This window comes from Acinetobacter sp. Ac_5812 (assembly GCF_013072695.1).
Lineage (GTDB): Bacteria > Pseudomonadota > Gammaproteobacteria > Pseudomonadales > Moraxellaceae > Acinetobacter.
This window is the reverse complement of record NZ_LXUK01000022.1, coordinates 537,769-653,111: the sequence shown is the minus strand read 5'-3', so window position 1 is coordinate 653,111 and position 115,343 is coordinate 537,769. Positions and strand designations below refer to the sequence as shown.

The 115,343-nt window shown below is 39.9% G+C and carries 105 protein-coding genes and 1 pseudogene (2 of these 106 only partly in view); 58 read left to right on the top strand and 48 right to left on the bottom strand.

Features of this window, described 5'->3' with window-relative positions:
- The 15 genes from A7P55_RS16545 to A7P55_RS16475 all read left to right on the top strand — a co-directional run.
- Positions 1–1,170 carry the 3' portion of a SidA/IucD/PvdA family monooxygenase gene (locus A7P55_RS16545; protein WP_171552952.1) on the top strand. 312 nt of this gene lie to the left of the window's left edge, so only the last 1,170 of its 1,482 coding nucleotides appear in the window; the start codon falls outside the window, past its left edge; its stop codon occupies positions 1,168–1,170.
- On the top strand, positions 1,167–2,984 hold the full coding sequence (locus A7P55_RS16540) for an IucA/IucC family protein (protein WP_171552951.1): 1,818 nt from the start codon (positions 1,167–1,169) through the stop codon (positions 2,982–2,984). The genes A7P55_RS16545 and A7P55_RS16540 overlap by 4 nt, the downstream gene beginning before the upstream one ends.
- 30 nt (positions 2,985–3,014) lie before the next feature.
- A complete protein-coding gene (gene acbD, locus A7P55_RS16535; RefSeq protein ID WP_016540231.1) occupies positions 3,015–3,653 on the top strand; it encodes an acinetoferrin biosynthesis acetyltransferase AcbD in 639 nt (212 codons plus the stop codon).
- Positions 3,650–4,021, top strand: coding sequence for a hypothetical protein (locus A7P55_RS16530; RefSeq protein WP_171552950.1), 372 nt, complete (start codon positions 3,650–3,652; stop codon positions 4,019–4,021). The genes acbD and A7P55_RS16530 overlap by 4 nt, the downstream gene beginning before the upstream one ends.
- A complete protein-coding gene (locus A7P55_RS16525; protein ID WP_171552949.1) occupies positions 4,018–5,268 on the top strand; it encodes an MFS transporter in 1,251 nt (416 codons plus the stop codon). The genes A7P55_RS16530 and A7P55_RS16525 overlap by 4 nt, the downstream gene beginning before the upstream one ends.
- Positions 5,269–5,277: 9 nt before the next feature.
- On the top strand, positions 5,278–7,674 hold the full coding sequence (locus tag A7P55_RS16520; RefSeq protein WP_065343874.1) for a TonB-dependent receptor: 2,397 nt from the start codon (positions 5,278–5,280) through the stop codon (positions 7,672–7,674).
- A gap of 25 nt (positions 7,675–7,699) precedes the next feature.
- On the top strand, positions 7,700–8,950 hold the full coding sequence (locus tag A7P55_RS16515) for an MFS transporter (RefSeq protein WP_289847049.1): 1,251 nt from the start codon (positions 7,700–7,702) through the stop codon (positions 8,948–8,950).
- A 286-nt stretch (positions 8,951–9,236) separates the two neighbouring features.
- On the top strand, positions 9,237–11,510 hold the full coding sequence (locus A7P55_RS16510) for a TonB-dependent receptor (protein WP_171552947.1): 2,274 nt from the start codon (positions 9,237–9,239) through the stop codon (positions 11,508–11,510).
- A 315-nt stretch (positions 11,511–11,825) separates the two neighbouring features.
- On the top strand, positions 11,826–13,949 hold the full coding sequence (gene mtlD / locus A7P55_RS16505; protein ID WP_171552946.1) for a bifunctional mannitol-1-phosphate dehydrogenase/phosphatase: 2,124 nt from the start codon (positions 11,826–11,828) through the stop codon (positions 13,947–13,949).
- Between the two features lie 84 nt (positions 13,950–14,033).
- Positions 14,034–14,657, top strand: coding sequence for a 2'-5' RNA ligase family protein (locus A7P55_RS16500; RefSeq protein WP_171552945.1), 624 nt, complete (start codon positions 14,034–14,036; stop codon positions 14,655–14,657).
- Between the two features lie 2 nt (positions 14,658–14,659).
- A complete protein-coding gene (gene cobU / locus A7P55_RS16495) occupies positions 14,660–15,178 on the top strand; it encodes a bifunctional adenosylcobinamide kinase/adenosylcobinamide-phosphate guanylyltransferase (RefSeq protein ID WP_171552944.1) in 519 nt (172 codons plus the stop codon).
- Position 15,179: 1 nt separating this feature from the next.
- Complete coding sequence (gene cobT, locus A7P55_RS16490) at positions 15,180–16,250, top strand: nicotinate-nucleotide--dimethylbenzimidazole phosphoribosyltransferase (RefSeq protein ID WP_171552943.1); 1,071 nt, start codon at positions 15,180–15,182, stop codon at positions 16,248–16,250.
- Positions 16,240–16,845, top strand: coding sequence for a histidine phosphatase family protein (locus A7P55_RS16485; protein WP_171553277.1), 606 nt, complete (start codon positions 16,240–16,242; stop codon positions 16,843–16,845). The genes cobT and A7P55_RS16485 overlap by 11 nt, the downstream gene beginning before the upstream one ends.
- Positions 16,846–16,955: 110 nt before the next feature.
- A complete protein-coding gene (locus tag A7P55_RS16480; RefSeq protein WP_171552942.1) occupies positions 16,956–18,539 on the top strand; it encodes a histidine-type phosphatase in 1,584 nt (527 codons plus the stop codon).
- 100 nt (positions 18,540–18,639) lie between these two features.
- Positions 18,640–19,383, top strand: coding sequence for an adenosylcobinamide-GDP ribazoletransferase (locus A7P55_RS16475; RefSeq protein WP_171552941.1), 744 nt, complete (start codon positions 18,640–18,642; stop codon positions 19,381–19,383).
- A gap of 61 nt (positions 19,384–19,444) precedes the next feature.
- Here A7P55_RS16475 and A7P55_RS16470 read toward each other — a convergent pair whose 3' ends face one another.
- The 3 genes from A7P55_RS16470 to A7P55_RS16460 form a co-directional block, all read right to left on the bottom strand.
- Positions 19,445–20,908, bottom strand: coding sequence for a PepSY domain-containing protein (locus A7P55_RS16470; RefSeq protein WP_171552940.1), 1,464 nt, complete (start codon positions 20,906–20,908; stop codon positions 19,445–19,447).
- 3 nt (positions 20,909–20,911) lie between these two features.
- A complete protein-coding gene (locus tag A7P55_RS16465) occupies positions 20,912–23,023 on the bottom strand; it encodes a TonB-dependent receptor (RefSeq protein WP_171552939.1) in 2,112 nt (703 codons plus the stop codon).
- A gap of 73 nt (positions 23,024–23,096) precedes the next feature.
- Positions 23,097–23,600: a hypothetical protein gene (locus A7P55_RS16460; RefSeq protein ID WP_171552938.1), complete on the bottom strand. Its 504-nt coding sequence runs from the start codon at positions 23,598–23,600 to the stop codon at positions 23,097–23,099.
- A gap of 119 nt (positions 23,601–23,719) precedes the next feature.
- On the opposite strand from A7P55_RS16460, the gene A7P55_RS16455 reads away from it, so the two are divergent.
- The gene (locus A7P55_RS16455; protein ID WP_065343886.1) at positions 23,720–24,538 is read left to right on the top strand and encodes an AraC family transcriptional regulator; all 819 of its coding nucleotides are present in this window, start codon (positions 23,720–23,722) and stop codon (positions 24,536–24,538) included.
- A 24-nt stretch (positions 24,539–24,562) separates the two neighbouring features.
- Here A7P55_RS16455 and A7P55_RS16450 read toward each other — a convergent pair whose 3' ends face one another.
- The 3 genes from A7P55_RS16450 to A7P55_RS16440 form a co-directional block, all read right to left on the bottom strand.
- Positions 24,563–25,165 carry a LysE family transporter gene (locus A7P55_RS16450; protein WP_171552937.1) on the bottom strand — a complete coding sequence of 201 codons (603 nt, stop codon included), beginning with the start codon at positions 25,163–25,165 and terminating at the stop codon, positions 24,563–24,565.
- A 143-nt stretch (positions 25,166–25,308) separates the two neighbouring features.
- Positions 25,309–26,400: a 3-deoxy-7-phosphoheptulonate synthase gene (locus A7P55_RS16445; protein ID WP_171552936.1), complete on the bottom strand. Its 1,092-nt coding sequence runs from the start codon at positions 26,398–26,400 to the stop codon at positions 25,309–25,311.
- A gap of 118 nt (positions 26,401–26,518) precedes the next feature.
- Positions 26,519–27,406: a sulfite exporter TauE/SafE family protein gene (locus A7P55_RS16440; RefSeq protein WP_171552935.1), complete on the bottom strand. Its 888-nt coding sequence runs from the start codon at positions 27,404–27,406 to the stop codon at positions 26,519–26,521.
- 215 nt (positions 27,407–27,621) lie between these two features.
- Here A7P55_RS16440 and A7P55_RS16435 point away from each other — a divergent pair, with 215 nt between their 5' ends.
- Together A7P55_RS16435 and A7P55_RS16430 are read left to right on the top strand one after the other, a co-directional pair.
- On the top strand, positions 27,622–27,990 hold the full coding sequence (locus A7P55_RS16435) for a hypothetical protein (protein ID WP_171552934.1): 369 nt from the start codon (positions 27,622–27,624) through the stop codon (positions 27,988–27,990).
- Between the two features lie 36 nt (positions 27,991–28,026).
- Positions 28,027–28,218 (top strand): hypothetical protein, encoded by a 192-nt coding sequence (locus A7P55_RS16430; protein ID WP_171552933.1) that lies wholly within the window; start codon positions 28,027–28,029, stop codon positions 28,216–28,218.
- 56 nt (positions 28,219–28,274) lie between these two features.
- Here the strand turns inward: A7P55_RS16430 and A7P55_RS16425 are convergent, their stop codons facing one another.
- Genes A7P55_RS16425 through A7P55_RS16415 form a run of 3 tightly spaced genes read right to left on the bottom strand, consistent with a single transcriptional unit; the run spans position 28,275 to position 30,405 of the window.
- Positions 28,275–28,553, bottom strand: a complete 279-nt coding sequence (locus tag A7P55_RS16425; protein ID WP_171552932.1) for a DUF1634 domain-containing protein — start codon at positions 28,551–28,553, stop codon at positions 28,275–28,277.
- The gene (locus tag A7P55_RS16420) at positions 28,550–30,109 is read right to left on the bottom strand and encodes a PepSY-associated TM helix domain-containing protein (protein WP_171552931.1); all 1,560 of its coding nucleotides are present in this window, start codon (positions 30,107–30,109) and stop codon (positions 28,550–28,552) included. Before A7P55_RS16420 ends, A7P55_RS16425 begins: the two co-directional genes overlap by 4 nt.
- Before the next feature lie 2 nt (positions 30,110–30,111).
- On the bottom strand, positions 30,112–30,405 hold the full coding sequence (locus tag A7P55_RS16415) for a hypothetical protein (RefSeq protein WP_171552930.1): 294 nt from the start codon (positions 30,403–30,405) through the stop codon (positions 30,112–30,114).
- 248 nt (positions 30,406–30,653) lie between these two features.
- On the opposite strand from A7P55_RS16415, the gene lpxB reads away from it, so the two are divergent.
- The gene (gene lpxB, locus A7P55_RS16410) at positions 30,654–31,832 is read left to right on the top strand and encodes a lipid-A-disaccharide synthase (protein ID WP_171552929.1); all 1,179 of its coding nucleotides are present in this window, start codon (positions 30,654–30,656) and stop codon (positions 31,830–31,832) included.
- Between the two features lie 42 nt (positions 31,833–31,874).
- Here the strand turns inward: lpxB and A7P55_RS16405 are convergent, their stop codons facing one another.
- Positions 31,875–32,744 (bottom strand): DUF2797 domain-containing protein, encoded by an 870-nt coding sequence (locus A7P55_RS16405; RefSeq protein WP_004653389.1) that lies wholly within the window; start codon positions 32,742–32,744, stop codon positions 31,875–31,877.
- Between the two features lie 37 nt (positions 32,745–32,781).
- Between A7P55_RS16405 and A7P55_RS16400 the strand changes: the two genes are divergently transcribed.
- Positions 32,782–33,243: a DUF6231 family protein gene (locus A7P55_RS16400; protein ID WP_016540206.1), complete on the top strand. Its 462-nt coding sequence runs from the start codon at positions 32,782–32,784 to the stop codon at positions 33,241–33,243.
- Positions 33,244–33,361: 118 nt separating this feature from the next.
- Positions 33,362–33,976 (top strand): YidB family protein, encoded by a 615-nt coding sequence (locus tag A7P55_RS16395; protein WP_005315636.1) that lies wholly within the window; start codon positions 33,362–33,364, stop codon positions 33,974–33,976.
- A gap of 68 nt (positions 33,977–34,044) precedes the next feature.
- Here A7P55_RS16395 and A7P55_RS16390 read toward each other — a convergent pair.
- The 3 genes and pseudogenes from A7P55_RS16390 to speB all read right to left on the bottom strand — a co-directional run bounded on the left by A7P55_RS16390 (position 34,045) and on the right by speB (position 37,939).
- Positions 34,045–35,550: pseudogene (locus A7P55_RS16390) on the bottom strand (cytosine permease).
- Positions 35,551–35,607: 57 nt separating this feature from the next.
- Positions 35,608–36,924, bottom strand: a complete 1,317-nt coding sequence (locus tag A7P55_RS16385; RefSeq protein WP_171552928.1) for an MFS transporter — start codon at positions 36,922–36,924, stop codon at positions 35,608–35,610.
- A 52-nt stretch (positions 36,925–36,976) separates the two neighbouring features.
- Entirely contained in the window at positions 36,977–37,939 is a 963-nt protein-coding gene (speB, locus tag A7P55_RS16380) for an agmatinase (protein ID WP_171552927.1), read from the bottom strand.
- Between the two features lie 146 nt (positions 37,940–38,085).
- On the opposite strand from speB, the gene A7P55_RS16375 reads away from it, so the two are divergent.
- On the top strand, positions 38,086–38,964 hold the full coding sequence (locus tag A7P55_RS16375; protein ID WP_171552926.1) for a LysR family transcriptional regulator: 879 nt from the start codon (positions 38,086–38,088) through the stop codon (positions 38,962–38,964).
- Positions 38,965–39,042: 78 nt separating this feature from the next.
- On the opposite strand, the gene A7P55_RS16370 is transcribed toward A7P55_RS16375, so the two are convergent.
- The 3 genes from A7P55_RS16370 to A7P55_RS16360 all read right to left on the bottom strand — a co-directional run bounded on the left by A7P55_RS16370 (position 39,043) and on the right by A7P55_RS16360 (position 41,178).
- The gene (locus A7P55_RS16370) at positions 39,043–40,146 is read right to left on the bottom strand and encodes a porin (RefSeq protein ID WP_171552925.1); all 1,104 of its coding nucleotides are present in this window, start codon (positions 40,144–40,146) and stop codon (positions 39,043–39,045) included.
- 252 nt (positions 40,147–40,398) lie between these two features.
- Entirely contained in the window at positions 40,399–40,812 is a 414-nt protein-coding gene (locus A7P55_RS16365) for an HIT family protein (protein ID WP_171552924.1), read from the bottom strand.
- Positions 40,813–40,908: 96 nt separating this feature from the next.
- Complete coding sequence (locus tag A7P55_RS16360) at positions 40,909–41,178, bottom strand: YARHG domain-containing protein (protein WP_004807247.1); 270 nt, start codon at positions 41,176–41,178, stop codon at positions 40,909–40,911.
- A gap of 840 nt (positions 41,179–42,018) precedes the next feature.
- Here A7P55_RS16360 and A7P55_RS22665 point away from each other — a divergent pair.
- The 3 genes from A7P55_RS22665 (at position 42,019) to A7P55_RS16350 (ending at position 44,359) form a co-directional block, all read left to right on the top strand.
- On the top strand, positions 42,019–42,300 hold the full coding sequence (locus A7P55_RS22665) for a hypothetical protein (protein WP_252727874.1): 282 nt from the start codon (positions 42,019–42,021) through the stop codon (positions 42,298–42,300).
- 92 nt (positions 42,301–42,392) lie between these two features.
- Entirely contained in the window at positions 42,393–42,854 is a 462-nt protein-coding gene (locus tag A7P55_RS16355; protein ID WP_171552923.1) for a hypothetical protein, read from the top strand.
- A 920-nt stretch (positions 42,855–43,774) separates the two neighbouring features.
- On the top strand, positions 43,775–44,359 hold the full coding sequence (locus tag A7P55_RS16350; RefSeq protein ID WP_171552922.1) for a lysozyme: 585 nt from the start codon (positions 43,775–43,777) through the stop codon (positions 44,357–44,359).
- 632 nt (positions 44,360–44,991) lie between these two features.
- On the opposite strand, the gene A7P55_RS16345 is transcribed toward A7P55_RS16350, so the two are convergent.
- Complete coding sequence (locus tag A7P55_RS16345; protein WP_004807239.1) at positions 44,992–45,309, bottom strand: multidrug efflux SMR transporter; 318 nt, start codon at positions 45,307–45,309, stop codon at positions 44,992–44,994.
- A 198-nt stretch (positions 45,310–45,507) separates the two neighbouring features.
- Positions 45,508–45,951: a BLUF domain-containing protein gene (locus tag A7P55_RS16340; RefSeq protein WP_171552921.1), complete on the bottom strand. Its 444-nt coding sequence runs from the start codon at positions 45,949–45,951 to the stop codon at positions 45,508–45,510.
- Between the two features lie 363 nt (positions 45,952–46,314).
- Between A7P55_RS16340 and A7P55_RS16335 the strand changes: the two genes are divergently transcribed.
- From A7P55_RS16335 to A7P55_RS16315, 5 genes are all read left to right on the top strand, one after another.
- A complete protein-coding gene (locus A7P55_RS16335; protein ID WP_216078072.1) occupies positions 46,315–46,908 on the top strand; it encodes a LysE family transporter in 594 nt (197 codons plus the stop codon).
- Between the two features lie 48 nt (positions 46,909–46,956).
- Positions 46,957–47,166 carry a hypothetical protein gene (locus tag A7P55_RS16330; RefSeq protein WP_171552920.1) on the top strand — a complete coding sequence of 70 codons (210 nt, stop codon included), beginning with the start codon at positions 46,957–46,959 and terminating at the stop codon, positions 47,164–47,166.
- Positions 47,167–47,363: 197 nt separating this feature from the next.
- Positions 47,364–48,116: a DUF4882 family protein gene (locus A7P55_RS16325; protein ID WP_171553275.1), complete on the top strand. Its 753-nt coding sequence runs from the start codon at positions 47,364–47,366 to the stop codon at positions 48,114–48,116.
- Positions 48,117–48,281: 165 nt separating this feature from the next.
- Complete coding sequence (locus A7P55_RS16320; protein WP_171552919.1) at positions 48,282–49,013, top strand: sulfite exporter TauE/SafE family protein; 732 nt, start codon at positions 48,282–48,284, stop codon at positions 49,011–49,013.
- A gap of 216 nt (positions 49,014–49,229) precedes the next feature.
- The gene (locus A7P55_RS16315) at positions 49,230–49,817 is read left to right on the top strand and encodes an isochorismatase family protein (protein ID WP_171552918.1); all 588 of its coding nucleotides are present in this window, start codon (positions 49,230–49,232) and stop codon (positions 49,815–49,817) included.
- A gap of 98 nt (positions 49,818–49,915) precedes the next feature.
- Here the strand turns inward: A7P55_RS16315 and A7P55_RS16310 are convergent, their stop codons facing one another.
- The gene (locus A7P55_RS16310; protein WP_171552917.1) at positions 49,916–50,788 is read right to left on the bottom strand and encodes an NAD(P)-dependent oxidoreductase; all 873 of its coding nucleotides are present in this window, start codon (positions 50,786–50,788) and stop codon (positions 49,916–49,918) included.
- A 3-nt stretch (positions 50,789–50,791) separates the two neighbouring features.
- Positions 50,792–51,877 carry an alpha/beta fold hydrolase gene (locus A7P55_RS16305; protein ID WP_171552916.1) on the bottom strand — a complete coding sequence of 362 codons (1,086 nt, stop codon included), beginning with the start codon at positions 51,875–51,877 and terminating at the stop codon, positions 50,792–50,794.
- 135 nt (positions 51,878–52,012) lie between these two features.
- Between A7P55_RS16305 and A7P55_RS16300 the strand changes: the two genes are divergently transcribed.
- The 11 genes from A7P55_RS16300 (at position 52,013) to aroC (ending at position 62,085) form a co-directional block, all read left to right on the top strand.
- Positions 52,013–53,200, top strand: a complete 1,188-nt coding sequence (locus A7P55_RS16300; protein WP_171552915.1) for an O-succinylhomoserine sulfhydrylase — start codon at positions 52,013–52,015, stop codon at positions 53,198–53,200.
- Between the two features lie 12 nt (positions 53,201–53,212).
- The gene (locus A7P55_RS16295; RefSeq protein WP_004653412.1) at positions 53,213–53,542 is read left to right on the top strand and encodes a YbaB/EbfC family nucleoid-associated protein; all 330 of its coding nucleotides are present in this window, start codon (positions 53,213–53,215) and stop codon (positions 53,540–53,542) included.
- 83 nt (positions 53,543–53,625) lie between these two features.
- Positions 53,626–54,222 carry a recombination mediator RecR gene (recR, locus tag A7P55_RS16290; protein ID WP_004653413.1) on the top strand — a complete coding sequence of 199 codons (597 nt, stop codon included), beginning with the start codon at positions 53,626–53,628 and terminating at the stop codon, positions 54,220–54,222.
- Between the two features lie 286 nt (positions 54,223–54,508).
- Positions 54,509–55,651 carry an HRDC domain-containing protein gene (locus A7P55_RS16285; protein ID WP_171552914.1) on the top strand — a complete coding sequence of 381 codons (1,143 nt, stop codon included), beginning with the start codon at positions 54,509–54,511 and terminating at the stop codon, positions 55,649–55,651.
- A 180-nt stretch (positions 55,652–55,831) separates the two neighbouring features.
- Positions 55,832–56,137 carry a YcgL domain-containing protein gene (locus A7P55_RS16280; RefSeq protein WP_004653415.1) on the top strand — a complete coding sequence of 102 codons (306 nt, stop codon included), beginning with the start codon at positions 55,832–55,834 and terminating at the stop codon, positions 56,135–56,137.
- A complete protein-coding gene (locus A7P55_RS16275) occupies positions 56,130–56,516 on the top strand; it encodes a hypothetical protein (RefSeq protein WP_005203531.1) in 387 nt (128 codons plus the stop codon). Before A7P55_RS16280 ends, A7P55_RS16275 begins: the two co-directional genes overlap by 8 nt.
- Before the next feature lie 35 nt (positions 56,517–56,551).
- Positions 56,552–57,403, top strand: coding sequence for a MoxR family ATPase (locus A7P55_RS16270; protein ID WP_005241473.1), 852 nt, complete (start codon positions 56,552–56,554; stop codon positions 57,401–57,403).
- 12 nt (positions 57,404–57,415) lie between these two features.
- On the top strand, positions 57,416–58,603 hold the full coding sequence (locus A7P55_RS16265; protein ID WP_171552913.1) for a VWA domain-containing protein: 1,188 nt from the start codon (positions 57,416–57,418) through the stop codon (positions 58,601–58,603).
- Between the two features lie 36 nt (positions 58,604–58,639).
- Positions 58,640–59,845 carry a tryptophan synthase subunit beta gene (trpB, locus tag A7P55_RS16260; RefSeq protein WP_171552912.1) on the top strand — a complete coding sequence of 402 codons (1,206 nt, stop codon included), beginning with the start codon at positions 58,640–58,642 and terminating at the stop codon, positions 59,843–59,845.
- Between the two features lie 126 nt (positions 59,846–59,971).
- Positions 59,972–60,982 carry a 50S ribosomal protein L3 N(5)-glutamine methyltransferase gene (gene prmB / locus A7P55_RS16255; RefSeq protein WP_171552911.1) on the top strand — a complete coding sequence of 337 codons (1,011 nt, stop codon included), beginning with the start codon at positions 59,972–59,974 and terminating at the stop codon, positions 60,980–60,982.
- A gap of 11 nt (positions 60,983–60,993) precedes the next feature.
- On the top strand, positions 60,994–62,085 hold the full coding sequence (gene aroC, locus A7P55_RS16250) for a chorismate synthase (protein ID WP_171552910.1): 1,092 nt from the start codon (positions 60,994–60,996) through the stop codon (positions 62,083–62,085).
- A gap of 109 nt (positions 62,086–62,194) precedes the next feature.
- Here the strand turns inward: aroC and A7P55_RS16245 are convergent, their stop codons facing one another.
- Complete coding sequence (locus tag A7P55_RS16245) at positions 62,195–63,424, bottom strand: GGDEF domain-containing protein (protein WP_171552909.1); 1,230 nt, start codon at positions 63,422–63,424, stop codon at positions 62,195–62,197.
- 294 nt (positions 63,425–63,718) lie between these two features.
- Here A7P55_RS16245 and A7P55_RS16240 point away from each other — a divergent pair, with 294 nt between their 5' ends.
- Positions 63,719–64,465 (top strand): iron-containing redox enzyme family protein, encoded by a 747-nt coding sequence (locus tag A7P55_RS16240; RefSeq protein WP_171552908.1) that lies wholly within the window; start codon positions 63,719–63,721, stop codon positions 64,463–64,465.
- A gap of 115 nt (positions 64,466–64,580) precedes the next feature.
- Here the strand turns inward: A7P55_RS16240 and A7P55_RS16235 are convergent, their stop codons facing one another.
- Complete coding sequence (locus A7P55_RS16235) at positions 64,581–66,809, bottom strand: phosphocholine-specific phospholipase C (protein WP_171552907.1); 2,229 nt, start codon at positions 66,807–66,809, stop codon at positions 64,581–64,583.
- A 31-nt stretch (positions 66,810–66,840) separates the two neighbouring features.
- Positions 66,841–67,065, bottom strand: a complete 225-nt coding sequence (locus A7P55_RS16230) for a hypothetical protein (RefSeq protein ID WP_171552471.1) — start codon at positions 67,063–67,065, stop codon at positions 66,841–66,843.
- A 169-nt stretch (positions 67,066–67,234) separates the two neighbouring features.
- On the opposite strand from A7P55_RS16230, the gene A7P55_RS16225 reads away from it, so the two are divergent.
- From A7P55_RS16225 to A7P55_RS16205, 5 genes are all read left to right on the top strand, one after another.
- Positions 67,235–67,720 carry a sigma-70 family RNA polymerase sigma factor gene (locus tag A7P55_RS16225; RefSeq protein ID WP_171552906.1) on the top strand — a complete coding sequence of 162 codons (486 nt, stop codon included), beginning with the start codon at positions 67,235–67,237 and terminating at the stop codon, positions 67,718–67,720.
- 7 nt (positions 67,721–67,727) lie between these two features.
- Positions 67,728–68,696 carry a FecR family protein gene (locus tag A7P55_RS16220; RefSeq protein ID WP_171552905.1) on the top strand — a complete coding sequence of 323 codons (969 nt, stop codon included), beginning with the start codon at positions 67,728–67,730 and terminating at the stop codon, positions 68,694–68,696.
- Positions 68,697–68,767: 71 nt separating this feature from the next.
- On the top strand, positions 68,768–69,346 hold the full coding sequence (locus tag A7P55_RS16215) for a biliverdin-producing heme oxygenase (protein WP_171552904.1): 579 nt from the start codon (positions 68,768–68,770) through the stop codon (positions 69,344–69,346).
- 11 nt (positions 69,347–69,357) lie between these two features.
- Positions 69,358–69,828, top strand: coding sequence for a YbaN family protein (locus A7P55_RS16210; protein WP_171552903.1), 471 nt, complete (start codon positions 69,358–69,360; stop codon positions 69,826–69,828).
- A 71-nt stretch (positions 69,829–69,899) separates the two neighbouring features.
- The gene (locus A7P55_RS16205) at positions 69,900–72,590 is read left to right on the top strand and encodes a TonB-dependent receptor (protein WP_171552902.1); all 2,691 of its coding nucleotides are present in this window, start codon (positions 69,900–69,902) and stop codon (positions 72,588–72,590) included.
- A 47-nt stretch (positions 72,591–72,637) separates the two neighbouring features.
- Here the strand turns inward: A7P55_RS16205 and A7P55_RS16200 are convergent, their stop codons facing one another.
- Entirely contained in the window at positions 72,638–73,336 is a 699-nt protein-coding gene (locus A7P55_RS16200; protein WP_171552901.1) for an NAD(P)H-dependent oxidoreductase, read from the bottom strand.
- Positions 73,337–73,465: 129 nt separating this feature from the next.
- Between A7P55_RS16200 and A7P55_RS16195 the strand changes: the two genes are divergently transcribed.
- Complete coding sequence (locus A7P55_RS16195; RefSeq protein ID WP_171552900.1) at positions 73,466–74,491, top strand: helix-turn-helix domain-containing protein; 1,026 nt, start codon at positions 73,466–73,468, stop codon at positions 74,489–74,491.
- Positions 74,492–74,494: 3 nt separating this feature from the next.
- On the opposite strand, the gene A7P55_RS16190 is transcribed toward A7P55_RS16195, so the two are convergent.
- From A7P55_RS16190 to A7P55_RS16145, 10 genes are all read right to left on the bottom strand, one after another.
- Positions 74,495–75,439, bottom strand: coding sequence for a phosphatidate cytidylyltransferase (locus tag A7P55_RS16190; RefSeq protein ID WP_171552899.1), 945 nt, complete (start codon positions 75,437–75,439; stop codon positions 74,495–74,497).
- The gene (locus tag A7P55_RS16185) at positions 75,436–76,086 is read right to left on the bottom strand and encodes a lysophospholipid acyltransferase family protein (RefSeq protein ID WP_016540166.1); all 651 of its coding nucleotides are present in this window, start codon (positions 76,084–76,086) and stop codon (positions 75,436–75,438) included. Before A7P55_RS16185 ends, A7P55_RS16190 begins: the two co-directional genes overlap by 4 nt.
- Before the next feature lie 7 nt (positions 76,087–76,093).
- Positions 76,094–76,516 (bottom strand): hypothetical protein, encoded by a 423-nt coding sequence (locus A7P55_RS16180; RefSeq protein ID WP_171552898.1) that lies wholly within the window; start codon positions 76,514–76,516, stop codon positions 76,094–76,096.
- Positions 76,513–77,880 carry a phosphatase PAP2/dual specificity phosphatase family protein gene (locus A7P55_RS16175; protein ID WP_171552897.1) on the bottom strand — a complete coding sequence of 456 codons (1,368 nt, stop codon included), beginning with the start codon at positions 77,878–77,880 and terminating at the stop codon, positions 76,513–76,515. Before A7P55_RS16175 ends, A7P55_RS16180 begins: the two co-directional genes overlap by 4 nt.
- A 13-nt stretch (positions 77,881–77,893) precedes the next feature.
- Positions 77,894–79,642 (bottom strand): bifunctional alpha/beta hydrolase/class I SAM-dependent methyltransferase, encoded by a 1,749-nt coding sequence (locus tag A7P55_RS16170; protein WP_171552896.1) that lies wholly within the window; start codon positions 79,640–79,642, stop codon positions 77,894–77,896.
- A 10-nt stretch (positions 79,643–79,652) separates the two neighbouring features.
- Positions 79,653–80,288 (bottom strand): CDP-alcohol phosphatidyltransferase family protein, encoded by a 636-nt coding sequence (locus A7P55_RS16165; protein ID WP_171552895.1) that lies wholly within the window; start codon positions 80,286–80,288, stop codon positions 79,653–79,655.
- A 322-nt stretch (positions 80,289–80,610) separates the two neighbouring features.
- Positions 80,611–81,336: an FMN reductase gene (gene msuE / locus A7P55_RS16160; protein WP_171552894.1), complete on the bottom strand. Its 726-nt coding sequence runs from the start codon at positions 81,334–81,336 to the stop codon at positions 80,611–80,613.
- 93 nt (positions 81,337–81,429) lie between these two features.
- Positions 81,430–82,623: an LLM class flavin-dependent oxidoreductase gene (locus A7P55_RS16155; RefSeq protein WP_171552893.1), complete on the bottom strand. Its 1,194-nt coding sequence runs from the start codon at positions 82,621–82,623 to the stop codon at positions 81,430–81,432.
- 18 nt (positions 82,624–82,641) lie between these two features.
- Positions 82,642–84,975, bottom strand: a complete 2,334-nt coding sequence (locus tag A7P55_RS16150) for a TonB-dependent receptor (RefSeq protein ID WP_354667324.1) — start codon at positions 84,973–84,975, stop codon at positions 82,642–82,644.
- 238 nt (positions 84,976–85,213) lie between these two features.
- Positions 85,214–87,826 carry a TonB-dependent receptor plug domain-containing protein gene (locus tag A7P55_RS16145; protein ID WP_171552892.1) on the bottom strand — a complete coding sequence of 871 codons (2,613 nt, stop codon included), beginning with the start codon at positions 87,824–87,826 and terminating at the stop codon, positions 85,214–85,216.
- 275 nt (positions 87,827–88,101) lie between these two features.
- On the opposite strand from A7P55_RS16145, the gene A7P55_RS16140 reads away from it, so the two are divergent.
- Positions 88,102–89,685, top strand: a complete 1,584-nt coding sequence (locus A7P55_RS16140; protein ID WP_171552891.1) for an ABC transporter substrate-binding protein — start codon at positions 88,102–88,104, stop codon at positions 89,683–89,685.
- Positions 89,686–89,792: 107 nt separating this feature from the next.
- Here A7P55_RS16140 and A7P55_RS16135 read toward each other — a convergent pair whose 3' ends face one another.
- The 4 genes from A7P55_RS16135 to A7P55_RS16120 all read right to left on the bottom strand — a co-directional run bounded on the left by A7P55_RS16135 (position 89,793) and on the right by A7P55_RS16120 (position 93,117).
- Positions 89,793–90,197 (bottom strand): biopolymer transporter ExbD, encoded by a 405-nt coding sequence (locus A7P55_RS16135; protein WP_004655022.1) that lies wholly within the window; start codon positions 90,195–90,197, stop codon positions 89,793–89,795.
- The gene (locus A7P55_RS16130; protein ID WP_004660922.1) at positions 90,197–90,934 is read right to left on the bottom strand and encodes a MotA/TolQ/ExbB proton channel family protein; all 738 of its coding nucleotides are present in this window, start codon (positions 90,932–90,934) and stop codon (positions 90,197–90,199) included. Before A7P55_RS16130 ends, A7P55_RS16135 begins: the two co-directional genes overlap by 1 nt.
- A 31-nt stretch (positions 90,935–90,965) precedes the next feature.
- Positions 90,966–91,793 carry an energy transducer TonB gene (locus tag A7P55_RS16125; protein WP_171552890.1) on the bottom strand — a complete coding sequence of 276 codons (828 nt, stop codon included), beginning with the start codon at positions 91,791–91,793 and terminating at the stop codon, positions 90,966–90,968.
- Positions 91,794–91,983: 190 nt separating this feature from the next.
- A complete protein-coding gene (locus A7P55_RS16120) occupies positions 91,984–93,117 on the bottom strand; it encodes an LLM class flavin-dependent oxidoreductase (protein WP_171552889.1) in 1,134 nt (377 codons plus the stop codon).
- Positions 93,118–93,430: 313 nt separating this feature from the next.
- Between A7P55_RS16120 and A7P55_RS16115 the strand changes: the two genes are divergently transcribed.
- The 7 genes from A7P55_RS16115 (at position 93,431) to tatC (ending at position 98,435) form a co-directional block, all read left to right on the top strand.
- Positions 93,431–94,504: an ABC transporter substrate-binding protein gene (locus A7P55_RS16115; protein WP_171552888.1), complete on the top strand. Its 1,074-nt coding sequence runs from the start codon at positions 93,431–93,433 to the stop codon at positions 94,502–94,504.
- Positions 94,505–94,507: 3 nt separating this feature from the next.
- Positions 94,508–95,347: an ABC transporter permease gene (locus A7P55_RS16110; protein WP_171552887.1), complete on the top strand. Its 840-nt coding sequence runs from the start codon at positions 94,508–94,510 to the stop codon at positions 95,345–95,347.
- Entirely contained in the window at positions 95,347–96,135 is a 789-nt protein-coding gene (locus tag A7P55_RS16105) for an ABC transporter permease (protein WP_171552886.1), read from the top strand. Before A7P55_RS16110 ends, A7P55_RS16105 begins: the two co-directional genes overlap by 1 nt.
- A 36-nt stretch (positions 96,136–96,171) precedes the next feature.
- Positions 96,172–96,927: an ABC transporter ATP-binding protein gene (locus A7P55_RS16100; RefSeq protein ID WP_171552885.1), complete on the top strand. Its 756-nt coding sequence runs from the start codon at positions 96,172–96,174 to the stop codon at positions 96,925–96,927.
- A 95-nt stretch (positions 96,928–97,022) separates the two neighbouring features.
- Complete coding sequence (locus A7P55_RS16095; RefSeq protein ID WP_004655037.1) at positions 97,023–97,238, top strand: Sec-independent protein translocase subunit TatA; 216 nt, start codon at positions 97,023–97,025, stop codon at positions 97,236–97,238.
- Positions 97,239–97,251: 13 nt separating this feature from the next.
- Positions 97,252–97,668 carry a Sec-independent protein translocase protein TatB gene (gene tatB, locus A7P55_RS16090; RefSeq protein ID WP_171552884.1) on the top strand — a complete coding sequence of 139 codons (417 nt, stop codon included), beginning with the start codon at positions 97,252–97,254 and terminating at the stop codon, positions 97,666–97,668.
- Positions 97,665–98,435, top strand: coding sequence for a twin-arginine translocase subunit TatC (gene tatC, locus A7P55_RS16085; protein WP_171552883.1), 771 nt, complete (start codon positions 97,665–97,667; stop codon positions 98,433–98,435). Before tatB ends, tatC begins: the two co-directional genes overlap by 4 nt.
- 15 nt (positions 98,436–98,450) lie before the next feature.
- Here the strand turns inward: tatC and A7P55_RS16080 are convergent, their stop codons facing one another.
- On the bottom strand, positions 98,451–99,527 hold the full coding sequence (locus A7P55_RS16080) for a sigma-54 dependent transcriptional regulator (protein WP_004829723.1): 1,077 nt from the start codon (positions 99,525–99,527) through the stop codon (positions 98,451–98,453).
- Between the two features lie 312 nt (positions 99,528–99,839).
- On the opposite strand from A7P55_RS16080, the gene A7P55_RS16075 reads away from it, so the two are divergent.
- A complete protein-coding gene (locus A7P55_RS16075; protein WP_171552882.1) occupies positions 99,840–100,928 on the top strand; it encodes an LLM class flavin-dependent oxidoreductase in 1,089 nt (362 codons plus the stop codon).
- Between the two features lie 93 nt (positions 100,929–101,021).
- On the opposite strand, the gene A7P55_RS16070 is transcribed toward A7P55_RS16075, so the two are convergent.
- The 4 genes from A7P55_RS16070 to A7P55_RS16050 all read right to left on the bottom strand — a co-directional run bounded on the left by A7P55_RS16070 (position 101,022) and on the right by A7P55_RS16050 (position 108,619).
- Positions 101,022–102,233: an alpha/beta hydrolase gene (locus tag A7P55_RS16070; RefSeq protein WP_171553273.1), complete on the bottom strand. Its 1,212-nt coding sequence runs from the start codon at positions 102,231–102,233 to the stop codon at positions 101,022–101,024.
- 88 nt (positions 102,234–102,321) lie between these two features.
- Positions 102,322–104,814 carry a TonB-dependent receptor gene (locus A7P55_RS16065; RefSeq protein ID WP_171552881.1) on the bottom strand — a complete coding sequence of 831 codons (2,493 nt, stop codon included), beginning with the start codon at positions 104,812–104,814 and terminating at the stop codon, positions 102,322–102,324.
- Between the two features lie 164 nt (positions 104,815–104,978).
- A complete protein-coding gene (locus A7P55_RS16055) occupies positions 104,979–106,811 on the bottom strand; it encodes an ABC transporter ATP-binding protein (protein ID WP_171552879.1) in 1,833 nt (610 codons plus the stop codon).
- Positions 106,808–108,619 carry an ABC transporter ATP-binding protein gene (locus tag A7P55_RS16050; RefSeq protein ID WP_171552878.1) on the bottom strand — a complete coding sequence of 604 codons (1,812 nt, stop codon included), beginning with the start codon at positions 108,617–108,619 and terminating at the stop codon, positions 106,808–106,810. The genes A7P55_RS16055 and A7P55_RS16050 overlap by 4 nt, the downstream gene beginning before the upstream one ends.
- Before the next feature lie 283 nt (positions 108,620–108,902).
- Here A7P55_RS16050 and A7P55_RS16045 point away from each other — a divergent pair, with 283 nt between their 5' ends.
- Complete coding sequence (locus A7P55_RS16045; protein WP_171552877.1) at positions 108,903–109,955, top strand: ABC transporter substrate-binding protein; 1,053 nt, start codon at positions 108,903–108,905, stop codon at positions 109,953–109,955.
- A gap of 50 nt (positions 109,956–110,005) precedes the next feature.
- On the opposite strand, the gene A7P55_RS16040 is transcribed toward A7P55_RS16045, so the two are convergent.
- The 5 genes in view from A7P55_RS16040 to A7P55_RS16020 are tightly spaced (at most 27 nt apart) and all read right to left on the bottom strand, a layout consistent with a single transcriptional unit that may run on beyond the window.
- Entirely contained in the window at positions 110,006–111,274 is a 1,269-nt protein-coding gene (locus tag A7P55_RS16040; RefSeq protein WP_171552876.1) for an acyl-CoA dehydrogenase family protein, read from the bottom strand.
- 27 nt (positions 111,275–111,301) lie between these two features.
- Positions 111,302–113,119 carry an ABC transporter ATP-binding protein gene (locus A7P55_RS16035; protein ID WP_171552875.1) on the bottom strand — a complete coding sequence of 606 codons (1,818 nt, stop codon included), beginning with the start codon at positions 113,117–113,119 and terminating at the stop codon, positions 111,302–111,304.
- A gap of 2 nt (positions 113,120–113,121) precedes the next feature.
- Complete coding sequence (locus A7P55_RS16030) at positions 113,122–113,970, bottom strand: ABC transporter permease (RefSeq protein WP_171552874.1); 849 nt, start codon at positions 113,968–113,970, stop codon at positions 113,122–113,124.
- Positions 113,967–115,118, bottom strand: a complete 1,152-nt coding sequence (locus A7P55_RS16025; protein WP_171552873.1) for an ABC transporter permease — start codon at positions 115,116–115,118, stop codon at positions 113,967–113,969. The genes A7P55_RS16030 and A7P55_RS16025 overlap by 4 nt, the downstream gene beginning before the upstream one ends.
- Before the next feature lie 5 nt (positions 115,119–115,123).
- Positions 115,124–115,343, bottom strand: partial view of an ABC transporter substrate-binding protein gene (locus A7P55_RS16020; protein WP_171552872.1) — the end only. 1,355 nt of this gene lie beyond the right edge of the window; 220 of the gene's 1,575 nt are visible here — the last part of the coding sequence; its start codon lies off the right edge, out of view; it ends in the stop codon at positions 115,124–115,126.

The window sequence follows — 115,343 nt, the reverse complement described above, 5'->3', positions numbered from 1 at the left end:
GAGCAACTGGATTGTATTGAATACCAATCTCGTGTTTTGAAGATTGAACCTCAAACCATTGGCTTTAAAGTTGTGGTGGAATCGGAAGGTGTTCAGCACAGTTATTTATGCCGTCATCTGGTCATCGGAAGCGGTAATGTGCCTCACTTGCCTGAATGTTTGACCAAAGTACAGCAACAGCAACCACAAAAATGTCTGCATTCTGCGCAATATATGACGCATGCCGATACAGATTTACACGGCGATGTGGTGGTACTTGGTTCAGGGCAATCTGCTGCCGAAGTCTTTATTGATCTGTTTGATGAGCAGCAAGATACAGCCAATCATCAGTTCGACCTACACTGGTTTACGCGTTCTCAGGGCTTCTTCCCAATGGAATATGCACCATTGGGACTGGAACATTTTAGCCCAGATTATGCACAGCATTTTTATACTTTACCAACTGAGAAGAAAGAACAGCAATTGCAGCAGCAGTCTTTGTTATACAAGGGCATTAGTGCAAAGACCATCCGTGAAATCTATCAAAAATTGTATCACCGTAGCATTGCGGGTAAAAGTTTGCAGACACATTTACATAGCCAATGTGATTTGAAAGATGCAGAAGTATTAGATACGCAAAAAATTCGACTGCATTTCCAACATCGTGCCACGGCACAGGCTTTCCACTTAGATTGTGATTTCCTAGTTGCTGCAACAGGTTACGTTACGCCTGACTTTGACTTTATGCAGTTGCTGAAACCTTATATTGAATTTGATCATAAACAGCGTTGGCAAATCACAGCAGACTATCGAGTTTTACATCATCTGAATGGCCATATTTTTGTTCAAAATCAGGAAATGCATAGCCATGGTGTCGGTACACCAGACTTAGGGCTGGGTGCTTATCGTGCAGCGACAATTATCAATCAATTGCTTGGTGAGCCACTTTATGAACTTGCTCAGCAGGCGCAAACCTTCCAGCATTTTGAAATCACTCAAAATCCTAAAATCCAAATGGTAGATGACAAAGCGCTTCCAGAAGATGCTGTTTCTGGAAAAGTTGTGAACAAAAACCACTCTATTTTAAAGAAAACAGAACAGAACACGATTACGGCACATTCAAATAATCGCTGTGCAAATACACGGGCACAAAACGCTTCTGTACATTCAACTTATGAGAAATTGATATGAACTTTGCAACTTTAAAAATTAATCAGCAGCAATGGCGTGCCGCTGGGCAGCGTCTCATTGAAATGGCGATTGCAGAGTTTCTATATGAAGAAATTATTGAAGTGAAAGCCATATCCGCAGGACGTTATCAGTTAGATCTGGGCAATCGTCAGTATGAGTTTCAAGGCCATCAATATTTGTTAGGGCACTGGAATATTCAGGACGCCTCGGTACGTGATGTAAGCAAGGGTCAGCAGAGTGACCAACCTGCCTGGAATTTACATGAGTTTATTGTTGCAATGGCTGACAGCTCTAATGTAAAGCCTTTCACCAAAGCGTATTTGATTAAGGAAATGAATAATACTTGGTTGGCAGAAGCACATCTGTTTAATGAAGCACGCCTACCAAGCACTGCAGTACTGACTGAACCACATTATAAAGTTGAAGGGATGTTGCGTGGTCACCCTTGGTTGATTATGAGTAAAGGCCGCATGGGCTTTGGTTATGATGATTATCTGACGTCGGCACCTGAACTCTCACCAGAAGTCAAAGTACTCTGGTTGGCTGTACATCGTGATCTAGCAGAATTCCGCAGTACAGAACAATGGGATGCTTGTGGTTTATATCAACATGAGTTTGATGCAAATGAGCTGCAACAGTTCATCCAAATTTTGAAAGAAAAAAATCTCGACCCTCAAAATTACTTTTTGATTCCTGTACATGCTTGGCAATGGCATCAATGGCTGGTTCCAACCTATGCCAATGAAATTGTCGACCAGAAAATCATTGAGCTCAACATTAGCCAAGACAGCTATGTGCCAATGCAGTCTATTCGCACATTATGCAATACATCAAACCTACAACGTCATTACATTAAGCTGCCAGTCAGTATTTTCAATACCGCTGTTTATCGTGGACTACCATCAAAACGTAATCTTGCTGCGCCAGCTGTAACTGGATGGTTAAAGCAAATCCATCAGCAAGATCAAGACCTGCAGAAGACTGGTGTAGTTTTCTTGGGTGAAGTGGCGACCTTAACCATTCATCAACCCTGTTTTGACCGAATTGAAGGTGCACCTTACCAATTTAAAGAGTTATTTGGCTGTTTATGGCGTGAGAGTGTCGATCGCTATGTTGATCCATCACAACAAGTGCTTTCTCAAGCAGCCTTATTACATCGGGATATTTCAGGTCAATCAATTCTGAGCGTACTGATTCAAGCGTCAGGCCTAAGTCCTTTGGCATGGTTGGCGCAGTTTGCCCAAGTGTGTTTAAGTCCGTTATTACTTTGTCTGTATCGCTATGGATTGGCATTTTCACCACATGGCGAAAATACCATGTTGGTACATGAAAATGGCGTACCCAAAGCATTGGTTTTAAAAGACTTTATTGATGATATCAATTTGGTGGATGAAGATTTCCCTGAGTTGGCTCAATTGCCATCTGAAGGTGATTTGTTACTGCGCCATGATGCTGCCGATTTAAGTCATTTTATTTTCACTGGTCTATTCATGGTGCATTACCGCTATATCTGTAATGTGTTCTTGCAAGATTACCCAGAATATTCAGAACAGGATTTCTGGCAGAGCATTTCCAACACCATTGTTGCGTTTAACCAACGACATCCTGAGTTGGCTGAACGGGCTGAAAAGTTTGCCATGTTGCGCCCAACCTACACCAAAATTTGTTTGAACCGTGTCCGCCTATTTACCACCAGTTATAACGATGAAGCAGAGCGTCCAGTACCTGTATTCCTCGATCCAATCCCGAACCCAGTCAGCCCTGAAACATTGGCTGAATGGTCGATTCAGCAAAATGAATCGAAAGCGGGTTAAGTCTTCTTCTAAATTTTATAAAGGTTCGATATGAAAACAATTTCTCAGCAATTACCTGACTACTTTGAATACCACGAAGATGGAACACAGTATTACTTACGTCAAGTGCAATATCCCCAAGATATTCCTTTGCTGCATCAATGGATGCATGAGCCGCATGTCATTCCACAATGGCAATTGAATAAATCTGAGTTAGATCTACAAGTTTACTTCGACAAGATGTTGGCAGATGACCATCAACGTTTATTGATTGTTGGCGTGGATGGCAAAGATGTGGGATATACCGAAATCTATGAAGGTAAGCGTGATCGTTTAGGTCGTTATTACCAAGGTGATGACAATGATCTTGGTTGGCATTTGCTATTTGGCGATAAATCCGTGTTTGGCAAAGGCTTTTTACGTCCAACCATTCGCTTACTGAGTTTCTATATTTTTGAACATTCGCAAGCGAAAAAAATCGTGGGTGAACCAGACCATACGGTTAAACCCTATGCGGCTGTGGTCGCAGAACTCTGCTACGAAACCCAACGTTTAATTCCGATGCCAGAAAAAACGGCAATGCTGTATTACTGCTTTAGAGAAACTTTTTATAACAAGTTTGGTGAATATTACCAAACCTCACAACAACAGCTAGCTGATCAGCCAGCCAAAATACTGAGTGTTACATGAGCTTATCCATCAATGAGATGTACATCTTGGACATGCGCTTTGCAGCGCATGTCTCAGTGGCCGAATTTGAGCAATGGTTAACGCATATTCAACAATATTTCGAACAAAAAAGAAGTTTTGTGCTGATTATGCAAACCGAGCCGAACACTGAATTTCCTGAAGAATATCGGGTGATTCAGGGGAAATGGTACAAACAATATAAACAAGATTTTTATCAATATTGTTTAGGCCTTGCTCGCATTGCCCAAGATGAAGCAGATCGTATTCGATTAGACACGCCAGCTTTGCAAAAAGCCTGGCATGTTCCTTATTTTGTCAGTTTAGAAAAGACCGATGCCGTGCAATGGGCGATGCAGAGGTATTTATGAATCAACAAATAAAACCTGACCAAGATTTTCCAATCAAAACAGTCTCTGCACTGAGTCTATCTGTAGTGGTGGTGTTGTACCTTGCACATGCATTACCGCTGTATTTTTACAATGTTGCCTTACCTGCGATTTTACGTCATCAAGGGGTCGATCTACGCTGGATTGGCATGTTGTCATTGCTGTATATCCCATGGGCATTTAAGTTTTTTTGGGCGCCCTTAATTGATCGTTTTTATTTTAAGGCGCTCGGTAAACGTAAGACTTGGCTTTTATTTACTCAAATTGCCTTGGTATTAGGTGTCGTTGCCTTGGCTTTGACTCAATTCGATTATGGTCTAAGTATCTTTGTCATTGTCGGTTTATGGATTTCAACCTTTGCCGCAACTCAAGATATTGCGATTGATGGTTATACCGTTGAAACCTTTTCTGAATCCGAATATCGCCTAGGCAGTATGGCGCAAAGTATGGGTGTGGCACTGGGCAGTATGATTGGTGGTGCTGCAACTTTGTGGCTTTATCAATTGTATGGTTGGCAAACCGCACTGATGTGTTTAGCTGCTATGACAGCACTGACCATGTTGGCGGTGTTTCAAATCAAAGAAAAATCGAATACAGAAAAAATTGCCAAACAAGCGCCGAGTTTGATTCGTGCCTTTAAGCGTCCAGAAATGTTATGGGCTTTGGCTTTGATCGTGTGTTATCGCGTAGTCGAAGCGCCAGCAATGGCCATGCTAAATCCGATGTTGATTGATCAAAAATGGTCATTGGCAGAGATTGGTGTACTGATGTCTGTGATTGGCGCGGGCATTGGTTTATTGGCCGCAGTAACAGCCGCATTCCTGTTAAAAAAAATTGCAGCAACACAATTGCTGATTTGGGCTGGTTGGGCACGCAGTTTGGTCTATCTGTTACTTGGCGTAGCCGTTTTACTTAGTTGGTTTAACCAATGGCATATGTTATTGGGGCTATTTGTTGTGATTATTTTGGCGATTCGCTATATCGCCATGACCGCTTTATATGCTCACTTCATGCATACCAGCTCTAAGGAACAAGCGGGAACGGACTTTACCATTTTGGTCTGTTTTGAGCTGCTGGTTTATTTCATTGGCGGTGCAATGTCTGGTTTCTTGGCCAAAGCCTTTGGTTATGGAAATTTCTATCTCATTTTAGCGGCAGCATCTGTGTTGAGCGTTTTGCTCAGCCAAGTGTTAATCCATAAAGCAAAACAAACGGAACAACTCACCTAGGGGTAATTTATGAAAGTACGTTCACTTTCAACATCATTAACGCTGTTAAGCTTAGCAATCAGTACTCAGCTATATGCTCAAACAGTTGAAACAGATGCATCTGTTCAAACGACTGCTGCTGTAACAAGTCAGAAACCAACACAACTTGCACCTATCGTAGTGACAGCATCGCGTTCAGCACAAAGTATTGCTGAAATTGCAGGTACTGTGTATCGCATTGAACAAGAAGATATTGCAAAACAAGCTGCTGCGGGTAAAAGCACAGCAGATATTTTAGGTTTATTAGTTCCATCGTTAACACCAAGTTCTGGTACAACCAGTAACTATGGTATGACCATGCGCGGTCGTACAGTTCAATACATGATTGATGGCGTACCACAAACGGGTTCGCGTGATAGTTCACGTCAATTAAATAGTATTAGCCCAGATATGATTGAGCGTGTTGAAGTGGTCTCGGGGGCAAGTAGTATTTATGGTTCTGGTGCAACAGGCGGGATCATCAATATTATTACTAAAAAAGGGTCGACCGACGGCGTTCATTTTGAATCAAAACTTGGTGTAACTTCTGGCGATAACTTTAAAAATGATGCCTTGGCTTATGAGGTGTATCAATCTGCTGCTTTTAAACAAGGGGACTGGAATGGTTTTCTTGGGGCAAGCTATACCAAACGCGGTGAGATTCAAGACAGTCATGGTGACCGAATTGGGCCTGAAGTCGCACAGACTGACCGTCAAGATACAGAAACTATTGATGTGAATGGTCGCTTGGGTTGGCAGTTTACTGACAAGCAAAGTATTAGTATCGGCGCACAATATTATAATGATGAACAAGATAGTGATTATGGCGCCGATTACGGGCAAATTTCTGGTTATAATGCAGCCAATTTATTATTTCCAACGGCTGTGACCCCGAGTTTAAAAGCGGTCAAAGGTTTACAATTAGATACTCAGCCTAGAACAAAGCGTTATGCAATTAATACCCAATATGAAAATCAAGATATATTGGGCCAAAAGTTGAATGTTGAAGCATTTTATCGTAATGAAAAAGGGCGTTGGTTTCCAACAGTGTCTCCACTTGGACATGGCACTTTAAATGGTGGCTTAGCACAACTTTATCCAAATTATGCTGACCCACGTTCACCTGATTTCTTAAAAGCTGTTCGTCTAGGCTATGCTGTTTTACAGTCAGAATCAGAAATTGATGTTTGGGGCTTACGTACTGCCTTACAAAAAGATTTTGAGATTTCAAATCGTAAGTTAGGCTTAATTTACGGCGTAGATTATGAAAATGAAAAGGATAAAGCCTCTGCGCGTCGATTTAGCTTTGATCAGTTTTATGCAAGTAATGGTCTGAATTTTGAACCAGAGAAAACATATCAATTTGGACCAGACACAGAAATTAAAAAATTAGGTGCCTTTTTACAGGGGCATTATGAAGTATCAGATCGATTGAATGTTCAAGCTGGTATTCGCCATGAGCGAATAGACAGTAAGGTGTCTGATTCCACGCCTTATCGTGAATCTATTCCTGCTGACATTTTGACAAACGACTTAAAATATCCATATACCGCAAAAGCATTGGCAGGAGGTAAGGTTAAACATGATGCGACATTATTTAACTTAGGTGCAGTTTATCATTTAAATGATGCTCAACAAGTTTTTGCTAACTTCTCACAGGGTTTTAGCATTCCTGATGTGCAACGTATGCTTCGTGACGTTCCAGCTAATTTCGTTGTAAATAGTAATAATATTGATCCGATCAAGGTCAATAACTATGAATTAGGTTGGCGTTTGCAAGGTGATAGCGGTCTAAATACAAGTGTAACTGCTTTTTATAATACTTCAGATAAAGTTGTACGCTTTAATAGTGCCCCAGCATACAACATTGATGTTGTGGATACTGATGAGCGTATTTATGGTGCTGAAGCAAATGTTAATTATCCAGTAACTGAGAGTATGTCATTAGGAGGTACAGTCGCTTATACACGTGGGCAATTTAAAAATTCAGATGGAAAATGGCAAGAGTTAGATAGCACCCGTATTTCTCCTTTAAAAGGTACACTCTATACGGATTGGCAATTTACAGACGGCTTTGGTCTCCGTGTTCAAGCACTTGCTGTAAGTGGTACTGATAAAGCGACAAAAGAAATGCAAGACTATAAAAATATAGATCCAGCAGGTCGAAAAAATATCAAACTGCCTAGCGAAATTAAAGGTTTTGCCGTAATGGATGTGATCGCCAATGCGAAAGCTGGTCCAGGAACGGTAGGCTTTGGTGTCTATAACGTTTGGAATACGGAATATAAAACTGTATTTAGCCAAGCTGCGGAATCTGTTTATGGCGCTATGTCGAGCCTGCCTGCACAAGGCCGTACTTATGGTTTGAGCTATACCCTCAAATACTAATCTAATCAAAAAGGCATCTGTTTAGATGCCTTTTCTTTTGATGATTTTGATGATGAACAATAATCTAAAATTTTTAGCTTTAGCTGCTTTGATCAATGGAACTTGTTTTTCCATGATTCTCCCTTTATTGGCTCCACTGACTCGTCAATTACATTTATCTGAATTTCAAGGTGGTGTAATTGTTTCAGCAGGGGCAATCTGTATGGCATTAGCATCGATTTGGATTGCGAAAAACAAAAGCAATCAGTCTCCTAAGCAACTCGTCAATTATGGTTTTTGGGGAATGACTTTTACTTGGGCTATTTTTACCCTAATTTTGTATTTTGGAACAAAGGCCATTTTACCGACACTAGTGATTTTTATTTTGCTGGTACTGAGTCGTGCTTCTACAGGCATTTTTATGGCTTTGCCACAAATTGGTCTGCAAAGCTATGTAATGACACATGCGAGTGAAGCCGCTGATCGTAGCAAACAGATGGCTATGTTTGGCGCAATGAATAGTTTTGGCATGATTGTAGGTCCATTTGCAACCTCTGTTTTATTGTTTGGCGGTTTACTTTTTCCGATGTGGATTGCAGTGGCTTTACTGGGTTTGGTGAGTATTGCGCTTAGCATCCTATTTAGTGAAATCCCAAAAAGCCAAACTGATAGCTCGAAGCTTGAACAAGAAGAAAAGAGTACCACCGAGCATGAGTCGATTCTCAAACAAAGTTTTATTTGGTTAGTTCTTGGTTTTGCGACATATGTTGCGATTGTGACCTTGAACATGACGGCTGGTTTTTATATTCAGGATCGGTTTTATCTCAGTAGCCAACAAAGTGCGATTTATTTCTCTCAATGTATGTTAGTGGTTGGAGTCTGTCTGGTACTGACGCAGCTTTTAATTGTGAAAGTCTTACATCTTAAATTAAATAGTTTAGTGATTATTGGTTTAGTCACAATGTGTTTTGGCTTATTACTTTCACTCTATGCACCTACAATTTTTGTATTTCAGGCCAGTTATATTTTTTATGGGGTTTCTGTGGCATGTTTATTACCAGCATTTACCACAGGCGCTGCTCAGGCCGTATCACAACAATCGCAAGTTAAAATGGCAAGTTTTTGTACGGCAACACAGGCATTGGGTTTAATTGTTGGTCCCTTACTGAGTACATTCCTGTACCGTTTTAACACTCATTTTCCATTTTATTTACTCTTATTTTTAATGTTATTCATTGGATTGTACTTTTGCTGGTTTTTTATACGCCAACAGCAAAAGTATCTTTTAGTCGAGTAGATGAGTCAATAATGTCTATTTTCGTATTTGTTGGGCAAATACCGCTATTTAACTTAACGTTTTATTCATGCTTGGCTGATCATTGTGATGCAAAAGGTTTGTTGTTTATAAGATTGATGCAACCACTTAAATAGATTTAATAGGGTGGTGATATTAACAACTTAACGAAATGAATATAGATAAGGCATCTTGTTTAAAATGATTCTCATTATTATTTTTATTTAGTATTATAGCCTGCCTTTTGGATGTTTTTTGAGTGATATTCGGGTTTTGGAGAAAAGAGAAAATGACAGCCAATAATGAGTTTAGGGCAAAACCAGCCCTGTTTAAAATGACACCATGTTATCTTGCTGTTATGGCAATGTTTGTACAACATGCGAATGCAGAAAATGCTGCTGTAGTTGAGTCATCACAGAAACCTGTCGCACAGTTAGAAAAAATTGTTGTGACTGCAACCCGTACGCCGAAAAATATTGCAGAAATTGCAGGGACAGTACAGACCATTGACCAAGCACAGATTGCACAGCAAGCCATAGCAGGGCGAAAAGTTGCAGATGTACTGGCACAACTTGTCCCATCACTCGCACCAAGCAGCGGTAATACCAGTAATTATGGTCAAACCATGCGTGGGCGCAATGTTTTGGTAATGATTGATGGTGTTTCACAAACAGGTTCACGAGATGTTTCGCGTCAGCTAAATAGTATTAGTCCAAGCATGATTGAGCGTATTGAGATTATCTCAGGGGCGACCAGTATTTATGGCTCTGGCGCAACGGGTGGTATTATTAATATTATTACCAAACGTGCGGACACCTCAAAACCGTTGAGCTTTGAATCTAAAGTTGGGATTACTTCTTCGGATACATTTAGAGGTGATGGTTTAGCATATGAAGTCGGGCAATCGGTTTCCTTTAGTCAAGGCAATGTGGATGGTTTTTTAGGCGCAAACTTTACCAGTCGTGGTTCTCAGTTTGATGGGAATGGGGATCGAATTTCTTTAAGTCCTTGGCAAGGTAGCACCATGGATACGGATACCCTCGATGTAAATGGACGTTTGAATTTCAATCTAACAGATAAACAAAGCCTAAGCTTTGGCGCACAATATTATAAAGACAAACAAGATACAGATTACGGCCCTGATTATTCATACTTACCGACAACGGGGACAAGTAATGACATGGGAGCCCCAAGCTATAAAGCAATTAAAGGCTTGAAATTGAGTGATCATCTATTTACTGAACGTTATGCAGTAAATTCGCAGTACCAAAATCAAGATTTTTTAGGTCAAGTGCTCAATGTTGAAGCTTACTACCGTAATGAGAAAGCAAGATTTTTCCCTTATGGTTTAACAACCAAAGCTGTAACTTCAGTGAATCAATCTCAATCAGAAGTTAAAGTTGCGGGTTTACGATCAACCATGCAGTCAGACTTTAATATTGCAGATAGAGAGCTAAAACTGACCTATGGCCTCGACTATGATTGGGAAAAAGACGAGCAGTATATTGATATCTTGGCGACGAAATACCCATATTTAGTTTATACGCCAACTGGTGTACGCAAAGGATACGGTCCTAACACCGAAATTCAAAATATTGGCACCTTTGTACAAGGTGACTTTGCTGTGAATGACCAATTGAATATTCAAGCAGGTATTCGCTATCAATATATTCAGGCAGATACCGATGCTTATATTCCAAGTCGTGAGTCTGTAACAGTCCCTGCAGATTCAACACATGACGATAAACCGCTATTTAATTTAGGTGCGGTTTATAAGCTCAATGATACTCAACAAGTTTATGCTAACTTTTCTCAAGGTTTTAGCTTTCCAGATGTACAGCGTATGCTCCGTGACGTATCAACCTACACGGTTTCAACATCAAACCTTCAGCCGATTACGGTAAATAGTTATGAGTTAGGTTGGCGTTTAAATCAGGATGATGGTCTCAATCTTGGTTTAACCGGTTTTTATAATACCTCTGATAAAACGGTACAATTTAATAACCGAGCAGCAAAAATTGTAGACACTGATCAACGTGTATATGGAGCAGAAGCAACCCTAAGTTATCCATTTATGGACAGCTACAAGGTTGGTGGTACTTTGGGATATACTCGTGGTCAATATAAAGATGCAGCAAATCAATGGCATGAACTCAATTCATTTGCAGTTTCTCCAATCAAAGGAACGTTATTTGCTGAATGGGACAACAATGAAGGTTATGGTGTTCGCGTTCAGATGCAAGCAATCAAAGGAAGCAACAAAGCTTATAATGATGATCGTGAACTTGTTGCTCGTGCGAATGCAAGCCAAGATGCCGCATTCCAAGCTGCTGTTAAAGCAGATGCGAATAGTGCAGCAAAAATTAAAGGCTATGCGACTATGGATGTATTAGGACATGTTCCTGCCTGGAAAGGCCGCGTAGATTTTGGTGTATATAATGTTTGGGGCCTTCAATACAATACTGTATTCGCACAACAAGCTGCAGTATCAAATGGCAATCCATTACTTGCGATTCCAGCTGAAGGTCGTACCTATGGTCTAAGCTATACTTTTAACTATTAACTAATTGATATCAAAAAAATATCCGTCATCGCTACGGATATTTTTTTGATACATTATATTTGTATATTTTAATAGCTGTTTTTTAATATTTTTCTGATTTTCGTCAACCAAACTATGATTTTTTAGGTGAAAAAACGTTCATTATTTTCCTCATAATGCAAGTATTCTGACTGTTTCAGTTATATATTGCTATGATGAGTCGCCTTTATGTTTATTTTTTGATCAAATTTATTTCATTTATTGACGTTTTGGATTTTAACTGGATTTTTTATGTACCCTATAAAACGTCATAACAAGATAGATAAAGGAGTAAAGATGCTTATTTTTCATGATTATCCTGTTCAAGGAGCGCTTTTTGACATGGATGGAACAATGTTTGATACCGAGCGTTTGCGCTTCCAAACATTGAGACAGGCATCACAAGAGCTGATTGGACAGGAATTTTCAGATGAATATTTGATGCAGTGTCTCGGCTTAAGTGCGAAAGCATCGGAGCAGCTAGCACAAAAGTTTTATGGTACAGATGTTCCTTATACTGCCATTCGTAAACGTGCGGATGAGGTTGAATTAGAGTCTGTGCGTAAAAATGGGGTACCGATAAAAAAAGGACTGATTCAAGTTCTGGAACGCTTAAGAAAATCAGGTTTAAAAATGGCTGTTGCGACCTCAAGTCGTCGTGCGATTGCAGAAGAATATTTAATTAATGCCAATGTTTATAAATTTTTTGATCTATTGGTTTGTGGGGATGAAGTTGAAAAGGGTAAACCACATCCAGAAATCTTTTTAAAAGCGGCACAAAAACTAAATCTACAACCACAACAATGTCTAATGTTTGAAGATTCGGAAAATGGGATTTGTTCAGCCTATGATGCCGGCGGTATCACGATTTTATTTAAAGATATTAAAGAACCCAATGATCATATGCTTTCTAAAGCAAATTTCTATTATCAGGACATGTATGAGTGTCTGAATGCTTTGGATCAATATATTCCTGAAATGGGCATGCCACAATTACAAGAATTATTTCCGCAAAGTTGTAATCAATTGACTGTTGGGATCCATGGCTTTGGTGCAATTGGTGGGGGATATGTGGCACAGATCCTGTCCTATTGGGATGGTTACACACGCCCAAAACGTATTTTGGCTTCAACTCGGAATCGCTTATATTTAGAATCAGTGAACAGTTTTGGCAGCTATAGCATTCGCTATGGCCAGTCTTCTTATGATGAGCGTATTGATAATCTCACAGTGATTGATGCTGACAATGAACAGCAGATGTTAGAAATGTATATGCAATCTAGCCTGATCGCACTGTGCTTACCAGAACAAGCGATTGAGTCTGAGGCGAAAACGATTGCGAAGGGATTATTGGCTCGTTTCATGTCAGCAGATGCAGACAACAATGAGCCGATTACTTTTTTGATTATTTTAAATAAAGTCTGCGCAAAATATTTGGTCTTGAAACATATCCGTGAAGCTTTATTGGAATTGACAGATGAGGATATTGCCGAACATATTTTAAGTGAACATTATTTCTGCGATACCGTGGTCAATCGAATGGTATCCAAGCTTACCGATCAGGCCCTATATCGTCAGCTCAATATTAAGCATAACCTGTTCAAACAATATCAAAATGACCTCAATCCAGAAACGATTGAGTTGTCAGATGAAACTGCGCTGACTGAAAAGCAGGAACAGCAGATCACACATTGTTTAGAGGATATGCGCGGACAGTTTCAAACAGGGCAATTCCTACAAAATATGGATCTGATCCTGTTCCATAGTGAAATGGATATGCCGATTTATGTGGAAAATCGCAGTCCGTTATTAAGCAAAATGCGTCAAATGATTTTAGTGGATCAGATTTCTGAGATTCAAATCATTAAGAACCGTCTATGGAATGGCTGTCATGCCATGTTAGCGTGGTATGCTAGTGCACTTGGACATGACACCATTGGTATTGCTATGGCGGATCCAAAAATCATGAAATATGCAGAGCAGGTGGTTAACGAAGTTAAATTGGGTCTAGCCAATATGATTCCCAATCAAGCCAAAGAACTGGACCGTATGGCGGAAAGTTTCCTGCATTCTTGCCGAGCGGCCTATAAAGATCCTTGTGAACGTGTAGCTCGTGATCCGCTTAGAAAACTCAATCTGAATGAGCGCGTATTAGGCAGTTTAGAATGTCAGGTGCAACACCAGCTTCCTTATCAAAAGCTGATACAAGGTGCAATTTATGGCTATGCCTATGCCTTGAAAAGGCTTGGGCTGGATGAGATTAAGATTGTAAAACATGTGCAGACCAATATTGAGCATATGGACATCACTGAAAATCAGAAAAAAGCCTTATTAAACCAGCTCTATCACGGGATTCAGGCGGAACTCAATGACAATGCATTCATGTCACAGTTGGAGGAGTTGAAACCTCTAACGGCATAAACATCAGTGCTCACGGTGAATGTACCTTAACTTTGATCTGGGTTTATGTTTGAATAACACAACCTTAAACAGAATGCTGAAGTTGTGTTATTACAAGCAGATACCCAGTTGATTGCGACCGAAATACGCGATTATCCTGAATGGCACAAAGGTCGTTCAGATTATGGGCTTTGGTATATTGAGATTGATCAACCTGAATTGATTCAATATTTAGATAAAATTCAAGCACAATTTTCAAATCTATTGCTTCCTGCACAGCAACGCCAATATCACATTACCTTATTTGTTTGCGGCTTTTTGCAGCCCACGGAAAAGCAATACGACGATGATTTTCAGATTCAACAATTACAGCAACAGATCAAACGGATCAAAGCATTACAGCTCACAGCTTTTGAGTTGGAAATCGCACAAATTGACAGCTTTAGCAGTGCCTTGTTCCTACAGATTCAAGATCATCAGGGCGTACTGGCCCAAATTCGTCAGCAATTTGCTTATGTATCGGGAGAGGTTGCTGCACTTGAATATTGTCCGCATATTACTTTAGGTCTGTATCGTGAAGCTTGGCTGAGTGATATGGTATTGCAGCGGATACAACAACTTTCGTTAAAAACCATGAAGATTCAGGTCAAAAAACTGACTTTTGGCTATTACAAGGCACAGATTTTACAGGGATTACTGTATTCTTATCAGCAAATTGAACTAGGTTAGATATGTTGCAACTAATTTTAGGTGGGGCGCGCTCAGGTAAAAGTCGTTTGGCAGAACAAACCGCCAAAGAGACGGGTTTATCTGTCATTTATATTGCAACGGCGCAGGCCTTAGATGAAGAAATGCAGCAGCGTATTGCGCATCATCAACGGCAACGTCCAACCCATTGGCAAGTGCTTGAAGAACCGATTTATCTGGCAGATCGACTCTTGCAATGCGATCAAGCCAATCAGCTGATTTTGGTCGATTGCTTGACCTTGTGGCTCAGTAATCTGTTGTTGGCTGAAGACCCAAGCTTACAGCAACACCAGATGCAAAAACTATTCGAGGTCTTACCACAGCTACACTCTCAAATTATTTTGGTCAGTAATGAAACTGGGCTTGGAGTGGTACCGATGGGGGAAATCAGCCGTCGTTTTGTCGATGAAGCAGGGCGTTTGCATCAGACCTTGGGGCAACTCGCCGATAAAGTCATGTTTTGTGTGGCAGGCTTTCCAATGATTTTAAAAGATGAGAAATAACATGACTGAACAAGCGCAATGGTTTTTAGCAGCAGTACAGCAACCAGATTTTGATGCGAAACAACAAGCTGAACAGCGTCAACTGCAATTGACCAAACCCACAGGCGCTTTGGGGCAGCTAGAGCAGCTTGCCATTCAATTGGCGGGCTTACAAGGCACGGTATATCCACAGATTCAGCAGCCTTGGATTACCATTTTTGCGGGTGATCATGGTGTTGTGGCCGAAAATATTTCGGCTTATCCGCAAGCCGTGACCCGTCAAATGCTGCAAAATTTTGCCTCAGGTGGTGCAGCGATCAGTGTGATTGCCAAACATCATCATGCACATTTACAGGTAGTTGATTGTGGTACTGTGGGTGATGTCTATGATTATGTTGGGGTTGAGCGTCATTGTATTCGTGCAGGCACCGCTAATTTTGCCCAACAAGCGGCAATGACGGAACAGGAATGCTTAGCGGCTCTACAACTGGGTAAAGACAGCGTTGATCGCGCCAAAGCTCAAGCTGCTGATATTTTTATTGCAGGGGAAATGGGGATAGGAAATACCTGTTCAGCTTCAGCACTGGCCTGTTTGTTGTTGCATGAAGGTGCTGCACAACTGACGGGTGTGGGGACAGGAATTAATAACCAACAACTACAACATAAGATCGCTGTCATTGATCAAGCGGTGAAGCTACATCAACAGAATGTGGCGGATGATGCCTTAAAAATTCTGGCAGCTGTCGGTGGTCTAGAAATTGCGGCCATGACAGGCGCTTATATCCGCTGCGCGCAAATCGGTTTGCCAATTGTAGTGGATGGTTTTATTAGCTCGGTTGCAGCCTTGTGTGCGGTACGTATGCAACCACAAAGTCATGCATGGATGTTGTTTGGACATCAATCGGCTGAATATGGTCATCAGCGTGTGCTAAAAGCCTTAGACGCTCAGCCTATTTTAAATATGAATTTGCGTTTGGGAGAAGGCAGTGGAGCAGGAGCTGCCTTGTCCGTGTTACAACTGGCTTGTGTCTTACACAATCAAATGGCCACCTTTGCCGAAGCTGCAGTTACGGGTGATAAAGTTGCACCTTGATTTACTGCGGCATGGGGAAACAGCACTGAGCCATACCTTGCGTGGGCATCTGGATGATGCACTTACAGAACAAGGTTGGTTACAAATGCAATCTACCGTTGAGCAGCATCTTGCTGCTCAAGTACAATGGGATGTGATCATCAGTTCACCTTTGCAACGCTGCCAAAAATTTGCGGCAGCATTAGCCAAACAACTTGAATTACCCTTGTTACTCAATGCTGAAATTAAGGAAATGTATTTTGGCGATTGGGAAGGTATTGCCACTCAAACCATTTATGAAGCAGCACCTGAGCTATTGGCAAATTTCTGGCAATTTCCAACCCGATATCATGCACCCAATGGGGAGTCGTTGAATCAATTCCAGCAACGTGTCATGCATGGTTTTAATGAAATTTATGTTCAAATGCAGCAGCATCATTGGAATAGGGCGTTGATTGTGACGCATGGTGGGGTGATTAAGTTACTGACTTGTTTGGCACGTCAGCAAAAACTGGATGATCTATTAACCATGCCCGCAGAGTTAGGAAAGTTATATGCTTTAAACCTAACTCAAGTTGAAAATAAAATTCATTTTGCTGAAAAGACAGCAACTTAGCAGCGATAAAATCTTATTCTATTTCCAGTATTTGCTTGGGTGTTGTAATCGAACTGTCATTACCACTGCCTATGATACAGGGCATTTCTTAACCTATAAGCAAATCATTCATGAATATATTATTAAAAAGCAGTGTGTTATGCGCAAGCATTGTATTGGCGGCATGTAATAACGACAATCAAGTAGAATCGCAAAATCCGCCAGAAACCAATACTGCATCAAAATACTATCAGACCAAAACCCCATACCAACCGCAACAAGATCTCAAAAAATATGAAGCCATTCCGCAAGGTTTTCAGCCTGTATTTACAGAACTGGTTGCACGTCATGGTTCACGGGGCTTATCCAGCATCAAATATGATTTAGCGCTGTATAACCTGTGGAAACAGGCCAAAGCTGAAAATGCACTTACCCCTTTAGGCGAAAAGCTGGGGGCAGATTTGGAAAGCATGATGAGGGCCAATATTCTTCTAGGTTATGGTGTGGATGGCATCCGTCAGTTTGGCTATGGCAATGAAAGCATGCAAGGTATTCAGGAGCATCGCGGTATTGCGGATCGTTTATTGCAACGACTTCCAACTTTGTTCCAAAGTGCAGCACAGCAATCATCATCAATTTTAGTGCAAAGTTCAGGTGTGGATCGTGCCGTAGATAGTGCCAAGTTTTTTACTGCAGAATTGATTCAACAGCAGCCACAATTGAAGACACACATTTCTCCAGTCTCTTACACCAGTTTAGCCAGTAGTAGTGTGCCATCGATTGAAGATGGTGGGGTAGATCGTTTTAAGCTTTATTTTCATAGTTTGAACAAAGAGCAAGATTTAGCACAGCCTTTATCCGTACAACAACAGGCGATTTACGATGCCAGCCAAGCCTATCAGCATTTTGAAGAGGATGATGCAGATTTGGTCAATAAATTAAATGAGCTTGTGAAAAATAGCCGCGCTGAACAGGTGGCGATGAGCGTGTTGAATCCGCTTTTTAAGCCTGAATTTATTAAGAAACTGGGAACAACGGGATATGTATTTAGCAATACCGGCTCTTATAGCGTCACGTCACCTAAAGGTGAAACCATTACTGAAAAAGGAAAGGGAAAAAATAGTATTGCCAGTGCTGTGGATGCAGCGGCCTATATCTATGAGTTGTATTCGATTTCAGGCGGTATGAAAACTGAACTGAAAGGGACTGATTTTGATCAGTATATGCCTGTAGATGCAGCAAAGTTCTATGCTGAATTTAACGATGCCAATGATTTTTATAGCAAAGGCCCAAGTTTTACTGAATCGAAGAATGTCACCAGTGCTATTGCCCAAGGTTTAAAACAGGATTTATTTAAACAGGTCGATGCGATTGTGGATAAACAGCAGTCACATCGTGCAGTATTACGTTTTGCTCATGCTGAAATCATTATTCCTTTGGCGACCAGTTTAGAGTTGCATAACATGATGCAGCCGTTACCGTTACGTCAAACTTATAGCTATAACACCAGCGCTTGGCGTGGTGAGACGGTGTCACCGATGGCAGCAAATCTACAGTGGGATATTTATCAAGATAAGCAAGGCACAACCTTGCTGAAAATGTTCTATAACGAGAAAGAAACCTTGTTTAAGTCGAGTTGTAACTATGCACGTTATAGCAATAACAGTTTTTATTATGATTATTTAAAGCTTAAACAATGTTATCAAATTCAATAATCTAAGATATTCGATCTTTTCATTTGGGAATAGCTTGCTATTCCCAATTTTATTTCTTCATAATCCATGCACGATGAACCAGATGTGATTGAGAGGTTGCATGACACCTTTTTGGATTGCCTTGCAGTTTTTGACCGTTTTACCGATTGAGCTCAAAACAATGCCAAGTGCCAAGCAGAATGGTCAGGCATTACTATTTTATCCTTTGGTTGGCTTGTTGCTTGGAATGATTTTATTTGCCTCAGCAATGCTGTTGGTAAAGCTTCCGACCATCTTGAGCGCGGCGCTGATCCTCATACTCTGGATTTGGCTGACAGGTGGATTACATCTCGATGGTTTAGCGGATACAGCAGACGCATGGGTCGGTGGATTTGGTGATCCTGAACGAACCCTGAAAATCATGAAAGACCCTGCTTGTGGTCCAATCGGGGTGTTGAGTTTAATCGTCGTCTGCTTACTAAAATTTGTGGCCGTATACGTTTTGCTTGAACAACAGATGGCTGTCTTTTTAATTGTCTTGCCTATGCTTGGGCGCAGTGTACCGCTATTTCTCTTTCTTACCACACCTTATATGCGTGCTCAAGGTTTAGGGCGTTCTATAACTGATTTTATGCCAAAAAAGCAACTTTGGATGGTTTTTGTCATTACAATTGCATTGCTTTGTATATTTAAATGGTTGGGTTTAGTCGCACTATTGGTTTTTTTACTGATGCTTTTCTATTTGCGTTCTGTATTTATTAAACGTATTGGCGGGATTACCGGCGATACGGTGGGTGCTGCGATTGAGTTGGCTGAAACTGGTGTGATTCTCAGTGCTGTGATTGCTTCATTCTATATTATTTAAAAAATTGACCACTTGATGTGGGGTGATCCTCCTGCAAACAGAAGGATCACTTTGAGTGATGTTAGCGTTTGCGCAATTGAACCAGGAAACCAAGCACAGCGAGTAAAGCAACCAACCCAGCAATCGTACCTAGGATAATATCCCGAAGCGTTTTATCTATTGGCAACCATGTCCATTTATGTAGATAAGCAAAACTAAATCCTTCTAAAGCATCTTGTTGCGTGACCTGAGCTGCAATTACGCCACTGCTGGGCTCAATATACAGTCTGAGTTGATTCTCTAACTGCGTTTCAACCTTAATCACGGGCAGACGCTTGTTGATAAACCCATATTCGCCTCCAAAGCTGGTCACCCATGCGGCCTGTTGAACTTGTTCAGGTGGTAATCCTAAATAACTTGCAGCCAATTGTTTACTTTGTTTAAGAATATCAATCAGTTCACCATTACCAGCATCTACAAACTGAATCGCGGGAACTACTGTTTTAGTCGTGTGATGATCATGCTGCTTCGTTGCCGCCGTCATGCTGCCTTGTAAAGGGCTTTGTCCGATGGCTTGAATCATCCAAGCTGCAGGAGTATGTGTATGGCTAAAGGTAGTTGGAACGAGATCCAGACGCTGAATGGGCTGTGCAGTGACCTGCTGCCATGCTTCGGTACTTAAATCTGCAGTATGAAAAACAGGTTGAATGTTTTTAATATCAGGTTTTTTCTGCCAAAGATGATAGAAACCACTGATCACCCAAAGCAGAATAAAGACGCTTAAACTGATGCCTAAATAGCGGTGCAGAAAACGAATTGGTTTTTGCCCTAGGCGGTGATTACTTCGATTGTGAATGTTAAAGAATAAACCAATGCCCATAAAAATCATGCACAGTATGCCAATCAAAGCCAGTTGCATGAGAATAGTTTGACCTGTCCAAGCTTGATCACTCCATGTCCAGGTATGACCTAAGCGGAAGATTTTTGCCATCCACATCTTTTGATCATTGGAGAGCGTGGCCAGTCGTGCTTGTGAAGGATCAACATAAGCCCGTAAACCATTTTTGAAATCAACACGCCAAACAGGCAGTAAGCGATTGACACTCGGATAATCATCACTGAATGCGGTGATGATTTGACTGGATACAATGTCCTGTTGCGATAAGCCTGTATACCAAAGTGCTAAACGTTGAGCATCTTGCCGTTCTGCATCAATTAGCAATTGACCTGTCTGACTATCATAATATTCCGCAATCTTTTGATTTGGTTGTAATACGCGATAGGCAATCTGCTGAGGTGCTAATTCAATCACCTGTAATGCTGAAAACTGTGCTATCTGATGTTGCTTTAAAACATCAGACGCTGCTAAGGCATGTGTTAAATCCAATTGTTGAGATGGGGGCATTCGTTTCACAGGTTGAGGTTGTGTTGCACTCATGATTGGATGCAACACACCTGTTAAAGACCAAAGTAAAACGAGAATGCCGAACACCATCCCAAAACAACGGTGTAAAGACAGTCGTTGTTTAAGTTGTCTGGCATTCATGGCTTATTTCCCAAAGTGGTAACTTAAGCCTAATAAATAGGTGCGTGGTGCAGCAGGTGTATAGCTGGCCTGATTATTACTAAATGAAGTACTTTCCGCATAATGCTTATCTGTGGCATTCAGGATTTGTCCAAAAATTTCATAGGCATTTCTACGGTAATTGGCACGTAGATTCAGCAAAGTATGGCCATCATACTTTTCCGTATTGGCATCATTAATCCAGTAAGAACCGACATATACTGCTTCCGCAGAGAGCAATAGTTCAGGTATTGGCTTGATCTGGTATTCAAGCGTGCCAAATGTTTTAGGCGCGCTTGGCATGGTGTTGCCGCTGTAATCTAAAACGCTGGAAGGTTGAAACAGCTTATATTCATGTTTGGCAATACTGCCTGAGAGTTTTAAGCGCTGATTATAAAGCTCACTGAGCTTCCAAGTTCCCCCAATTTCAATGCCTTGATGTAAAGTTTTACCCGTATTGCGTGGTTCACGGGTATTGTCTGGCTTGGTATAGCTCATCACTTCATCTTCGCCTTCTAAGCGATATAGCGTGATTTCACCGTCTAAGCGATCATCGAATAATTTAAAACGCAGACCTGCATCGATATTATTAAATGTGGCTTCCTTTAGGTCTGGCGTGACCAGATTTGCACCATATAAACTGCTGACTTCGGGTGGGACAAAGCCCTGTGACCAATTGCTATACAGGTCAATTGCTGGCGTTATGTTCCAGACAAAACCGAGTTGAGGGCTGGCCTTATGAAAATCACGTTTCTCATTCGGTGCACCTGTAATTTTTGATGGGGTTAATTTATTTTCATAGTCATAACCAATCCAGTCATAACGTGCACCACCGACTAAATTTAAAGTCGGTAAAACTTGCCAATTGGCTTGCGCATAGACGGCCTGATTATTGACGTCAACATTAAAATCTCGTAGGCGTTGGCGTTGTTGATAACCGGTATAAACCAAAGTGTTCGGATCACGGAAAACTTGAATATCATTGGTTTTGGCTTGGTTGGGAGAGTGTTCAGCCATCGCACCAATAATCAGTTTGACCTGATCAAATGTAGCTGAATGCTGAGCATTTAAGCCATAAGACTGAAAGGCGTTATAGGTGGTTTGTCCACTATAAGTGCCAGTTGATTTGCCATTTTGAATATCGGTGCGGATGTTATAACTTGGATTCTGTTCGGTCGTATTATCACGATAATACAAGGTAACTTGGCTTTGTTGTTGATCATTCCATTGATGACTAATTTGAGAAGAAAGCCTTGTGGTATCGACTTCACGATAGGTAAAGGTTTGGTAGCTGTATCCCGGGCGCTTGCGATAATCATCCAGATTTAAGCTACCGGTCATATCTGCTTTTAAATGGTTATAGCTGATGATATTTTTGATCTGTGTGGCATCAGAGATGCGCCAATCGTGTCTGAGCGTTATGCTTTGCTTGTTGCTTTCAGCATGGTCTTGCCAGCTATCACCACGATCACTGGCATAGGCTGAAAGTCTTAAACCATGCTCGCCCCATTCGCTATCAAAGGTATTCGATGCACCCACATCGACACGGCGATATCCCTCAGAACTGGCACTGATGCCCAGATCTGCTGTTGCTGTCGCACTTGGAGCTTTGCTGAGGAAATTAATGGTTCCACCAATGGCATTGCTGCCATATAAGCTACTGGCAGGACCGCGTAAAATTTCGATGCTATCAATACCCGCCAAATTCACTTCATATAAGGCATTGTGGTTAAACACGCCCACGGGACGAATTGAAATCCCATCTTCTAAATATTGATAAACAGCTGCTGTAGTAATGGGCTGGCGAATGGACATCATATGCTGTTCATTACCCAAGTCATTCATTAATACACCTGGGGTTTGATTCAGCGCCTGTCCAATAAACGTTGCATGCTTATCTTCAATGTCCTTGCTGTTAATTTTACTGATCGCAGCAGGGGTATTATTAATCGATTCACCTTCACGACTTGCGGTCACAACGATGGTGGCTAAGGTTTTGGTCGCATCAGAGGGTACAGTTTCTGCAAGAACAACCGAGCTATAGCCAACAGACAGGCACGCAGCCGCAAGTGCAGACAAACGGAATGGAGTATTCATTTTGAACTCTATAAAAAGCAATAAACGAGAACGCACCGCCGTCATTTACGGGGTACGAAGTAAAATTTGCGTTTTATAAAGCGAGTGGCGGGGCTTGTTTGATTGGAAAAATATAGAAGATACGGGCGATGTGCAGATCTTCTGTCCACGTATGGCACAGGCAGCGAACGCGACTGAACCAAGCCAGTAGAAATATAATAATGAATGCAATCAGCGGCACGATCGCAGCGGCATCTAGACCATGTGAGCAGAGAGGACAATGCTTCATAATTTGGCTGGCCAATGCATACACATGTTGAGCATATTCACTCAGCTGAGCATGTTTGGCATGTTGTAGCTGCGGTCCGTGATGCATGTCATGCATGCTGTGTTGATGATGACTTGAATGCGTCTGTGACATCAACGAGACATTTTGAATTTCTGTGACTTGGCAATGGCTTGGCATTGCATAAAGTGCAGGTACGACGCCTGTATGAACCATCGTTGGTAAGAAGATATGCCAGAGTAAACACAGCAAAGTAACCGCGCCGAAATAGGCACGCCACTTAAGCAAATGTTGACGAAAACTGGACTTCATATCAGCGATACGTCGTAGGAGAAATGAGGCAGCAGTATAATCAAAAAATGACTTATAGATCAAAGCAAAATTAAGGTATTCTGAGACTGCTGAATTCAATATTTTATAGGCAGATCAGCGTGTCAAAAATAGCAAATCAGTCCGATTGGATTGTTCGGGCTTCTGAGAGTGATCGCTTGGAAAGAATAGAAGCTTTCTTTTCTGATCATGCATATGAACCACACCAACATGATACCTTTGCGATTGGTCGTACCTTGTCTGGTGTACAAAGCTTTCATTATCGTGGTGAAGTCCGACATAGTCAGCATGGCATGACCATGGTGTTACATCCAGATGAAAAGCATGATGGCAGTGCGGGGACTCAAGAAGGCTTTCACTACCGAATGATGTATGTTGAACCTGCATTGATTCAAAAAATCATGAAAGGCAAACCGCTGCCTTTTTTCAAACATGGGCTGAGTGATGATCCACGGCTTTATCGTGTTACTCATACACTATTACAAAACATGCATGATCCATTGGATATTCTAGAAGAAGAAGATGCGTTGTATGACTTGGCAACAACTTTGTATGAAGTCTCAGGTCATGCGCCACGTTCAAGGCAGCGTTATGATTATATTGCGGCTGAAAAAGCCCGAGAATTTATTCATGCTTCACTAGATCAGAACATTAGTTTGGATGATTTAGAACAGAATATACAGCGTGATCGTTGGAGTCTTTCTCGAGATTTTCGATTGCTATTCGGCACCAGTCCGCATCGTTATATGACTATGCGTCGGCTAGATATCGTGAAAAGATGTCTGATGTACGGAGAGTCGCTGACGCAGGCTGCCATCATTGCTGGTTTTTTTGATCAGAGCCATATGACTCGGCATTTTAGCAAAGCTTTTGGGATTACCCCAGCAAGATGGAAACAGATTTATACACGTCAGAAATAAGCTGTGTTTGCAACTAAAAAAGCTCTAAATAAGATGCATACCTTTTAAGAAATCACTCAACATAAATAGACCTGAAATAATTAGGAAGATACCCAGTATTTTATTTAGATGATTGAGCCAAATTGGATTACTCAATTTTTTGCCAATTACTGATCCAGCAAATGAATAAAGCAACGGAGCACCCGCTGCACCAAGAGAAATGAGTAATGAAACAATGAGAATCAAGCTACCAGTGATATGTGCAGCAGGGTACATAATGGTGGTCACAGGTAAAATCACCAAAATCGCTTTAGGATTCAGACTTTGAATCCAGAAACCATTCCAAAAATTGAGGCTTTTGTGTTGGGTTTGATCTGTTTTTAATTCAGTATGCGCTGTCATCATTTTATAGGCGATATAAAAGGTATAAAGCGCCCCGATCAAGGCAATAAAATGCAAATACGCATGGGGAATCAATGCTGCACCTGCATAGCCAAATACAACAAATAGCATCAGCATGGAACAACCCACACCTGCAAAAAAGCCCAATGTTCGAGAGAACTGTCCTGTTAGACCCGCATTTAATCCCATAAAGTTCACAGGACCAGGGCTGTACATCACACTTAAGGTATAAAGAAAAATTTCCATGCTCAACCTAAATGAATCAATAACAAAGGATGATCAAAATAGGGCAAAGCGCTATGCGCTGTATTGTACGTTTGTGCAAGTTAATCGAATCGACAAACAAAAAAAACAGGCTCATAAGAGCCTGTTTTTTTGTAAAGATTGAATTAACGCGTTGCTAATACATCTTGCAATGCTTCATGCATTTCGAGTAATGCTTTTTCTGTGGTTTCCCAATCAATACAGCCATCGGTCACTGACTTACCGTATTCAAGATCACACAGGTTTTCAGGAATATCCTGACGACCACCTTTTAAGTGACTTTCCACCATGATCCCAACGATTGATTTGTTGCCATCAAGGATTTGTTCTGTGATATTTTTCAAAACCAAAGGCTGTAAGTACGGGTCTTTGTTTGAGTTGGCATGACTGGTATCAATCATGATCTTGTTGCTGACTTTAGCTTTTGCCAAAGCGGCTTCCGCTTCTGCAACTGACGTTGCGTCATAGTTTGGCTTGCCATTACCACCACGTAATACCACGTGTGCATAAGGGTTGCCTTTGGTATTGATAATCGCAACTTGACCATTTTCATTCAGGCCCAAGAAACTGTGACCATGTTTAACAGATTGCATCGCATTGGTTGCTACTGTTAAGCCACCATCGGTACCGTTTTTGAAGCCAACAGGAGATGATAAGCCTGATGACATTTCGCGGTGAGTTTGGCTTTCTGTGGTACGTGCACCAATCGCTGACCATGAAATCAAATCTTGATAGTATTGTGGTGAGTTTGGATCAAGTGCTTCAGTGGCACATGGCAAACCTTTTTCATTCAAATCAATTAATAAGCCACGACCGATATGCAAGCCTTTTTCAATATTGAAAGAGTCATTCATGTCAGGGTCGTTGATTAAACCTTTCCAACCAACTGTGGTACGCGGCTTTTCAAAATAAACACGCATCACCAGATATAAAGTGTCTTTTACTTTTTCGCTGAGCACTTTCAGACGGTCAGCATATTCATGGGCAGCTTTAGGATCGTGAATCGAACAAGGGCCAATCACCACAAACAAGCGTTTGTCGTTGCCATCTAAAATGTTACGTACAGTTGCACGTCCTTGTAACACAGTTTGAGAAGCAGCATCAGATAAAGGGAGGTCAGCTTTAAGTTCTGCTGGGGTAATCAAAGTTTGAATGCTTTTAATATTAACGTCGTCGATATCTGGCTGAGAAACTGGATTTGACTGTAGAGTATTCATTGCTGTCACAAATTCAATCGAAAGAAAAGGTTATTTTGTCTACGAATATAGCATGAAATGCCGATTGATTAACTAGTGAAAAGCATAATTTATGTAGAAATAATCGGCATTGTAACGCTTAAACAGTTGTTGTTACGTACTTTGTTTGCTGAACAACAACAGCTTGGTGTGTTTCAACAGGTTTTGGTTTCGCCTTAATTGGGTTCACCATAAAGTTTACACCTAAGGCAAATAAGGTAATGCCTAGAATTTTACGGATCAATCGTTCTGGCATACGTGAGCTGATGAGTGTACCGACAATAATGGCTGGAATTGAGCCCACCAACAACCACATTAACAGGGTAAAGTCGACATTGCCCGAAGACATATGGCTTAGGCCAGCAACTGCTGTCAGTAATACCGCATGTACCACATCTGAACCAATAATACGGATCATAGGAAGATTCGGGAACATAAGCACTAAGGCCATGATACCGAAAGCACCTGCACCAACAGAAGACAAAGTCACAAAGATACCGAGTACAATACCCATAATCACAATGTAATGACGTTTGTGTTGCAATGCATGTTGTTCACTTTCCATATCCGCTTGTTCACGGTTACGAAATTTGTCAAAGAACTTTTCAATTTGTGTGCGGAACACAATTGATATACCAGTCAAGGTCAACATAAAGCCCAAGACCATGGTCAGAACAGCTTTGTAATGTGTTGATTGACTTAAATAATGTTCAAGCACCCAAGAGGTTGCGAATGAGGCAGGAATACTTCCCAAAGACAGCCAAAGTACAATTGGCCAGACAATATTCAGTTTTTTGGCATGAACGACTGAACCACAGAATTTAGAAATCGAGGCATAAAGTAGATCAGTACCAATGGCGATATGTGGTTCGATCTTAAATAGACTAATCAGTATTGGGGTCATTAATGAACCACCACCGACACCTGTGATACCGACACAGAAGCCAACCAATACCCCAGCCATAATAAATTCTATAGGACCAAACATCGACAATATGCCTAATTATGCAAAAATCAGCATATCTTATGCTTTTTTTAGATAACTCGTTGTGATGAATAATGATTTACTTATGCAAAAAAAAGCTAAAGAAAGCGGAATTTACAGCTTTTTAGATCATATTTATTCAGATCAACTTGCTTTACGTGCTGTGATTAGTTTATTTTGAGATTTATACACGGATTGTATATTTGATCATTTCGCCTATGCCAATTTTCATTCGAAGCCTCATTTCATTGCTGATTGCTATGTGTTTTATCACCAATAGCTATGCAATGGCTGTGTCTGAAGTGAATCAACCTGTCGTAGAGCAAGTCATTTCAAATCATGCTGCAATGTCAGATTGTGGAATGTCCGCGATGACTAAGCATGACACTATGGACAGTGGCAAAATGGATACATCACACTGTCAAAAGAGTCTGTGTTGTGTCGCTGCAACATTTGAACACAGCCATCATTCCATTGAACGAAGCATACAATCAATTAAAACAGCAAATTCAGCCTATGAAGATCAACTGACTTTAGGCATTTATCAGTTACCTTATCGTCCTCCAAATCATGTCCTGTTTTTATAAATTCAAATTTTTAATTTTTATTTAAAGGACATGATGATGTTTAATATTAAAACTGTATTGCTTTCAACGCTTCTATTGACCGCTACTGTACCTGCTTTTGCTACTAGTGATTGCTGTAAAGAAAAAGAGGCCACCATAAAAAAAGAGTGCTGTGAAAAAAAGATGAAATGTTGTGATGACAAAGACAAAACGGCTTCTCAGGAAGATCATAGCCATCACGGGCATTAATTTTTAAGTAATAAAGCTATCCTTGGCAGAAGTTGAGGATAGCTGTTATAGCAAAATCATTTTAGTTTTTTAGTGGGTTTTAACTCATTCACTGATAACACCAATATAAAGGTCACTGGTGTGGCAAAGATCCACCAACTGATAAAGCCAATCGAACTACCATACTCTAAACAAAGCAAGCTACCTGCAATCAAAAAGCAGACATAAGCTAAGACTCTAAGGTGTGTTTGATAGCGAATGAAAACCTGTTGTTTGGCTTTACTGATTTGCTTGGCGCTACATTTATAGAGTAACAACATCCCGATGAGGGTCAAAACAAGGCTCAACAGAATCATGCTTTAACCTCTTGTTGCTTTGCCAACTTGCTTTTAATTTTCTGAGCGGATTTCTCTTGAATCGGCTGAATATTTCTAAAAATAAACACGGCAAATAGGGCACAGACCAACAGAAACAAATCAATTCGCAAGAATATCCAATAGCTGTGTAAATCAGTGATTAACTGATGTTGAATCAAGTACACCAAGTTAGAGATCGGTAGAATCAAAGCAATCAATCCGAAGATACAAATCTGTGATTTCCATAAATATTGTTTTTGGGTCAATAAAGCGATGATAAAGCTCAGTCCCCATACGCTGAAAAAGGTATAAATTTCATAGTTAGGGGTGGTTTCAGTGATATGGACCAATCGATTGGCGAATAGATAGCCGAGCATTGCCGTAGGAAGGCCGACAAAGGCTGCAACATTTAAACGATCCACCAGATAATAGCCGAAATGAAATTGATTCGATTTATTTTGAATCTGACGTTTTAAGCTCCACAGTAATAGGCCAGACGCAATCATCAAACATCCCAGAATGCCTGAGCAAAAGAAAGCGAAGCGCAGTATCGGCTGAGCAAAAGTCGCCATATGTAGGCCATAAACACCTGCATTTAAGGTCGCAACAGCACTTTCATTTCGGGTATTCGCCAATACATGACCTTGACCATCAAAGGTAATTTGTGCCTGATTTAAGCTAATCGAACGATCTTCTAATTGCTTAAAGGTAATGATGGCTTGGTCTGTATTGGGATTTTTGACCTCAATCGATGCTAAGGCTTGATCTCCCCATTGTTGTTTTACTTTTTCTAATAAGCTGCCAATCGGTAACATTTCCGCTTTTTTAGGTTCAGCTTGATGCGTTGTACTTTTTTCAGTGGTTCTGATCTCAGTAAAATATTGAAAAGGATTCTCTGGATAAAGCTTTTGCATGCCCCAAGGCAAGTACAGATAAAAGAAAATCGCCAAGCCTGTAAAGGTAATGGTCAGGAAAAATGGCAATGCCAGTACAGAAGAGACATTATGGAAGTCCAACCATGAGCGTTGCGATTTAAATGTTCTGAGAGTAAAGAAATCGGTAAAGATCTTCTTATGTGTAATGATACCTGACACCAAGGCAACCAGCATAATAAAGGCAGCGAGACAGGCAATCAGCCGTCCGACCATGATGGGAACACCATAGAGCTGAAAGTGGAAATTATAAAAGAAATCTCCGCCTTGGGTCGCTGAGAGTTTTAGCTCTTGCCCTGTATTGGCATCTAAACTACGGCTTTCATAGCCGCCGCTGGCTTGTTGCCAATACATTTTATTGACGGGTTCTTCATGATTGGCAATATTGAGATACCAAGATTTGGCATCAGCCGCATTTTTAGCTAAATAATCCGTTGCTGTACGAATCGCTGTATCTTGATTGACTTGATATTGCGCCAGTTGTGGCTGCATCCATAGATTAATCTGATGTCGATAATAGGAGCTGGTGCCCATTAAAAAAATGGCAAATAAAAGCCAGCCAAAAATTAAGCCTGTCCACGCATGCAACCATGCCATTGATTGGCGAACACCTTTATTTTGCATTTTTAATTTAAACCCACAGATAAGCCAAACAATGCGCCAGTCAAAACCAGACTGATCAAGCTGAGTTTGATCAATGAATGCGTACAAAAACTCAAAATGATAAAGGCCAGATAAAAGAGAATTGAAATAAAGGCCGCAAGATAGATTGCCTCTGCCTTGTCTAATAAATGGCTAAACAATGAACCAAGTCCAAGGCTCAAATACATCATGCACACGTAGCCAAGAACAAAGCTCAGTACAAAGCGATAGAAAATGCTCAGTCGATAGACAAGCGAAACAGATGCAGATTTAGCCATAAAGGGTCTTGAAGCAAAAGAAGGGAGAAATAGATCACGTATGGAAATGATTCTTGTTTATATTAAGTCTTAGCTGAATCTCAATCAATTCTTCATTCATCGTAAATCTAGATTGTATTTTGAATAATAAATGTCATCTTAGATCAGAACTGATGTTCACCAATCATGAACAATTTGCACGGTGTAGGGTGATTCGATGTAAAATCATTCTGTTAGAATCATTTAAACATTTCTGTGGGGCGTAGGTCTTGTTAAAGCAAAAACTAAAAATTGGTATCGTGGTGGGGGAAGTTTCTGGAGATACTCTAGGAGTGAAACTCATGCGCAGTTTTCGCGAACAGGGCATCGATGCTGAATTTGAGGGGATTGGTGGCCCACAAATGATTGCAGAGGGATTTCACAGTTATTATCCGATGGAAATTCTTTCGGTGATGGGAATTGTTGAAGTCCTTAAAGATTTAAAAAAGCTGTTTGCTGTGCGTGATGGTCTAGTTGAACGTTGGACTGGGCATCCCGTTGATATCTTTATTGGTATTGATGCGCCCGATTTTAATTTACGCCTATCTAAAACTATTAAAGAAAAACAGTTACCGATAAAAACTGTGCAATATGTCAGCCCGTCGGTCTGGGCGTGGCGCCAAGGTCGTGTTCATGGAATTAAACGCAGTATTGACTTGGTACTTTGTTTATTTCCATTTGAAAAAACCTTTTATGAAAATTATGAGGTTGCCGCTGCCTTTGTTGGGCATCCATTGGCAAAGCAACTACCGTTAAAAAATCCAATTACTGAAGCCAAGCATCAATTAGGCTTGTCTGCGCATAAAACCCATATTGCTTTATTACCTGGAAGTCGCCGTGGTGAAATTGAACGATTGCTGCCACTGCTCACAGGTGCTGCTGAAATTCTTCATCGGAAGCATCCTGATCTGGAGTTTTTAATCCCCGCAATTAATGATGCGCGCAAGCATCAGATTGAACAGGGCATTCAAAATCTAGATACCAGCCTGAAATCTAAAATTCATGTACTGGAAAATAGCGATGCCGAGTCAAAAATTGGCCGTATGGTGATGAATGCCAGTGATATCGTCGCTTTGGCTTCTGGTACGGCGACTCTTGAAGCAATGTTATTGCATCGTCCAATGGTGACTTTTTATAAGTTGAATTGGTTGACCTATCTGATTGCGAAATTTATGGTCAAAATTCCATACTATTCATTGCCAAACATTATTGCGGGCAAGAAAGTGATTGAGGAACTGATTCAGGCCGATGCAACGCCTCAGCATTTAGCCACTGAAATTGAAAAATTAATGGATCATGAAACGGCGCATATCCAAATGATGCAACATTTGAGCATGCATAAACAGTTGATCTCAGGTAATACTGAAGATCCAGTACAGGCGATTCTTAATTGCCTGAATGCAGGCTAAATAAAAAGGTGGCGATTAAGCCACCTTTTTTATGCATATCCTTCAGGCACGAAGGATCAGTTCATAACCTGTATATTTACGAATATTGATCACACCAATATCAAATAATAAGTATTGGCCTTTGATCCCTTGCAATACACCGCGAATTTTAGGCGTTTTATCCAAATTCAGCGATTTAATCTTTTCAGGATAATGCTCAACTGGATAGATAAATTCACGCGGCGTTTCATCTTCCAAGAATTCCAAGCTCTCGTTAAATTCAAGGTTTTGATTGAATTCTTCACGGATGCTTTGAATTTTCGGAGCGAATTCTTCAAGAATTTGATCACGTTGCTCAAGCAGATTTAACGGTTCAGCTTCACCTTTCAGCAATTTGCGCCAGTCGGTTTTATCTGCGATTTGTGTACCAATTAACGTTTCCAAATGCCCAGACAAACGACGTGAACCGACTTTCATAATGGGTAAAGCTTGGGTTGCCCCTTGATCTAACCAACGGGTCGGCATATTGACAATACGGGTAATCCCGATCTTTAAGGCACTTGAATTGGCCAAATACACAATATGTGGTTGGAAACAAACATCATGTGCGAACTGGTCTTCACGACAGGTTCCCAAGTGATAATGGCAGGTTTCAGGTTTCATAATGCACAGGTCACATTCGGCCTTGGTTTTAAAACATTTAAAACAATGACCCTGCGAATAAGACTTCGGTGTTTTTGCGCCACAAGAGGTACAAAAGATATTGCCCGTCCATTCGATCTCAATTTCTTGACCTAAAACAAAAGGAAGGTCAGTTTCTGAACGATCTAATATAAATTTATATTCAACATTTGCCTTGCTTGTTGATTGATCAGTTACACTATGCGTTTTGAGCGCTGCATGCATTTTATGACAAATGCCTTGTAGTTCCATTAATAAACTCTCATCTTTTCAATCAAGGGTTGCAGTTATGGCTGAACAAAATGTCATCACTTCTATGCTAGACGATTTATCTCAAGAACAGCCCATTCATACTGCACTTTGTATAGGTCAGCAGATTGACCAAAATGCTTCAATTCAATGGCATTATTTTAGCGTAACTGACTTTTTAAGTCTGCCATTTACGCAGCGTTATGATTTAGGTTTTGTATTATTTGATACAGAAGAAATGCAAAACATCACCGAAACGCAAAAATCACAGCTGTTGGTGAAGTTACGTGACCTGATGGCTAAACGAATTGTCGTGGTCAGTAAACTGGGCGATGAAAAATTATTGCGTTCGCTTGGCTTTACTCAATTGATTGATAAAACCACACACGGCAGTGATTTTGCTTTATGGCAATTTAATATTTTGACTTATAAGCATGTACCTGACTGGTTTAACTCCAAGTTCTGGGCGAATCCTGAGAATTGGAATAAATTCCGCTGGTAAAATAATCAGGCTGGAAAGAGTTGCAAGTTCTTGCAAAATTTAACAATTTAACTTTGTTTTGTGCTTTCAAAGCAGCGTATGCTTTTTGCATAAATAATTCCAAAGGAAAGTTTAAGTCATGACTGATTTAACCAACATTGTTGAAATTTTAGCAAAGCAAGCTTTAGGCGGTCAGCAACAATCAGGCCAAACGGGTGGTTTAGGTGGAATTTTAGGTTCTGTTTTAGGTCAACTTGGTGGGCAGCAGCAAAATACCCAAAGCCAGCAAGGCGGCTTGGGTGGTATCTTGGGTTCAGTTTTAGGGCAATTGGGTGGTGGAAATACTTCAACCCAAAGTAATGCAACTGGTGGTAATACCGCACAAACTTTATTGATTGCAGTTTTACCATTGGTGTTAGCTTGGATTCAAAAACAAGGCGGTTTACAAGGTGCATTGGATAAACTAAAAAATGCGGGTTTATCGAATCAAGTGCAAAGCTGGGTAGATCCACAGCAACAAAATGCACAAGATGTGCCAGAGCAAAATATTCAAAGTTTATTTGATGACCAAGATGTAGAACAAGTTGCACAACAAACTCAAGCACCGAAACAAGCGATTTATGGTGCAATTGCTTCAGTATTACCGCAAGTGATTGATTCTTTAACACCGCAAGGTAGCAGTACCAATCCACAAGAAGCCAACCAAGATATTCAGCAAGTGTTGAATTTGGTGAGTGGTTTCCTTAAAAAGTAAAAAATCCGATGCGAAAAAGCCTGTTCTCTTGAGCAGGCTTTTTTCTAAGTTAAATATCTGCATCATTGCTATTCTGACACCAATGATCGATTACATTGCTGCTTGGTCTTTTTCACACTAGATGTTGCTTTGTATACAGTACTTGGTTCAGGGAATAGTTTGAGCAGTGAAATATAAAGCAGTGCTGCGAGTGTAATACTGATCGGTAAACTCAGATCAAGACCGTTGAATACATACCCCTAAATACCAATGAACTGATCTGGTAAATTCACAAAGCATAGGCCGATAAGCGCGCTTGGAATCCATGCGATGATGCCACGCCAATTCCAACCATGATGAAACCAGTAAGCACCACCTTTTAGACCATTTGCAAACACCTGTAAATCATCATTTTTATAGTAACCTTTACGGGTGACAAATCCGATAATCATAATGATAATCCATGGGCTGGTACACACCACAATTAGGGTGGCAAAAGTCATGACGCTTTGAGTCAGATTCGCTGCAAAACGACCTAGAAAAATGAACAGGATGGACAATAGGCCAACCCAGATGGTGGCTTTAACACGTGTAAGCGATTTTGGAAAAAGACTCGACATGTCTAAACCTGTACCGTATAAGGCTGTCGTTCCAGTAGATAACCCACCAATCAGTGCAATCAGACACAGAGGAATAAAATACCAAGCAGGTGCAATCTGAATCAGCCCAGCGATGTAATTATTTTGTTCGATAAATACGGGAGTACTACTAGCAACAATGCTGGCGGTGACTAGGCCAAAAAGAAAGGGAATGAGGGTTGCAAGTTGGGATGCAAACACGGCTGCCATGATTTTAGATGAAGCTGTTTCCTTTGGAATATAACGTGACCAGCCACCTAAGAAAGTTCCGAAGGAAATTGGATTACTGAATGCAATCAATGCAGCACTCATGAAAGCCGCCCAAAATCCAGCTTGTCCGAGTTGAATTTGTCCTGCGTAAGTTGAATCAAATTGCTTGGAAAAAGCAAACAGACCTAAAAAGAATAACAGGCTAGAGGCGATCACAGCCACTCGGTTCACCAGCAGCATAAAGCGAAAGCCATAGATACAAATAATCAGTACCACTAAGGCAAAGCCGCTATAGACCAATCCATATAGCCAATTACTTTGATAAGAACTGTCAAACAGTCGCTCAGTTGCGCCAATCAGTGCATCGCCAGAACTCCAAACGGAGAGTGAAAAGAAGGCAATGGCAGTGAGTAAGGATAAAAACGAACCGACGATTCTGCCACGGACACCAAAATGGGCGCCAGAAGCCACGGCGTTATTGGTTCCTGTACGCGCACCAAAAATTCCCATTGGTGCTAAGATACAGGCCCCTAAGATAACTCCGCACAAGATTGCCCAGAATCCAGCTTGAAAAGAGAGGCCAAATACAATCGGGAAGCTGCCTAAGACACAGGTCGAAAAGGTATTAGCACCACCAAAACTTAAACGAAATAGATCAAATGGCATTGCACTACGAGCATGAGCTGGTATTTCTTCGATGCCAAAGCTTTCAATTGTTGTAATCTGTTTAGAACGATCTCTTTGCATAATACGCTACTCTTAATATCCATTTATCAGATTCAGACTTTCTTGTTTGCTCATCCATTAAGCGGCTTGTTTAGCGCTTGATTGTTTTTGTTTGGATTGTTCTCGTGATAGATTGTGCTGTCTTAAACGGGTAATGCCACAGATGCCGATGAGAGAGAGCAGCGAAAGGAAACTAAATAAAAAGGCTAAAGGTAGCCATTGACCTGCATAATGTTGGGCCAACACAGTTCCAATGATGGGTGTCGTGCCACTGGTGATTGCCGCAATCATTTGATAGGAAATGGAAATACCTGAATAACGCACATGTGCAGGAAATGCTTCCGCCATAAAGCCAGCGACAACGGCATACAAAGAAGACAGCGCAATGACCGCGAGCGTAATACCCAACACGATGAAATAGATGTTTTTGGTACTCACCAGCATAAACATTGGATAAGGAATAACGATGCAGAGCATTGCTGCCCAGAATAAAAAACGATGTGTCCCCACTTTACTGGCATACCAAGCAGCAATTGGCATGGCTAAAAATTCAAATAGGGTGACCCAAAACAATGCATCTAATATCGTGGGGCGGTCGATACCCATATATTGGGTGACATAGCTAATCATGAAGGTATTGGTGAAAAAGAAACCCGCTGTCCCAATGGTAATCGCCAGTCCAGCAAAAACCACTTGCGGCCAATAGTTTTTAAGCAACTCTTTTACAGGGTATTTGGCTATTGCTTGCTTGGCTTGCATCTGTTGGAATTCAGGGGATTCTTCAACCCCTAGACGGATGGCTAGCCCAATCAGCATAAATACAAAGCTGAGTAAAAAGGGCACCCGCCAGCCCCAGCTAAGTAAAGCTTGTTCATCCAAAGACGTAATCCCTTTAAAGACCAAAAGGCACAAGATCAAACCTGCTGGACTGCCCATTTGCGCAAAAGAAGCAAAAAAAGTTTTTTTATGGGCAGGAGCATGTTCGCTGGCCATTAACACTGCGCCACCCCATTCACCACCGACTGACAAGCCTTGCAAAAAGCGCAACATAATCAACAAAACGGGTGCCCAAACGCCAATGTGGTGATAACTGGGGATCAAACCAATGCCAGTGGTCGCCAGTCCCATCAGCAGCATGGTAAATAGCAGCATTTTTTTGCGACCTAATTTATCGCCTAAATGTCCAAAAATAACAGCAGCAATCGGTCTGGCAATAAAACCGACAGCAAAGGTTGCAAAAGCCGCCAATGTGCCTGTTACTGGATCGGTTTCAGGGAAAAATACCAAACCAAGTACAAGAGCTGCAGCCGTGGCGTAAACATAAAAGTCATAAAACTCGATAGTTGTTCCAACGAAGGCTGCTGCCGCAGCCCGTTTTGATTGATCTTTTTTCATTCCATCTCGACCTATTTTTATCCATATGTTTTTCTTGTTTTATCGCGGAAATTTATTTGCGTATTTTCACTCCTGGGAGGACGCATAACATTTCATACAGTAAATTCGCACCAAGCAATGAGGTATTTCCTGTAGTGTCGTAGGGTGGTGAGACTTCAACCAAATCACATCCAATCAAGTCTAGGCCCTGACAGCCCCGAATAATTTCCATGGCTTGAATTGTGGTCAAGCCACCAATTTCAGGAGTTCCTGTACCTGGTGCCCAAGCAGGATCAATCCCATCAATATCAAAGGATAAATACACAGGCCCTCCAGCAACTTGTGCTCTCACTTCCTGCATTAAAGGAGTGAGCGATTTATGCCAGCATTCTTCTGCTTGAACGACCCGAAAGCCTTGTCGTCGACTCCAGTTAAAGTCATCTGCACTATAGCCTTGAGCCCGTAAACCAATTTGCACAACACGCTGACAATCAAGCAGTCCTTCTTCGGCAGCACGTCGAAAGGTGGTGCCATGTGCAACTTTTTCACCAAACATTTCATCATTGACGTCAGCATGTGCATCGATATGAACCAAACCTACGGGTCCATGTTTTTTATGGATTGCACGTAGGATAGGCAGGGTCAGCGTATGATCACCGCCAATGGTGAGCGGAATAATCGGATGGGTCAGTACACGATCGTAGTGCTCTTCGATAATGCGTACCGCTTCGGTTAAATTAAAGGTATTGATCGGGACATCACCAATATCAGCCACATTGAGTGAATCAAATGGTGCTGCGCCAGTTGCCATGTTATATGGGCGAATCATGACCGATTCGGCACGGATTTGCCGAGGGCCAAAACGGGTACCTGACCGTAAAGATGTCCCAATGTCTAGAGGAATCCCAATAAAGGCCGCATCCAGTTCAGCCAAACCTGCATCATTATCGACAATTGGTAGGCGTAACATTGAGGCAATGCCACCAAAACGCGGCATTTCATTGCCACCGAGCGGTTGATTTAAACGCTTGTTCATTTGCTTCTCCTTTTTCTTATTTATTGATCAGCTCGGAACAGGGTTAAATCCTATTTTTTAAAAACTTAGTTTTGATTTTTCTAAACTAAGTTTTACAAGAATGTTTTAAGATGAAGTGAGGCAGAGGGAAAATTGAGATAAAAGCCATGACACATATGGATATCAAGTTAGTTCGAATTTTTGTCAGTATTGTGAAGAATCAAGGTTTTGCAAATGCCCAGCAAGAACTTAATCTATCAACCTCGGCAATCAGTACCTATATGACCCAATTGGAACATATGGTCGGTTTTAAGTTATGTGAACGTGGACGTGGTGGTTTTGCAATAACTCAAAAAGGTGAAATGTTTTTTCAGGAAGCCAAGCGCATACTGAATGAGTTAGAAAATTTTTCTAGACACACTGCACAGATCAAGGGCGAACTGACAGGTACCATTAAAATAGGGATGCTGGATTCCATGGTGACAGATCGAAATATCCCTTTAGATCAAATCATCCAACAGTTTTCAGAACAGAATCCGAATGTTTATATTAAGTTGCAGGTGCAATCTCCCTATGAGTTGCAAATGGGGATTTTGGAAAATCGTTTTGATGTTGCGATTGGATCTTTTTTTCTAAAGATGAATGGCGTGATGTATCAAGCTTTGCACAAAGAACAGCAATGGTTGTTTTGTAGTGACACGCATCCCTTATATAAGCAGCAAGGTCTAACGGCAGAAATTATTCGGCGTGAAAAAATGGTCAGTCGTGGTTATTGGAGCCATACCGAGCTGGCAAAGCAGGGCTTTAAACATGCTTTTGCCACAGTGGATTCGATGGAGGCGCAGTTGGTGCTGATATTATCTGGGAAATATATCGGTTATTTGCCAGAGCATTTTGCCCAATATTGGGTGGAACAACAGCGTTTAAAAGTGCTACTTCCAACAACATTTGGTTATACAGCACCATTTTCGCTTATTTTTAGGCGAGGCAGAACCAAAGATCCTGTTATTCAAAGTTTCCGTAAAATCATTAAAAATTTTTTCTGATAACTATTGCTGTTATCAAAAGACAAAAAGAAAAAGGGCAGATTGCCCTTTTTCTATATATTTGAATTTAACCTCTGATTAGAAGTTATATTCCATACCTAAACCGAAAACTGTTTTCTTGTTATTGTCTTTCTGCCAATCAATCTTTTGCTGAGCAACAACACCATAAAAGCGAGCTTGCTTGTTGATATTGTAGTCTGCACCTATACCATACAAATCGTTTTGACGGTCTTTTTGACCATTACGCTCAGTTGTTGCAGAGATATATTCCGCTTTTAACTTGATTGGGGTAGATGGGATTACATATGCAGCTGTTACACCATATGCATCTTCTTGTAAGCCTTTAAAAGATACTGCTGCTGGAGCAACACCGACAACAACTGTATCATCCGTTGGCTTAGAAGTTTGCCATAATGCACCAAATACCAAGCCATCAGCACCTGCTGGTGTTAAGTCTAAAGAACCTGTTACACGAATTGAGTCTGAATAAACTTTAAGACCACCTAATTCTTTATCCCATGCATTATATTTCGCTGCTACACCAAAGTTACCAGCAACTGCAGCTGCTAAACCAAAATCTTTATTTTCATAAGTGATTGATGTAGAAACGCCATCACCAAAGCTATCGCGGCTACCTTTCTGACCTTTCGCATCATTTTTAACTGTAGAAGATTCTTCACCTTGTTGGAACATGATGTTAAATGCTAAACCGCCAAGCAACTTTTTATCAGTTTCAAAACCAATTACATTACTTAAACGCTCTTCACCAGCAAGAACTTTAGTCATATCTAGTTCAGTGTGGTCGTTATAGATATCCTGATTGTTGCCTGCAGCAGTCTTAAGGTAAGAGTCATATTGACCAACTTTTAAAGTACCAATACCATCAGATTTAATACCTACAAAGCGGTTACGCATGCCCCAGTCTGTATCTGAACCAGCGCCATCAGCTGAAACACCCCATTCTACTAAATAAACTGCTGAAAGATTGTCAGTTAGTTTTTCTTCGCCTTTAACCCCGATACGTGAAGCGTTTGAGTTTACTTTGGTAACGCTTTCGTCTTTAAAGCCATTTTTATCAATTTGATCTAAAGTCACATTGAGCTTACCATACAATGTTGGTGCTGCTTGCGCTGCATTCATGGCTAAAGTTGCTACAGTAGCAGCAAGAAGCAATTTTTTCATTGAGATTTCTCCAAAACACTTTTTGTAAATGGCTGATGCCTTAGTTACTGTTATGAGCTTGCTTATGTACATAAAGTTACATAGCTCACTGACTTGTATGCAGTATCGGTAAACTTTGTGACAGAGAAGTGAAAGATAAATGACAGTTTGATGACGATTCATATTTGGTAATAATTATATTTCTTATTGTTTTTTATATAATTAGGAAACAAAAAAACGGAGTAGTAACTCCGCCTTCTTTAAAATCAAAACTTAAAGTGCAGCTTTGATCTTTTCAGCTAAAGCTTGAATTTTTTCTTGATCACCCATTTGCACTGCATGACGACCAAGTTCATGCACTGAACTAGGAATCAGATGAAAATGCACATGAGGGACGGTTTGTCCCGCCGCTGAACCTGAAAGTTGTATAAGCACGATACCTTTTGCATCTAATGATGTCTCCATTGCCTTAGCAATTTTCTGCACGATTTGGATGGTATATGCTGCTGCATCAGCAGGGAGATCCAATAAGGTAACTGCTGGTGTCTTTGGAATCACTAAAGCATGACCATCTGCTTGGGGCATGATATCCATAAACGCGAGAACCTGATCATCTTCATAGATTTTGATTGCAGGTAATTCACCACGAAGGATTCGTGCAAAAATATTTTGGTCATCGTATGCCATGATTCATCCTTTAGATAGGCTTATTTTTTCAATAATAGCATTCACTCTCCGTGATCAGAGAGTGAATGGGGCGTTTAAAACACGATATTTGGCTGCTTATTTGCAGTTAAGCTCTTTTTGACGAGCTTTGATTTCATCAAGACGTTGTTGTTCTTTATCAGAAAACTTTGGCTTAGTTGTATGGCAATTCTCGTTACCAAACTTCGCTTTAGCATCAGCGTCTTTAAAACAGAATCCTTTAGATGCATAGATCAGGTTAGAGTCATCCTGTAACTTTTTACATTCTTGTTCTGGTGTTGCAGCTTGTACACTAAAACCTGTGAGGGTAATTAAGCCAGCAAAAACCGCAACCATTAACTTATTCATGAGGTGTTCCTCTAATCAAAAAAGTATAAATCAATGCTGTATGAAGTAGATCCATAGGGCGCTTGATCGCTACGTATATACCAATATAAGGTTTATTAATGAAATTTCAATGAAACTGTATGGTACGAGTGTAAGTTTACTCCATAATTTATCCTTATAATATGGAAAAGCCTTATATATCAAGAGCTTTATTATAATTTTATATAAAACAACTGATTAGGATGATTTTTATTGTGCATTAAATTGCTTGTTTTTATGGTATTTCGCTCTTTTTAAAGGTTTACTTATATATTGATTGCTGCCATATACGTTTTAACAAAATAAAATGTACATGATATTCAGGGTTGTATTTTTTTCAATTGCAGAATAAAACAACGAAAATTGTAAATGTATTTGAAATCATAAAAATTGGATCGCGAATGCTTTATTCAGAATATTGAGAATGAGTAATATAAGATTCAACGTGGATTAAAAAATAAAGGCTCACTAAATAGTGAGCCTTTGGGGTGGCGTCCTTCGTTCTTTCGATTGACTACGGGCTTATCTTAATCAATTTAAATAATTATTAATTACCGCTTGTGTCAATGGGAGTAAAATTACTGACCCAACGGCAGGAACCCTGTGAAGTATCAATACAACCAACCATCGGGAAGTCCTTGCTCCTGCATGGCTATTATAGTGAATACAGGACTTGCATTGGAAGTAATTCTCATCTTTTGATTGCGAGGTGTCTGAGATTTAAATATAATTAATTGATATTTATTCGGTTTTATAAATTAATTTTCTAATTTATTACTTAATCGCCATTGAAAGCTAAGCTTTTTAGCAAGAATATGAAAAATGCTGAAATATATTAAGACTAACCTTCCTATCCTTATCTTGATCATTATTGTTATAGGGGGACTCGGCTATCCTTTTTATTCAGGTAAATGGATTATGGCGTCCCGACTAAGCGAAATTGACAGTAAATGTTATGGGGTAGATGTACCAAGCAGCATTGAGCATAACAAAGTACTACTTTTTTGTTCATGTGTTCATACGGTCAGTATTGAAAATAAAGAAGAGAAATATAAGTATTGTACCAATAGAATGGATAAAATTGCTTACCGGCAAGATTCTTGATGATTCGGTCTTTAGTGTTCAAATTTGAAAGAATTGTGTAGAAATTATAAAATATATCCTTGTCTTTCTTTATTTTATATTGAGTATACTTGATGAAAAAAATATTAATATTTCTTATAAATTCAGTTGTGACTGTTTCAGTGTATAGTGCTGATGATTTGTTTAATAAGCCTCCATCACTTTTAATCTTAAAAAATGACACACCCGAATATGAGATCAAAAGTCGTGAGCATGTTGATTTCTTTGAGTCAGCAAAGCAACAAGAACAAGATCGTCTAAATCAGCGTGATGTAAATGCGACGAAGATGTATGAAACTCGTTCAAATACATCTAATATGAGCCCATTTGAACGATCTCAATACCTTTTAAAAAACAATGATACCCGTGCTTTAAATGCACATGAATATGAGCAACAATTAAACTCATTACAGAAGGCCCGAAATCGAGGTGTGATTTCAGACCGAGATTATCAACAAAAAATTACCCAGCAAAATCATATGCCTTTAGAGCAAAAAAATAATCAGCTTAAATTGTCAGTCCCTGTTGGAGAATAAGTTTAGTCCGCTTAAATGTTCATCGAGAGTTGGACTTTTTTTAGTTCTAGTGCTTATGATTAGCTAATGCTTCTCTCGCGCTGATAGCCAAGCTCAACAAGAAGAAATAAGTTTTGCCTAAGCTGAGCTACAATCACTCATTATGTAGATCAGCTTTAAAATTTTCTTAAAATAAGCATAAATTTGTTGATTTACATCACACTTTTTACTATATTCGCAATGTTGTTTCATTATAACTAAACAACAATAACCTTCATTCAGCGCAAAAGAATAAAGGGGAAGCCCACTCATTTGAGTGGGCTTTTTAATTGTATATAACCCTGAATTTACTATGCAGCTTAAAGTATGGAAAGTGGAGCTAGAAGGGTGAGCCTGTAGCTTCAAATTGAATGATAAAGCAAAATTGTTAAGGATTACAAAATAAAAGCCCATAGTTTGGGCTCTTAATAAAGACTTCACTGTGACCATGACTCTTTTATCCTACTCAGCTTCAAAGGAAACTGTTAGGGGCGGCATCCTTCGTTCTTTAGGCTTCCCAAGGTGTTACCTTTGTGGAAGCAGACCCATTTTAAATTGGCCCAACGGCAGGAACCCTGTGAAGTACGAATACATCCATCGGGAAGTCCTCGCTCCTGCAAGAGTAATTTTAGCTAGTATGTTGGCTGAAGGCAATTGAATGAAGATTGATTGTTAGGCTTTGAAAAATATCGATTAAAGAGACATTGTGATTATTCAGCGTATTGTTACATTCAATACGTTTAGATCGATTGCTTAGAGATGATGTAATGCAAATGTTGAACGTTAAAGATTGTCAGTGCTTTGATGTATTTAGCGTTAATATACGGTTTTCAATCTTTATGAATGATATTGTGGATTTATTTGGTTAGATCGAATGATGTGAAAATGGTAAGTGAGGAATTATGAAGACTATCTTGGATTATTTCCGCAAGCTCATTGATGTTAGGCACCCTCAAAAACGGAATGATGTTAAAGATAAGCAAATGAATGTTGCAACTGCCTATGATGTTGTAGATATAGTCGGTGTAGCTATAGATTTTGAAATGTCTATAAGTGCTTATGGTATCAATCTTATTACAAGCTTTGAGGATTTAAAGCTACATGCCTATGACGATGGCGTTGGTGTGTGGTCTATTGGATTTGGCACCACAGTTTATCCAACTGGTGTTCGAGTTAAGCAAGGGGATCGTTGTACATTAGAGCAAGCAAAGTCTTTTTTTCAACATGATTTAAAGCGCTTTGAGAAAGCTATAAATGAAGCGGTAAAGGTTCCAATTTCTCAAAATCAGTTCGATGCACTGGTTTCATTAGCATATAACATCGGCAGCAATGCTTTTAAAAATTCGACATTGTTAAAGTATTTGAATGCACTCGCTTACCAAGATGCGGCAGACCAGTTTTTGGTTTGGAATAAAGGTGGTGGCAAAGTGCTTAAAGGACTAGTTCGCCGTCGGGAGGCTGAGAGGGTGTTGTTTTTAAGAAAATGATCAAGCCTTGTACATGGATCAAAACTTGTAATTTCTTACAGAAATATATACTACATTACCATCTATCTGATTTTATTAACCTCTTCTATTAAATAGTTATAATGCAAAAAATAAACAACAAGAAAATTTAGTCATAGAAAATAAATATAGATATTTGAAGAATTTTTTGGTTCAAAAAAGCATTTAAAGAAGCATTAAATCAATGTTTTCTTTAAATTAACTAAAGAATTTAGGGGCTTATGTTAGTTTTAAAACATAAGAAAGGGAACAGAATGGGGAATAAATGCGTTAAATGTAATAACTGCGCAAATGTTGGGTGGTCAAAAAGACGTGGGAATATTTTTATCACGATTTTGTTTACAATATCCTTTGTAATACCAGCTATGGTTTATGAAGTTTGGCGTACCATTGGATTAGGGACGTGTTCTAAATGTGGTTCTGAATTCATTACCACCTCAAATCTATGTAATCCCGCAGATAGGAATCGTAAATTTGATACAACAGCACTTTACATTCTCACAGTTGGCTTTGTAATCTGGCTTTTACTTATTTTATACCTATTAAAATAAGTAAAAATTAGAATTGAACTCTGTAGTATATAGCCCTCAATTGAGGGCTTTATATATTAAACATTAGGGTGTTGTTACTTTCATCAATACCACACCGAATACGATAGATGCTGCAGCTAATAGGCGTAAAAAACCCATAGGTTCATGTAAGAAGAATATTCCAATCAGAAAGGCACCAACAGCTCCGATTCCGACCCAAATCGTATAAGCAGTGCCTAAGGGCAAGGTCTTCATAGCGACGGCCAGTAAACCGAAGCTTAAAATCATGAATACAATGGTAATAATGCTGGGGGTAAGCTTGGTAAAACCATCAGACATTTTCATCGAATATGCCCATACGATTTCAAAAATACCAGCTAAAATTAAATAAGCCCAAGCCATTTCGACACCTCATTAATAATATTTTTTAGGTCGTCCCAAAGCTTGAAAATTGATCAAAGAGGTCGTCCTCTTCGCAATATATATAAGCACTAATGGGTAATTCATTCAATTTCTTTTTGTTAAATTTTATTCCGATTGGTAAAATTAAGCTGGAGAGGGTACTTTTAGGTATTTAATTTCAATGAATAATTTATTCATTCATGAAACATATGTTTGTACATCATATTCAGGTTCACCAGCTAAAACAGAAACAAATTTCTCAACGGTTTCAGCAGTCAGCAGGTAAGGATTGAATTCTTCTAGATGGTACTTCATGAAAAAGTCTGAAATGTTCTGGTTGACTGGTGAAAACTTCATAGACCATTGTGAAAAAAATTGATTCTCACATTCAGTGTAATAGAGAATTTCACAATTGATATGGCGTTTATCTTTCACAATCTTGTTATAAAACAAATCATCGATAATACTCTTTTGACCTTCTAAGCATTGTACAAAATAGCCATGGCCATAATATAAGACGCCTTTTATATCATTGCGATAATTGAAATCTACAGCCTCATCGAGGATTGTAATCAAATCTTTTTTTAAATTTGAATCAATATTCTTAATTTTGCTTACGTATAAAAGTCTTACAGACTCCATTCGATATGCTCATTTTTCAGGAGTAATGTTTTGTTATATAGAAAAAACAATCATTTGTATACTTTAGTCTGTAACGAGAGGGATCTGATCCAGTTTCATATTTTCGATGAACATTTTTTCAAAATTAAAATATTCTGTGAACTATGGCTGAGCTATCTACATGGAATTATTGATAAAATGTGATATTTATCACATGTTTTAGGAGTGCGTATTAAATTTTTAACTAAATTGAATAATGATTTAAGATTTTGATTTTTAAAATAAAAAAATAATTGCAATATTTTTCGTTACAACCATTTTGTCGACAAGTTCTGATCAATTTTGCCATATTGCGTTTGCGAAACTTAGCAGAGGTATTTGTATATGGTGTCATTTTTGTTTATAGGTCTGATCATTACGATCTTACTAACACCAGGCCCAACGAATACATTATTGGCCTCGTCTGGAATCCAAACGGGTATTAAAGGTTCACTGAAATTGATTCCTGCGGAGGTGATCGGTTATTTTATTGCCATTACAACTTGGGGCTTTTTACTTGAGTCTGTTTCACACTATGTACCTTGGCTGCCACCGTTAATTAAATTATTCAGCGCAACATTTATTATCTATTTGGCCATTAAGCTATGGATTACGTCAACAAAAGACTTAGATTTGGATCAACCTTTGATTACCTCTAAGGCTTTGTTTGTAGCAACCTTACTTAATCCTAAAGCTTTATTATTTGCTTCAGCTATTTTTCCACACACTGCTTGGCTCAACCTACATGAATACGTTGTTCACATGGGAACGTTCCTAGCACTGATCACTCCAATTGCTTTTTTATGGATTGCATTTGGATCTATTTTAATTTCCAACAAAATCTCTTGGCTGAATCAACGCAACTTACAACGTTCAGCAGCATTTGTTTTAACTTTCTTTGCGATGCCGTTGGCTTATTCCGCAATTTCATCGTTCTAAATTTTCGTTTCACTGTTGTATTTAAAATTTAAAAAATTGGAGTTTTTAATGAACACTATAAAAATTAAGGTAAAGGATCAATTTGAGGCCGAGAAGATCGCGACAGCTAAAGTAAAAGCTGTCAATGATCAAGAAATTCCCTTCTTTAAACGGATTGAACATATCGAAGTTGAAGGAGAGATTCTTCTTCCAAATATAGATTTACTTTTTGAAAACCCAAAAGATGGCAGTATTTATCGATATGTAGAGGCTGTTTAGGCTTTCATTACTTGAAGATATTGACCCACGCTTTGGCGTGGGTTTTTATATTGCCTATTTTACAATAGAAAAACTCTAGTTGTACCCATTTATCTGTTTTTACTAATTAATTTAATAAAAAATGTATACTGAATGTTCTATTATAAAAAGGATATAGCATATGAAAAAAATAATTTTTAGGAACATTTATTAGTGTGATGATTACGGGGAGTAGTTTTGCTGCTTGTACTTATGATTTAAATGCAACACAGGTGCAGCTATCACAAATTGATTCAACCATGACTAGGTTTCCTAATATACTAGGTGCGAAAGCGAGTTTTAATGTAGACGCAAGCAGTAGAGTGAAATCTTATATGGTCATGAGTAATGCTTTCGCGAATAATAAAATTAGTTATCCAAATCTTACTTTTCAAGATGTGCCTGGAGACAAGATAATTTCTGCTGGTGGTACAGTTGCTTTTGAAATCAAGTTAAAAATTCCAACTTTTGTTCTACCCTCAGGTGAAACCATAACTTTTTTCCCAATTCAGATTGCTGCAACTAATTGTAATCAGAATGTCTTCAATATCGCTTTAATTCATGTGAATGGTCAGCCCACAAACTCCAACAATAATATTCTGCTTTTGATTAATGGTGGCACACAGTCATCTGGTGTGTTGACCTTAAAACCTGAAAATACTGTTGATGGTTATCAGACTTTCGGTTTTTATGTGAATCAAAATAGTAAACAGATTGGATATATTTTTAATGGAGTAAACAAAGGTTATATCACAGGATACGATAGCAATGGTTCTACTTTATCGTTTATGGCAGGTGGGGGTACTGGAGCTATCGCGACATCAGCATCTGTTGTTGGACAAAATTTATCTATAGAGTTTATTACTGACCATACAAAACTTTCAAATACTTACCCTTCAGGTACAAAGGATATCTGTGGAACAGCACTTTAGTAATAAACCTCCTACGGGAGGCTTCTGATTAATATCTACTAATTTATTGAAAGTCTATTTAGGTCTTCTAGATTAGAATCACTAAGACTTTAAAGCTATCCAAACTGTTTAATAAGAATAGTAATGTATTGTAGACTCCAAACAATTGTAGTTTGGCTTTGTCTTATGACCTATGTTGCACTTGCCTTGATTGGCGTTCTTTCAGGCTTGATTAGTGGAGTAGTGGGTACAGGATCATCGATCATTTTATTACCTATTCTTGCTTATATTTTTGGTGCAAAGCTTGCTGTTCCAATTATGGCAATTGCCTCAATCATGGGGAATATTTCTCGTGTTGTGATGTGGCGTAAAGAACTCAATGTAAAGGCCTTTTTATTGTTTGTGAGTCTCGGTATTCCCGCAACAGTATTGGGAGCCAATACGCTTTGGGTAATGTCACCATTTCTTTCTAATCTATGCATTGGGTTGTTTTTCTTATGTCTTATTCCGATTAGGCATTATGCGAAATATCGTAACTTCACCTTGAATGCTTGGCAAATGGTGATTGCAGGTGGCGTACTTGGATACATTACCGGTGTTGTTTTTTCAACGGGTCCTTTATTACTGCCAATTTTTAATGGATTTGGCCTGATAAAAGGAGCACTTTTGGCAACTGAGGCAGCAGCATCTTTTGCTATCTATTTGACAAAGAGTATAACTTTCGGTGCATTAGGCGTTTTACAGCAAAATATCTTAATTGCAGGAATTGCAGTAGGATCTTCTTTAATCGTTGGTAATTATATTGGTAAAACCTTTGTATTAAAAATGTCTGATCGAACCTTTAACCTTATGCTCGATGCTATGTTGTTGGTCGCTGGTTGTTCAATGCTGTTCTCAATTTTTTACACTAGTGTTTGAACTTAGTCATAGCTGCCATAGTTGATAAATATTAGTCATGAGACATTCAGAGTGTTATTTTCTAAATTATGTGATTTATATAGTCGTTGGTGGTATTCATGACAAAATTATTAGTCATATATGTAGTGGGGTATAAATCCAATGCGTTTCTCCTTGCGATTGTTAACTCTGACGATATTGAAACGAATAATAAATAATTCAAACCAATAGACTAGGTTGCTTTCTAAGCATAAGGAGAATGCTATCCCAAGCGAACTGAATATTGTTGACGCACTGATTGTTGTCGATGTACAGAATGCTTTTGTATCTGGTACCGATGCTGTACCTGCATCAAAACAACTAATTGAATCAATCAGTATTTTACTTGCCAAAGCGAGATTAGCTCATGCACCCGTGATCTTCCTGCAAAATGATGGAGATATAGGGGCTTTAGATGAACCATACAAAGTGGGTTGGGAGCTATTTTTTCCGCCACAATCTCATGAATGTATCATGAGAAAAAATCAAGATAATGGTTTTAGTGGAACCCCACTTCAGCAGATATTGCACGATCACGAGATCAAGTCTTTCGCAATATGTGGTGTTCTATCCGAGATGTGTGTTGCTGCAACAGCACGTTCAGCATTAGAGCTTGGCTATGCTGTATTGTTAGCACATGATGCCCATGCAACATATGACATACCCGCAGGACCAGGATCAAATGGTGTGCCTGCAGCTATGGCCGCCAGAGCAGCAGAATGGTCCCTTGGTGATGAAATTAGGATCTGTGCATCGGTGAATGAGGTGGTTTTTAAGAGAGTCTGATATATAAAATTTATAAATAACAAATTTTATAAGTTTTAAAAAACCGCTCAATTGAGCGGTTTTAATGTTTGCAAAAGAATTTTTACACTAAAACTTTGTTATTTCAGCGTAATTTTACTCCACGATTCATACAATTTAACGGCTGCCGAGAAGTCACTATCGGGTTCAGCTGTGAGATTTGCCGCCTGAATCAAACTTTGCGTTAACGATAGAATCGGAGCGGGTAGTTTCGCGTCCTTAACTAAATCAAGTGCAATACCTGTATCTTTCGCAAGTAATGGGAGTCCAAAAGTCACAGGAAATTCACGACTAAGAACACGCTGCGGAAAAATGGTTTCTGTAACTAAACTTTTACCGCTTGATGCATTGATACAATTTAGGGCTGCATCCAAATTAACACCATGCGCTTTTAAGGTACTAAACCCTTCGGCAACAGACCATAAATTCACAGCCAGTAGCATATTATTGATGGCTTTTACCGCAAAGCCAGCACCAGATTCACCGACATGCTGAATCAATTTACCGACTGCTGCCATTGCAGGATAAGCACGTTCAAATGCGTTGATATCACCGCCCACCATGACTGTTAAGGTTGCATTTTCAGCACCAATGGTTTGACCACTAACAGGTGCATCTAAAAAGTCCACATTTTTAGCTTTCAATTTCTCTGCCAGACGGCGTGCCGCTTCAGGCACACCACTGGTACAGTCAATCCAGATCGAACCTGATTTGATTTCCACACCTTCAATTAATGCTGCAACATCATCGCTGGTCGGTAAACAAGAAAAGATAATATCAGCCTGTACCGCTTGAGCAAGTTCAACGGCTTGAGTTCCATATTCTGTTGCATGTTGTTCTGCTTTACTAAAATTTCGATTCCAGACATAAACATTTTCGAAATATTTAGGAAGATGCGCTGCCATACGATAGCCCATAGCGCCTAAACCAATGAATGCAACAGATTGAGTCATACTTTACCTTTTAATTTGCGTCGATCGTTCGGCTAACCATGTCGCCAGCGTTGGCCAGAACTCAATGGAACTGTTTTGACTGGACATTAAACCTAAGTGCCCACCAGGGATAAGAGTAAACGTGACATCTTGGCTGCTTGTCAACTGGGTCAGAGGGAATGCGGACTCAGAAGTGACCAGTTGATCGCCTTTACCTGCGCCAACAAATAGAGAACAATTGATGTTCTTGAGTTCAATGGTTTTGTTTTTCAGTTGAATTGCGCCATTTTTTAATGGGTTCTGCAACCAGACATTAAATAGCATATCTTGATTTACACCACCCGGATAATCAATCATGTTATTTAAGAAGTGACTCAGCGTTGCATCTTCTTGTACCAGTTTTAGATTATCCAAATTTTTCAGTAGTTGAATGTTGCCATCAATCCAGCCTTTAGGATCTAACAACTTGAATCCAAGCGAGTTTAGGAAGCCTGGTGAATGAATCATTAACTTCGGTAAACGATTATAGATGTAATCTTTAATAGTGGGGTTGCGGTTAGCCAGATAAGCCAAAGTTTTATAAAGTTTGCCAATATAACCCGAAGCATAGCTGTCGATCGGACTACCTAACACCACCAAGTTTTTGACAACACTCGGCTGATGGCGTGCAGTGTAAAGGGTGACGAAAATTCCCGCCATACTCCAGCCATGCAGCGAAATTTTTTCAGATTTGGAGTGTTGTTGAATTGCTTCAATACATTTAGGTATAAAGTTATCAATAAAAGATAGAAAGTTAATTTGGTAGTTTTTATAAGTCAGTTTACCCCAATCAATCAGATACACATCAAAACCACTGTCTTGAAAATGTTTCACCAATGAACGATAAGGATATAAATCATAGATATCCATATTAATGGCCAACGGTGCAACGAATACTAACGGTTCTTTATAGCGTTTGTTCTCTGACGCATAGAAACGGACGCGAGTTTGTTTAAATTGAGCAATCACTTGATATGGCGTCGATTGAGACAAAACCAGTTTGTCGGCATCGAAAACACGCATAGCCAGATGTTTAAAATTTATTTTTTGCTGTTCCACAAGCGATTTCATCTTAGAAAGTCTCATCATGAGTCAAGATTGCACGAAGTCTAAGCGATAATTTCATCTTACGCCTTGACCTTAAATACCTTAGGCGCTCAAAATATTGGCACATTTCGACATTATGATCATAAGGCATACAGAACGATGAATCCAAGCGATGATTTAGAATACCAATTAGAAACACTGGCAATTCGCACAGGGCATGATCGTACCTCTGAAGGTGAGCATAGTGAGCCAATCTTTCTAACCTCGTCATTTGTGTGTGAAAGTGCGGCTGATGCTGCTGCCAAATTCTCAGGGCAAATTGCTGGCAATACCTACTCACGTTATACCAATCCAACGGTACAAGCTTTTGAAAAGCGCTTGGCTATTTTGGATGGCGCAGAACGTGCAGTCGCGACCAGTTCAGGTATGGCTGCAGTACATGCAATGTGTATGGCTTATTTAAAAGCGGGTGACCATGTGATCTGTTCTCGTGCGGTATTTGGTTCAATCATTGCTTTATTTGAAAAATATGTAGCGAAATTTGCAGTTGAAGTGACTTTTGTCGATTTAGATGATCTTGAAGGCTGGAAACAGGCGATTCGTCCAAACACGCGTATTCTATTTATTGAAACGCCGTCTAATCCTTTGGCACAAGTGGGTGATATGCAGGCCATTGCTGATATCGCCCATGCCAATGGCGCTTTATTTGCGGTCGATAACTGCTTCTGTACGCCAGTATTACAGCAACCGATTAAGTTTGGTGCCGATTTAGTACTTTATTCAGCAACTAAATATATCGATGGCCAAGGTCGTGCCTTGGGTGGTGCGGTAGTTGGGAAAAATGATCTACTCGAAGAAGTCAATGGTGTGATTCGTACTTTGGGTAACTCGATGAGCCCATTCAATGCATGGATTTTCTTGAAAGGCTTGGAAACACTGAGCATTCGTATGAAAGCGCATTGTGAAAGTGCACAAAAATTGGCGGAATGGTTACATCAGCACGAAAAAGTTGAAAAAGTGTATTACGCAGGTTTGGTCGATCATCCTGGACATGAGTTGGCGAAAAAACAACAAAAAGGTTTTGGTGGTGTTGTATCTTTTGTGGTGAAAGGCCAGCGTGAAGGTGCTTGGACTGTGATCGATAATACTCGTTTCTTGTCGATTACCAGTAATCTAGGTGATGTTAAGTCAACAATTACGCATCCAGCAACGACCTCGCATGGTAGAATGTCGGCCGAAGCTAAACAAGCTGCAGGAATTGAAGAAGGTTTGATTCGTGTGTCTGTTGGTTTAGAAGACATTGATGATATTATTCGCGACATATCACGCGGTTTAGATTTAATTTAACGAGAGAAACTTATGAACATTAATATGCTCATGCAGCAAGCTCAGCGCATGCAAAAAGATATGGAATCAAATCTTAAAAAAGCCAAAGAAGAGCTTGCAAAAACTGAAGTTCATGCGGAAGCTGGCGGTGGTTTAGTTAAAGTAACCATGACTTGCCGTAATGTGGTTAAGCGTATCGAAATTAGTCCTGATTTATTACAAGACGAAGCAGATATGATTGAAGATTTGATTGCTGCTGCGATGAATGATGCCGCACGTCAAGCAGAAGCCATTTCTGAAGAGAAGTTAAAAGGTGCGAACACCGGTATGGGCTTACCACCTGGCTTATCTGGTTTATTTTAAATCCCTCCCAATCTCCCTTTTTAAAAGGGAGGCGGACCCCTCTTTAATAAAGAGGGGTTAGGGGAGATTATGAGAGTTGATTTGTGTTTAGTGAACGATTTGAACAATTAGTTCAAGCATTACGTATATTGCCAAGTGTTGGTCCCAAATCAGCACAGCGTATGGCATTACATTTGTTAATGAAAAACCGCGAAGGTGCATTTGCGCTTTCTCATGCTTTACATGAAGCATCTAGCCATATTCATGAGTGTCATATTTGTCACTCATTAACAGAAAATGAAATCTGTGATATTTGTGCCTCAGTAGAGCGCGATGAACAATTGTTATGCGTGGTTGAATCGCCAGCCGATGTGATGGCAATCGAGCAGAGCGGCAGTTTTCGTGGGAAGTACCATGTTCTCGGTGGACACCTTTCTCCATTGGATGGTATCGGCCCAGAAGAGATAGGAATTCCATACTTGATTCAGCGGCTCAGTGCAGGACAGATTCAAGAGGTGATTTTAGCCACTAATGCGACGGTGGAAGGACAAGCGACTGCACATTATTTAGTTGAAGCAACTAAGCATTTGCCGATTCACATGACCCGAATTGCGCAAGGTGTGCCACAAGGTGGTGAACTGGAATATGTAGATAGTCATACCTTAAGTCAAGCTGTACATAACCGTATGCGAATGAAATAACGGGGTTCATTCGCATTTTTATATATTTATATTAAATTCATGCTGTTAATTTAAACAAATAATTAAATTTTACATTTTGTCTAACATTATCGTAGATCTATTTATTGTGATTTGTGGCACTATTGACGGGCGAAAAGGATTTTCGTTTTTTGATGAATGGAAGAGGAGTAATTTCATGTCTTGCATGTGGAATACCAATTAATTTTTTTGTATTTTTCAGTTGAGCAATGACTGACATTGGGCAGTTTTATTGCACATGGTTCTTTATTATTTTACTTGAGCACACATGTTTCAGTTTATCCAACAGCAACAAGATTTAGCTGTTCTCCTCAAGCAGATGGAACAGTGTTCTGTCTACGCCCTTGATACCGAGTTTATTAAGGTCGATACCTTATATCCTAAACTTGGTGTTTGCCAAATCAATTTAAATGGTCAAATTCTGTTGCTTGATGGTACCGCGTTGGATCTCAGCAATTTTTGGCCGAAAATTTTTGCGGCTCAACAAAATATTTTTCATGCCTGCGGCGAAGATATTGATCTGATCTATCATTATGCTGACCAAAAACCATTAAATAATGTATTCGACACCCAAGTTGCTTTGGCATTTCTCGGACATGGGCTTCAAGTCAGTTATCAAAATGCGCTTAAAACCTGTTTGAATATTGAGATCGAAAAAGATCAGACTCGTTCGGACTGGCTTGCTCGGCCATTGACCCAAGAGCAAATGTGCTATGCGGCAAATGATGTGATCTATTTAAGCAAACTTGCAGATGCGCTAAAAACAGATCTGAAAGCAAAAGGGCTGTATCAATACGTATTGGAAGATTGTCAAAATCTCACCAAAGAGATTGCCATGGAAACACCACTGGCAGAGTTGTACACCGATATCGGTAATTATCGCCATTCACGCCGTGAATTGATGCAGTTGCAACAACTCAGTATTTGGCGAGAGCAGATTACCAAAGCACTGAATCAGCCGCGTAGCTTTATTCTTAGAAACTCCACCATGATTGATTTGGTGGAAAAGAATCCACGTAATAATTTTCAGTTGGCACGTATAAAAGATATTCGCCCGCATATTGTACGCGAACATGGCAAAATGATTCTTGATTTACTCAAGTTCTTACCGCCAGAGGAAGAATGGCCATTGCGCATGGTTAAACCAATCAAAAGTAATTCTAAAGAAGTTGCACCTAAAATTGATGCGTTGATTGAAAGTGTGGTTTTAGAAACTGGGATACCGAAAGAAGTATTACTACGTAAGAAATGGATGAATGCGATCTATGAACATGTGGTCTTTCATTTAGATGAGCAGTCTTTACCGAGTTATTTAATGGGTTGGCGCTATGACATTCTGACGCAACCATTGATTGCGTTATTAAAAGAAGATATTGAATATCTTTCCACACAAATGAAAGTGGTACGATAAACAGGAAAGAGTGAATCAATGATTCGCTCTTTTTTTTATTTTGACGCATTGTTTTGTCTTTTCGTTTTGTACTTGCCATTTAAAGAGCGCAAAAACACGACTCCAGCGTTAACAATCCTTAATGTATCCATTTTTATTTTCATGTATGCTGTCTTTGATTGTTAATAGATGTGAGTAAACATGCACTGCGATATTTATAGATCGAGCAAAAAAGATGAAATGTATATGTATATTGCTCGTCCAAATTATCCTGATGACAAGGAACAAGAAAACCCATTTGAAGGTGTTCCAGAAACAGTTCTACAAGCATTTGGCAAAGCCACCTTTGTCATGCATTTAGAGCTTCATAATGAGCGTAAACTTGCACGTGCTAACGTTTTACATGTGTTAGATTCATTAAATACCAAAGGCTTTTTTATTCAGATGCCACCAGAAGGATTAATTAATCCGAATGCGGTAGAACCAGAGGGCTTACGTGGTGCTTGAGACTTTAACAGCGATATGGTCTAACATTCTTTCGGTTCTGGATCAATTTCCAGAAGAAAATGTTGCGATCATTGTTTATGTTACAGGGACACTCATTGCATTGTGGTGCTGGTATCGTTTGATGTCACGCCTACCCAATCCAATTGGTGGCATCCTTTGGATTATTGCCTTTGCAGTTCTTGCGACTCCAACAATTTCAGAAGGTCCAAACTCGGCCTTAGCGCCAGCAATTTTTGGTTTGCTTTTTGGTGTCCTCACCAAAGAACATGTCTTAGTCTGGTCTAACTTATCATTGATTTTATTTGTCATTGGTACGGGGTTACTGATCGGCTTCTGCTGGTCAAAATACACTGCAAATAAAACTGCACGTTCAGTTTAGATACGATGTTAAATATAGAAAAATAAGGTTTTAAAATGTCTGCTGATACACAACACTTCACTGGTACAGATCAATATATTGCGACCGATAGCCTGAAACTTGCAGTGAAAGCTGCTCGTGCCTTACAAAAACCATTATTGGTTAAAGGTGAGCCAGGTACTGGTAAAACACTACTTGCAGAGCAAGTGGCTGAAAGCTTGGGTTTGAAGCTGATTACTTGGCATATCAAATCAACCACCAAAGCGCAGCAAGGTCTGTATGAATATGATGCTGTTTCACGTTTGCGTGATAGCCAGTTAGGTGATGATCGTGTCTACGACATTAAGAACTATATTAAACCCGGTAAATTGTGGGAAGCATTTACCAGCGAAGAGCGTTGTGTATTGTTGATTGATGAAATCGACAAGGCGGATATTGAGTTTCCAAATGACTTATTGCATGAACTCGACAAAATGTCGTTCTATGTTTATGAGACAGGGGAGACCATTACCGCGACACAACGCCCAATCGTGATTATTACCTCGAATAATGAGAAGGAACTACCAGATGCATTCTTGCGTCGTTGTTTCTTCCATTATATTGAGTTCCCTGATGATGCAACCATGCGTGACATCATTGCAGTACATTTCCCGAATATTTCAAATACCTTAGTCAGTGAAGCACTACAGGTCTTCTTTAAATTACGTGAAATCCCGAATTTGAAGAAACCACCTTCAACATCAGAACTCATTGACTGGTTAAGTCTGCTGATGGCAGATGATATGCCAGAAGATGTGTTACGTAATCACGATAAATCGAAAGCGATTCCACCATTGTATGGCGCCTTGATTAAGAATGAACAAGATGTGCAATTGCTTGAACGTTTAGCCTTTATGTCACGCCGCTAAGAGTGTTTAAAAATGTTTGTGCGACTGTTTTACACCTTACGCAAATATGGCGTGCCTGTAACAACACGTGAGCTCATTGATCTTAATCAGGCGGTCGCGTCAGGTCTTGTGTTTGCAGATCAGGAACAGTTCTATCAATTGGCTAAAACTGTTTTAGTCAAAGATGAGCGCTTTTTTGATAAGTTCGATCGTGCCATGAAAGATTATTTTGATGGCATCGAAACTTTTGATTTAGATGAATTGCTAAAACAAGTTCATAAGCTACCCAAAGACTGGTTTGATCTTGAACTATTAGAGAAACATCTTACCCCAGAGCAACGTGAAGAGTTGCAAAAAGCAGGTTCTCTTGAAGAGCTGATGAAAATGCTGGAAGAACGTTTACGTGAACAGCATAAAAAACATCAGGGTGGCAATCGCATGATTGGCACTGGAGGAACTTCACCTTTTGGTGCGTTTGGTGATCATCCAGAAGGTGTTCGTATTGGTGGACCAGGGCGTAAACGTTCGGCGGTTAAAGTTTGGGAACAACGTAAATACCAAAATCTAGATGATGATCAGGTTTTGGGAACCCGTCAGATGCAAATTGCTTTACGCCGTTTGCGTAAATTTGCACGTCAAGGCGCTGCTGAAGAGCTGGATGTCGATGGCACCATTCGTGAGACAGCCAAACAAGGGATTTTGGATGTACAGTTGGTCCCTGAGCGTCGTAACCGCATTAAAGTGCTCATGCTGTTTGATGTCGGTGGTTCAATGGATGCGTATATTGCGGAATGTGAAAAACTATTCAGCGCAGCCAAATCAGAATTTAAAACTCTCGAATATTTCTATTTCCATAACTGTCTGTATGACTATGTCTGGAAAGATAACCATCGCCGTAGCTCAACACGTATGAATACGTGGGATCTGTTCCATACTTATGGACGTGATTATCGTGTCATCGTGGTTGGTGATGCCAGCATGGCGCCGTATGAGTTAAAGTCTGCGGGTGGTTCAGTTGAATATATGAATGAAGAATCAGGAGAAGTTTGGCTCAGACGTTTACGTCAGCATTTTGATAAAACCGCGTGGTTGAACCCTGAAACGGAAGGTTATTGGCATTACACTCAAACCATTAACTGGATTAAAGAAATTTTTGAAGATCATATGTTTCCAATGACTTTAAAAGGTCTTGAGGACATGACCCGCTATTTATCACGTTAAATTTTATATAAAGACTTTATAAGAACAGGAAAATATATGGAACATCAAATTAATGGCGTTGCTTTGCCGAATGAAGCCGGTTTCTTTGGCAGTTTTGGTGGTCAGTTCATTCCACCACATTTAAAAGAAGCAATGGATGAAATTAATGCGGCCTATGAAGAGATTCGTCATACCGCTGAATTTCAGGATGAGCTGAATGACTTATTCAAAAACTATGTTGGCCGTCCAAGTCCGTTGTTCCATGCCAAGCGTTTGTCTGATCAATTGGGCGGTGCACAGATTTATCTCAAACGTGAAGATCTGAACCATACGGGTGCGCATAAGATTAACCATTGTTTGGGTGAAGCGTTGCTTGCCAAATATATGGGAAAGCGCAAAGTCATTGCCGAGACAGGTGCCGGGCAACACGGCGTGGCTTTGGCAACGGCTTGTGCATTGGTCGGTATTCCATGTGAAATCCATATGGGTCAAGTTGATATTGAAAAAGAACATCCGAATGTCGTGAAGATGAAAATCTTGGGTGCGAAACTTGTTGCTGTGACTCAAGGTACGGCGACTTTAAAAGATGCAGTGGATAGCGCTTTTGAAGAATACTTAAAAGATCCTAAAAACTATATCTATGCGATTGGCTCGGTGGTTGGGCCACATCCTTTCCCGAAAATGGTACGGGACTTTCAATCAATTATTGGCAATGAAATCAAAACTCAAGCTAATGAACGCTTTGGAAAGAATCCGGATTATGTAGTTGCTTGTATCGGTGGTGGCTCAAATGCGATTGGTGCATTCACTGCATTTTTAAATACGCCTGAAGTCCAATTAGTTGGTGTAGAACCTGCGGGTCATGGCTTGGATACAGATAAACATTCAGCCACTTTGACTTTAGGAAAGCCGGGACAGATTCATGGTATGGCGTGCTATGTGCTGGAAGATGATAACGGTGAGCCATTGCCAGTGCATTCCATTGCTTCGGGCTTGGATTATCCGGGTGTCGGGCCACAACATAGTTTCCTGAAAGAGCTTGGTCGTGTGCAATATGAAACGGCGACGGATCAGGAATGTTTGGATGCCTTTATGACGCTTTCACGTGTTGAAGGTATTGTTCCTGCTTTGGAAAGTTCGCATGCGGTGGCTTGGGCGTTACGCGAAGCGCCTAAGTTGGATAAAGGTATTAAGATCGTGGTCAATCTTTCTGGACGTGGCGATAAAGACTCGGATTATGTGGCAGAAAAGCTAGGCCTATAAGTTCTTGTTGAATATCTCAAGGTTAATAGACCGCTTTGTGTAGAGAGGCGGTTTTTTTATTGTTAAATCAACCTTAATCCCGTTAGAATAAAGCGTTTTGCAATTAGCACTTTTGGAGACGCCTAAGTGGAGCGACCTACAATCAGCCCTGAACATTTACAAGAAGCGGCTGAAAACCTAGTAACCATTCGAGATTTTGTTCGTTTTGGGGTAACCGCAATGCGTCAATATGACGCGCACTTAGGTCAAGGTACTCAAGATTATTTTGCAGAGAGTTCTGCATTGGTACTACAAACACTATCACTGGAGTGGAAAGCAGATGCTGAAATTCTGGATGCCAAACTTTTACCAAGTGAAAAAGCAGAATTCCTCAGTTTGCTAGAACGTCGTATCAATGATCGTATTCCAACGTCATATTTATTGAACTTGGCCTATTTCTTCAATAAGCCATTCTATGTAGATGAGCGTGTCTTGATTCCACGTTCACCGATTGCTGAGTTGATTGAACAACGTTTTGCGCCGTACTGCCTAGATGAAAATGGGCGTATGCTGGAAGCATTAAATAACTTGCCTGAAAATAACAATCCAAAAACACCACAACGTATTTTAGATATGTGTACGGGTTCGGGTTGTATTGCGATTGCGTTAGCTTATGCATATCCAGAATCAGAAGTTGATGCGACTGACATTTCAAAAGAAGCGCTGGAAGTGGCTTCAATCAACACAGAGCACCACGACAAGCAGTACCAAGTGGCATTGCTTGAATCAGACTTATTCTCAAAAATTCCTGCTGAAAATCAATATGACTTGATCGTCAGTAATCCACCGTATGTGGATGCAGAAGATATGGCGGATTTACCAGAAGAATTCTTACATGAACCTGAGCTTGCACTGGCTGCGGGTCAAGATGGCTTAGATTTAGTCCGTAAAATGTTAGCCCAAGCTGCTGATTATTTAACTGAAGATGGCTTGATTGTGATTGAAGTTGGTAATTCTGAATGGGCAATGCGTCAGAACTTCAATACAGTTGACTTCCATTGGCTCACTTTCCAAAAAGGCGGTTCTGGTATTTTTGCTTTAACTGCTGAACAATGCCGCCGTTATAAAGAAGTCTTTCAGCAATCAGTTCAAAACTAAGGGGTTAAAGCATGGCAGGGAATAGTATTGGGCAACTGTTTCGAGTAACAACCTGTGGCGAGTCACATGGTGCGGGCTTGATGGCGATTGTCGATGGTGTGCCGCCTGGTCTTGAGCTTTGTGAAGCAGATTTGCAAAAAGACTTAGATCGCCGTAAACCGGGAACATCGAAGTTTGCAACGCAACGTAAAGAACCAGATCAAGTTGAGATTATCTCAGGTGTTTTCGAAGGTAAAACCACAGGCACATCGATTGGTTTATTGATCCGTAATACGGATCAGAAATCAAAAGACTACGGCAATATCGCTCAAACTTTCCGTCCAGGCCATGCGGATTACACTTATACGCAAAAATACGGTTTCCGTGACTATCGTGGTGGCGGTCGTTCGAGCGCTCGTGAAACGGCGATGCGTGTTGCGGCGGGTGCAATTGCCAAGAAATATCTTGCTGAAAAATTTGGTATTGATATTCGTGGACATGTCACACAAATCGGCAATGAAGTAGCAGAAAAACTGGATTGGGCTGAAGTGCCAAATAACCCATTTTTCTGTGGCGATGTGGATGCGGTTCCTCGCTTTGAACAATTAGTCACTGCGTTACGTGAGCAAGGTACCAGCTGTGGCGCCAAGCTTGAAATCATTGCTGAAAGAGTACCTGTCGGTTGGGGTGAGCCTGTATTTGATCGTTTAGATGCTGATATTGCCCACGCCATGATGAGCATCAATGCAGTTAAAGGTGTTGAAATTGGTGATGGTTTTGCAGTCGCAGGACAATTTGGCCATGAAACACGTGATGAACTCACTACCGATGGCTTCCTTGCCAATCATGCAGGTGGTATCTTAGGTGGGATTTCAAGTGGTCAAAACATTCGCGTGGCGATTGCACTGAAACCAACCGCAAGTATTACCACACCGGGTAAAACGATTTCGATTGAGCGAGAAAATACCGACGTATTGACTAAAGGTCGTCATGATCCATGTGTCGGTGTACGTGCAACACCAATTGCTGAAGCAATGTTGGCGATCGTGTTAATGGATCATTTTTTAAGACATCGTGCACAAAATGCAGATGTGATTCCACCATTTGAACCAATCGAACCTTAATAAAAATATTAAGCCGCACATATAATTTATTATATCTGCGGCTTACATCACATTTTAAAGTGCTTTAATTAAATATTAGTTTAATATTCATTTAATAATAATGAATCAATTATAAAGCTTCAGAAATCATATTATCTGATGTTGCAATATGATATTGATTACGACCATTACTTTTTGCGATATATAATGCATGATCTGCTTGTGCAACAAACTCAGAAAGACTGTCACCTACACAGGGAACCATTGTTGCAACGCCTACGCTAATGGTCACATGTTTTGAAACATTGCTACGTGGGTGCAAAATTCCAATATTACGGACTAACTCCATCAGTCTTTGTACCTGAGTAATGGCTTGATCACGGTCAGTCATTGAGAAGAGGAGTAGAAACTCTTCACCACCGTAGCGTGCTGCCAGATCACCACTACGCGAGGCGATAGAGCCCAACATAATCGCAATACGTCGCAGGCATTGATCGCCTTGAATATGTCCTAAAGTATCGTTGTAGAGCTTAAAGAAATCGATATCAATCATCATGATGGTAATCGGCATCTCATGGCGTGTTGCTCTTTTCCACTCATTTTCCAAGACTTCGTCTAGGTAGCGTCGATTGGCAAGACCTGTTAAAGCATCTTGTTGGGATAAAATAGACAACTGTTGTGCTTGTCGCATCAATTCTAAACGATTGAGCTCAATCATGCAGTTCTGCAAATAGTTTTCACGGTGCTGGCGGTCAGTTGCATAAGCAAGTGCCATACCCAGAAAACTACTGAAGGTATAAGTACGGTTGAGGAAGGTCCAGTCAATAGCACCGCTAAACCATGTACTCGCCGCAATACCAATTAATCCGCCGACCCAACCAGCAATGATGGCTGTGTAGAAACGCATTCCTACAAAAGCATAGATGATGACAACTGCATACATCATTGCAGCATGGAACAAAACATTATTTTGCCCTTGCTCTAATACGTTAATGATGGTGAAAGAGATTGCTACCGCACCTGTTGAGCCGATACAAACATAGTAATCGAACCACTTATTCATGCTTGGCAGGAACGAAAGTAACCATGCGAATGTAATGATGATACCCACCCAACCGTAGGTTGCCATCCAAGTAATACGTAGGTCTGTAGGTAAAACCTGATAAATACCGAAGCTTAGAAATAGATATAAACCTAAAATAATAGGGGCGCGATAGCGGAACTCATGCGCAGCCTCATTTCTGTACTGATCTCGATAGATCACTTCTAATTCTTTAGGAAACCAAACTAAATTTAGCCCGCGAGAAATTAACAAGTCGATTTGTTCTTGTCCCAAAATATTGGAAGCTTTCAACTTCATCTTATCTCTCACCACTCCCAAATGTTGTTATAAATGTCAAAATAGGGATTATTTTTTTACTACGTTACACTGATTTAAATAGAATGTGTATTAGATTATAAAAAAATATTAATTTTTATATAAGGGGCATTGCCTAATATAATGATTCAAGTTTAAATTAGATTCAAGAAATAAAAACTGTTACAAACTAAATCACAAACGATTGTATCTTTACGGTATTAGGATACAATTTATAAAAAAGCAGCAATCATCGAAGATGATTGGATTAAGTCATACGAAATAGGATGCATCGCAATGACTGCTATGAATCAATATGGAACAAAATTAGAAATTACACCCCATTCGGGTTGGGCGCAACGATTCTGGGATGAATTATTACCCTCAAAAGAACGAGTGAGTAAACATCCGTTATTCTTAGATATGGCCAATGGCTGTTTAAGCCTTGAATGCTTTCGTTCAGCCTTACTGAATTTTTATCCACTCGTCGCGCATTTTCCTTCCTATATGGCAGGATCGCTAGCGAAAGCGACTGCTTTTTCACTGGATGGAGTAACGGAAACCCGAGACTGGTTGATTCAAAACATTAAGGTTGAGGAGCGGCATTTAAACTGGTATCAGGACTGGGCGGGGGGCTTTGGTCTAACAGTTGAAATGTTGAATAGTGTGAAGCCACCTGTTGCAATGAATGCGGTGAATCACTTCTTGTGGGATGTTAATTTTCGTGGAAGTCTAGCAGAGAGTATTGCAGCGACTAATCTCGCGATTGAATGGGCGACAGGAGATTGGACCATTCAGGTGTATAAAGGGATTCAGACCTACACACAACATCCCGAAGTCAATATTAATAAACGCTCGTTGGCATGGTTAAGAGCACATGCACATTATGATGATCTGCATCCATATGAGGCAATGGAGTTGATCAAACGCTTATGTGATAAAGACCCCGTACAGCAAAGAAAAGCCTTCTTGGCTGCGAAGGAAGGACTTGAATATTATGAGCTTGCCTTAGATGAGTGTTATAAGCTTCAACATAAAAATTAAAGATAAAGAGCCTAGAGCGCATTAAAGATAAGGCTAACGGTTCAGTCAGAGATGATCTAATCTAAAAAACCTCCTCATCTGCAACTGAGGAGGTTTCAATGAGATGAATTAAATCTTAAACCATCGCAGGGTCACTCACAGAGTCTTCACCTGTTTCTACACGACCAGCAAAACGACGATAAAACTTGGCTTCCTGTGTACAGGTCACGGCAAAATCATACCATTGCCAAGCATCTTGCAATTCCCAATGCTGAGTGGCGCTTTGTCCTGCTTTTACGGTTACTTTCAGTGGAGCATCAGTTCGATAAACCACAGGGGTGATCACTAACTCAATCTCTTTAGTGCCTGTATTGTTCAGATCGACATAAACATTACCATTGGCAATATCATAGCAAACACGAATCTCAGGATTGATTTGCAGATCTTGATTACGGTTCAGGTCACCTTTGAAATGTCGATGAAAGCCATTCGGTCCCATCACCCAAAGATCATACAAACCTTGATTATCCTTTTGCACATTCCAGACATCATCTAAGCCTTTTCCTGCCTCTACAATGTAACGGCGCGGTACACGGTTCAGATTCAATTTGTCATAGACATGAAACACAGCACCTTGTGTCCCTGTGTTTGAAAACAGCAGTTTGACTGTTCCATCATTTAGGCAGCGTGCACTGGTATGTAGTTCATAAGGCAGTGCTTTAGAACGGCGAATACCGCTGGCTTGAATGGGCAGCTGTAAATTGGTTGGAATTGGAACATTGGGTAACTTTTGCTGTGAGCTGCGTAATTGATCGGCTTGTTCACGGGTTTGCTTACCGTTTAATGTTGGTAGTACATCTTCATTAGGCGTTTTAAAGTTGAATGCAGAGGTCAGATCTCCACATACAGTACGGCGATAAGGACTGATATTGCTTTCTTTAACGCCAAAACGTTGTTCGAGGAACATCAATACTGAGGTGTGATCAAAGACTTGAGAGTTAACGATACCCCCGCGACTCCAAGGTGAAATCACAAATAAGGGAACGCGAGGACCAGGACCATAAACACCATTATCCTTGTTCGGTTGGCTGCTACTGCCTAGAGGTGCATCATGTACATAGTATTCATGACGCATATCTGCTTGGCTAAGCGTTGATTTACCGGCATAAGTATTATCCGCTTGCAATGTCGGTGCTGATGGCGATGGAACATGGTCAAAATAACCATCATTTTCATCAAAATTGATCAAGAATACAGTTTTGCTCCAAACCTCTGGCACAGCTGTTAAGGCATCCAGTATTTCCTGAATAAACCATGAGCCTTGTACTGGGCTTGATGGTCCCGGATGTTCACAATAAATTGAAGGTGCATTAATCCAAGACACCTGTGGCAATTTTCCAGTTTTAATATCATTTTTGAATGCATCTAGGAATTCTTCAGGTTTATTGCCGGGTAAGGTATTGGCAATGCCTTTATAAAGTGGATTCTTGGCATTATCCGTGGTGGCATCATAGGCTTTATAAGGTAACTTTTGCGCAGTCTTGTTATAAGGACTATTGGGCGCTCCACCACTTGAGACTGGATAACCTGAATCGATATTGGCTTTTCTAAAGCTGCGGAATGCGCCTAACATATTATCGCCCCATTCATCGGGCATATTTTGATAACAAATCCAATTGATCCCAGCTTCTTCTAGGCGTTCAGCATAGGTTTTCCATGTATAACCAACATCAACTGTTTTAGGATCGCCATCAATCCAGTCCCATTCATTATTGACAAATGCTGTACTGGTCGGCACTGCACCATTGGTTCCTGTTAAGTGGAATGAACGATTGGCATCTGTACCAGTATGCATAGAGCAGTGATAAGCATCACAAATGGTAAATGCATTGGCCAATGCAAATTGATAAGGGATTTCCTGTTCCTTGAAATAGCCCATGGCATAGTCAGTTTTATAGGTTGGCCAGTTTGACATACGACCATTGTCCCATGCTTTTTGACTATCCACCCAAGTGTGATTGGTTCCGGGTGCACGTTGGGCATTATTACTTGAGCCATCTAAATGAAATGGTGTTAATAATGCTCCATTACTGCGTTGTTGCTGCCAAACGGTACGTCCATTTTGTAAAGGAATGGTGAAACGATCGGCAAAACCACGAACGCCTTTTAAGGTGCCAAAATAATGGTCAAATGAGCGGTTTTCCTGCATAAGGATCACGACATGCTCAACATCTTGAATGGTGCCTGTTTTATTATTGGCAGGAATGGCTAAGGCTTTTTGAATGCTGGCTGGAAAGGTGGTCAAAGCGGCAGCGCCAAAGCCGGTTTTAAGTGTATTTGCTAAAAATTGACGACGATTAATCACGATATTTTTCCCTATCTAGTTGTTCTTATGCTTATGGCGCACAGCGCATGACTGGTTTTTTGGTTTCATCAGGTTTTGCTGCAGCCTGTTCATCGTTTGAGTCATTACATGCGGTGAGTGCCAATAGAATGGGGAAAACATAAAGACATACCAGCCATCGTTTGGTTTTATTCAACATCTGCTTCATCCATAACAAAGATGTCAACACACTAGACAGACCTTGTGACAACACGGTGTCACCTTTATGACGATTCATTGACGTTTCATATGAAAGTTGGTGTAAAGCACACAAATTGATTACTGTAAAAATTAGTTTTAAAAAATCAATTAACCATCAAGTAGATAGAGATTCAGGCAGAAAACAGGGGTGATCATTCTCTTATTTTTTGTTAAGATGATATTAATGATTCTCATTATCTTTTAAAATGTCTGATCCAATCAATACGCTCTATCGCCAACATCATTCTTGGCTATACCAATGGCTTAAACGACGTCTCAATCATAGTGAAGATGCAGCAGATTTAGCGCATGATACCTTTATTCGTATTTTAAAGCGTAAAGATCAATTGTATTTTGATCAGCCTCGAGCACTGTTAACAACGGTAGCAAAGGGAATATTAATCAATTGGTACCAACGTAAATCGATAGAAAGGGCCTATTTGGAAGCACTGAGTAGTCGACCAGAGTATGATGAGATTAGCCCTGAGCAAAAAATATCTGCAATTGAATCACTCTGCTTGATTAACCAATTGTTAAATCAAATGCCTGAACGTCAACAGCAGGTGTTTATCTGGTCACAACTTGAGGGACTTACCCAACAAGAGATTGCGAATCGTTTGAATATTTCTACTCGAACGGTCATGCGAGATTTGGTTACTGTACTGACTCAATGTTTAGCGATCATGGATTGAGATCGACATGTCGCAGGCAAAAATTTTGAAAGAAGCAGCTGAATGGATTGTGAAAATTCAGACATCTGTATTAACTGAAGCTCAACAAATTGAATTCGAAGCGTGGAAAAGACAAAGCGAAGCGCATCAAACCGCATGGGTGAAAGCAGAGCGTCTGCTGAGTAGTTTTGAATATTTTCCTGAAAATGGTCATGAAATCATTCAAAAAGGTAATCAAGCTGCACAGTTTCAGTGGTCCAAACACCTTGTTGTGGCTTGTATTGCATGTTTGGGCAGTATCCTCGCATGGAATTCTGATTATCAATATTTATGGCTTTCAGATTACAGCACCGCTACGGGGCAGCAGAAGAATGTGACACTTGAAGATGGAACGCAACTCCAATTAAATACCAATACAGCACTTGATGTTCGCTATACATCTGTTCAACGAACGCTGCGATTACACTACGGTGAAATACAGATTCATACCGCAAAAGAGACCCAAAACTATCGCCCATTTTTTGTCGAGACTGAAAGTGCGCATTTACAAGCATTAGGAACAGTCTTTAATGTGCAATATCTCAAAAATAAACAACAGCAAACCTGTTTAGGCGTGATTGAAAGTGCAGTCAAAGTGACTTTGAATCAATCTAAAAAAATGACAGTTGTACAGGCAGGTGAGCAGTTATGTTTTGATGATACGGACTTTAAAGCGTTAGCACAGCTTGATCCGAATGTATTGGTTTGGAAAAATCAGATGATTATGGCATTTGAAATCCCTTTAGAGCAGCTCTTTGAAGAGATTGGGCGTTATCAACATCAATATGTTGATCTTGATCCTGAATTGAAATCATTAAAGGTCTCTGGTTCTTATCCCGTTAACAACTTGACTCAGTTGCAGTCGGCTTTGGAATTAAGCTATCCAATTCGTATGCAGCGGCATTTAGGCGATCATGTCATTACAATTCGGGCTAAAAATGAAAAAAATGAAAAATAATTGAAAATTGCTGTCAGCTTTTCAACTTTGGATGGGTAATACAGTAAAACCAAAGTAACTGGAGAAATCTCATGGCAACTTCATTCGTCCTCAATCAGCTTGCATCACGGTTAAAAAATGAAACCGCCAGCCAGCACCAACAGATGCATCTTTTGATGGAGAAAGCTCAAGTATTTGCTGATACACAGCGTTATGCAAAATTTACCTTGGCTCAATATTATTTTCAGCAAAATGTCGAATATTTATTTCGACATCCTGAGGTTTCCGCGCTTATTTCTGATTTGGATATTCGTGGTCGTTCTCAGGCAGCGTTACTGGATCTTTATGACTTGCAGCTCAAACCAGAAGCACAGGAACTACTCACTGAAAATGTCGGTTTTCCGGAAGCCTTAGGCTGGATCTATGTCTCGGAAGGTTCGACTTTGGGGGCAGCGTTTTTATTTAAACAAGCACAGCAGCTTTTAGGATTTACTGCTGAGTTTGGGGCACGTAATCTGGCTGCATATCCAGAAGGCAGAGCACGGGTGTGGAAGCACTTCATTGCTGAACTTGATATGGCTCAATTGAGTGAGAGTGAACAAGATCAAGTCATTTTAGGAGCTACACAGGCATTTGATTACTTTGGCAGCTTGCTGAAAGATATTGATTAAGCAGCAACCCTATGCCCAAAAATGCTTCTTTAAGGTGTAAGGCGAAAAGCACAGATTGCGGTGATGTAGAGGCTTTACAAGCACCGCAAAAAGAAAAACTCCATGCATCGCTTATCATGCGTGGAGTGTTTATCACACTAACCATTGTTTGTCTGGTTTTGGCAGTGCTGGGTATCGTATTACCTGGCGTGCCTACTTTTGATTTCTTATTCCTCGCCACCTTTTTTGCTGCTAAAGGCTCTACGAGATTGCATCACTGGATTCATCAGAATCGCTATATTCATCTGCTGCTTACACAATATACAGGCGGGTTTAAATCCATATCCCGTGTACGTAAGTGGATGATGACCTTAACTATTGTTTTAATTTTAATCAGTTTGATACTTTCATCTCTGCATATGCACATCAAGTTAACGCTCATGCTTATTTTGCTAGTTTGTATGCTATGGATATGGAGCAGAGCAGAAAAAATTGAAATTTAATGTCATATTTTTGGAAATCACTGGGTAATGATTATTGAAAATGAAAATCATTAGCAAGTGTGGATCCTCCTATGAAATTTAAGAAGCAAACTCTCGCAATCTTCATACACTGTTTTTGTATCAGTGGAGCTTATGCCGAAATAACCTCATCTATTCAGGTATTAGACAAGCCCGCAGTAGAGAGAAATTATCAAATTGCAGAGAACCAATTGGGATATGTGCTGTCAAGCTTTGCGGCTCAGTCTGGCATTGTATTGAGCTATGATTCTAGTCACTTAAAGGGGTTAAAAAGTAAGGGAATCGTAGGAAAGTACTCTGTCAAGCAGGGTTTTGACTATCTCTTGGCTGATCAACCTTATCAAGTGATTAAACAAGGGCAAACCTATCTTTTAGTACCCAAAACCAGTTCCATGCTTGGGCATGCTGAGAAACTCACTTCCAATGCAAATACTGGTTCACAATTAGAGCAGAATGCGAAAGCTCTTGTCCTGATGCCAGAAATTAAAGTGAATGCCGAACCACAAAAGCAAAAGGTGAATACCACTCATCTTGATCGAGAACAGATTAGTCGATTCAGAGGAACGGGGAATGGTGATGTGTTTTCCGATATTGCAGGGGTACAAGTCAACAGTTTACGCAATGAAGCGGGTGCGATTGATATCGGCATTCGTGGTATGCAGGGCGAAGGACGTGTACCAGTCATCATTGATGGTAGTTTACAGTCCAGTCATACCTTTAGAGGTTATCAGGGAGAGAGTGACCGTACATACATCGATATGGATTTGATCAGTCAAATCGAGGTTGAGAAAGGTGCATCTCGGGCTAAATTTAGCGTGGGAGGAATTGGGGGAATTGTAAAAATGAGGACCTTAAGCGCCAATGACATTCTACTGCCCAATCAAAATGCGGGTGTAATGCTCAAAGGAAGCTTCTACAACAATAACAGAACACCTCATACCTCAGATAATGAAAAGGAGCAGATGTCTTATCGGCTTCATAACAAAATTTCCTCAAACAATTTTCAAAATGGCGCAGGCACATTGGCACTGGCTTATCGAAACGATATGTTTGATTTGGTTGCTGCTTATAGTAAGCGAGAAGTCGGCAATTACTATGCTGGAAAACATGGTATTGAGTATTACGAAAAACGGGATATCGTCGATGTGGGCCCTGGTCAAGAGGTCGTGAATACCAGTTATCAAAGTGATTCGGGTATTATTAAAGCTGGAATGAATATCACTGATGAACATCGTGTGGAGGTAAATTTACGTCGTCATGTGCAAAAAGCGGGTGAAGTCATGGCCTTTTATTGGAGTCGATCCAAAGTGATTGATCCCAACTCACCGCCATACGGCTATATCGATGACGAGTATGTTGAGCCAAAATATATAGAAGATGCTTATACCATGCCGCAATGGTCTTTAGGTTCAGCTGCAATTAATGCATTCAGTACGAGCTATACGTACAAGCCTAAGTATAATCCGTGGGTAGACCTCGAATTAGGGGTGTGGCATACCAATGCCAAATATCGTCAGCACAATGGCATGATCGGTATGAAAAATTCGAGTTATGGTGATCAATATTGGGGGAGTTTTCAAGATTATCGTAGTGGTTTGAACCTAGAAAATACCAGTAAATTTGATCAGGTCACATTGAATTATGGCTTAACCTACGATGAACAGCGTATGAAGCCACGTAATTTGATTGATCATGAAATTGCACGGGATGGATTGCGTAAAGAGTCCTCAGTTTTCCTTAATGGCGATTATCTTTTTAATGATTTTACTTTGAGTTTAGGGAGTAAATGGCATAAAGCCAAAGTGAAAGACTATGGTGATCAATATCGACCAATGACACCGGTGGCGCATTCAGACTTAAATAATAAGGGGTATGCTGTACGTGACTTTGGAGGAAACATCGATTGGATGTCTCAACTCAACTATAAGTTGTGGGACGGTATCGATCTTTATGGAAAACTCTCCAATACACATCGTAGTCCAAGTCTGTTTGAATCAACTGTTTCTGGTCAAACCTTTAGTTATGATCCAGACCTGCCGATTAAGCCAGAGAATTCGCGTCTTATTGAATTAGGATTTATGGGAGAGCGAGAAAATCTATTCGCTCAAGATGATCATTTGAAATTTAACCTGAATTATTTCCGTAATCAAACTAAGGATTTTCTGACACAAGGCGTGCAAAGAAAAGATATTCCAAACCAGATTACCCCTGACTATATTCTTCCATATACAACTTCTTATACATTCGTCAATTATAATCAAGTTGTGATGAAAGGTTTGGAGTTGGATCTTTCTTATAACCACCCAAGTTTCTTTGCCAGTTTGAATGGAATCTTGTATCAAGCACCCAAAGTTTGCCCAGCAACTAAAGAGGAATGTAATGAAGTGGGTGATTCTTGGAGTTTGATCTCAACTCGTCTGCCGCCGCGTAAGATTTTTAATATCACGATCGGTAAAAATCTGTTCGAAAATAAATTGGTTGTTGGTGCACGTGCTAAATACCATTCGGAAAAGACAAATCCTAAAGGTTGGCTGGCAGGTACAGGTGTAAGTGGACGAGCAGTGACCGAAATTTCTTCTGAAACTTTAATTGATGTATTTGCGAGTTATAAGTGGAATCCAAATTTAGCGTTGTCATTTAATGTCGATAACTTAACAAATCGTTATAACTTTGATCCAGGTACCGTGATTGGTATGCCGATTCCAGGACGTACCATCAAAGCAGGCGTTGAAATAAAATTCTAGGACACAAAACGATAAGGTTTTTAGCCTAGAGCCTTATCGTTGTTTCATCACAGCGGATTCATTCTCTCATCGAAATTTTCCAATAAAACAAACTCTAATGGCTTTAAGTCATCTAGGTTTTGTAGGTATTGCTCAAAATCGACCACGATCTTTTGTCTGTCTTCTTGGCTGATGTAAGGTACATGGTAAGCAATAAATGGTGGCAGTACTTCAAAGCCCACATAAGCCAATGTGCCACGTTGTAGTGATGATAGATAGTGCTCAATCGGACCATGCACCGAACCTTCACCAAACATATGTTCACGACCGCCAAGTGTTAAACACAGCATTGCTTTTTTGCCAGTCATTCCACCATGATTGTAGAAACGTTTACCACCATAAAACAGACCCGATACAAACACACGATCAATCCAACCCTTTAAGATGGCTGGTACAGAGGTCCAATACAAAGGAAAGCTAAATATCACCAGATCAGCACGTTGTACTTTTTCGATTTCCGCTTGGATATCTGCTGCAAATTGCTGTTGTTTAAATGCATGACGCTGTTCCAACGCATAATTAAAATAATCAGCTTGACTCAGGCTGCCAAAATCATCTTTAGAAGCAACAGGATTAAAATTCATTGCATAGAGATCAGAAACCTCGACAGTATGACCTTGCTGTTCAAAAGTCTGCTGCGCTGTATCTTTTAGGGCCGAGGTAAATGACTGCTTTTCAGGATGTGCATGTACGATCAAAATATGCATGATTTCACCAGTTTAAAATCTGAGTTTCTAGATAGGGCTACTATGCTTAAAGTAAGAAAGCTGTCATAGTTCATTAACCGCCAATATTTACCATTTCACGCCAAATTTCCGCTGTCTCATGGAGATCACATGAATCCAGAATTACCCGGTACTTACGTCAATTTATTGGTTGAAGTCATACAAAAATGGAATGTGTCTTCTGAACAGCTTTTGTCTGGAACAGGGATTTCAGCACAAACTTTAAGTGCGCCGTTTTGGTATGTAGATTTCGATATCTTCAATCATCTATTGGATAAAGCAGCATTATTGACACATGAACCTGCGATTAGCCTCTATCTTGCGGAGGAAATGCGAATCTCTTGTTATGGTCATGTTGGCATTGCCGCGACTGCCTCTGAAACTCTAGGGGATGCAATCAAGATTCTAGAGCAGTTTATTGGCTTACATTGTTCTGTGTTTAAACCCAAATTAAAGATTGAAGGTGACTTGGCTTATTTGTATTTCAACCAACCTTCTCAAAAATTTAAGTTGAATCGACATGGAATGATGTTCTTGATCTTGGGTTTTTCACAAATTTTGGAAAACTTAGCCCAAAATAAACTTGGAATCCACTTTAAGTTTCAACAGGACAAACCAGATTTTTATAAAAACACACAAAAATTCAATCATTCAAATATCAGTTTCGAGTGTGAAAAAGATTGTTTAAGCTTCCATAAGGCATCGTTATCACTCCCGTTAAAGACCGCAGATGCGTTACTGGCACGCTTAAGCAAACAACAATGTGAGCAAGATGCTGATAAGCTTGCGCTGAAAAGGGATCAAAAAAATCGCTTGGATTCACAAGTCAAAACCTTGCTATATGATGAAGATGATGGCTTCTTATCGCTGAAACAAGTCGCGGAAAAACTCCATCTTTCAGAGCGGACCCTACAGCGACAGTTAAGCAATAATCAAACGTCGTTCCAGAGCCTTGTGGCCGAAGTACGTAGGAATCAGGCGGAGCAGTTATTAAAACAACCCAAGCTTTCGATTGAGCAAATTGCGGAACGTTTGGGCTATGCTGATATTTCGCATTTTTCACGGGCATTTAAGAAATGGACCAATGTGACACCGAAGTTCTATCGACAAGTCAGCATTGGCCATTCTTCGTTTTAAGGATCAGCTCCACCAATAGCGAAGGATATGGAAAAAAATCGGTGCAGAGAAACAGATAGAGTCGATACGATCTAACATACCGCCGTGACCTTGAATAAGCTGTCCCCAATCTTTCACACCACGATCGCGTTTGATGGCAGACATAACCAAACCACCAAAGAAACCAAAAATACACACAATCAATCCAGTCAGTGTGGCTTGCCAATAATTGAATGGGGTGAGTGATGACATCAATACACCGAGTGCGGTTGCGAGAACAATGCCGCCAATTAAGCCTTCTACAGTTTTTGATGGAGAAAGTGTTGGGGCAACTTTATGTTTTCCAAAGAGTTTGCCACATACATATTGCAGGACATCTGAGGCTTGTACCACCATAATTAGCCAAATCGCCAGCCAAATTTTTTCCCCTTTAAATTGGGGTAAATCCAGATTTAACAGAGCAGGAACATGAGAGATACAGAATACACTGACCATCAAACCCCATTGAATTTTGGCACTGCGTTCCAAAAAGTGTGTGGTATCTTCCAGCTTTAAACTGGCAATTGGAATCAATAAGAATACATAGAGTGGAATGAAAATTGAAAATAACCCATACCAGTTGGTATAGACCAAATAATATTGATAGGGAATAACAAAGTAGAACGCGATCAGCAAAGGCAGATAGTCGCCACGACGTGTTGGTAATAAACTAATAAATTCGCGTAGTGCAAAAAACGAAATAAGACCGAATAGCACAATAAAAGCAGTTTTTCCCAATAGAATGGCTGCTGCCAAGACTATCAGCATGATCCACCACGCATTGATACGCGCATTCAAATTATCAATAACAGGAGAAGGGGCAGTACCTGCTTTTTGTTTGAGGATAAAGCCAATGGTTGAGGCGATAATCAAAATGACTGCAAAGATGCCAAACAATAGATAGGTTTGTTGTAAGTTGTCTAAACTCATTGATTCTCAGCCTCTTTTAATTTTAATAATTGCTGCTGAGCATGTTGTAAAAACTGTTCCTTATCTGCGAATTGATTGAGGACTAAAGGTTCACCAAAAATAACAGTAGAAAGTAAAGGCAGTGGGATGAAAGCACCTTTGGGCATCACCCGTTTTAAGTTAGAAATCCAAACGGGAATAACCTCAACATCGGGGAATTGTTGACTGAGATGAAACAGTCCACTTTTGAACTCAAGGAGTTCAACATCATCATTTAAGTTACGGGTTCCTTCAGGGAAGAAAATAATGGAATAGCCTTCCGCTAAAACATCTTTAACCGGTTGTAAGGGATCTTGTTGATCGCTACGATTGCGTTGAATGGTGACACCCGAAAAGGTGTCTTGGATCAAAAAACGTCTAAATCCATCTTTCAGCCAATAATCAGACGCTGCGATTGGGCGAGTTTGTCTGCGTATATGAATGGGTAAGGAAGACCATAATAAAATGAAATCGATATGACTATTATGGTTGGCATAGTAGATACGCTGCTTAAGTTCTGGTTCACAGCCGACCCATAAACTTCTTGCACCCGTTAATAACCGTGCGCCACGACGGGTGAGAAATGCGATAAAACGAGCAACTGATTGCGTGATTATATTTTTTTTCATTCAACCTTCATCTATGTGCTAGTTTATAAAAAAGTATAATAAATACAGAATACTGTATTAAGACAATGAAGATCTGTATTTTTAAGAGTCTTAAGCAGCCTTTAAAGCGTTCCGGCCAATCGCGATCTGTTTTATTGGATGGAATCAATTTTAAATTTAACAATGATTGATCCAATTGCTGAGTAAAACTTTCTACGTCCTCAGGCTGGTCAACCATATGCTGTAACAGACCACGATCAAACTCAATTCGAATAAATAAGTAATGATGAATCGCCAATAGTCCACTTACGAGTAAAAGTGGAATCAAGATTGGTATGCTTGAAAATAAAAATAGGCTCACAACTGACAAAACAAAGACCAAATAGCCGGACTTTAAAATACTCTGAGTTTGCTTGAGCAATTGGCTAACCACGACAAAATTCATTTTCATAGTTGCTTCTCCTGAGTGAGCAGCAGTTGGAAACGTTTAATTTCAGCAATATGTGTCTCACTCAAAACGATCCAAGGACGTGACTTTTGAATTAAGCTAACAGCTTCCTCTGAGGTATTCACATAGCCTTGTTGTAATAGCCATGCAATCAATACACTACAACTGCGTGAATAGCCAAGTGCGCAAAAAATCAATACTTGTTGTGGTTCATTTGCTTGTATTAAAGGCTGAATAAAGTGATCAAACTTTTTTGATGCTTCTAATAATTGTGCGCTTTGGATTGGAATTAGATCAAGCGTACTGTATTTTTCATAATGATGAACATTGTTTGCAGGCAATTCGGCACAACAATCAAATACAGCATGATATTGCTGAGAATGGATTGTTGCTGGAATACGACCTAGATAAAGCTCAACACCGTTTAACTGTAGAATCAATGAATCCTCAGGATGTTGATAGGTCCAAACACGGCTATTTAGCCATGCCACTAGAAAATATGGGGCAAAAAGTAAGTACGCAGCAACCGTCATTCGGCCATTTTCTTGCTTTTGGAAAAAATGAGGTCTAACCAAAAAGTATGCTAAAGCGACTAAGAAAAGACTGATTGCTGGATATAACATCCATAGCCATGCGCCTTTAAATAAAAATGCAGGCGATGTACAAACTAAGGCTCCAATCAGATAGAAACACCCTAATTTTAAATGTTTGCTCGTCAATCGCTGCAAGCCATTTTTTTGATAAGGTGCTTTAACCGTGAGTGGAAATAGCCATAAACATAGTGCACCAACCAATAGCCCCAATGGAATATCAATAAAATGATGCTGCCATGTGGTTAAAACAGAGAGTCCGATCAGGAATGACCAAACATGAACCAACCAACGGTAGCTTGGCTTGATGTGTCGACGATAAAAATCCCACAAAATCACCAAAAGCACGATATGTAAGGAGGGTGCTTGGTTAAAGGGTTTATCAAAACCCATGAGCACATCAAACCAGAGTCCAAAGAACCCATCTAACTCGGCTCGTTGAAAACTAAACTTGAGCGGATAGATGATAAAGCAGCTGATGGAAATAAGTTGGGCAAAAAATAGCCTAAGTGAATGTTGTTTTAATTCAAATTTATTCCAACATAATAGCAATGATAAACCATAGAAAAGATCAATCGACCAATAAGGTACAATAGTCCATGCCCAAAGTGGAATGTGATGTTCCCAAGCGAAAACGATACTTGGAACATGAGCTAAACTCGAGGCGTACTGATTTGCAAAACCATAGGTTAAAAAGAAAAAAGGGGCTAAAAAGACTAAACAAAGTAGCCCCCATTTCCATGTACCTGGTTGACGATATAAGATATTATTTTGCATAAAAGGTCTTTATTTAAATTTTTTGAGCAACAGAAACCGTAAAAATTCCAAATTCATCAATGCATTGATCCACTTTTTTAAAGCCAGCTTGTTCAACCAGTGCATCCATTTCGGCTTGTGAGCGTAAGCGCATCACCCAAGCATCACCTTGACGGTGTGAAGTTAAAGCACGTGCAATAAACTCTTGTTGCGGGTGCCAAATTTGTCCTGTGTAAATCAGAAAACCACCTTGCAACATGGCTTGATGAATACCTGAAAGTGATTGTCTTAATAAGTCATTATCACTAAACAGCTCATAAAGCCCAGACACAATGACCAAATTTGGCTTTGGTTTCACTTTGGCCAATGACGCCGTGTCAAAGGCATCACCGAGTTCAAATTGGGCGATATTGTCCAGTTTTCGTTCTTGGATTAATGCAGAACCAGACTCAACATTTAATTCACTATAATCTCTAAGTAACACTGATTTTGGTGGAGTTGGCAATTGGCTCACAGCATCTAAAATATAGCGACCATGACCCGCTGCAATATCTAGGATGCGAATGTCCTTACGTTGCTTATTTAGAACTTGTGCATATTTCGCCAATAACTGCTCGATATGCTGTTTACGTACGCGGATGCCACGCCAACCAATCGCATTTAAGTATTGCTGATCGATAATATTGCCAAGAATATTTTTACTTTCACCTTGATTTCGATAAACAAAATCTAAAGTGCTACCTGAGTCATAACCTGTATCTTCACCAATTTTTAAGCCATGGGAGAATTTACTACCGAGCTTTAAATGACGTTTGGTTAAATTCCAGAATAGATTTTTGATGGAAGAAGCGGGAAGTGGGCTACTCAGTTGTTCAGCTGTCGCGCAGCTTGAACCAATTTTATCAGCATTCAGTACATCAGGCGCCTGATAATCCTCAGCAAAGCTTTGTAATATAAAACGACGAATTTTCTCTATTGCAATATGGCGGTCTTTTTCACCTAAAGTATCGTGATAGAAACCATCTAGTACATGGAACTCTTTTCGTGGATGAGGAAGTTTTGCATAAAACTGCTGTTGTGGTTTTCGGAACACCACAAAGTCCGACCCAGAACATAAAACTTGAGTAGGAACAAAGATATTTTGTGCATCATTAACGATACGTTCAGATGCTGCATATAAGCCCAAAAGCATTCGTACAGAAATGGCTTTGGCAATTTGTGGGTCTGTATCATAGGTTTTTGCACGCTCAACATCATGCGTCAGCATATTGGCTTTTACATAACTGGTAATAAAGAAATTACCTTTGAGTTTGCTTAAAACAGTTAAACCTGTTTTTGCAAAAGGTACATACAATTTAATATCAAATGCGGGTGAAGCTAAGCATAAGGCTCTGATTTTTGGTGCATAATCATGGACCCATGTGGCTGCTAAAACAGCGCCAACACTTTGACCAATGACGGCGATATTAGTTGATAGGATGTTATAGGTGGATTCAATATGTTGCACAAAATATTGAATATCTTTCACACATGCAGAGAAACTTGGCGCATCACCACGTAAACCTGGTGAATCTCCATGTCCACGAGCATCCCATGCAAAAAAATCAAATTCTGGTAGGTTAAGCTCATTGACCAAATGTGCCATACGTCCAGAGTGTTCATGACCACGATGGAATAAGATAATTGCTTTTTTTGTCTCTTTTTCTGTAGTTGCTGGCCAATGTTGATAGGCTAATTGAGTCTCATCGTGGCTGGTAAATACATGTTTTTGTGAGCTTTGCATCTGATTTTCCTTAAAGTAGAATACTGTTTTTAATACGGTTATAAATTGTCAAAACCAATAGTGCTGCAATGAAAATAAGCAGTCCATTGCAGAAGTAAGTTATTGAATTTGTGTAATTATTTTCTATTAAATAAGGGCTAAAACTGACACATAACGCAATTAAACTAAACCAAAATGCACGATCACTCTTACCCATGGGACCATCATAACGGCGTTCCTGACCAATTAATGGAGCCATAACACCAGCATATTCACTCAGAATCGCTAGAAAGACAACTAAGCCCAACAGGAATGGGTTGATGAAAGCTAAGCCTAAAAAACACAGATAAAGCGCTGAATCGGAGATGACATCACAGATTTCATTTAAATATGCGCCAATTTTTGATTGTTGATTAAATTCACGTGCGAGCATGCCATCAATTGCATTAAAGCCCATACGAACCAACATCCATACAGGAAATAGTAAAAACAGGATTAAAGGTTGTTGGTAAAGATGCAGGCTGTAAAGTGCGATTGCTAAAGCGACAGAGATTAACATTGCTAAAAGCGTAACTTGATTCGCTGTAATCTTTTTAAAGTAAAGCCATTGTACAAATGGACGAAGTAAATTCTGAAATGCTGGTTTTAACTGATAAATCGAAGGCATTGTTATTGATATATGCATATTTATATAGTGCATAGCATTGTGTGTAACTTTCTAATGTATGTCAACAGAGATTGGGATAGCAGGAAAATGGTAATTATAGTAGTTGCTAAGAATCATATTATTGATAATTATATAATTTCGCATAATGTATATTATGTTAAATGAAATATCTAAGACTGTGGCCTACACAATACTGTTTGTTGCCACAGCCCAGCAACGTGAATTATGATCGTAGAGATTCACGTTGCTGAGGATCCTAAGTAACATAATATAAGTTATGCCGAAATCAGATTTTTATAAGTCTTAATAACTCGATCATGAATCATAAAACTGCTGTGCTCTTTTTATGATGTAGTCTTGCCTCAGCAACATCTAAATCCGGTACTTCAACAGATGGCAGTATGGAGTCTTGTTCAACTTGTTTATTGATACTTAAGTCCTGATTGGCCTTTTCTGATTTCGCCTTAACCTTTTGCTCACGCAATCCTTTAGCTGGTGCCCATTGCAAAATTGGTAAAGCTCGAGCAACAGCAAGTAAGATACGGTCATTCAATGCTTCACTTTTGACTCTATATTCAGGAGTAAAGTCTCGATCTGTTGCATAAACACCTATAGGTAAAGTCTGTGCTTGGAAAAAGCTAAACAAAGGACGAAGTTGATGCTCGAGTACCAAAGCATGGCGATCACTCCCACCCGATGCTGCAAGTAGTACCGGGACATCCACTAAAGCGGTCTGCTCAACAAAATCAAATAAATGTTTAAACAGTCCCGTAAAAGAAGCACGATAAACTGGCGTACCAACGATTAAGGCATCAGCGGCTTCAATAGCAGCCAAATCATCTTGTACTTGTTTGGGTAACTGACTCCGATAAATTGCACCACCCAATAAAGGACCAATTTCACTAAGTTTTACAAACTTCACATTTATTTCTATTGCTTGCGCTAATTCATCCAAAATCGTTTGAATCAAACTTTCAGTTTTTGATGGGCTGTTAAGACCACCTGAAACCGCGACAATGTTGAGTGGTTTATCATTTGAATATGACATTACTTGACCTTTAGAAAAATTAATACTTTGACTTATATGGAACAAACCAAGACTTCTAGTTAAAGTCTTGGTTGAATAGGATTGAGAGCGATTCTAAGCAATACGATACTTTGATTCTTCGGGTATACGTTGTAATGCCTGACGTTGGTTTTTAAAATGTGGCAGAACGTGTTCACCTAAACGATAAGCTTCTTCTAAATGCGGATAACCGGCAAGGAAGAACAAGTCAATTCCAATACTGTTATATTCCTTAATACGTTCAACAATCTGTTGGTAGCTACCCACCAAAGCAACACCTGGAGGGATACCAATGTAGCCAAAGCCAGACCAAACATTGGGATGAATGAAGAAATCATTCACATTTTTGCTTCCATCTTTATCCGCATATTCTTTTTCAAAACTGAGTACTCGCGCTGATCTGAGTCCTGCATGAGCAGCTGAAGCATGCAAACGTTGCTTCTCTGCTGCTTCATCTAAATAACGTTGTGCCTCTGCCAAAGCTTCCTGTTCGCTACGGCGAGCAATTGTATCAATGGATAGACCAAACTTGATGTTATCTCGACCATACTTCGCAGCACGTTGACGCACATCCGCAATCAATGCGGCAATCTCACTTGGTTTTTCAGCACGCATTAAATAATAATCTGCGTGCTTTGCGCCAAACTCACGTGCAGCTTCAGAAGAACCTGCAGTACAAATGATAGGTAGCTCAGCCTTGTTGAGCGGATATTTCAATCCTCCGCCCTCAGCAGAATAATATTTGCCTTGGTAATGGAATGATTCATTGTGCCAATATCCTTTCACCACATCTAAAAATTCTGCGGCACGAATATAACGGTCATCATGAGGCGTAGCGTCGCCAACTTGACGCTGAATGAATTCAGAACCTCCATTAATGATATTCCACACCAGACGGTTACCTGTTGCACGTTGGTAGGTTGCTGCACTTTGTACGGCGTTATATGGACTAAAGTGATAAGGCTGGAATGCAGTCACAAAATTCAGTCGCTTGGTTTCTCTGGCTAATAGCGAACACACCGTCCAAGGCTCCTCTCCTGTTGGTGCATTGACCATCAAAGCACCTGCGAAACCATTGATTTCTGCTGCGCGCGCCACCTGTGCTAAATAGTCAATATAAGTAAAGTCATCCCCGACTTGATAGTTAGATGTCGCTCCCGTATTTTCTACGCCAGGTACTCGTGCCCAATCACCACGATTTCGAGGATCACCTGCTAAAAATTCAGCTTCACCGTGTAACGGCAGGCGAGTAAAAAATTCAATTCCCATCGTATTTTTCCTTATAATTTAGAATCTTGCAGTCAATGAAACACCAACTTGGCGTGGGTTTCCGTAGGTTAAAACATATTGGCCTACTGGGCCATTTGGACGACCATGTACCTGATATTCTTCATTCAGCAAATTCTTCACATAAGTATTGACCTGATATTTATTATTTGCGCTGTGATAACCAATATTGGCATTCCATAAGGTATAGGCTTTTTGGCTGAGGATTGGATCAACTGAGTAGTCTTGGCGATTCACCAAGAAGTATTCACGATCACGATAGCTTGCGTCAGTACCAACAACGATACGAGCACCATCATTTAAGTTGAAAGTATATTCACCGCCAATACCGACGGTATATTTAGGCGAGCGAACAAGACGATTACCAGTATTGTCAGCATTGACCACATTGGTTACAGGGTTCTTGTCAACAAAGTCAGTATATTCACTATCTAAATAAGCACCTGCAAAACGTAAACGTAGATTTTCAGTGGCTAAATAATCAAGCTCTAACTCTGCACCTTTCACTTCTGCTTTTGGCCCATTGGCTAAAACTGAAGTAACACCGCCCCCTTGCCCCTCTGTTGCAACTAATAAATTGGTCTGGATATCTTTATAGTCATAATAGAAAATATTGGCATTTGCGACTAAGTCCCCACCCAGTAAGCTAGATTTCAAACCGAGCTCGTAACTGTTTAAATATTCAGGGTTAACGTCCGCAAGTTGAGTGAGGCTACTGGATAAACCTGTATTAAAACCACCTGAACGGAATCCACGTGCAAATCTAAAATAAGTATTTAAATCAGGTGTAATTTCATATTCTGGTGTAATGTCATAGGTCAACTCATTCCATGTTTTCTTACGGCTTGTTGAACCGTTCGCATTTGGAGTTGGGTTATAGATGGCATTGCTATACCCATCTTTTTTCCACCAACTCCCTTTGGTGTAGTCGCCTGTTGTAATCTGAGTTAGGTCGAGATCAATATCTTTTTCTTCACTGGTCCAGCGTAATCCACCAGTTACCTTAAATTTATCTGTAAATTTATAGGTACTATTTCCAAATACGGCAAAACTTTGTGTGGCTTGATTATAAGTAATGTCTCTAAATGCAGGAGTTGATGCCGTCTGTGCAGCAGCACCATTTGGCAAAGTTTTCTTGACCCGTGCACTTACACCCGTAGAATCTAATTCTTCGTTAAAATAATGTAATCCTGCAATCCAACTTAAACGTTTGTTCGCATCGGATGAAATTCGAAACTCTTGGCTATATTGACGCCATTCATTATCGCTATAACTTCGCGCAACATCATAAGGGGTGTAATCACCATCTGAAATCGACTTTTGTGTGGTCTTGTCAAAAGCCGTGATTGAGGTAAAGCTATGGCCCCCTCCTAAATCTCCATTTAAAGTGAATGAAGCGCCATCATGCTGAATTTTATTACTTTCATCTAAATCTAAATTGGTATTACGCCCTTCTGGTCTTTCATAGATGCCCCAATATTTGCCTATACTTAAGGAACCATTGTTTCCTAAACCATTATAGGTTTGACTATGTAAATTAACTAATGCATTCCATTGGTCATTCACTTTACCTAAAATCTGGAAACGGAAAGATTTCTTATCAACATCACCATAATCTTCACCGTTAGCCAAATTCTTTGCATAACCATCACGATCTTCAGAGTAAAAAGCTCCCCGCACTGCAATATTGTCTGAGACTTTGCCATTGGCAGCCCCCTCGAAAGTACGTAGGTTATGATCACCTACACCTATCGTTGCATAGCCATTTGGTTTTTCTGAGAAAGTTGGTCTTTTAGAAATATAATTAACCGCACCTGCTGTAGTATTTTTACCGTAGAGCGTCCCCTGTGGCCCACGTAAAACCTCGATCCGCTCTAGATCGAATAAGTCTCCTGCACCTGCAACGGGTGCATTCAAATAAACACCATCTGCATAAATTCCAACAGGGAACACAGTCGATGCAGCAACATCCCCTGTACCCAAACCGCGGATATACCAACGTGGTCGGCTATCACCATCTGGATTTTCCGCTGCTGCATTCGGTGTATACGTTAAAACATCACCAATAAAGGTTGAGCCCTTGGCAGCCAAATCTTTACCAGAAACAGCCGTAATCGCAGTTGGAACTTTTTGAATATTTTGTGCTCGATATTGTGCTGTTACAATCACATCACTTAACTTTTTGACATCTTTTGCATTCACCACCTGCACCTGTTGCTCAGCTGTGATGCCTGTATCGATCTCTTCATTTGCCAAAGCCAATGTCGAAACACTCGCTGTTACTCCCCACATAGCAGTTAAAATACTCTGCCTAATTTTTGTGACCTTAAACATGGTGACTCCATTTAAATAAATCTATTCTTATATTGGCAACTTCCATGCCACTTAATTTATTCTATAAATTTCAATATCTTAAAAAATAAAAATAAAACTTATGATTAGATTTTGCTGATAGATAAACATTTTTCTCTATGTTGTTGTTGTTATTCCAACATCATTTATTTTTGAAAAGTGAAAGAAAAAATAGCCATACATCTGTATGGCTATTTAGAATTAAAAATATTTCATGTATTTAAAATTTATAACTAAATTGTCCCTGCACCGTGAGTGGACGCATTGGTTGTAAGAATTCACTATTTGCGCCAGCTAAACCATTCACAAAATTACGTTCATTAGTTAAATTCAGAATATTTAAGCCCACAGTCCATTGAGGTTGTCGATAGTATAATCCCAAATCTAAATTATAATTATTTGGAACTTTAACCGTCTGGCTTAAATTGGTATACCAGTTACTGGTCCACCAGCCTGAGAGATTTACACCAAAACCTGACTGATGTTGATAATCCACATAAGCACTGGCAGCGTATTTCGGAATGCCCGCCGCATCATAACGACCTGCTTTACGCTGGTTTAACCCATTACTGTCCCCCCAGACAGTCGCATTGTCTGCATGGAAGCCAAAGGGAGAAAAACCTGCCGGAATAATTGAGCTATATTCAGCATTTAAATAGGCTAAGTTACCACCTATTGCAATATTTTTTTGGAGCTGCCAGCGTAGTGACGATTCAATCCCTTTCACTTCAAAACGCGCCATATTGCCATTGGTATCAGGTGATAAATCTCGCTTCTGCTCAAATCCGCTCAATGTCAGAAATAGTTGATCGATGATCGGCTCATATTTAAATCCTAATTCTTTTAATTCACTTTGACTGTCAAAAGCCAAAGGATTCAGTTGATTGCCTGCCCCCCAAATTAGAAATGGGCCAAAAACACCTGTGTTGAGTGCAGTGCTCTTATCATAGGTAAAATACAGGGTACTTTTTTCTGTTGGCTTGATAAATGTACTGGCTTGATAACTGAGCAAACTATACTTATTGCGATCTGAACGGACATCTGTCGGCAATAAGACCAACGGGTTTTCCAGTTTGGCTTTGATTGAACTGTGATTAACCCCAAGATTAATGCCAAACACATCATTAAAAGTAAAGTTCTGCTGAGTAAACACACTCCACGTATCCCAAGACCCTGTTCCTGTATAAACAGCACCACCACCATTGGGAGGGAACCCCCCTTTTTCAGCATATAAACCATGGCCGACTGGATACATTCTTGATAGATTTAAATAACCAAAGTACTGAGAATATTGAGGAACACCAGCTTGTCCAATCCAACCTCCTGTTGAACTGCCATTATTGACCAACCCCAGTAAATCTCCAGGATTTTTTTGAGAAGGATCATTGGTCAGATCATAAGGATTAATATTAAAACTATTATTTGCCGCTAAAGAAGTAAATTCCTCACGGCGAAATGCGCCTCCTGTACTGCTTTTATTATTCACTTTCAGGCCAAACAACTCGAATTCATAATCTGCAAGGAATTCTAGACGATTATCAAATAACTCATGTTCCAGATCAGTAAAGAAACTCCCAACTGAATCACCTAAATCCTTATTGTTTTGATAAAGCGTACTATTAGAAACAGACCAATGCGTATTCAAATCTTTAACTAATTTTAATTGGGTGCTGAATCGTTTGGCACTATTTTTATCTTCACTTCGACCAGAAATATTATCGTCTAGTTTGACCAAGCCATTGCCAGGTATAGATGGATCATAGACCCAACCTCGAATCGTTCCAGCCTGATTTGCTGTTGCATTAGGTAAAGGTGTTGTTTGAACTGGGCCTACAGCAATATATTGGTTTTTATCATTCTTTTGTCGATTCTGCCAACCAATCACTTTGGAATTCGCAGCTCCAGATTCAAATACAGGTGACCAGAAAGCTGAACCATTTTGAATAATTGGCGTAGCTCTACCTTTGTAATACTGACGGTTATCAACAGATTGTTGTGTTGCCCTATTCCAACCATGTGTCACATTAAAATCATAATAATCGTCATAACTTATATTCCAGTCAACACGCAGACTATCATCTGGACGCCAAGCTAAGGCACCATAGAATGCATTAAAATTATTTTTCACATTGTCATAATAATCATCAGTTTTTTGGGCTGTTGCACTGACACGAAATGCAAGTTCTTTAGAGATCGGAGCTGTATGATCAATACTGACAGAAAAATTAGGTTCTGTACCTTTCCCTGCATAAATTGAACCAACTGAACCAGAAATCGTTGTTTCTGCTTTATTAAAATTAGGTTTTTTAGTGAGATAATTAATATATCCACCTGAACCCGAAGTAGGTGCAAAAATCACTCCCGTCGGCCCTGCCACAATATCAGCCGCTTCATATGCATTTAAATTAGTCGGATGACGCGTACTATAAATCCGTTGACTATCTTGGAAGACCTCTGAATTTTGCCCCCGTATCTGTGGTGCGAAATTGGCATTTTGTCCTCCACCTCGGGTAATACTTGGCGCATATTTAACAAGATCATCTGCACTACGGATCACATCTTCACGAAATTGTTGTTCCGATACTTGGGACACCACACGAGGTGTGTCTAATACTGAGCTATCCGTTCCATAGATTGAAGTCACTTTACGGTTGGGAACAACAGTTTGTTTTTTATTTGCACCAGTCACCACGACATCTGCCAAAGTAATTACATCACTTTCAGTATTTGCCGATGTATTTTGGGTTTCTTCGGCAAACACATGTATGGGTAAAGATGCCCCCGAAAAGGCTAAGGCAATCACTAAAGGTTTTAATTGAAAAGGCTGCTTCATATCATACTCAGTAAAGTAAATTTACAGTACGTTACGCAAGGCCTATGCCAATCATTAAACAGCCTCCAAACAACACCCAAGATATTGATTTAATAGTTTTTAATTTTTATATATTTAGATATCAGCTTTATAAATGTTTATTTTTTCAACAGATTTGTTGGAATAAAGACAGTAGTCAAAAACTATAATTAATTAAAACACTGATAAATATAAATAAATTATTGGCATTTATTCTGCAAGTCCATAAAAATGACTATCCAATATGAGTATTTATAATGACAAGTCGATCAATTCTATTGTCACGTCGAAAGTTTTTAGCACAAAGTCTTACCGCAGTAGGTAGTGTATCTTTAATAGGGAGTTTGTCTGGCTGCGATCAATCACCACAAAAGGGTACTGAAGTACAGAGCCCATCTTCACTCACTCCCAAACATGGTGGAACGATTCGATTGGGTCTAATTGGTGGACAACAGTCAGGCAGTTTAGATCCACATCTGTCTACTTCAAGCGCAGGAATTACCCGAGGTTTTGCCATATATAACAAGCTATGGGAATGGGATGAAAATATGCTGCCACGTCTTGCCTTGGCTGAATTTTCTGAGCCAAATCATAATGCGAGTGAATGGACCATTCGTTTACGTAAAGGTCTAGAATTCCATCACGGTAAAACAATGACTGCTGATGATGTGATTTTCTCAGTAAAACGTTTAACTGACCCAAAGCTTGCTTCACCGTTTCGAAATCTGGTGCAATGGATTGATCGGGATCACATTCAAAAATTAGATGAATATACCGTTCGTATTCCTTTTATCAATTCAATTGCTGGTTTCGTTGCACTACCTGAAACTTGGGTGAATTTTGGTGGAATCGTCCCTACCGACTTTGATCCAATCCACAATCCAGTCGGTGCTGGGCCTTATAAAGTTAAACAATTTATACCCGGTCAACGTTCTGTCTTCACCCGTTTTGAAAACTATTTTAAAGCGGATCAACCTTATGCAGACAGTTTTGAGGTGATTGATTTTAAAGATCAAGTCTCGCGTTTAAATGCCTTATTGGCAGGACAAATTGATATCGCCAATGCCATTTCACCTGAATACATTAAAATTCTGGAGCAGGCGAAACATATTCAAACCATTCGTTCTGAAACGAATACCCATAATGGTTTTGACTTTAATACGCAACAAGCCCCTTTTAATGATCCTAAAGTCCGTCAGGCATTTCGTTTAATTGCCAATCGTGAGGAGCTTGTACAACGTGGGCTAAATGGTCAGGGACGTATTGCCAATGATCTCTACTCACCACAGGACCCTGCTTTTCTTAACCTACCCCAACGTCAGCAAAATATCGAGGAAGCAAAAAAACTATTAGCACAAGCTGGTTTTAAAGATGGTTTAAATGTTGAACTTGTTGCGCCTGCTGGCAGCGCCCAACCTGCACTGATCTTTGCAGAACAAGCAAAACATGCCAATGTGAATATACGAGTCAAACAAGTCGATGCTGCTACATTTAATGGAGCAGACCGCAATAAATGGCAATTGTCGAGTAACGCAACCAATGTCGGTACACCCTATTTATCTACTGCTGTTGTCAATGATGCACCTATTTCAACAACCAATAAAATCAATTTTAAAGATCCTGAATATAGTGAGTTGTTTTATAAGGCGCTTGCCGAACCAGATTTAGCAAAGCGAAAAGTGTATTTGACCCAAGCACAGAAAATTCAACATGAACGTGGTGGAATGCTGATCTGGGGATTTAGCCATACCATTGATGCAGCCACAAAAAATATTGGAGGCTTAGCCCCAGAACATACTATTTTTCCAACGTGGCGTTTTGAGAAATTATGGAAGGCTTAAGCACATCCGTTTAACTTTGCTTCCCCTCTTTATGAGGGGATTTTTATTCTGCTGACAGAATGAATTAAAAAAAGCTGCCGAAGCAGCTATTTAAGATGTGGCTGGGATTATTGAGGAACAGTGATCACCGATAATTTATCTACGCCGACTCGTTCAATACTTGCCAATAATTTTGCCACTGTCCCATAAGGAACAGTTTCATCCGCATTCAGGTTCAAAGCCAGCTTCGGGTTGCTATTCTTGCGTGACTGAATTTCTTGTTCAAAACTTGCAAGTGACACTTTGTCCTTATCCAAAAATATCTCACCCTGTGGATTAACACTAATCACGACAGCTTTATTCTGATCAGTGGATTGAGTCGGTGCGGCCTTAGGTAAATTGACTTTCACCGTATTGGTCAGCAATGGTGCTGTGACGATAAAGACAATCAGCAAAACCAACATCACATCCACCAACGGTGTAATGTTGATTTCACTCACCACATCATCATCTTGAGAAGTAGAAATTGCCATTATGCGAATACTCCTTTCTCTTTCACTTCTTTTGTTGAAGCATCATTCAGAATCGTACTCTCTGCTGTATTTTTGGTTTTAGCAGTCGGTAATTGAAAACCAGCCTTTTGATTTAAACTGACAAAATCTGTTGCAAAATCATCTAAGTCTGCACCAATCGCTTTAACTTTACGTACAAAGTAGTTATAGGCAAGCACAGCAGGTACAGCAACAGCGATACCAATTCCTGTTGCAATCAATGCTTCACCAATCGGTCCAGCAACGACATCCATACTTGCATTACCAGAATGGGCAATCGCCTGTAATGCATGAATGATTCCGAATACTGTGCCAAACAAACCAATAAAGGGTGCATTGTTACCAATAGACGCCAATAGCGCTGAACCTTTCTCCAATTGACGACGTTCAGTTAGAATTTGTTTGCGTAAGTGACGTTCCAATAGGTCCTGACGGCTCCAACTGTTTTGCAAGTCATGGTGTGTTTTTTCATCTGCTTCTATTAGTGTTTTAAAACCCGCATTTGCAACACGTGCTGCTGGTCCTTGACCCGATTCAGATTTAGTTACGGCGTCAGATAAATTTTTTGCTTTCCAAAACGCCTCTACGAAACGTTTATCTTGTTTTGATGCTCTTTGGGTCTGAACTATTTTGATTACAACCAGTGCCCAAGTCACAATTGAGAAAGCAACCAATAACCAGATAGTGCCGTCATGGATCAATGAATTAATGTCAGTCATGTAAATATCCTCTTAATCTATAAAATTAAATTTATTTCGGTAATTGATAATGAATTGGAACATCGACCCAACCTTCTACAGGGGTTTTACCTTTTAAAGCGGGTGAAAATTTCCATTGCTTTACTGTTCTTACAGCAGCGCTATCTAAAAGTTTTTTGCCACTACTTTGCTTGACACTGACCGTATCAGGGCTACCATTTGCTAATACTTTGACCCTTAAAATCACAGAACCTTCCCAACCACGTTCGAGTGCCTGTTCTGGATATTCGGGTGCAGGATTACTCAGATAGCCGGCATATCCTTTCGCTTCCGTCACAGGTAAGTTGTCATCGACCGACTTCACAGGTTCAACCACTTTCTGAACAGGTACAGGAGCCACCTCTTTGGCCACGACAGCCTCTTCAACTTTTTGTGGCGTAGGCTGAGTGACTGCTTTTGCGACTGGTTTAGGTTGCTCCACCATTTTCTGTACAGGTTTGGGTTGTTCGACCTGTTTAACAATTGGTTTTGGCTTTTCCTCAACCGGTGGAATTTTAGGTTTCTCTGTGACAGGAGGAATTTTAGGTTCAATCACTTTGGGTGGTTGTTCAGGTTTTACAATTTCAATCACCACGGGTTCTGGCTTATGAATGTCCAAGGTCGGTGTAGGCAAGTGTTTTGCGATATACCAAATTCCTAAATGTGCAGAAGCAACTGCAATAATCGCAATCAACACTTTATTCAAGCGAGGTGGAGGTGGTTGAGTCAGCTCCAAGGAATGCCGTGTAAACGGATCTGCTAAGTTGTTTGAACTAGCTTCCGGTGCATATTGTTCAAATAGCAACGCCCGTTTATGCGAGTTAAATATTAGTTCACTCATAGGGTTTTAAACGAAAAATAAAATATTGAACAAAAAATTGCACAAGTCATGCCAACATAACAAGTATTTGATTTTTATATTTTTAATTAGTATTTTTTAATTAACCGATATTGAATATGTTGGTTTTCAGACAGTGTTATGCTGTTCAAACAACAAGATCCCTTTGATATCTCAAAGGGATCTAAATTTATTATTTTAATTTATATCCAACCAGTGGTAAGACCTCTTCTGCTACCCGATAGGCTTCTTCCAAATGAGGGTTACTGGCTAAAATGAAATGACCAACACCAATATCAATATATTCTTGCAAACGCTCTGCAACCTGTTCATAGCTACCCACTAAAATACAGTTTGGTCCACCACGTACATTGGACATACCCGCCCAAACGTTCGGACTTACAAATAAGTCTTCGAAACGATTGCCCTGCGCCAAAGCCTGCTGACGTTTTGCGCCGACCGACTCAGTATCTTTTCGTTCAAATGCATGACCATCAACAGCAATGGTTTCATACATCTGTTTAAGCTCCTGAAAAGCTTGCTCTTGTGTAGGCCGTGCCAGTATATCAATACGCATACCAAATTTAACTTTACGATCAGGCGCGTTTTGTTCAAAAAACGCTTGCGCCTGTTCAATGACTTTTTTCTGCTGCTGAACAGGTTCACCCCAAGTTAAGTGAATATCAGCATGACGTCCTGCGACTTGTAAGGCGGCATCACTCGCACCAGCCAACCATAACCGAGGGACATCATATTGATTCATTGGGTATCTCAACCCACCCTGCTCAACATGAAAAAACTTGCCATCATAGTTAAATGGCGCATGATGTGAATAACCTTTTACAAACTCCAAAAACTCGTTGGTCCGTGCATATCGCTGGTCATGTTCAATAAAATCACCGTAAGCACGTTGCTGTGCACCGCCTCCACCTGAAATTACATTCCACTCGACTCGCCCCTGACTTAAACGCTGTAAACTGGCAGCCATTTGACTGGCATAGGCTGGATGAATAAACCACGGCTGAATCGCAATCAACAGTCGAAGTCGTTTGGTTTCCCTTGCTAATGCTGAAGCCAATACCCAAGGCTCTTCAGTATGAGGAAAAGCGGGAATCAAGGCGCCATGAAAACCAACAATATCAGCCGCTTTTGCCACTTGTTGTACATAATCATAGTAAGCAAATAACTGATCTTCATGTTGCGGAGCCACGCGTTGTGGAGATTTAATTGCTGGATTTAACTGATTCCATTCACCACGGGTATGTAACTGATGTGCTCGACGACCATCCCCATGAACAGGAATTCTCCATAAAAACTCAACTGACATAATAGTTCTCAATAATTAAACATTTCACGACATCGTGTTCGTTAGCTATGTCATGAGCAGAAATCATGCCGCTTTTTATTCGATAAATTTTTAACATATATCATTGTTTTATTTAAACTTTGTAAAAACACACCAAAACATAGTGTTGAAATTTCAACACTTCAATACTTTTAAATGTCTGTTTCACAGCATAGATCACTGACTCAACAACAATAATCCGCATAAAAAATAATAAATTATTGATTTTTATATATTAATTATTTTGGCTTAGTTCTTGCTCTATTCCTCTATATTTTTTAATTCTTATGATGATATGCGTATTCTTCCTAGCTTATTTTTAAGTTTTAGTCTTTTAGGACTAGTCGCTTGCGATGCAAAACAAAACGAACAAGCATCTGAGAGTAAACCTACTCAGCAACAGTTGCATATTGCTGTGGTAGCAAATGGAACATCAGGTAGTCTGGACTTTATTGGCGTGCCACAACTCATCTCTCAAGACCCTATTTTTCTCAAGGCCTTAAAGCAACAACATATTGAGTTGAAATGGGAGCCAGTAACAACTGCTGCTGTAGCGACTTTAGTGAATGAAAGTTTCCTGAACAATAAAATTGATTTTGCTTTTTATGGCAACCTACCAGCTGTGGTACTGAATGCAACTGGGGTAAAAACACAAATTGTTGTGCCTGGAGGGATTGGTAATAATGTCTATCTGATTGTGCCACCTGATTCACAGGTAAAAAGTATTGAAGACTTAAAAGGTAAAAAAATTGCTTTACATCGTGGCCGTCCTTGGGAAATCAATTTTGGTCAACTGATACAAAGCAAAGGTTTAAACCTCAAAGACTTTCAAATTATTAACCTCAACCCTCAAGCAGGTGCAGCAGCTTTATCTGCCAAAAGTGTGGATGCATTTTTTACTTTAAGTGATGCGCTGACGTTACAAGACCGCCATCTCGGTAAAATTATATGGTCATCTCAATCCTTGCCTGCTGACTGGAAAATGCGTGCGGAATTATGGGGACGTAAAAACTATATTGAACAATATCCAGAGACCACTCAATTACTTGCTGATGCAACAGTTAGGGCAATGAACTGGATATCCCAACACCAAAATGAATTTCAGCAGAGTCAAACCAAGTTTGGACAACCTTTGTCTGTGATTCAACGTGAAAGCCAAAATAGTGCAAGTACATGGCAACAGGATTGGTCACCTGAATACAAAGTTAATTTCCTTAAACAACACTATGCCAAAGTCATTGATCATGCTGTGAAAAACCAGTTGATTCAAACGTCAGTCAAGGCAGATGAACTGCTAAATCCAAAATTTGCCGAGCAAGCAATTCAAAATTTACATGCAAACGATCAGCAGAAGAAACAGGGAGACTAAGCGATGAAAACGCTTGTGAATCCTCCTCTTGAAAAGAATATCGTTGTAGATAGATCACCGTTATGGAGGAGGATTTCTGCTGAGCCGTTGTATGGGCTGCTCTCGCTGATTTCCCCTATATTGGCTTTACTTACTTGGCAATTTATTTGCTCTTTACAAATTTTTCCAACTCAAATTCTGGTGCCACCCGCAACGGTCTGGAATACATTTATTAGTTTATCGCAAAGTGGTGAACTACAACTGCACTTAAAGGATAGTCTTGCTCGATTATTTTTTGGATTTTCTATTGCAGCACTCAGTGCCATTGCTTTTGGAATTGCCTATGGTTCAATCACCACATTCCGTAATTACACTTATATCTTATTTAATCTGCTTTACCAGATTCCGATCTTTGTGCTTATTCCTATTTTTATTCTCGTTTTTGGGATTGGCGAACTGTTTAAAATTTTACTCATTATCAAAGCCTGTTTTTTCCCAATTGCTTTGGCAACAGCAGATGCAGTGAAAAATATTCCTAAACAATACATTGAACTCGGTCAAATCTACAAACTTAAAACGCGAGCGTGGCTTAGGTACATCGTCATCCCCTCAACATTACCACCCTTGATCAGTGGACTGCGAATTGCATTAGGCCGAGCATGGTTGATTTTAGTTGCCGTTGAATTACTTGCAGCGGGTACTGGCATTGGTCAGATGATGGAGCTTGGACGGCAAATGCTCCGTCTGGATGTGGTGATGGTCGGGGTATTTATTACAGGTGTGATTGGTTTTAGCCTCGATAAACTTTTACGTTTGGTCGAACAACGCTTTATATCACCTGCGCTCAGTGCAAGGGGGAAATAATGTCGTCACTATCACTTACTTTGAAAGGTGCATTACAACAGCCTGTGGTCCTATTACAAGGTCTCGTACTTCCAGCAATATTACTAGCGTTATGGCAATACAACTCAGGACTAGGCTCCAGTCATGCCTATGCCTTTGTCCCTTTACAGAATATTTATTCTGCTTCTCTTCAACTACTAGAAACAGGTGAATTGTGGGTGAATACATGGGGTAGTCTGAAGAAAGCAGGATTAGGCTTTTTATTGGGTTCAACAACTGGACTAATTTTAGGCGCGTTACTCGCCTATTCAAAAGTTTTTAATGCGCTCGTTTCACCACTGTTTAACAGTATCCGACAAGTTCCACTCCTCGGTCTAACCCCATTAATTGCTTTATGGTTTGGCAATGGTGAAGAAGCCAAGATCTTTATTATTGCACTGGCTTCTTTTTTCCCCTTGGTCATTAATACCTTTCAAGGGCTCAGCCACTATGATGAAAAATACAGGGAAGTCGCACGAATCTATCAGTTTTCATTTTGGCGTGAATTTAAAAGAATCCGCTTGCCACAAGCCTTGCCACATATTTTAACGGGGTTAAATTTAGCTGTCCCTTTTACCTGGATCACCACCACAGCAAGTGAATTGCTATTCAATGCAGGCACAGGCTTGGGCAATCTCATGATGAAAGCTGAAATTAATGCTGAAATGGACATCCTATTGGTGTGCGCAATGACCGTCACGATGAGCGGTATTTTTATGACCACATGTATCCACTTCATTTCAAAACGTCTGCTGCAATGGCGAGCTTAGTAGCGTCTATTTTAAAAATACAATCAGGATTTCAAAATGTCTTTTCCTTTACTCTCGATTAAAAAACTCAATAAATCATTTCAACGTGATCAGAACAACTTAACTGTTTTAGACGGTATTCATCTCGACATTGAGCAAGGCGAATTTATCTCCATTGTCGGCAGCAGTGGTTGTGGAAAATCGACGCTACTTCGTCTAATTGCAGGACTAGACCCAGACTATCAAGGTGAAATTTTACTCAATAAAATTCCGATCCAAGGGACAGATTTAAAACGAGGCTTAATTTTTCAGGAGCATCGCTTACTTCCTTGGCTCACCGTTTCCGAAAACATCCATTTGGCGCTGGAAGAAACGGGGTTAAGCAGTTCAGAAAAAAATGCACGTGTGAAAGAGCATATTGAAATTGTTGGACTTACTGGATTCGAGAATGCCTACCCTCACGAATTGTCTGGCGGTATGGCGCAGCGGGTTGCCATTGCACGTGGGTTGGTCAATAAACCTGATATTTTACTTTTAGATGAACCGTTTGGTGCATTGGATGCCATGACCCGGAGTCATTTACAGGCTGAACTGCAACGTATCTGGCAACATGAAAAAATCACCATGATTCTTGTGACGCACGATATTGAAGAAGCAGTCTATCTTGGAGATCGTGTGATTGTGATGTCAGCTCGACCAGGGAAAATCAAGGAAATTATACCTATTCCTTTAGCCCATCCAAGACATAAAGACAGTGAAAGCTTATTCAATTTTCGTAATCAAGCACTTCATCTACTGGATCATACCGCATAATTAAATCGAATATTGATCGATATTAATATGATTTAGAAAACAGACGATGTCGTGATATTAATAGTCTTTATTATATATTATTTAGGAGTTTTAGCATGGGTTTATCAATTTGGCATATTCTATTATTTGCCGTTATCGTTATTTTACTATTTGGCACTTCAAAGCTAAAAAACCTAGGAAAAGATTTGGGCGGTGCAATTAAAGACTTTAAAGACTCTGTTAATCCTGATGATCCAAAATTAATACAGAATCAACAATACAAAGATATTAATTCGTTAGAATCAAATAGCGAGAAGCAGACCAAGTTATAAGTGATATATTGCCATGTTTAATATCAGTTTTGGGGAACTATTTGCTTTTGGCATTATTGCCCTCATCATTTTAGGGCCTGAAAAGCTTCCTCAAACATTAAGAACGGTACTATTCAAATATAGAGCAATTAAAAACCAGCTCAATAAAATCCAGAATGATCTAGAAAATGAACTGGAATTGATTGAACTCAAAAGAATCATGCAAGAAGAGCTGCAAAAAATAAAACAAAATGAAGAACAGCTCAAACAACAACTCGCGCTCATGCAACAAGAAATTGAAAATGTACAATCCACTGTTTCTTTGGAACAAAGAACCAAAGCAACGTACACCACGGATTATGTCTATATCCAATCACATGACAAGTTAAGGACGCCATTTTTAACTCATTTTCAAATAGTAAATAAATTCAATGAGGATCAAGCCGCATGACTGAACATCTCGTCAGTGAAAACCTCACTGAAATGAAATATAGCGAACACCTGAAAGAGTTAAGAAAGCGTTTGATCTATAGCATTGGTGCGGTTGTTACCATTTTTTTAGTGCTTCTCCCGCTTGCCCAACAAAACTATCATGTTCTTGCTCGACCTTTAATCTCATTATTACCTGTTAACTCAACCATGATTGCAACGGATGTGATGGGTACATTTTTAGCTCCGTTCAAACTCAACATTTATCTGGCAATTCTAGTGAGTATTCCCTTTATCCTGTATCAGTTTTGGCAATTTGTTGCACCTGCACTCTACCAAAACGAGAAAAGATTTGGTGTCGCTCTAGCCGTTTCCAGTATTTTTTTATTTTATCTAGGTCTCTTGTTTGCTTATAGTCTGATCTTACCCTTGGCCTTAAAGTTCTTTGTATTGGCTTCTCCTGAAAATGTATTACCGATGACGGATATCAATAGCTATCTGGATTTCTGTTTAAAGCTTTTTCTTGCTTTTGGTCTGGCATTTCAAATTCCAGTATTAACTTATATTCTTATTTTTATTGAAATTCTCTCTATTCAACAATTAGAAGAACATCGTAAACACATCATTGTGTTCTTCTTTTTTATTGCAATGTTCATTACCCCTCCAGATGTGTTCAGTATGCTTGCTCTTGCTGTCCCTATGTGGCTATTATTTGAATTAGGTTTATGGATCACTAAATTAACAACAATAAAAAAAGAACATCCAAAGGTCAAAGATGGATGTTCTTAAAATAGAATATTTTTTCTATGCAATTTCATTTTCATTCTTATTGGGTAATAAATTATACCGAGACAAAAGGTTGCGCAAAACATTGCGCGAAAGGCCTAACATTTTTGCAGTCTTGACCTGATTATTCCAGCAACTTGAAAATGCTGTATTCACAATCTTATCTTCAATAATATGCCAAGCTTCCCCATCATATTCCTGAAATAAACGCTTCAGGATATCTTCAAACTCCTGAATTAAATCACTATCAGGTAATGCTGCTGATCCACCTTCTTCTGAAAATCGCAGATGTTCAATATCAATTGTTTTACCACTGCTCATCAGTAAAGCATAATGGATATTGTTTTCCAGCTCACGGATGTTCCCTGGCCAACTATAATTGAGGAGTGCATTTCTTGCTCGATCACTAATATTTGGCTTCGTTGTAATCAGCTTCTGAGAATACGAATTTAAGAAAAAATCGACTAAAGGTAAAATATCGCCTTTGCGTTCCCGTAATGGCAAAATATTCAGTACCACGACATTCAAACGGTAGTATAAATCGAGTCTAAACTTGTTTTCTGCCACAGCCTTACGCAAATCTACATGGGTACCAGACAGAATACGTACGTCGATTGGAATGGGTTTACGGCCACCTACGCGCATCACTTCTTTTTCTTGCAGTACCCGTAATAGCTTGACTTGTAGAGAGAGTGGCAACTCACCCACCTCGTCCAAGAACAAAGTACCACCATCTGCTGTTTCGAAAATACCAGCACGTGTTTTATGTGCTCCGGTAAAGGCACCTGCCTCATAGCCGAATAACTCAGACTCAGCTAATGTTTCAACCAGAGCACCACAGTTCACCGCAAGAAAAGGTTTGTTTTTACGATCACTTTTCAAATGAATTTCACGTGCAATCAACTCTTTACCTGTACCTGACTCACCTTGAATGATAACACTAGCAGAGCTTGGTGCAATGGTTTCAACTTGATTTAACAATTTACGAGAGTTTTGATCTGAGAAAATAATTGCTTTTGCTCGAATTGGTTTTACAGGTACCCCGTTATCTGGCAAAGTAATTACTTTATAATCATTATCCAAATAGGATTTCATAATTAATCCTTTAAATAGATTAGGATGATATTAAAATAGAATAGTACAATTCAATTACAAAACTGATAAATAATAATTACAGATATTCAATCCACGATTTAAATATTCATTACTCTAAAAATCAACCTTATAACTTTATTAACAATATAATTCTCAATTTATGAAATGTTGTTTTTTAAGCAGAATACGAATGCTTCTGATCAAATTTAGACACCTGATTAAAATACCATTTCCTAATCGCTTATTTTATATCAGTTTAAACTTGGCATTTATTTTGCTCATTGGTTAAAAATCCATAAAATAGGTTTAATAATGAGCATCGAATTCGTTGGTATGGTTTTTCCTAATCAATGGTCAGAAACCAAAGGGACACGTATTGGTCATAAAATAGACCTCGACTATCTACGTTATCATGCACGAGCACATGAATATGCTGGTTTTGATAAAGTTTTAATTGCTAGTGGACCAAGCAGCCCAGATAGTACACAAATTGCAGCTTATCTCGCACAGCATACTGAGCAACTCGGGTTTATGATTGCCCATCGTCCCGCGCTTGTAACACCAAATTTGGCTGCACGTACTTTTGCGACACTTGACCATACGACAGGTGGTGGAAGAATCCGTTTACATGCAATTACAGGAATTACAGCTGAGCCTCAAGAAGGTGATTATATTGTTGATAAAACTCAACGTTATGAACGGACCGGGGAATATCTAGATATCATCCAGAAACTCTGGAAAAGCGATCAACCTATTAGTTATGAAGGTAAGTACTTTAAGCTAGAAAACGCTTTTTGCCCGTTAAAGCCAGTCAACGGGACAATCCCGATTTCATTCGGTGGCTCTTCCGATATTGCTTATGATATTGCAGTCCACCATGCAGACCTGTATTCACTTTGGGGGGAACCACTTGCTGGTGTAAAAGATCAAATCACTACATTAAAGCTCGCAGCAGAACACGCCAATAAACCGCAGCCACCTGTTAGCTTATCCGTACGCCTTATTATTGGCCCAACCGAAGAACTTGCTTGGCAACGTGCAGAACAGATTCTTGCAGATATTCAGAATAATCCAACTTTTAAAAATAACGGCACATTGTCAGGGCACAAAATCAAGGGGATTGGTTCACAACGCTTATTGGCAGCAGCCCAACAAAGTGATCGACATGATCGTGCCTTATGGATGCCCACGGCAACTGCTGTAGGCGCTTATGGTGATACCACTGCCTTGGTTGGTACACCAGATACCATTATTGCGGCATTACTCGATTATGTAGATTTAGGCGTTACCACCTTTTTAAATCGTGGCTACGATCCGATCTATGATACGGTCGATTATGGTCGCTATATCATCCCTGCTGTACGTGAAGAGGCTGCAAAAAGATTAAAGCGCATCGCTTAAACATTTAAAGCATAAAGCCGCTCTGCAATATCTTTGAAGAGCGGCTTTTTAAAATAAAGATTCTCTTTAGTGAGAAAATCTTTATGTCATCTTTTATTGTAAGTCAGGCTTACAAATAGCCTGAACTTTCTCTCCCGCAATCACCTTTTTAGCAAATGGAATCGAATCTTGTAATGAAGCATTAACGGTCTCGCTATGCCCTAAGCCATGATACAAATGGCCTTCGACTACGGTACCCGCTTTACATGCATCGGCCACCAGCTTCATTTGAGATCGGGCATCAGGGGTACGGTCGTTTGCCCCTGTTCCGATAAATAGTGGGTGACTGATTTTTAATGTCGGATAATAACCATAATCATTCGATTGTTTCTCTTGCAGTTTTTTATAGTTTTCAGGTGGATTAGGTTTATACGCTTGTGCTGGCGAAAGACCTGCAGATTGAATATCTCCCATAAAGCTTGTTAAGCACGCATTTCTTGCTTGTTCAACTAAAGGCGCTGCTTCAGCTGTGAAAATATCTTCTGTTTTTATTTCTGGATATAAACTTTGCGTCACTAAAAAACTATAGATGCCATAAGCAAGCGACGGACTGACTTCATAAGGATTTAACTTTAGCTGATTCTTTTCAGGGGTCGCCTCAGGATCTTGATAAATCACACCTGTACCAATTGAACCTTTAATATTTAAGTCAGGTGCATACGTAGCCGAATAGGAAGAAGCCGAAACAGCGCCAGCGCCTCCTTGAGATTGGCCAACAATCATAAACTTATTTGCAAGTGGTAACTTGGCTTTTAGAGCAGCTCTACCACTATCTAAAATACTATAGGCCAGCATGGGGTTATTGATTAACAAATGCGGTCCTGCAACACCCAAACCTTCATAATCTGTGGCAACGACTGCAAATCCTTCTTTCAACCAACGATTTAGATATTGTACATCTCGATATGATCGCCCACTCCAAGACGGTGCACAAGCGTCGGCCAAACCGACCGTACCATGTGCCCATAACACTACTGGCCAACCACCTTTAGGAGGAGTCCCTTTTGGTAAATGAATACTTCCTGAAACCACAATAGGTGTTTTACTATCTTTGCCACTGGTAGAGCTATAAAGAATTCGAATCGCCTGACTGTCATTTGCCAAACGAATATAAGGATTGTGAATGGCCTCTGTTTTTAATAATTTTCCAGCCTGTTCTGGAATAGCCGATTTCCATGTATAAAACTCAGAAACTCGGCCATCTCCATATCTATCTTCAGGTGCTGGCGCTTGTTGAGCAGTCGCCAAACAGCTCGAAGTTAACATCGTTGTGATGAAAGAAAATTTGCATAACGTTGATAAAAAAGTATGTTGCATTGTCATTTACCTTAAAGTTTGTTTAATCATTTTTGATTTAAAATTCGTAACTTACGCGGCCGTATAAATACGTTCCAAATGCGCCTTCAGGCGCATTAAAACTATATTTGACAATGTTGCCGACCGAAGAATCTTTAGCTTTATCAGGATGGCTATTCAATAAATTGATTGCCCCTAAATTGAACTTGAGACCTTTCATAAATGCATCCGCTTTGTAGCCGATATCCAAATCTGCAATCCACTGCGGATCAAAAGTCTGGTCTAATGTAGTGTTGGTATTATTTAAGGTCGTCCATTTATCATAGCGACGGATTGCGGTATTGACGCTCCACACTTGATTTGACCAAAGTGCGCCAAGGGTCAGCTTTGTTTTCGGTGCAGTAGACTCAATCAGGCTTTGTGTATTTCGTCCTGCAATGCTTGAAACGGGAATTCGCTCACCTTTTGCGGTAATTGAATCTCTGGTTTCAGTAATTTCATTTTTGTTATAGGCCAGACCTAGATTCAAATTTAACCTGCCATATTGTTCAAGGTTTAAATCATGCTTAAGCGCGAGCTCTAAACCTTGGGTACGTGTGTCTAGTAAATTATTAAAGAACGCCACATTGGCAATATTTGAATACGGTGAATTGGAAAATGCATTGCTGATTACACTTCCAGTAATATTGTCTGAAAGCAAAATACGATTTTTAATATCGATTTGATAAAGATCTAAAGTTGCTGAGGTATTCGCAAGTGGCTTCCACACAAAACCTAAAGAATAATTCGTCGATTTCTCTGGTTTAAGTGAGCTTCCACCAATAAGTAAAGCGGCCTCACTGCCTGCAACTAAAGTACGTTGTTGCACATCTTGCCATCCTGAAGGGGTTTGCACCGTTTGTACGCTATAAGCAGAATATCCTTGTTGTGCCAATGACGGTGCTCTATAGCCTGTATTGATTGAACCACGTACCGAAAATTGAGGTGATACATCATATTTAGCAAATAATTTTCCGTTTGTGGTTGACCCAAAGTCTGAATATTTTTCACTTCGAACAGCTGCGCCCACATTCAAATTTTTAAAAATGTCTGCTTCCAAATCGAGGTAAACACCATAAACATCACGACTAATTTTTCGTTGATCTTGGTCGGTAATTCCCGCATATATCCCTGGAACACCAACACCTAAAGTCGTACTCGGATTGAAATATGGGCCACGGGTATAGGCAATCGGATCACCCGCATTTTGCTTATATTGCTCCCAACGATATAAAACCCCTGTAGACAACGTCAGTGGACTTGCTAACCCGTCAATTGCAATATCACGGCTATAATCGAGCCCTGTATTTAATTGCGCAAAGATATTTTCGCCTAAGTCATAGTTTGAAGCTGAGTTTGAACCATAACTTGGGTTAATGCCGTTGCCTTGTTCTGTGCTGACTTTATTTTGCCCATAAGTTGCATAAAGATCATATTTACCTGACTTCAACTCCCCTTTTTTCACTCCAACTGTGGTGGCAAAATCATCTATAGTGACTAAGCTTAATGGCGAGCGTCCATCTGGATAACGTTCTTTAAAATAGCTGGATTGATTCAGTATTGTTTTGGTTGTTGGTGGCTCATAAAAGTTTTCCCCTATCGTTTTGCGATGGCCATAGCTACTAAAACCATAAAGTGCAAGATCATCAGTCAACGGTAAATCTAGATTGGCAGTCACATTGACTTGATCTTTTTGTTCGGGTGAACCAAATTTCCATGTTCTATAAGGTGTATTTTGTTCTGTATATTGAGCTTTGGTTGAACCATCATAAAAAGTTCGCGTATCAGGTGCCGTGTTACTTGCAGCTTCACGTTTACCTAAATCTAAGGCAACCGTCAACGCACCATCATTAGGGAGTGCAAAACCTTTCCAAAGATTAACTTTATGTTGTTCACCATCTCCTTGAGTGTAGCCACCCGTTTGATAGCTTAGCCCACCCCCATGATCACGTGATTTCAAAATAATATTAACGACACCGGCAATTGCATCTGACCCATATTGTGCCGCAGCACCATCTCGTAAGATTTCTATACGCTCAATTGCACTCACTGGAATTAAACTTAAATCAGTTACTGCTGCTCCTCTTCCACCAGCATACGCTTGGCGGGTGAAATACGCTGCTGTATGTCGGCGTTTCCCATTAATCAGAATTAAAGTTTGATCCGCAGATAATCCTCTGAGCGCAATACTTGGTGGAACTGATGCACCAAACCCGCCTGCTGGAGACGTCGGTAAACTCACAGAAGGAGACAGCCGTGTTAATGCCGCAGCAAGATCAGTTGCTCCTGTATCTTGTAAGTCTTTAGCCGTTAAAATATCAACAGGTGCAGGCGCATCGAGAGAATTACTAATTGCTCGTCTTGAACCTGTGACCACCACAGATTGTAATGTGATGACATCTTCTTTCCCTGACAAATTCTTTTGATCATTTGCCATCGCAATTGAGGCAGTAAGTGTACTCAGTGCAAAAAGTGAGGAGTGAAGGATAAATTGAGAAAAATATGTACGCATATAAGCTTCCTTAACGATCTAAACCGATATAGCAAAGCCAATGCCAAATATTTTATTTATAATTATCAATATATTGAGTAAAAAAATAAAAGAATCATTGTTTAAATTTAAACAATGATTCAAAAAAATGTTTATAAAACTACAGTTTTTAAATTTGCAGACCGCTAGACAAGCTGATTTTGTAGATAGGACTGATACAATTTAAAGTAAGCTGCCTGTTGCTGCATTAACTGCTCATGCGAACCTTGCTCTACGACATGACCATTTTCAATAACAACAATTTTATCCGCCTCACGAATGGTACTTAGCCGATGTGCAATGACTATACAGGTTCTATTTTGGCATAAGCGTCTAAGCGCATATTGTATTTTTTGCTCAGTATAAATATCAATTGCAGAAGTCGCTTCATCTAGAATTAATATTTTAGGGTTTGCTAAATAAGCACGAACTAAACAAACAAGTTGTCTTTGTCCATGACTAAGATTTTTGCCCAGTGTCCCAACTTCGGTGAAATACCCTTGCGGCAGTTGTTGCAATATCTCATCTGCCCCTAAGTCTTCAATAACTTGCATAAGTTGCTGATCTGAAGCATCAGGTTGTACCAAACGCAAGTTATCTAAAATTGTTCCACTAAATAAAACATTATCTTGTAAAACAATACTGACATGCTGTCTTAAACTAGAAAGCTGAATACTTTGTATTGGATAACGATCTAGAAAAATTCCACCCTGCTGAGGTTCATAAAACCGTGTTAGCAACTGAGCCATGGTACTTTTGCCATGTCCTGTTGGCCCTACAATCGCAATTATTTTTCCAGCTTCAATCTCCAAATTAAAATTTTGTAAAACAGGTTTGTGGGTATAAGCAAAATCTACAGACTGAAATCGAATATGACCATTCAACTGTACAAGCTTCATCGCATTCGGTTGTTCTTGAATAGTAGATTGGGTATCTAAAAGTAGAAATATACGTTGTGCACATGCTGCCCCATTTGCATAACGTTCAAATAGATCGGTCAGTTCCTGTAAGGGTGCTAAAAATAAAAATACATAGAAAATACTTTCTGCAAACTGGCCAATACTAATTATGCCGTCACTATAAGCATAACTACCAATCACAATGAATCCAGCAGTGGCTAGCGTTGAAAGTAAACCTGTAAAGGGAGCGAACCAACTGGTCCGCTTGCTGCCATAAATAATAGAATTATTAAAGTCTTTTAATAATTCTTGATAACGAGATTGATTGGTTTCAGTGTAATTTAACTGCTGAATGATTTTTGCTCCATTTACTGTTTCAACCAAATGAGCAGTAAATCGACTGCGTTCCTCCGCAACTCGTCCCCAATGTTTTTGCGATGATTTCTTAAAAATTGCAGTCATCCCAAATAAAATGGGTAGTGTCGCAAATAAGCACCAAAAGAAAGGTGGATAAATATGCCAAAGAAGTACTGAAGCTAATCCACAACGCAAAATTGCGGAAAGTAGCTCTGGTGGGCCTTGTATTAAAACAGGTTCTAGCGTTTCGACATCGCGATCGGCACGCGAAATAATCCTGCCAGCCTTGGTACGATCAAAATATCCAATATTTAAACTTTGGATATGCTGAAATAGAGAACGTCTTAAACCATTAATCACTTTCAAAGCTGCCCGGCCTGAAAGATATTTTGATAAGCCTGCTAATGCAAAACGACAAATCCAACTCAATACCAAAATGCTGATCGCAATCAATAAAACTGGCTGATGCAATACTACTTTTCCAGCAATTTGTTGAAAGCCCGAATCCAGAATATATTTCACCACCCAAGGTCGAACAAAAATACTCATTACTTGTAAAATTTCTACTGTAATTAAAGCAAGCAGCAAGTAGCGAATGGGATAAACCAAAGGAATAAGTTTTGTTAACATTCCTCTATGAATTGAAGTATTTGCTAAATTTTCTTCGATTTGTAGATCAGCTGATTTTGCGAATGGGCGGAAATTTTTAACACTGCTATTCATGCATTAATCTCCTGCTGTTGTAACTGAAAGCCCATCAACTCACGATAAAATAAACAATCTTGAACTAATTCAGCATGCGTGCCTTGGGCAATAATGTGGCCCTGATCAAGAACAATTACTCGATTAGATAAAGCAATCGTGGTTTGTTTATTAGAGTTAATAATGATTGTTTTATTCAAAGGGTTGCCACTGCCAGAAAGTGCTGATAGCCGCTGTAAAACCTGTTTTTCTGTGGTCGCATCCAAAGCACTGGTTGAGTCATCTAAAGCTAAAATGGGTGAATTCTTTAGAATAGAACGGGCCAAAGCAAGGCGTTGTTTTTGTCCTCCCGACAAGGTAACGCCCTTGTCCCCAATCAGCGTGTCTAGTCCATCATCAAGTCGTTGTAATAGTTCCGATGCAGACGCTAAATGTAAAGCATCCCTCATCTCTTGCTCAGTTGCATCTTGCTTAGCAATTCTTAAGTTGTCTGCCAATGTGCCGCTAAAAAAGAAATTTTCCTGAGGAATGATCTGAACCAAATGACGTAATTCAAATAGGCTTAAATCTTTAATATTTGTCCAGCCCATTTGCTCAGAGCCAATCAAAACTTGCCCTTCTGTTGGATCAATAAAGCGATTGAGTAAATTCATCAAAGTGGTTTTACCCGAACCCGTCTTACCGACAACAGTGACGATTTCACCTGCTCGAAATTCAACATGGCAGTGTTTTAAAATATACTTTTGCGTTGTCTCATCCTGAAAGCTTACATTTTCTAATCTAATATTTAACTCATCACGCCATTGCAAAGGCAGAGGATATCGTTGATCTTCAATTGCGGACTTCTGATCTAACATTTGCCAGATTCTTGTCGCAGACGAACGCGCATCAGCAAAAATATGTAAGACCTGACCAATGCTTTCAATACGAAATACCAATAAATTTGCCATCAGAATGGCAGCGACAAATTGCCCCACTTGCAACTGATTTTGTCCAATTAAATAAGCACCAAAAGCTATGACCCATAAATAAGAGCATGCAATAATCACTTGGGGGATAGGTAACCGTTTCGCACTTGTCCTGATGGTCTGAATGGAATGATGAATAAATAGATCTACAGCATGATTAAAGCGCTGTAAAAGTCTCTCTTCAAGTTGGAATGCTTTGACCACCCGAATCCCATTCACGCTTTCCGCTAAGTTATCACTGACTTTTTCGTAGGTAGATGCAACTTGATGATCCATTACAACCAATTGATTGGTCAGTTTAAATAGAACCAAAAGCCCTAAAAAAATAAATAATAAAGGAACTACTCCCAGCCAAGGATGGTACCAACACAAGAGTCCGACGGTCACCACAACAACTAGACTTGACTCAAACACTTGCCGCCAAAAATTGATGAGCGCTTCTTTTAATTTATCTGAATCACGTGTTGTTCGAGATAACACTTCTCCCAGCCCATGCTTCCAATGCCATGAAACATCTAAATGCTGTACTTGGCTAAAGATTCTTTCTCTTAAAATACTCAGTAATTGCTGACCAATGCTTAAAGCACTTAACCCTGCAAAATACTGAATAACAGCTCTAATACCAGCAATACTCGCCAGTAGAATGAACCAGAACCAAGGGTTTAATGGATCAGAGATAGCATGCTGAAATAAAGTTTCTCTTTCACTATGTTTTAAGGTATCAATCGCATGACCAATTGAATATTGTTGGAGTGCCAACCCGATATTCGCAATAACAAATAAGGTCGCCGTCAATAAGAAACGAAATGGCATAAATCGATACAAAGCCAAACTTCGCAATAATGGATAATTTTTAAACATAAAAGATAGAAAAAATTTGAGATTTTGTATTAGTGCGAGATTCATGCCAAATTAATGGCCTGAAAAAATATTTTAAACCATTGTTTTATATTATTTTTATAGATGACTATTTATAGTGGTGTTGGTTTTAAAACACTGGCGAAATGGTTCTGTTGTAATCGCAACAAAATTTGATATATCAACATCATAAAAAACGATATTACAAATAACCAATAAATATCAACAATTTAATAAATGGCATCAATTTTGCTTTAAAGCATAAAAATCACAAAAGGATGTCATGATGACAACACTTCAAACTCAATCATTAAACACACTTTGGTACACGCGCTGTCCTGTACCAACAGGCCTAGGCATTTCAATTCAAAAAGGTTGGCTCAAAGAAAAGTTTAATGAGCAGCAGATTGAAATAAAATCAATTCGAGAATCAAATTCCAAAGATATTCGCAACTCTCATTTTAACCATACACTTGCCAATTCAGTCCGACACGGTGGCAGTATTCCTGCAATCTGGGCATATGCATCTGGTCAAAAAACTAAAGTGATTGGATTATCTTGGGCTGATGAAGTTCAATTATTGTTAACACGCTACGATTCAAACATCAAAACTGTTGCAGACCTAAAAGGCAAACGTTTTGGAATTCCATTAAATCAGGATGCAATTATTGATTTCTCGCGTGCACAGGCGATTCGTGGTTTAGAGAATGCCTTAAAGACAGTAAATTTGAAGGTAAGCGATCTTGAATTAGTTGACTGTTTACGAGCAGATATTTTAACTGCACAGCAACAACAGCCGGAAGAAAATGATTCTAGCTTTTATGGTAATCGCAACAAAATCAACGCAAGTGCAGAGATCGTGGCATTAATTAAAGGTGATGTGGATGCCATTTTCCTAAAAGGTGCACATGCTGCGCAGATTGCTCATGATTTCGCCCTGCATACCATTATTGATATTGGCTCACATCCAGACCCTATTCTACGCTCTAATAATGGAACACCAAGAACACTCACTGTGGATGAAGATTTTCTAACGCAATATCCAGAGCAAGCACAATCGATTGTTGATGCTGTTTTACAAGCAGAACAATGGGCACATGCACACGCCGATGAAACCCATCGTTATCTAGCAAAAGAATGTAATAGTAGTGAGCAATGGGTTCATGCGGCATATGGTGCAGATGCACATCTGAAACTGAACACTAACTTTGATGAAATCTCTATTATTGCTTTACAAGACTTAAGTGACTTTCTCTATCGCTGGAATTTTATTCCTGCACAAATTAATGTCCGTGAATGGCTGGCACAAGATATTTCTATTCAAGCTCAAGTCGCTTAACAAAACAAAAAAGGTTGTCATCATGACAACCTTTTTTTATTGCCTTCATTTTACTTAGAAAATTTAGTCACATTTTCCGCCTGTTTCTTTAGAAGTACGGAGTTGTATTCTCCTGGTGGAATATTATTTAAATAATAATTTCCAACATGATATAGCCTCCAGCGAATTGGATCATGCGTGGTATGGGTTCGTGCATTACGCCAGAAACGGTCTAGGTTCCATTTCGATAAAGTTGAACTTGCCCCGAGTAATCCAAAAATTTCACTCGAAATTTTTAAAGATGCATGATCAGACTGACTACGGGTAGCAGCAACCGATAAAATCAGTTCAGTTTGTAAATCTTCATCCTCTACATTTGCCAAATGCTGTTCAAAAATCTGTGCTGAACGATCCAATAATGCCTCAGCCGAACGAACCAAAACAGCGAATTCACCAATCTGTTTGATGATATGAGGTTCATGCGTAGGCGAATCGACCCCGCTTTCTACCCAAGGTCGAGCATGATGTTGTAAATAATCAATCCCGCCTTGTAGGGCTCCTTTGGCAATTCCTGTGTCCATTGCAGCGTGTAAAATCTGAGGCCAAGTGAGTCCCGTACGTAAAACAGTGCCTAAACCACCGGTATTTCGCTTAGCAACATAACGTTCATCAACAATCACATCTTTAAAATTAACAGTGCCACTGACACTATTATTTTGTCCCATCGCATCCCAGTCATCAAGCAACTCCACTCCCTGCGTATCACGATGAATTAAAATCGAGACAGGTCCATCATCACTACCAGCAAATAAGGAAATCCACTCTGCGAGTAAAGAGCCTGTAGAATAGAACTTACTGCCATTTAAAATTAATTGCCCTTCTGAATTTCGCTGTACACGCGTCTTATGCTGAAATTTATCTTTACCACCCACTTCTGCAAGAGCATTACCCAAACGCTTTCCGCTTAAGATATCACCCAGTAACTGATCACGAATTTCATCATCATAGCCCGTTAAAACGCCTCGGAACATGGTGAAGTGAATCTGTAATAACTGCCCGACACCACCATCAGCGGATGAAATAATTTTCACCACATTGACCAAGGTTGAAATACTGGCGCCTAAGCCCCCAAATTGCTTGGGTACAATAATCGCAGTTAAACCAGCTTCTGAAATTAAGCGAGCTTGTTCATAAGGTACGGTCTTGTTATAACTGAGGTCTCGAGCAAATTGATTCAGTTGATCCGCCACCTCTTTTGCAATATCAAGTGCTTCTTGCTCACTTTGAATATGCCTGATACTACCTAATTCTAAAAAATTACGTTGGTTAATGTCGTTCATTGTTAACTCCGGAAAATCTGTTCTTTTTTATGCGCAAACTTCAAGTACCTTGTTTTTAAACAAGCTTGGCGCATGGGTAAGCAAAGTTTTGGTATATGTATGTTGAGGATGACTCAGCACTTGATCTGTTTCGCCATATTCAACAATATGTCCATTTTTTAATACGGCGACTCGATCTGCGATTGCACGAACAACGCCTAGGTTATGGGTCACAAATAGTAAGGTCACACCTTGCTGTTGGAGGTCTTGTAGCAGTTTTAAGATGGAAGCCTGAACTGAAACATCCAAAGCAGATGTAATCTCATCACAAATCAAAACATCAGGTTGGCACAGCAAAGCTCGTGCAATAGCCACTCGTTGTCGCTCTCCACCCGATAAATCTCTTGGATAGAGTTCCTGAACTTGTAGCGGCAGAGAGACTTGTTGAAGTACCTGTGTGACTTTTTCGATCGCGTCTTGTCGAGATATTCCAAAGAAATGCTGCACGACCTTAACGAGTGTCTGACCAATGGTATGCGCTGGATTCAGTGCTTTATAAGGGTTTTGAAAGATATATTGCAGTTTATGTCGCTGCTGCAAATGGCGCTGTTGCCCACGCAAGGACAAGACTTCATCTGCTAATGTAATTTGCCCATCTGCATTTTCATTCAGGCCAGCAATGACACGCGATAAAGTCGTCTTACCCGAACCCGATTCGCCAACCAATGCTAAACATTCGCCTTTTTTGAGTTGAAATGAGATATCAAAAAGTGCCTGTTGCTGCCCGTACCAGGCATTAATATGTTCAACTTTTAACAAGGCTTCCCGGTCCGTTTCTCTTTCAATCACTTGATGCTCAATCTCTTTAAAATTAATCACACCGACATGGTCCGAATGGTGACAAGCAACAAAATGCGGATCAAACTCATCTTTTAATTGAGTTAATTCAGGTTGTTTTTGACGACATATATCTGTGGCGAAAGTACAACGTGCCGCAAAAGCACATCCCACTGGACGCTCATTGGGCGAAGGAGCATGTCCTTCAATTGGAGATAAATATTTACGAATGGCCACATCGGGAATGGCGTTCAGTAAACCTTGCGTATAAGGGTGCTTAGGAGTTTCAAATAGTTGGGTTAATACCGCATCTTCTGCAATTCGACCCGAATACAGAACAATCACCCGATCTGCAATATCTTTTACCACCGTTAAGTCATGCGATACATAGATAGCAGCAACGTTATATTCCCGACATAATTTACGAATGATATTCAACACCAATGTCTGTGTCGTCACATCTAACGCGGTGGTTGGCTCATCCAAAACGATCAAACGTGGCTGTAGCAAGAATGCCAAGGCCAATAAAATTCGTTGTTGTTGCCCACCCGAAAGCTGATGAGGATAGCGCTTTAAAAATAGCTCATCATATGGCAATCCCACTTCATTTAAAATTTTGGCAACCTTTTGGTATTTTTCAGCGCTTGATAACTGTGCCTGATGAACATCTAACAATTCAAATAAATGTTGTCCAATACTTAATGCTGGGTTGAGTGCTGTTCCAGGATCTTGGGCGACATGACTAATTTTATAACCACGAACCTGACGCAAAGTATGATCATCTAAACTGAGAATATCTTCATCATCCAGTTCAATTGTGCCTTGAATAATCTTGGCTCCATAGCGTGCATAGCCCAATAAGGCACTGGACAATGTCGTTTTACCTGAACCACTCTCTCCAACTAATCCTAGGACCTCACCTTCTCGTAGGCTAAATGAAATATTAGAAACGATATGATTGCCAGTGTTGACCAATGCTACGGTTAAGTCTTTTACAGTTAATACTGTATTTTTAAATTTATCTGCCATGCTTATTTTTCCTCAATCCGAGCTGCTGCACGTCCAATGCCCTCAGCCAATACATTGGTTCCGAGTGCAAACAAAGCAATTAAGATGACAGGAGCAAATACCGCCCACGGCTGCACCAATAAACCAGCACGATTTTCATTAATCATGAGTCCCCAATCTGCTGCTGGAGGTGCCACACCATAACCCAGAAAAGCCAAACCAGATAACATACCCACAGCCCATGTCAGCATCACACCAAGATGGATGAGTAAAGGCGTCAGCATGTTGGGTAAAATTTCACGAAATAAAATATAGGTTTTTGAGTACCCGAGAATTCTGGCTGCTTCGATATATTCTTGTTCCACCAGATTAAGTGCAACGCTTCGCGCAAGACGCACTACACCAGGAATAAAAGCAATTGAAACCGTTAAAACAATGAGCCAAGGTTCCCGACCTAACATTGAAACGATAAGCAAGACCAATATAAGATCAGGAAAGGCCATAAAAACATCTGTAAGCCAAGTCACGAACTGATCAATCTTATTTCGAGCAAAAGCAGCGAATATGCCTAAACTAGAGCCAATAATTAATGCAACCAAACTGGCAGCCAGTGTCATCCAGATAATAGAAGCCCCACCAGAAAGTACACGCGACCACACATCATGACCAATATAATCATATCCAAGGAACGATTTTCCTTCAGGCGGACCATATGTCATGCCAATTAAAGCAGTGGGCTTAAATGGAACCAAGACTGGTCCAACCAGTGCAAAAATCAACACTAAGGTCGTGACGACAAATCCAAAACGTACTTGTCTTTCACGAATTAATGTTTGAAAAAAAGTTCTTTGGTACCAATGAAGTGAGCTCATTTCCCACCTCCTTGCTGAATGTTCTTTAACGCATTACGGCGGTCAACAGGTTTTACTGTAATTGGTCGACCTGACTTCCATAAACGTAATGCCTGACGACGGCCTGGCGAACGTGCTTTATGTCTTTTGGCTGTGCGTATTCTTGGTGTGAGTAAGGTCGTGATTAAATCTGCAATTAAATTAACGGCTACCACACAAATGGTTAGCAATAAAACAATTGCTTGAATGGTCGGGATATCTCTTAATTCAATTGCTGCATTGAGTGCATTACCAATACCGGGATAACTGAAAACCACTTCAATAATGAGAGCTCCACTCAGCAGAACCCGTATCGTTAATGCTGTTCCCTGCACCACTGGCACCAATGCATTTGGTAAAACATGTTTCCATATGATCCGTCGCTCAGGAATACCACGTAATCGTGCAGAGGTCACATAGTCCGACTCAAGTGCATCAATCATGGAACCACGAACTAAACGCATCAAATATGGAATAAGCGATAAGGCCAAAGTTAAAATCGGTAAAACTAAAAACTCTATTTGGCTAAAAGCTGACTGCTCTGGAATCAACAAAGATGCAGCTGGCAATATGTGCAGGATTGAGGTTGAGAAAAACATCATTAACCAGATTGCAATCACAAATCCTGGAACAGCCTTGAATAGAATAGAGCTAGAAACAATAATACGATCTAGTTTGCTATCTCGACGGAGTGACAGCCATACACCCAGTACCACAGAAATTGGTACAGTAATGACAATAACTAAGATCGTTAATGCAACGGTGTTAGCAAAATAATTCTGAACAATCTGCACAACAGGTACATTTGAATCAATCGAACGGCCAAAATTACCTTGCAATAATTGACTTAACCAATGCCAGTATTGAATCAATATTGGATCGTTCAGGCCCAATTGTTCACGAAGTATTTGAACCGTCGCTTCCTGTGCTTCTGGGCCCAAAATAACGCGAGCCGGATCAGATGGGAGTGCTTGTGTGGCAATAAATACAATAAGACTAATCACAAATACAACCAATACACCTGACAACAACCGTGTGAAAAACCAAGGTAACCATGCTGGTATTTCAAATGATCTCGTCATTGATTGATGTGAAATGGCTGTCTCTATATTGCTGGATTGCGTTGTCATAGCGGTCACCCCCTACGCCAAAATTCATCTGTACGCCACGCAGCAAAGCCAGTGCGATCGGGTGTTACACCACCAATTTGGCCAGAATGTGCATCGAGTACATGATTAAAACCCCAAATGAGCAAACCACCTTGCTCATGTTGAATATGCTGTGCTTCATGAATGAGGACTTTGCGTTTTTCCAAATCAGGCTGTTGTAATGCTGTATGAACCAATTCAGTAAAA

Excerpts from the sequence above, each read along its gene's own strand:
- A7P55_RS16265 (WP_171552913.1), top strand. The coding sequence starts at position 57,416 with ATGTTTGTGCGACTGTTTTACACCTTACGCAAATATGGCGTGCCTGTA.
- A7P55_RS22665 (WP_252727874.1), top strand. The coding sequence starts at position 42,019 with ATGCTGAAATATATTAAGACTAACCTTCCTATCCTTATCTTGATCATT.
- A7P55_RS16130 (WP_004660922.1), bottom strand. The coding sequence starts at position 90,934 with ATGACTGACATTAATTCATTGATCCATGACGGCACTATCTGGTTATTG.
- A7P55_RS16220 (WP_171552905.1), top strand. The coding sequence starts at position 67,728 with ATGTCGCAGGCAAAAATTTTGAAAGAAGCAGCTGAATGGATTGTGAAA.
- A7P55_RS16360 (WP_004807247.1), bottom strand. The coding sequence starts at position 41,178 with ATGAATAAGTTAATGGTTGCGGTTTTTGCTGGCTTAATTACCCTCACA.
- A7P55_RS16115 (WP_171552888.1), top strand. The coding sequence starts at position 93,431 with ATGCGTATTCTTCCTAGCTTATTTTTAAGTTTTAGTCTTTTAGGACTA.
- A7P55_RS16105 (WP_171552886.1), top strand. The coding sequence starts at position 95,347 with ATGTCGTCACTATCACTTACTTTGAAAGGTGCATTACAACAGCCTGTG.
- A7P55_RS16470 (WP_171552940.1), bottom strand. The coding sequence starts at position 20,908 with ATGAATGCCAGACAACTTAAACAACGACTGTCTTTACACCGTTGTTTT.
- A7P55_RS16320 (WP_171552919.1), top strand. The coding sequence starts at position 48,282 with ATGACCTATGTTGCACTTGCCTTGATTGGCGTTCTTTCAGGCTTGATT.
- A7P55_RS16025 (WP_171552873.1), bottom strand. The coding sequence starts at position 115,118 with ATGACAACGCAATCCAGCAATATAGAGACAGCCATTTCACATCAATCA.
- tatB (WP_171552884.1), top strand. The coding sequence starts at position 97,252 with ATGTTTAATATCAGTTTTGGGGAACTATTTGCTTTTGGCATTATTGCC.
- A7P55_RS16440 (WP_171552935.1), bottom strand. The coding sequence starts at position 27,406 with ATGTTTGGTCCTATAGAATTTATTATGGCTGGGGTATTGGTTGGCTTC.
- A7P55_RS16445 (WP_171552936.1), bottom strand. The coding sequence starts at position 26,400 with ATGAATACTCTACAGTCAAATCCAGTTTCTCAGCCAGATATCGACGAC.
- A7P55_RS16035 (WP_171552875.1), bottom strand. The coding sequence starts at position 113,119 with ATGGCAGATAAATTTAAAAATACAGTATTAACTGTAAAAGACTTAACC.
- A7P55_RS16185 (WP_016540166.1), bottom strand. The coding sequence starts at position 76,086 with ATGAAAAAAAATATAATCACGCAATCAGTTGCTCGTTTTATCGCATTT.
- A7P55_RS16180 (WP_171552898.1), bottom strand. The coding sequence starts at position 76,516 with ATGAAAATGAATTTTGTCGTGGTTAGCCAATTGCTCAAGCAAACTCAG.
- A7P55_RS16510 (WP_171552947.1), top strand. The coding sequence starts at position 9,237 with ATGACAGCCAATAATGAGTTTAGGGCAAAACCAGCCCTGTTTAAAATG.
- A7P55_RS16120 (WP_171552889.1), bottom strand. The coding sequence starts at position 93,117 with ATGTCAGTTGAGTTTTTATGGAGAATTCCTGTTCATGGGGATGGTCGT.
- A7P55_RS16350 (WP_171552922.1), top strand. The coding sequence starts at position 43,775 with ATGAAGACTATCTTGGATTATTTCCGCAAGCTCATTGATGTTAGGCAC.
- mtlD (WP_171552946.1), top strand. The coding sequence starts at position 11,826 with ATGCTTATTTTTCATGATTATCCTGTTCAAGGAGCGCTTTTTGACATG.
- A7P55_RS16420 (WP_171552931.1), bottom strand. The coding sequence starts at position 30,109 with ATGCAAAATAAAGGTGTTCGCCAATCAATGGCATGGTTGCATGCGTGG.
- A7P55_RS16165 (WP_171552895.1), bottom strand. The coding sequence starts at position 80,288 with ATGCCTTCGATTTATCAGTTAAAACCAGCATTTCAGAATTTACTTCGT.
- A7P55_RS16205 (WP_171552902.1), top strand. The coding sequence starts at position 69,900 with ATGAAATTTAAGAAGCAAACTCTCGCAATCTTCATACACTGTTTTTGT.
- A7P55_RS16345 (WP_004807239.1), bottom strand. The coding sequence starts at position 45,309 with ATGGCTTGGGCTTATTTAATTTTAGCTGGTATTTTTGAAATCGTATGG.
- A7P55_RS16080 (WP_004829723.1), bottom strand. The coding sequence starts at position 99,527 with ATGAAATCCTATTTGGATAATGATTATAAAGTAATTACTTTGCCAGAT.
- A7P55_RS16405 (WP_004653389.1), bottom strand. The coding sequence starts at position 32,744 with ATGGAACTACAAGGCATTTGTCATAAAATGCATGCAGCGCTCAAAACG.
- A7P55_RS16370 (WP_171552925.1), bottom strand. The coding sequence starts at position 40,146 with ATGAAAAAATTGCTTCTTGCTGCTACTGTAGCAACTTTAGCCATGAAT.
- A7P55_RS16230 (WP_171552471.1), bottom strand. The coding sequence starts at position 67,065 with ATGAATCGTCATAAAGGTGACACCGTGTTGTCACAAGGTCTGTCTAGT.
- trpB (WP_171552912.1), top strand. The coding sequence starts at position 58,640 with ATGGAACATCAAATTAATGGCGTTGCTTTGCCGAATGAAGCCGGTTTC.
- A7P55_RS16225 (WP_171552906.1), top strand. The coding sequence starts at position 67,235 with ATGTCTGATCCAATCAATACGCTCTATCGCCAACATCATTCTTGGCTA.
- A7P55_RS16210 (WP_171552903.1), top strand. The coding sequence starts at position 69,358 with ATGCCCAAAAATGCTTCTTTAAGGTGTAAGGCGAAAAGCACAGATTGC.
- A7P55_RS16045 (WP_171552877.1), top strand. The coding sequence starts at position 108,903 with ATGACAACACTTCAAACTCAATCATTAAACACACTTTGGTACACGCGC.
- A7P55_RS16095 (WP_004655037.1), top strand. The coding sequence starts at position 97,023 with ATGGGTTTATCAATTTGGCATATTCTATTATTTGCCGTTATCGTTATT.
- speB (WP_171552927.1), bottom strand. The coding sequence starts at position 37,939 with ATGAACAAGCGTTTAAATCAACCGCTCGGTGGCAATGAAATGCCGCGT.
- A7P55_RS16040 (WP_171552876.1), bottom strand. The coding sequence starts at position 111,274 with ATGAACGACATTAACCAACGTAATTTTTTAGAATTAGGTAGTATCAGG.
- A7P55_RS16330 (WP_171552920.1), top strand. The coding sequence starts at position 46,957 with ATGAACACTATAAAAATTAAGGTAAAGGATCAATTTGAGGCCGAGAAG.
- A7P55_RS16530 (WP_171552950.1), top strand. The coding sequence starts at position 3,650 with ATGAGCTTATCCATCAATGAGATGTACATCTTGGACATGCGCTTTGCA.
- cobT (WP_171552943.1), top strand. The coding sequence starts at position 15,180 with ATGACTGAACAAGCGCAATGGTTTTTAGCAGCAGTACAGCAACCAGAT.
- acbD (WP_016540231.1), top strand. The coding sequence starts at position 3,015 with ATGAAAACAATTTCTCAGCAATTACCTGACTACTTTGAATACCACGAA.
- A7P55_RS16430 (WP_171552933.1), top strand. The coding sequence starts at position 28,027 with ATGTTTAATATTAAAACTGTATTGCTTTCAACGCTTCTATTGACCGCT.
- A7P55_RS16245 (WP_171552909.1), bottom strand. The coding sequence starts at position 63,424 with ATGAAGTTGAAAGCTTCCAATATTTTGGGACAAGAACAAATCGACTTG.
- A7P55_RS16200 (WP_171552901.1), bottom strand. The coding sequence starts at position 73,336 with ATGCATATTTTGATCGTACATGCACATCCTGAAAAGCAGTCATTTACC.
- A7P55_RS16145 (WP_171552892.1), bottom strand. The coding sequence starts at position 87,826 with ATGAAGCAGCCTTTTCAATTAAAACCTTTAGTGATTGCCTTAGCCTTT.
- A7P55_RS16475 (WP_171552941.1), top strand. The coding sequence starts at position 18,640 with ATGACACCTTTTTGGATTGCCTTGCAGTTTTTGACCGTTTTACCGATT.
- A7P55_RS16515 (WP_289847049.1), top strand. The coding sequence starts at position 7,700 with ATGCCTTTTCTTTTGATGATTTTGATGATGAACAATAATCTAAAATTT.
- A7P55_RS16340 (WP_171552921.1), bottom strand. The coding sequence starts at position 45,951 with ATGGAGTCTGTAAGACTTTTATACGTAAGCAAAATTAAGAATATTGAT.
- A7P55_RS16110 (WP_171552887.1), top strand. The coding sequence starts at position 94,508 with ATGAAAACGCTTGTGAATCCTCCTCTTGAAAAGAATATCGTTGTAGAT.
- msuE (WP_171552894.1), bottom strand. The coding sequence starts at position 81,336 with ATGTCATATTCAAATGATAAACCACTCAACATTGTCGCGGTTTCAGGT.
- A7P55_RS16295 (WP_004653412.1), top strand. The coding sequence starts at position 53,213 with ATGAACATTAATATGCTCATGCAGCAAGCTCAGCGCATGCAAAAAGAT.
- A7P55_RS16070 (WP_171553273.1), bottom strand. The coding sequence starts at position 102,233 with ATGTTAACTTCGAGCTGTTTGGCGACTGCTCAACAAGCGCCAGCACCT.
- A7P55_RS16050 (WP_171552878.1), bottom strand. The coding sequence starts at position 108,619 with ATGTTTAAAAATTATCCATTATTGCGAAGTTTGGCTTTGTATCGATTT.
- A7P55_RS16280 (WP_004653415.1), top strand. The coding sequence starts at position 55,832 with ATGCACTGCGATATTTATAGATCGAGCAAAAAAGATGAAATGTATATG.
- aroC (WP_171552910.1), top strand. The coding sequence starts at position 60,994 with ATGGCAGGGAATAGTATTGGGCAACTGTTTCGAGTAACAACCTGTGGC.
- A7P55_RS16125 (WP_171552890.1), bottom strand. The coding sequence starts at position 91,793 with ATGAGTGAACTAATATTTAACTCGCATAAACGGGCGTTGCTATTTGAA.
- A7P55_RS16355 (WP_171552923.1), top strand. The coding sequence starts at position 42,393 with ATGAAAAAAATATTAATATTTCTTATAAATTCAGTTGTGACTGTTTCA.
- A7P55_RS16285 (WP_171552914.1), top strand. The coding sequence starts at position 54,509 with ATGTTTCAGTTTATCCAACAGCAACAAGATTTAGCTGTTCTCCTCAAG.
- A7P55_RS16240 (WP_171552908.1), top strand. The coding sequence starts at position 63,719 with ATGACTGCTATGAATCAATATGGAACAAAATTAGAAATTACACCCCAT.
- A7P55_RS16385 (WP_171552928.1), bottom strand. The coding sequence starts at position 36,924 with ATGAAAAAAGATCAATCAAAACGGGCTGCGGCAGCAGCCTTCGTTGGA.
- A7P55_RS16055 (WP_171552879.1), bottom strand. The coding sequence starts at position 106,811 with ATGAATAGCAGTGTTAAAAATTTCCGCCCATTCGCAAAATCAGCTGAT.
- cobU (WP_171552944.1), top strand. The coding sequence starts at position 14,660 with ATGTTGCAACTAATTTTAGGTGGGGCGCGCTCAGGTAAAAGTCGTTTG.
- A7P55_RS16395 (WP_005315636.1), top strand. The coding sequence starts at position 33,362 with ATGACTGATTTAACCAACATTGTTGAAATTTTAGCAAAGCAAGCTTTA.
- A7P55_RS16415 (WP_171552930.1), bottom strand. The coding sequence starts at position 30,405 with ATGGCTAAATCTGCATCTGTTTCGCTTGTCTATCGACTGAGCATTTTC.
- A7P55_RS16140 (WP_171552891.1), top strand. The coding sequence starts at position 88,102 with ATGACAAGTCGATCAATTCTATTGTCACGTCGAAAGTTTTTAGCACAA.
- A7P55_RS16425 (WP_171552932.1), bottom strand. The coding sequence starts at position 28,553 with ATGATTCTGTTGAGCCTTGTTTTGACCCTCATCGGGATGTTGTTACTC.
- A7P55_RS16215 (WP_171552904.1), top strand. The coding sequence starts at position 68,768 with ATGGCAACTTCATTCGTCCTCAATCAGCTTGCATCACGGTTAAAAAAT.
- A7P55_RS16170 (WP_171552896.1), bottom strand. The coding sequence starts at position 79,642 with ATGCAAAGCTCACAAAAACATGTATTTACCAGCCACGATGAGACTCAA.
- A7P55_RS16435 (WP_171552934.1), top strand. The coding sequence starts at position 27,622 with ATGCCAATTTTCATTCGAAGCCTCATTTCATTGCTGATTGCTATGTGT.
- A7P55_RS16190 (WP_171552899.1), bottom strand. The coding sequence starts at position 75,439 with ATGAGTTTAGACAACTTACAACAAACCTATCTATTGTTTGGCATCTTT.
- A7P55_RS16520 (WP_065343874.1), top strand. The coding sequence starts at position 5,278 with ATGAAAGTACGTTCACTTTCAACATCATTAACGCTGTTAAGCTTAGCA.
- A7P55_RS16325 (WP_171553275.1), top strand. The coding sequence starts at position 47,364 with ATGATTACGGGGAGTAGTTTTGCTGCTTGTACTTATGATTTAAATGCA.
- A7P55_RS16365 (WP_171552924.1), bottom strand. The coding sequence starts at position 40,812 with ATGGCATACGATGACCAAAATATTTTTGCACGAATCCTTCGTGGTGAA.
- A7P55_RS16030 (WP_171552874.1), bottom strand. The coding sequence starts at position 113,970 with ATGAGCTCACTTCATTGGTACCAAAGAACTTTTTTTCAAACATTAATT.
- A7P55_RS16100 (WP_171552885.1), top strand. The coding sequence starts at position 96,172 with ATGTCTTTTCCTTTACTCTCGATTAAAAAACTCAATAAATCATTTCAA.
- A7P55_RS16150 (WP_354667324.1), bottom strand. The coding sequence starts at position 84,975 with ATGTTTAAGGTCACAAAAATTAGGCAGAGTATTTTAACTGCTATGTGG.
- A7P55_RS16135 (WP_004655022.1), bottom strand. The coding sequence starts at position 90,197 with ATGGCAATTTCTACTTCTCAAGATGATGATGTGGTGAGTGAAATCAAC.
- A7P55_RS16450 (WP_171552937.1), bottom strand. The coding sequence starts at position 25,165 with ATGGAAATTTTTCTTTATACCTTAAGTGTGATGTACAGCCCTGGTCCT.
- A7P55_RS16540 (WP_171552951.1), top strand. The coding sequence starts at position 1,167 with ATGAACTTTGCAACTTTAAAAATTAATCAGCAGCAATGGCGTGCCGCT.
- A7P55_RS16480 (WP_171552942.1), top strand. The coding sequence starts at position 16,956 with ATGAATATATTATTAAAAAGCAGTGTGTTATGCGCAAGCATTGTATTG.
- A7P55_RS16305 (WP_171552916.1), bottom strand. The coding sequence starts at position 51,877 with ATGAAATCGCTTGTGGAACAGCAAAAAATAAATTTTAAACATCTGGCT.
- A7P55_RS16310 (WP_171552917.1), bottom strand. The coding sequence starts at position 50,788 with ATGACTCAATCTGTTGCATTCATTGGTTTAGGCGCTATGGGCTATCGT.
- A7P55_RS16525 (WP_171552949.1), top strand. The coding sequence starts at position 4,018 with ATGAATCAACAAATAAAACCTGACCAAGATTTTCCAATCAAAACAGTC.
- A7P55_RS16155 (WP_171552893.1), bottom strand. The coding sequence starts at position 82,623 with ATGGGAATTGAATTTTTTACTCGCCTGCCGTTACACGGTGAAGCTGAA.
- A7P55_RS16460 (WP_171552938.1), bottom strand. The coding sequence starts at position 23,600 with ATGAAGTCCAGTTTTCGTCAACATTTGCTTAAGTGGCGTGCCTATTTC.
- tatC (WP_171552883.1), top strand. The coding sequence starts at position 97,665 with ATGACTGAACATCTCGTCAGTGAAAACCTCACTGAAATGAAATATAGC.
- A7P55_RS16065 (WP_171552881.1), bottom strand. The coding sequence starts at position 104,814 with ATGCGTACATATTTTTCTCAATTTATCCTTCACTCCTCACTTTTTGCA.
- A7P55_RS16400 (WP_016540206.1), top strand. The coding sequence starts at position 32,782 with ATGGCTGAACAAAATGTCATCACTTCTATGCTAGACGATTTATCTCAA.
- A7P55_RS16270 (WP_005241473.1), top strand. The coding sequence starts at position 56,552 with ATGTCTGCTGATACACAACACTTCACTGGTACAGATCAATATATTGCG.
- A7P55_RS16175 (WP_171552897.1), bottom strand. The coding sequence starts at position 77,880 with ATGCAAAATAATATCTTATATCGTCAACCAGGTACATGGAAATGGGGG.
- A7P55_RS16195 (WP_171552900.1), top strand. The coding sequence starts at position 73,466 with ATGAATCCAGAATTACCCGGTACTTACGTCAATTTATTGGTTGAAGTC.
- A7P55_RS16300 (WP_171552915.1), top strand. The coding sequence starts at position 52,013 with ATGAATCCAAGCGATGATTTAGAATACCAATTAGAAACACTGGCAATT.
- A7P55_RS16375 (WP_171552926.1), top strand. The coding sequence starts at position 38,086 with ATGACACATATGGATATCAAGTTAGTTCGAATTTTTGTCAGTATTGTG.
- A7P55_RS16335 (WP_216078072.1), top strand. The coding sequence starts at position 46,315 with ATGGTGTCATTTTTGTTTATAGGTCTGATCATTACGATCTTACTAACA.
- A7P55_RS16075 (WP_171552882.1), top strand. The coding sequence starts at position 99,840 with ATGAGCATCGAATTCGTTGGTATGGTTTTTCCTAATCAATGGTCAGAA.
- A7P55_RS16465 (WP_171552939.1), bottom strand. The coding sequence starts at position 23,023 with ATGAATACTCCATTCCGTTTGTCTGCACTTGCGGCTGCGTGCCTGTCT.